Raw genomic sequence first — 89,532 nt, 5'->3', positions numbered from 1 at the left:
CTGGCTCGTCCGGCTGCGGCCAACCGAGACTCGCGTCGCCAACCCGCCGCTGCTGCGGCTGCGGGCGGCGTGAAAATGAATTTTTCAGGGACGACTACCAACAACCGCCGTCCGATCACCAAGGTGGAGGACATTGCCGGCCTGAAGCTGCGTGTCATTCCCAACCCCATCAATGTTGACTGGGTGTCGGCGCTGGGGGCCAACCCGACGCCGCTGCCATTTCCTGAGCTGTACGCCGCGCTGGAGCAGCGCGCGGTCGATGGGCAGGAAAACCCTGTGGCCACGATCTGGGGTGCCAAGTTTTACGAAGTGCAAAAGTACCTGACGCTGACCTACCACCAGTACAACCCGCAGTCGGTGGTGGTGAGCAAAAAGTTCTGGGACAGCCTCAGCGCCGACGACCGCCGCATTTTGCAAGAAGCGGCGCTGGAATCGGCCAAGTTTCAACGCCAGCAGGCCCGCGCGTCGGTCGACAGCACGCTGGATAACCTCAAAAAAGCCGGCATGCAGGTCAGCGAGCTGCCCGCCGCCGAGGTGGCCAAAATGCGCGAGCGCATGAAGCCCGTCATCGCCAAGCACACCGCCGCGGTGGGCGAGGCCACGGTGGCCGCCTTGCAGGCCGAGCTGGACAAGCTGCGCAAGTGAGCCAGGAGTTCGTCACCATGCGCATCGACGGCCTGACCGAGCTGATCGTCCACATCGGCTACCCCACCCACACCTTCAAGTCGCCGCTGATCTACAACCCGTACTTCGAGTCGATCGGTGCCAACGTGGTGGTGGTGCCGTTGGCATGCCGTCCCGAGCCGTACCCGGTGCTGTTGCGCAGCATCTTCGCGTTGGACAACGTGCGCGGCGCGCTGGTGACGATGCCGCACAAGGTGCGCACGGTGGAACTGCTGGACGTGGTCAGTCCCGCGGTGCAGGTGGCCGGGGCGTGCAACGCGGTGCGCCGCGACGCCGATGGCCGTCTGGTGGGTGACCTGTTCGACGGCGTGGGCTTTGTGCGCGGGTTGCTGCGCAAAGGGGTGACGGTGCAGGGGGCGCGTGCGCTGGTGGTCGGCTGTGGCGGGGTCGGCAGCGCCATCGCCGCCGCGCTGGCCGCTGCGGGCGTGGCACAGGTGCGCGTGCACGACGTGCGCGCGGGGGCAGCCCAAGCCCTGGCCCGGCGGCTGGCGCAGCACTACCCCAACACGCAGGTGCTCTGTGCCGACCCTGACCCGTCCGGCCTGGACATCGTCGTCAACGCCACGCCGCTGGGCATGCACGAGGGCGATCCGCTGCCGCTGGATGTGTCGCGCTTGCAGCCCGGCACCCTGGTGGGGGAGGTGGTGCTGCGCGCCGACATCACGCCGTTGTTGCGCGCGGCGCTGGCGCGCGGCTGCCGCATCCAGGTGGGTGCGGACATGCTGTACGAGCAAATCCCTGCGTACCTCGAATTTTTTGGGTTGCCGACCACCACCCCCGACACCCTGCGCCGCGTGGCCGGGCAAGACGCGGCGGCACTGCCCGCCGAGGCACAGGAGGCATCATGAGCGATTTGCTGCACCTGCCGCCCCGCGAACCTGGGCTGGCCGATTGGGCCGACGAAGCCAACCCGCTGGGCCTGGAAGGGTTGGAGTTCATCGAGTACGCCACCCACCAGCCGCAGGCGCTGGGCCAAGTGCTGGAGCTGATGGGCTTTGTGGCGGTGGCGCGCCACCGCTCGCGCGAGGTGACGCTGTACCGCCAAGGCGAACTCAACGTGGTGGTCAACGCTCACCTTGACGAGGCGCGCGCTGCGCAACTCGGGGCCGGCGGTCGGCCCGTCATTGCTGCCCTGGGGTTGCGTGTGCGCGATGCCCGTGCCGCGTTTGAACGTTTGCAGCAACGCGGTGCGTGGCCGGTGCCGCCGCACGCGCAGGTCATGGAGCTCAACATTCCCGCCATCCACGGCGTCGGCGGTAGCCGGCTCTATTTCGTCGACCGCTGGCGCGAGTTTTCCATTTACGACATTGACTTCGTGTCGATGCCGGGGGTGTCGCGCCATCCGCCAGCGTTGGCGGGCATGCATTTTTTTGGCGTCGTGCAGTACGTCGGGCTGGGGCGTACCCACGACTGGATCGAGTTCTACCAGGAGCTGCTCGGCGCCACGCTGATCCCCGACGAGCAGCGCTACGGCATCATGCCCAAAGGCAAGCTGATGCAGGTGCCCGGGCATGCGCCGACGCAAAGCTTCATGCTGCAACTGGTGGAGCCTGATCCCAACGTGCTCGACAGCGACGAGCGCTTGCAGCGCATCGGGCTGGGGGTGCCGGATGTGCTGGAGGCGGTTCGACTGCTGCGTGCGCGGGGCGTGGAGTTTGTCGAAACTTCCGCCGCGCACACCGAGCCGCGCGGGGCCATTACGCGCACCTACCTCGGGTCGGTGGTGTTTGAACTGGTGCACAGCCAACGCCAGGGGTGACGCGTATGGCCATGCAACCGTTGCACGACCCCGGCATTGCCCGCTTTGGCATGGACACCACGACGCTGGCGGGCCCCTTGCAGGCCAAACTGGAGGCTATTGCCGCGGCGGGGTTTTCGCAGGTGATGCTCAAGGCCAGCGACCTGAGCCACCACCCTGACGGCTGGCGTGCCGCCGCGCGCGCCGTGCGCGCCAGCGGTTTGCGCCCCACGGGGTTGCAGGTGCTGCGCGATTTCGAGGGCTTGAGCGGGCACCTGCACCCGTACAAAGTGGGGGTGGCCCAGACGATGCTGGAGATGGCCGCCGAAGTGGGCGCCGAGGTGCTGCTGGTGTGCTCGTCCACCTCAGCGCACGCCAGCGCCGACATGGAGCACTGGGCGCGCGACCTGCGCAAGCTGGCCATCATGGCGGTGCCGCTGGGCATACGCATCGCGTACGAGGCGCTGTCCTGGGGACGGTACGTGCGCGAGTTCACCACCGCCTGGGATGTGGTCAGCCGCGCCGACTGCCCCAACCTGGGTTTGGGGCTGGACTCGTACCACATCTTCGCGACCCAGACGCCCCTGGAGTGGGTGGACGAGCTCGATCCCCAACGCATTTTTCTTGTGCAACTGTCCGATTTCATGTGGCAGGAAGTGCGCACGCCGGAAGAGCGCATCAGCACCGCGCGCACGTTCCGCGTGTTCCCCGGCGAAGGGGTGCACAGTGAACAACTGGCCCAACTGGTGTTGCGGCTGCACCGGCTGGGGTACCGGGGTGACTACAGTTTTGAAGTGTTCAACGACGACTACCAGCAACTGCCCCCAACGTACGTGGCGGCGCGCGGCCGCCGGGCTGCGCAATGGCTGGCCGAGGATGTGTTGCACGTCGATGCGCCATGGCGTTCACCGTGGCGCTGGGGTGCGCGACGCACCGAACACGCCCATTTGATGCCATAATCGGCGGGTCATCACCCATGTCGCCCGAAACGGGCCCCGGTCGGCGGTGTATCCGCCATGGCCGTTGGGTCCTAAGTCCCGAAGCCGCCTCACAAGGGCGCGACTGCCGAGGGGCACCGGAAGTTTTTCGTCAGAGAAAACACTGCAAGGTTCAACATCATGAAAATCTCCCAACCCGAACTGGCCTCGGCCGCGGCGGCCACCCATGGCGAAGAGCTGATGGGCGCCGATATCCTGGTGCGCTGCCTGCAAGCCGAAGGTGTCGAATACGTCTGGGGCTACCCCGGTGGGGCGGTGCTGTACATCTACGACGCGCTGTACCGCCAAGAGGGCATCCAACACATCCTGGTGCGTCACGAACAAGCCGCCGTGCATGCGGCGGATGGCTACGCGCGCGCCACGGGCAACGTCGGCGTGGCGCTGGTCACCAGCGGGCCTGGGGTCACCAACGCGGTCACGGGCATCGCCACCGCGTACATGGATTCGATCCCGATGGTCATCATCACCGGCAACGTGCCCACGCACGCCATCGGGCAAGACGCCTTCCAGGAGTGCGACACGGTGGGCATCACGCGCCCCATTGTCAAGCACAACTTCCTGGTCAAGGATGTGCGTGACCTGGCGCTGACCGTCAAAAAGGCCTTTCACATCGCGCGCACCGGTCGCCCTGGCCCGGTGGTGGTCGACATCCCCAAGGACGTGTCGTTCAAAAAGACGCTCTACACCGGCTACCCGGAGTCGGTCACGATGCGTTCGTACAACCCCGTGCGCAAGGGCCACGGCGGACAGATCCGCAAAGCGCTGCAACTGCTGCTCAGCGCCAAGCGGCCCTACATCTACACCGGCGGCGGCGTGATCCTGGGCAACGCGGTGGCCGAGCTGCGCGAGCTGGTCGACCTGCTCAACTACCCGGTCACCAACACGCTGATGGGGCTGGGCGCCTTTCCCGCCTCCGACCGGCGCTTTCTGGGCATGCTGGGCATGCACGGCACCTACGAGGCCAACAACGCCATGCAGCACTGCGACGTGCTGCTGGCGGTGGGGGCGCGCTTCGACGACCGCGTCATCGGCAACCCGAAGCACTTCGCGCAGGTCGAGCGCAAGATCATCCACATCGACATCGACCCGTCCAGCATCTCCAAGCGCGTCAAGGTGGATGTGCCCATCGTCGGTGACGTCAAGGAAGTCTTGACCGAGCTGATCGCGATGCTGCGCGAGGCCGGCCGCCGCCCGGACGAGCGCGCGCTGGCCGAGTGGTGGGCCACGATCGAGGGGTGGCGTGCGCGCGACTGCCTCCGGTACGACCGCGACAACACCGAGGTCATCAAGCCGCAGTACGTGATCGAGACGCTGTGGAAGATGACCAAGGACGACGACGTCTACATCACCTCCGACGTGGGGCAGCACCAGATGTGGGCGGCGCAGTTTTACCGCTTCGATCAACCACGGCGCTGGATCAACTCCGGCGGGCTGGGCACGATGGGGGTGGGCATCCCCTACGCGATGGGCATCAAAATGGCGCGGCCGCAGTCGGAGGTGTTTTGCGTCACCGGCGAAGGCTCGGTGCAGATGTGCATCCAGGAACTGTCCACCTGCCTGCAGTACAACACCCCGATCAAGATTCTGTCGCTCAACAACCGCTACCTGGGCATGGTGCGGCAGTGGCAGGAGATCGAGTACTCGGGCCGCTACAGCCACTCGTACATGGACGCGTTGCCCAACTTCGTCAAGCTGGCCGAGGCGTATGGCCACGTGGGCATGTTGGTTGAGCGTCCGCAGGACGTCGAGCCGGCGCTGCGCGAGGCGCGCAAGCTCAAAGACCGCACGGTGTTCATCGACTTTCGCACCGACCCGACCGAAAACGTCTGGCCGATGGTGCAAGCCGGCAAGGGCATCACCGAAATGCTGCTGGGCAGCGAAGACCTGTGATGCGCCGTGGCCGCCTTGGCGGCGCCGCGCGGCGCGGCGGGGCGGCCGGATCATCGCGAGGAATCTATTGCCCGCCAAGCTGCAGCCTTACCGGGCTGCGGGGAGGGCGGGCGAAAAGAGGAATCCCACACCATGAAACACATCATCGCCGTTTTGCTGGAAAACGAAGCCGGGGCGCTGTCGCGCGTGGTCGGGCTGTTTTCAGCACGAGGCTACAACATCGAATCGTTGACCGTGGCCCCCACCGAGGATCCGTCGCTGTCGCGCATGACGATCCTGACCACCGGCTCGGACGACGTCATTGAGCAAATCACCAAGCACCTCAACCGCCTGATCGAAGTGGTCAAGGTGGTCGACCTGACCGAAGGCGCCTACACCGAGCGCGAGCTGATGCTGGTCAAGGTGCGCGCGGTGGGCAAGGAGCGTGAGGAGATGAAGCGCATGGCCGACATCTTCCGCGGCCGCATCATCGACGTCACCGACAAGAGCTACACCATCGAAATCACCGGCGACCAGAGCAAGTGCGACGCCTTCTTGCAGGCCATCGACCGCAGCGCGATCCTGGAGACCGTGCGCACCGGCGCCTGCGGCATCGGCCGTGGCGAGCGCATTTTGCGCGTGTGACGCCCGCGGCCAACGTTTTTCCACCCCGAACCCAAGGACCGAACCGATGAAAGTCTATTACGACAAGGATTGTGACCTCAGCCTGATCAAGGGCAAGACGGTGGCCATCGTGGGCTACGGCAGCCAAGGCCATGCGCACGCGCAAAACCTGAACGACAGCGGCGTCAAGGTGATCGTGGGGGTGCGCAAAGGGGGGCCGTCGTGGGCCAAGGCCGAAAAAGCCGGCCTGACCGTGATGGAGGTGGCCGACGCCGTGCGCGCCGCCGACGTCGTGATGATCCTGTTGCCCGACGAGCAAATCGCCGACGTCTACCGCACCCAGGTCGAGCCCAACATCCGTCAAGGCGCGTCGCTGGCGTTTGCGCACGGCTTCAACGTGCACTACAACCAGGTCGTGCCGCGCGACGATCTGGACGTGTGGATGGTGGCGCCCAAGGCGCCGGGTCATACCGTGCGCAGCACCTACCTGCAAGGCGGCGGCGTGCCGCACCTGGTGGCGGTGCACCAGGACCGCAGCGGCAAGGCGCGCGACCTGGCGCTGTCGTACGCGATGGCCAACGGTGGCGGCAAGGCCGGCATCATCGAGACGACCTTCAAGGAAGAAACCGAGACCGACCTCTTTGGCGAACAGGCCGTGCTGTGCGGCGGTGCCGTCGAGCTGGTCAAAGCCGGCTTCGAGACCCTGGTTGAAGCCGGCTACTCGCCCGAGATGGCGTACTTCGAGTGTCTGCACGAGCTCAAGCTGATCGTGGACCTCATGTACGAGGGCGGCATCGCCAACATGAACTACTCGATCTCCAACAACGCGGAGTTTGGCGAGTACGTGACCGGCCCCGAGGTCATCAACGAAGCGTCGCGCGAAGCGATGAAACGGGCGCTGCAGCGCATCCAAAACGGCGACTACGCCAAGATGTTCATCCTGGAGGGGCGCACCGGCTACCCCAGCATGACGGCGCGTCGCCGCAACCTGGCCGCGCACCCCATTGAGCAGGTGGGGGCCAAGCTGCGCGCGATGATGCCCTGGATCGCCAAGAACAAACTGGTCGACCAGTCGCGCAACTGACGCGCCCGCCCCCCGTGCCCGCAGCCGTCACCCAGGGATCGGGAGGCGCTGCGGGCTTGGCGCTACACTGCGGGCTGCGGCGGGCCGCACGCCACGGCCGGCCGCGCCGGCGCCGCTGCCATCGACGGCGCCGCCCCGTGGCAACGACACCATGCTCGAACCTTCCACCGACAACCCTGTGACCGAACGCCGCCGCCCCAAGGGCATTTACGTGCTGCCCAACATGGTGACGTTGGCGGCGCTGTTTGGTGGCTTTTACGCCATCGTGATGGCGATGAACGGCCGCTACGACCTGGCCACGACGGGCATTTTTGTGGCCATGGTGCTCGACAGCCTGGACGGCCGCATCGCCCGCCTGACCAACACCCAAAGCGCCTTCGGCGAGCAGATGGACTCGCTGTCGGACATGGTGTCGTTTGGCGCGGCGCCAGCGCTGGTGGCTTACGAATGGGCTCTGCGCGACCTTGGGCGCTGGGGCTGGATCGCGGCGTTTGTTTACTGCGCCTGCGCGGCGCTGCGGCTGGCGCGCTTCAACGTCAACACGCACGTGGTGGACAAGCGCTACTTCCAAGGGTTGCCGTCGCCGGCGGCGGCGGCGTTGGTGGCCGGTTTTATCTGGCTGGCCACCGACGCCGGCCACGACGGGCAGGGCCTGCAGTGGGTGCTGTTCGTGCTGACGCTGTACGCGGGGCTGACGATGGTGACCAACGTGCCCTTTTACAGCTTCAAGGATTTGAGCCTCAAAAAGAGCGTGCCGTTTGCCACGCTGGTGCTGGTGGCGCTGGGCATTGCGGTCATCAACATCCACCCGCCGACCGTGCTGTTTGCGCTGTTTGTGCTGTACGGGCTGTCGGGGTATGTGGTGTACGCGGTGCGCAAGTCCAAGGGCAAGCCCGTCAGCGTGCTGTCCACTTCGACCGACGAGCCCGATGAGCGTGGCCTGCACGAGTGAATAGCGCCGCGCGATGAACGTGATAGCCTGCGCGATGGCGACACGCTGGACCTTGCTGTGGTACATTGCATGCCATGGTCCACGCCGTGACGTTGCTGCTGCTAGCCCTGCCCGCCTGCGGGCAGGTGGCCTGACGCGCACGCGCACCCCGACCACCCACGGCCCGCTGCCCACCGCTGCGGGCCGTTTGTTTTGGTGGTTCGGCAGCGACCAGCGGGATTGAGTTGAACGATCCGGAGCCCGAGCCATGAGCGACAAACTGATCATTTTCGACACCACGTTGCGTGACGGCGAGCAATCGCCCGGCGCCTCGATGACCAAAGAAGAAAAGCTGCGCATCGCGCGCCAGTTGGAGCGGCTGCGGGTCGACGTCATCGAGGCGGGTTTTGCCGCCAGCTCCAACGGGGATTTCGAAGCCGTCAAGGCCATCGCCGACACCATCAAGGACTCCACCGTGTGCTCGCTGGCGCGGGCCAACGACCGCGACATCGCCCGTGCGGCCGAGGCGCTGCGCGGCGCGCAACGCGCACGCATCCACACGTTCATCGCCACCAGCCCGCTGCACATGGAGAAAAAGCTGCGCATGACGCCGGACCAGGTGTACGAGCAGGCGCGCCTGGCGGTGCGGTTTGCGCGCAACCTCTGCCCGGATGTCGAGTTCAGCCCCGAAGATGGCTACCGCAGTGAGATCGACTTCCTGTGCCGTGTGCTGGAAGCGGTGATCGACGAAGGCGCCACGACCATCAACATCCCCGACACCGTCGGCTACGCGGTCCCCGAGCTTTACGGCAACTTCATCCGCACGCTGCGCGAAAAAATCCCCAATTCCGACAAAGCGGTGTGGAGCGTGCACTGCCACAACGACCTGGGCATGGCGGTGGCCAACTCGCTGGCCGGGGTCAAGATCGGCGGGGCGCGGCAGGTCGAGTGCACCATCAACGGCCTGGGTGAGCGTGCCGGCAACTGCGCGCTGGAAGAGGTGGTCATGGCCGTCAAGACGCGGCGCGACTACTTCGGGCTGGAGGTCGGCATCGACACGACGCAAATCGTGCCGGCCAGCCGCCTGGTGAGCCAGACCACCGGCTTTGTGGTGCAGCCCAACAAGGCGGTGGTGGGCGCCAACGCCTTTGCGCACGCCAGCGGCATTCACCAAGACGGGGTGCTCAAGGCCCGCGACACCTACGAAATCATGCGCGCCGAGGACGTGGGCTGGAGCACCAACAAGATCGTGCTGGGCAAGCTGTCGGGACGCAACGCCTTCAAGCAGCGTCTGCAGGAGCTTGGCATCGTGATGGAGTCCGAATCCGAGCTCAACGCGGCCTTTGCCAAGTTCAAGGAACTGGCCGACCGCAAGGCCGAAATTTTCGACGAGGACATCATCGCGTTGGTGGGCGACGAGAGCGTCACGCCCGAAAAAGAGCGTTACGCGCTGGTGTCGCTGTCGCAGCACTCCGAAACGGGTGAGCGGCCCCATGCGCGCGTCGTGTTCACCATCGATGGCAAGGAGCACGTGGGCGAAGCCGATGGCAACGGCCCGGTGGACGCCAGCATCAAGGCCATCGAGTCGCACGTGCAAAGCGGGGCCGAGCTGCTGTTGTACTCCGTCAACGCCATCACCAGCGGCTCCACCGAGTCCCAAGGGGAGGTCACCATCCGCCTGCAGCACGGCGGGCGTGTCGTCAACGGCGTTGGGGCGGATCCCGACATCGTCGTGGCCTCGGCCAAGGCGTACCTGTCGGCGCTGACCAAACTGCATAGCCAGGTGGAACGCGTCGCCGCCCAGGGGTGAGCGGATACCCGGCTGGGTATGAAAAGGCCGCGCGGTGCGGCCTTTGTTGTTTTCCGGCTTCAAAAAAGGGCGTCAAACGATTGACACGCTGAGCGTTTTGGTTGTTTTGAGGCGTATACTGGCCGCTTGTTGACGACACCCGAGGACGTGCCGATGAAACGGATGCTGTCGTTGCGCTTGCGTGCTGCGCTGGGCGCGCTGCTGGTGGGCATGGCCGTGCTGCCGGCGGCGCCCGAGGCGGGCGCGGCCACCCGCAAAAAGGCCACGGTGGTCAAACCAGTCAAACAACAAGCAACGGTCAAGAAAAAGGCGCTGGCGCCGACGGCGCGCGCACCCAAAGCCGCGCTGCTGCCGTCCTCCAGCCGTTCGCGCGCAGGTCGCGTTGACGCTGGCGCGCGTGGGGCTGGTGGCGCCACGCGGGCGCTGGCGCTGGCCGGCGTGGCCGCGGGTGGGGCGGCCCTGGCCCAGGCGCACGACGATGCGCCGGGCGTGGATGGCCTGCGCCTGCACTCCAACGCCGTGCTGGTGATGGACGCCGACACCCAGGCGGTGCTGCTGGGCAAAAACGACGATGCGGTGCTGCCGATCGCGTCCATCACCAAGCTGATGACGGCCATCGTGGTGGTCGACGCCGGGCTGCCGATGGACGAGGTGCTGACGATCACCGAGGACGACGTGGACCGCCTCAAGGGCAGCGGCTCGCGGCTGGCCGTGGGCACCCGCCTGACGCGTGCCGAGGCGCTGCACCTGGCTCTGATGGCCAGCGAAAACCGCGCCGCGCACGCCTTGGGGCGTACCTACCCCGGCGGGGTCGACGCGTTCGTGGCGGCGATGAACAACAAGGCGGCCGAGTTGGGTCTGACCCAAACACGTTTTGCCGAGCCGACGGGGCTGTCCAGCGACAACCGTTCCAGCCCGCGCGACTTGGCGCGTTTGGTCGCGCAGGCGTCGGCGCGGCCGGCCCTGCGCCAGTGGACCACGTCGCCGGAGTACGAACTGGCCGACGGCCGCCGCGTGCTGCACTACCGCAACAGCAACAAGCTGGTGCGCGAAAGCGACTGGGACATCCTGGTGCAAAAGACCGGCTACATCCGCGAAGCCGGGCGCTGCGTGGCGATGCAGGTACGGCTGGCGGGGCGCAACATCATCATGGTGCTGATGAACGCCGGCAACTCCGCCGCGCGCTGGGCCGATGCCGAGCAATTGCTGCGCTGGCTCGAAAAGTCCCTGCCCAGCCACCATGCGGGTGGCGTCGCGCCGCGCCTGTGACCGGCCACGCGCCGCCTGGGGGTGGGATGCCCGATCCCCTCAGCGGCCCCCCGGGCCGCTGGCCGTGCCGCGGTAGCCCAACGCGGCGCTGATGCGCGCGGCGGTGGCCTGCAGCTTGGCGATCCAGCCTTCGTCGATGCGGTCGGCAGGCGCTGAAATCGACAGGCCCGCCACCAGTTGGCCTTGGTCGTCGTAGATGCCGGCGGCCATGCAGCGCACGCCGGGCTCCAGCTCTTCGTTGTCACGCGCCACGCCCAGGCGGCGGCATTGCGCGAGCTCCTTTTCCAGCGCGGCCAGTTGGGTGATGCTGTTGGGCGTGTTGCCCGCCAGGCCCGTGCGGGTCGCGTAGGCGCGCAGCCGCTCGGGGTCCTCTTGCGCCAAAAAGAGCTTGCCCACCGACGTCAGGTGCAGCGGCGCGCGCCCGCCGATGGCCCGCACCACCTGCATGCCGGAGCGCTCGCTGTACGCGCGTTCGATGTAGACGATTTCGTCCCCTTGGCGCACCGAGAGGTTGACGGGTTGACGGATTTGGCGGTGCAGTTCTCGCATCGGCGCCAGCGCCGCTTCACGCACGTCCAGCCGGGCTTTGACGAGGTTGCCCAGCTCCAACAGCCGCAGGCCCAAACGGTACACGCCTGGTTCGGGCCGTTCGACGAAGCGCCCGATGGCCAGGTCGTTGAGGATGCGGTGGGCGGTCGAGGGGTGCAGCCCGGATTCGTCGGCCAGCGTTTTGAGGGGCACCGGCTCGTCGTGGCGGGCCAGGGCGTCCAGCAGCACGAACGCACGCTGCAGCACCTGCACGCTGGGTTGCGCAGCATCGGGTTTGTTCGAGGTCGGAGAGGGCGGGCGCTTCACGTTTTCATTTTACGAGATGAAATCGCGTTGCGCTGCGGCGCACCGCCGGGCCGGTTGGGCGCGAACCCGGCGCAGGCATCGGTCCCAGGTCGACGTGTCAGTATACCGTCAGCCAGCGGCCGTCGCGCAGCACCTCGTGCGGTCGAAAGCGCGCTTTGTAGGCCATTTTGGGGCTGGCTTCGATCCAGTAGCCCAGGTACACGTAGGGCAGTTGCAACTCGCGCGCCTGGTCGATCTGCCACAGCACCGCGTAGGTGCCCAGCGAGCCGGGCCAGGTCGGCTCGTAAAAGGTGTACACGGCCGACAGGCCGTCGTCCAGGATGTCGATCAAGGCCACCATGACCAGCCGTGCGCCTTGGTCGGCGGGGGTGCGAAACTCGACCAAGCGCGAGTTGACGTGGCTTTGCAGCAAAAACTGGCTGTACTGCTCGACGTTGTCATGGTCCATGCCGCCACCCGGGTGACGCAGCCGCTGGTAGCGCAGGTACAGCGCGTAGTGCTCGGGCGAGTAACCCAGCCGCATCACCCGGGCGCTGAGGTCGGCGTGCTGGCGCCACACCCGCCGCTGCGTGCGGTTGGGCCGAAAGTCGGCGGCGCGCACGCGCAACGGCACGCAAGCATGGCAACCGTCGCAGTAGGGGCGGTAGGTGAACAGGCCGCTGCGCCGAAACCCGGCCGCCACCAGCCGGGCGTAGGTTTCGCCCTGAATCAGGTGGCTGGGGGTGGCCACTTGCGAGCGCGCTTGCCGCTGCGGCAGGTAGCTGCAGGGGTAGGGGGCCGTGGCGTAGAACTGCACGGCCGCCAGGGGGAGTTCATGCAGGCGGGTCACGGCACGGTGGGGGTGGCAAGGTCCAACGGGGCCTGCGGCCACAGGTGGTTCCAGTATAGGGGGTCGAAACGCCACCGCGGTGCCGGCGCGTCGATGGCCTGTTGCAGCATCTGGACAAATTGGCGGCGTGGCAAAGGCGCGGCCCCCAGCGAGGCCAGGTGGCGCGTTTGCTGCTGGCAATCGATCAGCGCCACCCCCCACGCACGGCAGGCGGCCACCAGTGCCGCCAAGGCCATTTTGGACGCGTCGCGCCGATGCGTGAACATCGACTCGCCAAACACCGCGCGCCCCAGGTTGACCAGGTACAGCCCGCCGACGAGCTCCCCTTCCCACCATGCCTCGACGCTGTGCGCATGCCCCGCGCGGTGCAGCGCCTGGTAGGCGGCCTGCATCTCGGGCACGATCCAGGTGCCATCCTGGCCCGGGCGTGGCGTGTTGGCGCAGGCGGCGATGACGGCGTCGAAGGCGCTGTCGATGCGGATTTGCAACCGACCTTGCCGCAGGGCGGCGCGCAGCGCCTTGCGCAGCGAATCGTGCAGCCGAAACGCCTGGGGCAGCAGCACCATGCGCGGGTCGGGGCTCCACCACAGGATCGGCTGCTCTGGCCCGTACCAAGGGAAGATGCCGTGGCGGTACGCGGACACCAGGGTTGGCACGTCCAGTGCGCCGCCGGCGGCCAGGAGGCCCGGAATGGGATCACGGGCCCCCCAAGCGTGCTCGACCGGCGGAAAGGGCGCGCCCGGCTCCAACCAAGGCAGGGTGGGGGTGCGGGTCATGGTTGCGTGGGGGCCCTTTGCGCGGCGGACCTCGCCTTGGGCTCGACGGCCGCTTGGGCGTGGTCGCACCAGGTCCGCACGACACAGCGCCCGCATTGGGGCGCGCGTGCTGTGCAGGTGTAGCGTCCATGCAGGATCAGCCAATGGTGCGCGTCGCGCGCGTAGCGCTCGGGCACACGCCGCAACAGGGCTTGCTCCACCTGCAGCGGCGTTTGGCCGGGCGCCAGTCCGGTGCGGTTGGCCACCCGGAAGATGTGGGTGTCCACGGCCATCGTCGGCTCGCCAAAGGCGACGTTGAGCACGACGTTGGCCGTTTTGCGACCCACCCCGGGCAGCGCCTGCAGCGCCGCGCGGTCGCGCGGGACCTGGCCCTTGTGGTGCTGCAGCAAGCGCCGGCAGGTCTCGATCAAATGCCGGGCTTTGCTGCGGTACAGCCCAATGGTGCGGATGTACGCTTCCAAGCCCTCCTGCCCCAACGCCAGGATGGCCTCGGGCGTGTTGGCCACGGGAAACAGGCGTCGGGTGGCCTGGTTGACGCTGCGGTCGGTGGCTTGGGCGCTCAGCAGCACCGCCACCAGCAGCTCGAACACGCTCGTATACTCGAGCTCGGTTTGTGGCGCGGGGCGCTCGGCCTGCAAGGCCGCAAAAAACGCTTCGATGTCACGAAGTTTCATCACCATGGTGGGGTGGCCCGTCGGCGTGGGTGTGCAGGCGGGGCGTCATTGCCCCGCTGATTGCCAGAGGATACGCCATGTCGCAAGTTGCGGCACCGTCGCCGGTGCGTTTTGCCGATCGATTGGCCAACGTCGAGACGTCGGCCATCCGCGAGCTGTTCAAACTGTTGGGCAAGCCCGGCATCATCAGTTTTGCCGGTGGGTTTCCCGACGCGGCGCTGTTCGACGTGGAGGGCATTCGTGAGGCGACGCTGGCGGCGCTGGCGGCCAACCCGGGCGCGGCGCTGCAGTACGGCGCCACCGAGGGCTTTGATCCGCTGCGTGAACAACTCGCGGCGTTCATGGCGTCCAAGGGCGTGGCGGAACTGTCGCCCACCGACCTGATCGTGACCACCGGCAGCCAGCAGGCGCTGGACCTGATCGGCAAAACGCTGATCTCGCCCGGCGACAAGGTCATCGTGGAAGGGCCAACGTTTTTGGCCACGATCCAGTGCTTCAAGCTGTACGGCGCCGAGCTGATCACGGTGCCTGTGGACGGGCAGGGCGCCGACGTCGACGCGCTGGAGCGTCTGGTGGCCGAGCACCGCCCCAAACTCGTGTACCTGATCCCGACTTTCGGCAACCCCAGTGGAGCGACGCTGTCGCTGGAGCGCCGCCGGCGCGTGCTGGAGCTGGCCGTGCGCACGAACACGTTGGTGGTGGAAGACGACCCTTATGGGGACCTGTACTTCGATCAGCCGCCGCCGCCCAGCCTGCTGGCGTTGAGCGACCAGGTGCCCGGCAGCCGGGCGTGCCTGGTGCACTGCGGCAGCTTGAGCAAGGTGCTGTCGCCGGGCTTGCGCATCGGCTGGATGGTGGCGCCGCCGGCGCTGCTGGCCAAGGCCACGATGTGCAAGCAGTTCAGCGACGCGCACACCAGCACGTTCGCGCAGGCCACCGCGGCGCAGTACCTGGCGGCAGGGCGCATGCCGGCGACGCTGCAGCGCGTGCGTGGCATTTACGCCCGCCGCGCGCAGGCGATGGTGCAGGCGCTGCGCCACACGCTGGGCGATGCCATCGACTTCGTGCCTCCGCAGGGCGGGTTGTTCGTCTGGGCGCGGCTGACCGGCGCCGGCGGCGCGTGCCACGATGGCGGCGTGTTGGCCCAGCGTGCCATCGAGCGCGGTGTGGCCTTCGTGCCGGGGGCCCCTTTCTTCGCCCGCGACCCCGACCGTGCCACGCTGCGGCTGAGCTTTGCCACGGTGGACGAAGACCGCATCCGCGAGGGTGTCCAACGCCTGGGGTCAGCGCTGCGGGCTTGAGCGGATGATCGTGGGTTGAGGGTGGGGCGAAAACGTCGCCCAGATGGAGCCGGACCTCAGGCACTGCGCACGTCCCACCCCACGATTTGCCTGCGCGTGCGGCTGAACTCCACGCCGACTTCGATCACACGCTCCACGCCCGGCGCGCCGCGGTGCTTGGCTGCGTAGTCCTTGGCCTGCAGCTGCCGCAGCGCCTCGCCCGTGCCCTGGTCGCCGTCCACGACCTTGAATTCGAACACCCACGCGGTGCCGGCGTGCTTGACCGTGAGGTCGCACTGCCCTTCGTTGCTGACGTCTTCGGCGATGATCTCCACCCCGAGGCTGGCCAAGTGGCTGTAGCAGACGCTGGCAAAGTAGCCCTCGTACTGCGCGATCGGGTTGGCGCGGTACCAGTCGTGCGGGATGGAGGCGAACAAACGCTCAAAGTGCGCTTTGAGCACAGCCGTGTCGCCCTGCGCGAGGGCTTGGTACAGCCGCATCGACGCCCCCTGAGCTTGATGCCCTAATGGCTGGGGCAACCAAGCGATGGTCAACGCCTCGTTGAGGGCGGTGCGCACCTCGTGGTTGGGCAACGCCAGCGTGTACATCGGCCCACGCGGGGTGATGATGTGCTCGCGAATCGTCAGGTACCCGGTCTGCCACAGCATCGCCTCGGGCTCGATGCCGTCGACGTCAAAGGCCGACAGCAGCGCCTCGCTGGCCCACAGCTGCTCCAGCCTGGGGGTGAAGAAGCCCTTGCGCTGCAACCACTGCACGAGGAAGGTCGGCGTGCCGGTCTCAAACCAGTGCGCGCGGTACTGGCGCTTATCCAGCAGCAGCAGCACATCAAACGGGTTGTACACCGAGGTTGGCCCCCAGGCGTAGCCGTTGTACCAACGGCGCACCTCGGCACGGTCCAGCGGTTGGCCCTCGGCCGCGGCCGCCTCGAACTCCGGCGCAAAGACGGTGTCCAGATCCTCTTCGGTGTAGCCGCACAGCGTGCCGTAGCGGTCGTCCAGCGTGATGTCGTTGAGGTTGTTGAGGCCCGAAAAGATCGACACCTTGGAAAACTTGGATACGCCCGTCAACATCGCAAAGCGCACATCGGCATCGCGCCCTTTGATGACGGAGTAGAGGTTGCGCAAGCCCTCGCGCATCGCGCGGGCGACTTCGGGCGCTTCGAGGTTGTCGAGGATGGGCTTGTCGTACTCATCGACCAGCACCACCGCTTGCTGGCCGTGGGCTTCGGCGGCGCGGGTGATCAAGTGCCCGAAGCGGATGTGGGGGTCGGTCGGTGGCTCGGGAATGACGACCCCCAGCCGCGCGGCATCGGCGCTGAGCTGATGGTGGATGTGCTCTTCCAGCTTGTCGGGCTGCTGCGGCCACCCTTCGGCAAAGCTCAGGCGAATGACCGGGTGGCGTCGGCCCCAGTCCCAGTGCTCGGCCAGAAAGAGCCGCGGGCGGTTGGCCACCGCCGGGTCCACCCCCAGCGCCACGGCGGCCTCACCCCCTTCAAAGAGCGCGCGCTGGCCGGCAAAGGCCTGCGCGATGGTGTCGATCAGCAGCGACTTGCCAAAGCGGCGCGGGCGGGAGAGAAAGTAGTACTTGCCGCTGTCGACCAGCCGTGCTACCTGTGGCGTTTTGTCGACGTAGTAGTAGCCCCCATCGCGGATGTCGCGCAGGGTTTGGATGCCGATGGGCAGCTTGCGGCGTGGGGCGGCCATGATGCGATGGTAGCGCAGACGCTCATTGGCTTGATGTGCCATGCGCGGGCGGCTGCTGGCCCGACCGTTCGCGCAATCCTCCAGAGATGGTGTCTTGGCCAGGATCGCCCGGGGCGCGTTGGGAACCCAATGGCGCTTAAGCGGAACGCGCCCACCACCAGCGCCAGCGCATCCCCCAGCCGGTGGTGTAGCCGACGGTGACGTGGCGCAGGCGGCCGTCGGCGAGCAGGACCGCGAAGACGGGCACCGAGCGCCAGCCGTGCGCTGCGGCGAGGCGCCCGTCGGGGTCCAGGACGGTGACCCACGGCAGGCCTCGCTGGCGCAGGTACGCGTGCACGGCGGTGGCGTCGCCGCTGCGGGTGGCCAAGGTGATCACCGGGTGGTCACGCGCCAGCGCCGTGACGTTGCCCTCCTCCAGTCGGCAGATGCTGCACCACGTCGCCCACACGTGCAGGGCCACCGGCGCGTCCGCCGGCACGCCCAGGCGGGCGCGCAGCTCGTCCAAGGTGCCCCGATGCTGGGTGCCGTCGGCCATCAGCCAGGTGACCGTACCGGCGTCCATCCAGCGCGGGGGCGTGTCGCGGGTCAGCCACGCCTGCACCCCCAGGAAAACCCCAGTGGCCACGGTCAGGGTCAGTACAGTTTCGCGCAGACAATGTTGCCAACGACGCATGCCCCATTGTGCGTTGTTTTGTCTGTCTCGACCGATGGAGTCCACCGCCGATGAGCACACCCACCAAATATCTGCTGCAGGAAAGCCAGATGCCCAAGTTCTGGTACAACATCGCGGCCGATCTGCCCAAGGCGCCCCCGCCGGTGCTGCACCCGGGCACCCTGCAGCCCGTCGGGCCGGACGACCTTGCGCCGCTGTTTCCGATGGAGCTGATCCTGCAGGAGGTCAGCACCGAGCGTGAAATCGAAATCCCCGAGCCAGTGCGCGAGATTTACCGCCTGTGGCGCCCGAGCCCGCTGTTTCGTGCGCACCGGCTGGAAAAGGCGCTGGGCACACCGGCCAAGATTTTTTACAAGTACGAAGGCGTCAGCCCCGCCGGCAGCCACAAGCCCAACACCGCGGTGCCGCAGGCGTTTTACAACGCGCAGGCCGGCACCAAGCGGCTGACCACCGAAACGGGCGCGGGGCAGTGGGGCACCTCGCTGTCGTTCGCGGGGCAGCTCTTTGGCCTGGAAGTGCTGGTGTTCCAGGTGCGCGTCAGCTACGACCAAAAGCCGTACCGCCGCGCGGTGATGGAGACCTACGGCGCGCGCTGCCTGCCGTCGCCGTCGACCGAGACCGAATACGGCCGCCGCGTGCTGGCGCAGCGGCCCGACCACCCGGGCAGCCTGGGCATCGCCATTTCGGAGGCGGTGGAGCTGGCCGCGCAGCGCGACGACACCAAGTACGCGCTGGGCTCGGTGCTCAACCACGTGCTGCTGCACCAGACCGTGATCGGCCTGGAAGCGATGGAGCAGTTGCAGATGGCCGATGCGTGGCCGGACGTGATCGTCGGCGCCACCGGCGGCGGCAGCAACTTCGCCGGCATCGCGTTTCCGTTCATCGGCCACGCGCTGCGCGGCGGCGCGCGCCCGCGCGTGGTGGCGGTGGAGCCGGCGGCGTGCCCGTCGCTGACCAAGGGCCGCTACGCCTACGACTTTGGCGACACGGCGCACCTGACGCCGCTGACCAAGATGCACACGCTGGGCTCGACCTTCACGCCACCGCCCTTCCACGCGGGCGGGCTGCGCTACCACGGCATGGCGCCGCTGGTGTCGCACCTCAAGGAGCTGGGCCTGATCGAGGCCGTGGCCTATACCCAGACGCAATGCTTCGAGGCCGGCGTGCTGTTTGCGCGCAGCGAGGGCATCGTGCCCGCGCCCGAGGCCAACCATGCCGTCAAAGGGGCGATCGAGGAGGCGCTGCGCTGCAAGCGCGAGGGCAAGAGCGAGACCATCCTGTTCAACCTGTGCGGCCACGGCCACTTCGACATGGCGGCGTACCAGAAGTACTTTGCCGGCGAGCTCAAGGACGAGACTTACGACGAGCGCGAGCTGGCGATGGCGCTGGCCGGGCTGCCCAGCGTACCGGAGCCGGCCTGACGGGCGGCGCGGCCCTGGGTTCCCGGGGGCGCGCGCCGGCCACCGTGAGGCGGGCCCGCCGCTCCGCGGGGCGCTGCGGCGCTCAGGGCCGCACCACCTCCAGCAAGCGGTCCAGACCGCCCATGTCGATGGCGACGTTGGCCTGCTGGCGCACCTTGGGCTTGGCGCGGTAGGCCACCGACAGGCCCGCGGCGGCCATCATCGCCAGGTCGTTGGCGCCGTCGCCCATCGCGATGGCCTGCTCAGGCGTGCAGCCGATCAGGTCGCACGCCTGCAGCAGCGTGCGGCGCTTTTCGGCGCCGTCGCAGATGTCGCCCCAGTGCTGATCGAGCAGCCGCCCGGTGAGCCGCCCATCGACGATTTCCAGTCGGTTGCTGCGCGCAAAGTCCAGCGCCAGCCGCTCGCGCAGCCGGTCGGTGAAGAACGTGAACCCGCCACTGACCAGCAGCACCTTGAGCCCGGCGCCCTTGCACGCCAGCACCAACTCGGCCGCGCCGGGGTTGAGCTTGAGGCGTTGACGGTACACGTCTTCCAGGTGCTGCACCGGCACGCCCGCCAGCAGCGCCACCCGGCGGCGCAGGCTTTCCTTGTAGTCGGTGATCTCGCCGCGCATCGCGGCTTCGGTGATGGCGGCCACCTCGGCCTTGCGTCCAGCGGCGTCGGCGATTTCGTCCACGCACTCGATATTGATCAGCGTGGAGTCCATGTCGAACGCGATCAGCTTGAAGTCGCGCAGGCGCAACGGCGGCGTGAAGCCCCGAACGGTGAGGCCGGGGGCGATTTCGATCGGTTGGGTCATGGCTCGCGATTATCGTGCGCTGCGCCGCCGGCCCGGCCGCGCGGCGTTGGGGGGTCAGTACGCCACGTACCGCCCCGGCTTGTGGTTGATGGCCAGCGTCAGGTTCATCACGGCGGCGGCCAGCACCGACAAGGCCAGCCGGGGCAGATCCACCCACGGCAAGGCCGCCAGCAAGATGCCGCTGTCGATGACGAGCTGGGTGAAGCCCGCGCGCCAACCTAGGCGCTCTTGCAGCCACAGCACCAGCGTGTTGAAACCGCCCAAGCTGGCCCGGTGGCGAAACAGGATGATGAAACCCACGCCGATGAGCAAACCACCCGCGACGGCGGCAAACAGCGGGCTGAGGTGCTGCACCCCCATCCAATGCGGCATGGCCTCGGTGAACGCGGCCAGCAGCGCCACGGCCAGGATGGTCTTGAGCGTGAATGCCACCCCCATGCGCACCCAGGCCAGTGCGTAAAACGGCAGGTTGATGGCAAACACCAGCGCGCCGAAGGGCCAGCCGGTGGCGTAGTGGGCCACGAACGCCAGGCCCACGGTGCCGCCGGTGACAAAACCGGCGTGTTTGAGCAGCACCAGGCCCAGCGCGACGATCAGCGTGCCCGTCAGCAGCGCCTGGGCGTCGTCGAACCAGGTGTGGCGTGGCGCGGTCAACGCCGCGTCGGGCTGCGCGTGGGCGGCGGGGGACGACGTGCTCATGGCAGGGGACTCCGTGTGGGGGGCTGGCCAGCGGGGTCAAACGGTGGCGGTGAGCGGCTGCCCCAGGCTGCGCAGCACGTCGCGCACCAGTTGTACGCGGTCGCGCGGCTCGGGCAGGGCGCGCTCGATCTTGAGGCGGTCTTGGCCCGCGAGCTTGATGTGGCGGTTTTTCTGGATCAGCTCGATGATGCGCAGCGGCTCCACCGGCGGGTTGGGGCCGAAGGTGATGAGGATGTGGCTGGGCGCTGCGTCGATCTTGACCACGCCGTAGCGCTGCGCCAGCACGCGCAGGCGGTGCACGTCGATGAGGTTGTGCGCCGCCGGGGGCAGCTTGCCGAAGCGGTCCACGATTTCCTCGACCAGGCGGTCGATCTGGTCGTGCGTCTTGGCCGTAGCCAGTTTTTTGTAAAAGCTCAGACGCAGGTGCACGTCGCCGCAGTAGTCCTGCGGCAGCAGGGCCGGCGCGTGCAGGTTGATGTCGGTGGTGGCGGCCAGCGGCTTGAGCAGGTCGGGCTCGCGACCCTCGCGCAGCGCGCGCACCGCTTCGGCCAGCATGTCGTTGTAGAGCTGAAAGCCGATTTCGGTGATGTTGCCGCTTTGCGCCTCGCCCAACACCTCGCCCGCGCCGCGGATTTCGAGGTCGTGCATCGCCAGGTAAAAGCCGCTGCCCAGCTCCTCCATCTGCTGGATCGCCTCCAGCCGCTGGGCGGCCTGTTTGGTCAGGCCTTGCAGGTCGGGCACCAGCAAATAGGCGTAGGCCTGATGGTGGCTGCGCCCGACGCGCCCACGCAACTGATGCAACTGCGCCAGACCGAACTTGTCCGCGCGGCTGATGATGATGGTGTTGGCCGTGGGCACGTCGATGCCGGTCTCGATGATGGTCGAGCACAGCAGCAGGTTGAAGCGCTGGGCGACGAAGTCGCGCATCACGCGCTCCAATTCGCGCTCGGGCATCTGGCCGTGGGCGATGGCGATGCGCGCCTCGGGCAGCAGTTGCTCGAGCTGGGCGCGGCGGTTGTCGATGGTTTCGACCTCGTTGTGCAAAAAGTACACCTGCCCGCCGCGCTTGAGCTCGCGCAGCACCGCTTCGCGGATGACACCGTGGTTTTCTTCGCGCACGAAGGTTTTGATGGCCAACCGCCGCTGCGGCGCGGTGGCGATCACCGACAGGTCGCGCAGCCCCTCCAGCGCCATGCCCAGCGTGCGCGGGATGGGGGTGGCGGTCAGCGTCAGCACGTCCACCTCGGCGCGCAGGGCCTTGATGGCCTCTTTGTGGCGCACGCCGAAGCGGTGCTCCTCGTCGATGATGAGCAGCCCGAGGTTTTTGAATTGGGTTTTTTCGCTCAGCAGCTTGTGCGTGCCCACCACGATGTCGATGGTGCCATCGGCCAGCCCCCGCAACGCGGCGGCGATCTCTTTGGGCGTGCGAAAGCGGCTCATCTCGGCGATGCGCACCGGCCACTTGGCAAAGCGGTCTTTCAGCGTTTGGTAGTGTTGCTCCGCCAGCAGCGTGGTGGGGGCCAGCAGCGCGACTTGCTTGCCGCCGCTGACGGCCACGAACGCCGCCCGCAGCGCTACCTCGGTCTTGCCAAAGCCGACGTCGCCGCACACCAGGCGGTCCATCGGGCGCGGGCTGATCATGTCCTGGATGACGGCATGGATGGCGGCACGCTGGTCGGGCGTTTCCTCGAAGCCGAAATCGTTGGCGAACGCCCCGTAGTCTTTGGCGTCGAAGCGGAACGCGTGGCCCTGCCGCGCGGCGCGGCGGGCGTAGACGTCGAGCAGCTCGGCGGCGGTGTCGCGCACCTGCTCGGCGGCTTTGCGCTTGGCCTTGTCCCACTGGCCGCTGCCCAGGCGGTGCAGGGGGGCCTCGTCGGCGCTGACGCCGCTGTAGCGGCTGATCAGGTGCAGCTGCGACACCGGCACGTACAGCGTGGCGCCCTGGGCGTATTCCAGATGCAAAAACTCTTGCAGCGCGGGGGTGCCGTCGGGGTTTTTCTCGCCCAGGTCGAGGTTGACCAAGCCGCGGTAGCGGCCAATGCCGTGCTGAGCGTGCACCACCGGGTCGCCGGGCTGCAGCTCGCTCAAGTCTTTGATCAGGGCTTCAACGTCGCTGGCGGCTTCCTGCTTGCGGCGGCGGCGCAACGTGGGACCGCTGGCGAACAGCTCGGTCTCGGTGACCAAGTCGACGCCCATTTCGACCCAGGCGAAGCCAGCCGCCAGCGGGGCGGTGGCCAGGCCCAGGCGGGCCTGGCTGGCCAGGAACGCGTCGATGCCGTCGAACACCGCGGGGTCGAGGTGGCTGGCGCGCACGAAGTCCAGCAGGTTTTCGCGCCGGCCGTCGCTGTCGGCCAGCAGCAGCACGCGCGCGCCGCCGCGCTGCAGATGGTCCTTGAGGCGCTGCAGCGGCTCGTCGGCGCCGCGTTGCACGGCCAGCGGCGGCAACGTTTGCACGGCGTGGCCCCAGGCGGCGGCAACCTGCGGCGCTTCGGCCGGCCGCAGGGCCCATTGCGGGTAGGGCTTGGCGCGCTGCCAGAATTGTTCCACGGTCAAAAACAGTGTCGGGGGCGGCAGCACCGGGCGTTCGGGGTCGCCCTGCGCCAGGCGGTGGCGCTCGCGCGTGTCGTCCCAAAAGCGCTGCAGCGCCGCGTCCACGTCGCCGTGCAGCACCAGCGTCGCCTGCGGCCCGATGTAGTCGAACACCGTGGCGGTGTCGTCGAAAAACAGCGGCAGGTAGTACTCGATGCCGGCGCCCGCCACGCCGTTGGCCATGTCCTTGTACAGCCGGCTCTTGGTCGGATCGCCCTCGAGCAGCTCGCGCCAGCGGGCGCGAAAGCGCGCGCGGGCCGCGTCGTCCAGCGGAAACTCCCGCCCTGGCAGCAGCCGCACTTCGGGCACCGGGTACAGGCTGCGCTGGGTGTCGGGGTCGAAGGCGCGGATGGAGTCGATTTCGTTGTCAAACAAGTCGATGCGGTACGGCAGCGCCGACCCCATCGGGTACAGGTCGATCAGACCGCCGCGCACCGCGTACTCACCGGGGCTGGCCACCTGCGTGACGTGCTGGTAGCCGGCCAGCACCAATTGCTCGCGCAGCTTGGCTTCATCGAGCTGCTGCCCGCTGCGGAAGTGGAAGGTGTACGCGGCCAAAAACGACGGCGGGGCCAGCCGGTACAGCGCCGTGCTGGCCGGCACCAGCACGACGTCGACGCCGTCGTCGGCACGCCGCTGCAGGATGCGCCACAGCGTGGCCAGCCGCTCCGAGATCAAATCCTGGTGCGGCGAAAAGGTGTCATACGGCAGCGTCTCCCAGTCGGGAAACAGCGCGCAGCGCAGCCCGGGCGCGAAGCAGGGCAACTCATCCAGCAGGCGCTGGGCGTCGGCGGCGTCGGCGCAGACGATGACGGTGGGCTGGCCGGCGTCGCGGTCGCGCGCGGCCATGCGCGCCAACAGCAGCGCGTCGGCACTGGCGCTGGGGCAGGGCGAGACGTAACGTTGTCCGGGGTGTAAGCGCGGCAGATCCATGAGGGGGTGCATTCTAGAATCGCCGCCCATGAGGCATGTCACCAACCGATCGCCGGCGCGTTGCTGGGTGCTGGTGCCCGCAGCGGGCACCGGCAGCCGCAGCGGGCTGTCCGTGCCCAAACAGTACCAGCGGCTGGGGCCGTGCAGCGTGTTGGACCACACGTTGGCGACACTGCGCGCTGTGCCGGACGTGGCAGGCGTGGCCGTGGTGCTGGCCCCCGACGACGATCACCCTTGGACACCCCCCGACGGGGTGTGGGTGTGGCGCGTGGGCGGGGCCACGCGCGCGGCCAGTGTGCTGGCTGGGCTGCGGCAATGGCAGGCGCACGGCGCCCAAGACGATGACTGGGTGCTGGTGCACGACGCCGCCCGCTGCCTGCTGCAGCCCGGCGACGTGGCGGCGTTGCTGGACGCGTGCCGTGACGACCCCGTGGGGGGGCTGCTGGCACTGCCGCTGGCCGACACGCTCAAGCAGGCCGACGCCAGCGGTCGGGTGCTGGCCACGTTGCCGCGTGACGACAAGTGGCTGGCGCAGACGCCGCAGATGTTTCGTCTCGGGGTGCTGGCGCGCGCGCTGCAGGCGCACGAGGCCACGGGGTTTGCCGGCATCACCGACGAGGCCAGCGCGGTCGAGGCGCTCGGCCTGGCCCCCCGGCTGGTGCGCGGCCGCACGCACAACATCAAGCTGACCTACCCGGAGGATTTCGCCGTGGCCCAAGCCCTGCTGAGCACGACCGAGCCCGCGCCGTGGCGCGTGGGCGAAGGTTGGGACGTGCACGCCCTGGTGCCCGGGCGCCGCCTGGTGCTGGGGGGCGTGGAGATCGCGCACGAGCGCGGGCTGCTCGGCCACTCCGACGCCGACGCCTTGCTGCACGCCATCACCGACGCGCTGCTGGGCGCGGCCGGCCTGGGCGACATCGGCACCTGGTTTGCCGACACGGACGAACGCTACAGGGACGCGGACTCGATGGCCCTGCTGGCGCGGGTGGCGGCCGAAGTGCGTGCCCGGGGCTGGCAGCCGGTCAACGTCGACGCCACCGTGGTGGCGCAGGCGCCGCGGCTGGGGCCGTACCGCGCGGCGATGCAAGCCAACGTCGCGCGCGCGGTGGGCGTGGCGGCGTCGGCCGTCAACGTCAAGGCCAAAACGGCCGAGCGGCTGGGGCCGGTGGGGCAAGGTTTGGCCATCGAAGCGCGGGCGGTCGTGCTGCTGCACCGCGGCATCGGCGCGGCGTGACGCCGTCATCCCGCCGGGGTGGCCGCGGGCAGGGTGACGATCGCCGCCAGACCACCGCCTTCGGGCAGCTCCAGCCGCAACTGCCCGCGCATGCGTTGCAGGGTGCGCTGCACGATCGCCAGCCCCAGCCCGCTGCCGGGCGTGGAGCGCGCCTGCTCGGCGCGAAAAAACGGCTCGGTCAAGCGTGGCAGCACCTTGGCATCGACGCCCGGGCCATGGTCGCGCACGACCAGCCGCACGTTGGCTGCCCCGTCGTGTTCGCCAAGCAGGTCGATGCGCACCACGCCGTCAGTGCCACGGCCGTAGCGCACGGCGTTTTCCATCAGGTTGACCAACACACGGTGCAGCGCCGTCGGATCGGCGCGAGCCTGCAGCTCGGTGGGCACGCGCACATCCAGCACCACCCCTTCGCGCGCTTGGTACTTGGCGCATGCGCGCTGCACCGCCTCGTGCAACGGCAGCGGCTCGCTTTGCAGCGGGCGCTCGCGTGCGAAGTCCAAAAACTGCCCTAAGATCGCGTCCACGTCGGCGATGTCGCCGGCCATGCGCTCACGGGTGTCGGCGTCGGGCACGCCCAGCTCCACCTCCAGCCGCAGGCGCGCCAGCGGCGTGCGCAGGTCGTGCGAAATGCCAGCCAGCATCAGGCGGCGGTCGGCCTCGGCGCGCGCCAGGCGCTCGGCCATGGCGTTGAAGGCGTGGTTGACGTGGGCGATTTCGCGCGTGGGCAGGCGTTCGCTCAGGCGCGCACCCTCAAAGTCACCTTCACCCACGCGCTCGGCGGCGCGCGCCAGGCGTTGCAGCGGCTGGTTGATGAGTCGGGTGATGAGCACGGCGCCGACCAGGGACAACCCCACCGCGGTGGCGCCCCACACCAGCCAGGTGCGTCCCTGCACCCCGGCCAAGCGGGCCGGGTCGGCCAGCAGCCAGTATTTTTCGTCCTCGATGGCAAAGCCGATCCACAACCCATCGAAGCCGTTGACCTCCTGCGCGACCAGGGTGCCGGGGCCGAGCCGCTCCTGCAGCGCCTGCGCCACCCGCGCCCCCAGCGTCCCGGCCGCGAACGGCCGATGGGTGTCGGTGGGCTCGCGCACGGCGATGCGCACGTTTTCCTCGTCCACCAGCGTTTTGACCAGCGCCACGCGCGCAATCGGGTCGGTGTAGATGAGCGAGGCGCGCGTCAGGTTGACCAACGACGCCAGCGCCTGCGCGCTTTGCAGCGCGCGCGGCTCTTGCTCCAGCGTGCGTAGCGCCTGGAACCACGCCAGCGCGTTGACCGTCAGCAGCGCCACCAGCAGCAAGAAGTTGCGCCAAAACAGGCTCATCGGTCATCCGGCACGAACATGTAGCCCACACCCCACACGGTCTGGATGTAGCGCGGATTGGCCGGGTCGGGCTCGATGAGCTTGCGCAGGCGCGACACCTGCACGTCGAGGCTGCGGTCGAACGGCTCGAACTCACGCCCACGCGCCAACTGGGCCAGCTTGTCGCGCGACATGGGCTGGCGTGGGTGACGCACCAGGGCCTTGAGCATCGCGTATTCGCCCGTCGTCAGCGTGATTTCTTGGCCATCGCGCAGCAGGCGTCGACGCCCCAGGTCGAACGTGAACGGACCGAAGTTGACCACCGCGCCGTCGGCCGCGGCGGCGCCGGGGGCCTCGGGGGGCGGCCGGCGGCGCAGCACCGCGTGGATGCGCGCCAGCAGCTCACGTGGGTTGAACGGCTTGGGCAGGTAGTCGTCGGCGCCCAACTCCAGACCGATGATGCGGTCCACGTCCTCGCCCTTGGCGGTGAGCATGATGATGGGTGTTTGCTCCCCCGCGGCGCGCAACCGGCGGCAGATCGACAGGCCATCCTCGCCCGGCAGCATCAGGTCCAGCACGATCAGGTCGGCCGTCTCGCGCTGCAGCAAGCGGTCCAGGCGGGCGCCATCTTCGGCCAGCAGCACCTCGAAGCCCTCTTGGGCCAGGTAGCGCTGCAGCAGCTCGCGGATGCGCGCGTCGTCGTCGACGATGATCAGGCGGGCGGGGCGGCGTGGCGTCATGCGTCGTACCCATCGGTCAAACCAAGCATGGTGCGCATTGTGCGGGCAAACGCCGGCAACGTGCGTAACGGGGTGTGACGGCGCTGCCACCCACACCGGGTCTGCGGCATACTGGGGCCCGCGTTGATCATGTGGAGAAAGCCGCCATGCCAAACGATAGGCGATGCGCCCGCCGAGGGTGGTGGGCACTGGGTTGGGTGGCCGCGTTGATGGTGTCGCACGTGTGGGCGGGGGAGGCGCCAGCGGCGCCCCAGCGCCTCGTGCACCTGAGCGCCCAGGCCTCCGAGCGCGTCAACCACGACTGGGTGACCGTGGCCCTGCAGACCCGTGCGCAGGCGTCCGACGCTGCCGCGGTGCAAGCGCAGTTGGCGGAAACGCTGCGCCACGCGCTGGCCGCGTTGCGCGCGCGGGCGCCGGGCGAAGGGGTGGAGCTCAGCACCGGCGCGTTCGTCGTGCAGCCGCGCTACGGGCGCGAGGGGCAGATCGTGGGCTGGCAGGGCAGCGCCGAGATCGTCGTGCAGGGGCGTGACGTGGCGGCGCTGGCCGCGTTGGCCCAGTCCGCACCGGGCATGGCGGTGGCGTCGGTGCGCATGGGCGTGGCGCCGACCACGCAACAGGCGGCCCAGGTGGCGCTGCGTCGGCGCGCCATCGAGGCCTTTCGGCGCCAGGCGGACGAGGTGGCCCAGGCCTTTGGCGCGCGCGGCTGGGTGCTGCACGAGGCGAACGTGGGCAACCTCGACGCGGGCAGCCCACCGCCGGTGCTGCGCGCCGCCACCCTGGCCGTTGGGCCCGCAGAGGCAGCGCCGTTGCCGCTGGAGCCGGGGCAGGGCACGCTGAGCGTGACGGTGTCAGGCAGCATCGCGCTGCAATGACCCCGGTTGTGGGATCGTGGTCACTGCGCGGCCCAGCCGCCGTCCATGTTCCAGGCCGCGCCACGCACGTTGTCGGCCGCGGGGGAGCACAAAAACACCGCCAGCTCGCCCAACTGCTCGGGCGTGGTGAATTGCATCGACGGCTGCTTTTCGCCCAGCAGTTGGCGGGTGGCTTGCTCGACGCTGATGCCTTGCTGCGCGGCGCGGTCGTCCACCTGCTTTTGCACCAGCGGTGTCAGCACCCACCCAGGGCAGATGGCGTTGCAGGTGACGCCGGTGGTGGCGGTTTCCAGCGCCACCACCTTGGTCAGCCCCACCAGACCATGCTTGGCGGCGACGTAAGCCGCCTTGTGGGCCGACGCCACCAGGCCATGCACCGACGCGATGTTGATGATGCGGCCCCAGTTGGCCGCCTTCATGGCCGGCAGCGCCAGCCGCGTGGTGTGGAACGCGCTGCTGAGGTTGATGGCGAGGATGGCGTCCCAGCGCTCGGGGGGAAAGTCCTCCACCGCCGCCACATGCTGGATGCCGGCGTTGTTGACCAGGATGTCGACGCGGCCAAAGCGTTCGGCGGCGGCGTGCATCATCGCTTCGATCTCGGCGGGCTTGCTCATGTCGGCGCCGTGGTACATCACCTGCACCCCCAGTGCCTCGATCGCGGCGCGCGCGCCGTCCACATCGCCAAAGCCGTTGAGCACGATGTTGGCGCCGCGGGCGGCCAACGCCTTGGCGATGCCCAGCCCGATGCCGCTGGTGGAACCCGTCACGAGGGCGGTCTTGTTGTGTAGCATGGTTGGCCTCCTTGCCGATCCGCTAGGATCACGTCACCGTTACGAACAACAGCCATTATCCGCCACCGCCTTCGTCACACCATGGAACCCACCTTGCATCGTATGCCCGTCGCCGGACCGGCCGCCCGCGGGGGCGGCCCACGCCACCTGGCGTGGTGGTCGTGGAACGCCACCGGCCAAGCCTCGCCGGCGCGCGTGGTGGTGTGTGTGCATGGCCTCACGCGGCAGGCGCGTGACTTTGACGTGCTGGCGCAGGCCCTGGCGCCGCACATGATGGTGGTGGCGGTGGACGTGGCGGGCCGGGGCGAGAGCGATTGGCTCGACGACCCCATGGCCTACCAAATCCCTACCTACGTGGCCGATGTGGCTCAACTCATCGGGCATTTGCGCCAGCGGCACGCGGAGCGCACCGGCGCGGCCGAGCCGTTGGCGATCGACTGGGTGGGCACCAGCATGGGCGGCCTCATCGGCATGGCCATCGCGGCGCAGCCGGCCATGGCCATTCACAAGCTGGTGCTCAACGACGTCGGCCCGGTCATCGAGCCGGCGTCGCTGCAGCGCATCGCGCGCTACATCGGCGGCGACCCGGTGTTTGCCAGCGTGGACGAGGCGGCCGATGCGCTGTGGGCGGCGTCGCCGACCTTCGGCCCGCACACCCGTGAGCAGTGGTTGGCGTTGACCCGCCCGATGCTGCGCCCCGCCCCGGGTGGCGGCTGGCGGCTGCACTACGACCCCGCGCTGGCGGTGCCGTTTCGCGCGCTGGCCCAGGCGCAGCAAGCCGCGCAGCAGGCCGACCCCGCGGCGGCGCGGGACGCCGCGGCGTCTGCGGCGCAGGCCAGCGAAGCCATGCTGTGGGCCCTGTACGACGCCATCACCTGCCCGACGTTGCTGCTGCGCGGCGCGCAGTCGGATCTGCTGTCGCGTGCCACGGCCGAGGCCATGACGCAGCGTGGGCCGCGCGCGCGCTTGGTGGAATTCGCCGGCGTGGGCCATGCCCCGATGCTGGTGCAGCCTGACCAGGTGCAGGTGGTGCGAGACTTTTTGCTGGCGCCATGATCAGCGTCACCCCAACCACGACGGACGCGGCCAGCGCCGCCGTCATCCACGCGGCGCTGGACTCGCCGCAGGCGCACGACCAGCGTGCCCTGGCTCGGGCACGCGCCTTTGCCGAGCCGCTGTTGGCGCCCGAGTGTTTGGACACCGGCGAGCCTGCGCTGCAGCACGCTGACGGCGTGGCGCAGATCCTGGCGCGCATCGGCGGCACCGCCGAGCTGCAAGCCTGCGCGTACCTGGTGTACGCGGTGGGCTACCTGGCGCGCCCGCGGGAGAGCATCGCCAAGGCGTTTGGCGAGTCGTTGGCCGAGGTGGCGCTGGAGACGCACAAGCTCATCCAGCTGCAGCGGCAGGCGCGCGCAAGGGCGCCGGCACCCGACGCTGGCGCGGGCGGCAGCGAGCTCGATCGCGCCCAAACCGAAAACGTGCGCAAGATGCTGCTGGCGTTTTCGCGCGACCTGCGTGTGGTGCTGCTGCGGCTGGCTTCGCGCCTGCAAACGCTGCGCCACTACGCCGCCAGCAAGCTGCCGCCCCCGCGCGCGCTGGCGGCCGAGTCGCTGCACGTGTTCGCGCCGTTGGCCAACCGGCTGGGCATCGGGCAACTGAAGTGGGAGCTGGAAGACCTCGCGTTTCGTTTTCTGGAGCCCGACACCTACAAGACCATCGCGCGGTTGTTGGACGAAAAGCGCGTCGAGCGCGAGGCCCACGTCGAGCAGGTGCGCCAGCGGCTGGAAATGGCGCTTCGCCAGCTTGGCCTGCAGGCCCAGGTGCAGGGACGCCCCAAGCACATCTACAGCATCGTCAAAAAGATGCGCGGCAAGGGGCTGTCGTTCGAGCAGGTGTACGACCTGCGGGCGCTGCGCGTCATCGTCGACACCGTGGACGAGTGCTACCGCGTGCTGGCCTGGGTGCACGAGCACTACACGCCCGTGCCCGAGGAATTCGACGACTACATCGCCCGCCCCAAGCCCAACGGCTACCAGTCGCTGCACACGGTGGTGCGCGACGAACAGGGCCGAGCGTTCGAAATCCAGATCCGCACCCGCGCCATGCACGAGCACGCCGAGCACGGCGTGGCCGCGCACTGGGCCTACAAGGAAGCCGGCACCAAGGGCTACGCGGGGGTCAGCGCGAGTTCGTCCTACGACGCCAAGATCGCCGTGCTGCGCCAACTGCTGGCGTGGCAAAGCGACCTCACGGGGCTCGCGCACGGGCTGTTCGACGACCACATCTACGTCTTCACGCCCCAGGCGGCCATCGTCGAGTTGCCCAAGGGCGCCACCCCGGTGGACTTTGCCTACGCCGTGCACACCGACCTTGGCCACCGCTGCCGAGGGGCCAAGGTGGACGGCCAGATGGTGCCGCTCAACACGCCGCTGAGCACGGGGCAAACGGTGGAGATCATCGCCGCCAAGGAAGGCGGCCCATCGCGCGACTGGCTCAACCCCGAGGCAGGGTACCTGGTCAGCCACCGCGCCAAGGCCAAGGTGCGCGCCTGGTTCAACGCGCTGGCGGCGCAGGAAAACATCGCCCGCGGGCGTGAGCAGGTGGAGCGGCTGCTGCAGCGCGAAGGGCGCACCGCCACCAGCCTGGAAGCCTTGGCCCAAGCCTTGGGCTACGCCACGCCCGAGGCGCTGTTCGAAGCGGTGGGCAAAGAAGCCATCACGCTGCGCGCCATCGAGCAGCAGTTGGCGCCCGCGGCCGTGGCCCCGGCGGCGCAGCCGGCCGCACCCGTGCTCAAAAAGCCTCGCACGACCACCCGCGCGTCCAACGCGGATGTGCTGGTGGTGGGCGTGGGCGCGCTGATGACGACGTTGGCACGCTGCTGCAAGCCAGCCCCGCCGGACGATATTCGCGGCTTCATCACGCGCGGCAAGGGGGTTAGCGTGCACCGTGCCGACTGCCCCGACTTCGCGGCGCTGGCCGCGCGCCAGCCCGGGCGTGTCATCGACGTGGCGTGGGCGCACACACCGGCCAGCGGTCCGCACGCCCCCGTGTACGCGGTGGACGTTGGCGTGCAGGCGCAAGACCGCCAAGGCCTGCTGCGCGACATCACCGAGGCCTTCGCGCGCGAAAAAATCAACGTCATTGGCGTGCAAACGCAGACCGTGCGCGACATGGCGTGGATGACCTTCACGGTGGAGGTGAGCGACGCCTCGAAGGTGGCGCGCGTGATGGCGGTGCTGTCGGACGTGCCCGGCGTGATCAAGGTGTGGCGCCGTTGATGGCGTGCGGCATCAGGCCTTTTTTGCGCTATACTCTTGGCTCTGTCGGAAACGCACTGCACAGTGCGGTCACCAACCGACACCGACCCAGGCGCGTAGCTCAGCTGGTTAGAGCACCACCTTGACATGGTGGGGGTCGTTGGTTCGAGTCCAATCGCGCCTACCAGTTTGCCAGTCCCAAGCCCGCCACGTGCGGGCTTTGTGCTTTGGAAGCGGCCGCATTTGTGACGTACCATCGCGGCATGGCAGGGACTTGGGCTGTGCGCGCGCGTCAACGGCTCGTCCAGCGTGCACGCCGCGCTGGACGGGCGTGCGTGCGCTTGGGTTGGCTGGCATGGTTGTTGACGGCTGCGCCGCTGCATGCCCTGACGCTGCGGGTGGGGTACTACGACAACCCGCCCAAGGTGATGCGCGCTTCCGACGGGTCTGCCAGCGGCAGCCTGGTCGAGCTGCTGCAGGCCATCGCCGCCGAGGAAGGGTGGTCGCTGCAGTTCGTGGCGTGCGAATGGGAGTGGTGCTTGCAGCAACTGCAGGCCGGTGCGCTGGACCTAATGCCCGACGTGGCCGCCACACCGGAGCGGCAGGCCCGCTTCGACTTTCATCAGCAGCCCGCGCTGCTGAGTTGGTCGCAGATTTACAGCCGCCCCTCGGTGCGCGTGACGACCCTGCTGGACCTGGATGGGCGACGCGTCGCGGTGCTGCAGGGCAGTGTGCAACAACAAGTGCTGCAAAGCATGGTCGAAGGCTTCGACCTGCGCACCGAGTGGGTGCCGGTAGCGTCGTTTGCCGCGGCTTTCGAGGCGGTGGCGCAAGGGCGGGCTGATGCGGCGGCGACCAACGTGCACTTTGGCGACTACCACATGCGGGCGTACGGGTTGGTCAGCACGCCCATCGTGTTCAACCCCGCGCGGCTGTACTACGCCGTGCCCAAAGGGCGCCACACCGACGTGCTGAGGGCGATCGATCGCCATCTGCAACGCTGGAGTGCCGACCCGGCGTCGCCCTACCACCAAATCATGCGGCGTTGGGCCATGCCCCAGGGCGTGGTGCGCTGGCCGGCGTGGGTGCTGCCGGCGGTGGGCGGCCTGCTGGCCGCGGCCCTGGCCCTGGGGCTGGCCACGCTGTGGTTACGCCGGCAGGTGCGCGCGGCGACGGCGGAGCTGCGCCGCAGCGAGCGGCGGTACCGCCAGATCACCGAGTCGGTGGCGGACGTCATCTGGACGCTGGACCCACGCACGCAGCGGTTCACCTACGTCAGCCCGGCGGTGCAACGGCTGCGTGGCTACACGCCCGAGGAGGTCATGGCGCAGCCGCTGGACGCGGTGCTGCTGCCCGACGACGCGCGGCGTGTGCGCGAACGTCTGGTCGAGCGCTTGGCGGCCCTGGACGCGGGTACGCTGGACACAGGCGTGGTGGAGGTGCTGGAGTTGCCCCAGCGCCGCAAAGACGGCTCGCTGGTGTGGACCGAGGTGGTGACGCGCCTGGTGCGCGAACCCGACAGCGGGCGGTGGGAAGTGCTGGGGGTGACGCGCGACATCAGCGAGCGGCGCGCCGCACAGCAGCGCATCGAGCAGTTGGCGCGGTTTGACCAGTTGACCGGGTTGCCCAACCGCACGCAGTTGTACACGGTGTTGCAGCGCCTGCTGGAGGAGGCACGCGCCGACGCCAAGCCCCTGGCGGTGTTGGTGCTGGATCTGGACCACTTCAAAGCCGTCAACGAGTCGCAGGGCCTCAGCGTCGGTGACGCCGTGCTGGCCGAGGTGGCGCGGCGCCTGACGCAGCAGTTGCGTGTGGGCGATGTGGCCGCCCGTACCGGCGGCGATGAGTTTGTGGTCGTCTTGCCCGGTGCCGATGCCGCCCAGGCGGCGCAGTGGGCGCGCACCATGCTGAGCGTGCTGGGGCAGCCGCACCGGCTGCCCGACGGCGAGTTGGCGCTGGGGGGCTCCGTGGGGGTGGCGCTGTTTCCCGACGATGGGCAGGAGGTGGACGCGTTGCTGCGCCGTGCCGACGCGGCCATGCACGAAGCCAAAGCCGCCGGGCGCAACACGGTGCGCTTTTACGCCGCGGCGCAGCAGCAGCGTGCCGAGCGCCTGTTGCGCCTCAGCACCGCGCTGGGCATGGCGCTGACGCGTGGCGAGCTGTACTTGCAATACCAGCCCCAGGTCGATTTGCGCGACGGACGCATCGTCGGCGCCGAAGCGCTGCTGCGCTGGCGCCACCCCGAGTGGGGCGAGGTATCGCCCGCGGAATTCATTCCGGTGGCCGAAGACACCGGCCGCATCGTCGAGATCGGCGACTGGGTGCTGCGCGAGGCGCTGGCCGCGGCGCGCCGTTGGAGCGACCTGCCCGACGCGCCGTACGTGGCCGTCAATGTGTCGGTGCTGCAGGTGCGCCAGCCTGGTTTTGCCGAGCGGCTGCAGGCGCTGGTGCAAAGCCTGGCGTTGCCACCGCAGCGCGTGGAGCTGGAAGTCACCGAATCGGTGGCGGCGGGCCACGCCGACGTCGTGCGCCGCACGCTGCAGCCCCTGGTGCAAGCTGGCTTTCCCATCGCCATCGACGACTTCGGCACCGGCTACTCGTCACTGGCGTACCTGCGCCGGCTGGGTTTTCGCCGGCTCAAGATCGACCGCGCCTTCGTGCAAGACATCGGCCGCGATGCGGACGACGAGGCCATCATCCGCGCCATCGTGCAACTGGCCCGCACGCTGGGCTTGAGCACCGTGGCCGAAGGGGTGGAAACGGTGCAGCAGGCGCAGTTCCTGGCTGCGGTGGGCTGCGATGTCATGCAGGGGTGGCTGTTCTCGGCGGCGCTGGCCGAAGCCGACTTTGCCGAACTGTGCCGCCACCACGACGCCCCCGGTTGGCGCCAGCGTTGGCTGGCGGGCCAGGCTGGCTGAAGCACGCCAAGCGGCGCGGGCGGGCGCGGATGCTGCCACAATCGCGTGCGATGAACGATGCATCGATCGACCCCCTGGCGGCGCTGTCGCCGCTGCTGCCCCCGCTGGAGCACGACCCCCAACTGGCGGCGCTGCGGGTACCTCCTCACTCCCTGGAGGCCGAGTCCAGCGTGCTGGGCGGGCTGCTGCTGGACAACGCCGCGTGGGACCGCGTGGCCGACCTCGTCACCGAGAGCGACTTTTACCGCCCTGAGCACCAGCGTATCTTCGCCGCCATCGACGCCCTGATCGGCGCCGGCAAGCCTGCCGACGTCATCACGGTGCACGAGCACTTGGCCAGCCTGGGCCGCGCCGACGAGGTGGGTGGGCTGGCCTACCTGAACCAGTTGGCGCAGTACGTGCCCAGCGCGGCCAACATCCGGCGCTACGCCGAAATCGTGCGCGAGCGCGCCATCCTGCGCAAGCTCATCGCCGCCAGCGACGACATCGCGGCGCAAGCCTTCGCGCCGCGCGGCAAGCCGGTGGCCACGATCCTGGACGAGGCCGAGCAAAAAATCCTGTCCATCGGCGAAGAAGGCAGCCGCATGAAGCAGGGCTTCCAGTCGATGGACAAGCTCGTGGTCGAGCTGCTGGACCGTGTGCAGGAAATGGCCGACAACCCCAACGACATCACCGGGGTGCCCACCGGCTTCATCGACCTGGACCGCATGACCGCCGGCTTGCAGCCGGGCGACCTGATCATCATCGCCGCGCGCCCGAGCATGGGTAAAACGGCCTTCGCCATCAACATCGCCGAGCACGTGGCCCTGCACGAGGGCCTGCCGGTGGCGGTGTTTTCGATGGAAATGGGCGCGGCGCAACTGGCGGTGCGGGTGGTGGGGTCGATCGGGCGCATCAACCAAAGCCACCTGCGCACCGGCAAGCTGGCGCCCGACGAATGGCCGCGCCTGACCGAGGCGATCGAAAAGCTGCGCCACGTGTCGCTGTACATCGACGAGACACCCGGCCTGACGCCGGCCGAGCTGCGCGCCAACGCGCGTCGGCTGGCGCGCCAATGCGGCAAGCTCGGCCTGATCGTCGTGGACTACCTGCAGCTGATGAGCGGCGGTGGCAACAGCGACGAAAACCGCGCCACGGAGCTCGGCGAAATCTCGCGCGGCCTCAAGATGCTGGCCAAGGAGTTGCAGTGCCCGGTGATCGCGCTGTCGCAGCTCAACCGCGGCGTCGAGCAGCGCACCGACAAGCGGCCCATGATGTCGGACTTGCGCGAATCAGGCGCCATTGAGCAGGACGCCGACATCATCATGTTCATCTACCGCGACGAGTACTACACCAAAGACCAGTGCAAGGAGCCGGGGGTGGCGGAAATCATCATCGGCAAGCAGCGCAACGGGCCCACCGGCACGGTCAAGCTGGCGTTCCTGAGCGCGTTGACGCGGTTCGAAAACCTGGCCGGGTACGATACAGGTTACTGAACGCGTACGGGAGCACGGTATGGAACGACCAATACACGACCTGGCCGAGCTGTTTGCGCAGCTTGGCCTGCCCAACGACGAAGCGTCGATGCGCGCCTTCCTGGAGCGGCACGCGCCCCTGCCGGCCAACGTCGCGCTGGCCGACGCCCCGTGGTGGACGCCGGCGCAAGCCCGCTTTTTGCGTGACGCCAAATGCGAAGACGCCGACTGGGCGGAACTGGTGGATCAGCTCGACGCCGCGCTGCGTCGCTGAGTGACCGCAGCCCGCTCAGAGGTCCGGCGCTGGCGCGGCGGCGGGGCCGCTGCGCCCGTACCAGCGCACCATGACGCGCCCTTTGCCAGCGTCCTTGGCGCGGTACATCAACTCATCGGCTTGGGCCAGCAGCGCGGGCAGCGGCTGGCAGCCACGGAACAACAGCACGCCCACGCTGCAGCTGGCCTGCACGGTGTGGTCGCCCAGCGGCACCGGCTCCGCCATGGCCTGCACGATCATGCGTGCGGCTCGCAACGCGATGCGCTGTGCGCGCAGCGGCGCCTGCCCGATATCGGTCAGCAGCGCCAAAAATTCATCCCCGGCCAGCCGCCCCACAGGGTCGGAACCACGCACACTGCCGCGCAAGCGGTGCGCCAGCATTCGCAGCACGGCGTCGCCCGCCGCGTGGCCATGGCGGTCGTTGATTTGCTTGAAATCGTCGAGGTCGATGAACAGCAACGCGCACCAGCCCGGTTCGCGTTGCTGGCGCAGCACCGCTTGCTCAATGCGGTCCAGCAGCAGCCGGCGGTTGGCCAGGCCCGTGAGCGGGTCGATGAACGCGAGCTCGGTCAGTTCGTCTTCGCGTTGCTTGAGCGCCGTGACGTCGCGCACCAGCATCACGAAGCGCGTTGGCCCCGGGCCGGGCATCTGCTTGCGCGCCACCGAGAGCTCAAACCAGCGCCGCCCCATCGGCAGTTCCAGCGAGTAGCGGTAGCCGCGCGCGTGGCCACGCCGCTCGGCTTCGGCCATGGCGGCTTCGCCCACCGCCACCACATCGGGGGGCAGCAGATCCCGGTGGTTGCGCCCAACGATGGCGCCGGCCGGCGCGGCCAGCAGGTTGCTGTCGGGCGAGTGCACGCGGTGAAACACCCCGTCACGGTCGATTTCGAACAGCAAGTCAGGCAGCGCTCGCAACGTGGCATCGAGCTCGGCGCGCGTCTCGCGCAACGCGACTTCGGCCCGCTTGCGTGGGGTGATGTCTTGGGCCACGCCCACGTAGCCGGCAAAATGCCCCCGCTCATCGAACTGGGGCAGCCCGCTGATGGCGCACCAGCGTGCACGTCGACCGGGCGTGCGCCAAGCCAGCTCCAAGCCCCGAAACGGTTTGTGTGCCCACAGCACCCGCTGATGATGGCGCCACTGGGCGGCCGGCAGGTGGAAGCCAGGACTGTCCCAAGGAGCGTGCCCCAACAGCGTGTCCAGCGCAGGCAGCGGCCGCTCGGGGTGCAAGCTCTCCACGCGGACAATGCGCAGCTGCGCATCCATGGCCCAGCGCCAGTCGGCAACCAGCGCAAGCGCAGCTTCACCCGACATCGGCCACGCTGGCACGTCGGTGGCTGGCGCGGGGTTGCCCACACTCGGGCCGTGGCTGGTCATGGTTGGCGCGCAAACTCCTAAAAATAGAAATGATGCATGCCCTGCGCGGCGATGTCCATCCCCTGTTTGGGGGAGGCGCGGGCTCAGAGCTGGCCCGCGTGGTCCGCCTCGCAGACCCGTCACAGGGGCTGGTGGTTGCCAGGTCGCCCAAAACAAAAGCCCGCCGGCCGGCGGGCTACGTGTGATCGGTTGGCTCCCCGACCTGGGCTCGAACCAGGGACCTACGGATTAACAGTCCGGCGCTCTACCGACTGAGCTATCGGGGAACAAGACCTCTATTATAGCCCAGTTGGGGGCGGGTGATCGCGTCGCGCGTCAGCGCGCAGCTCGCCCCAGCGTTGCATCAACGCACGTGCAGCCGCTTCGGGGTCGGGGGCCTGCACGATGGCGCGCACCACCGCAAAGGCGCCGACGCCGCTGGCCGCCACGGCAGGCAGCTCGGCCAGACCGATGCCACCGATGGCGACGATGGGCACCGCACGCACCAGGCGGGCGTAAGCGCGCAAGCGGCCGACCCCTTGAGGGGCGGTGGGCATGGCCTTGAGCGTGGTCGGGAACACCGCCCCCAGTGCGAGGTAGCTGGGCCCCAGCCGCCACGCGCGCACCAGTTCGGCGTAGCCGTGGGTGCTGATGCCCAGCCGCAAGCCGCTGGCACGCAGGGTGGCGATATCGTCGGGCGTGAGGGTGTCGAGGTCCTCTTGCCCCAGGTGCACGCCGTAGGCACCTACGTCCAGCGCGGCACGCCAGTGGTCGTTGATGAACAACCGCGCGGACGTCCCCTCGACGGCGCGCACCGCCGCCTGCACCTCGCTCGCGATGCGTCCCGGGTCGTCGTGCTTGAAGCGCAACTGCAACGTGGGCACCCCCGCTGCGGCCATGCGCGCCACCCAGTCGGCGTTGGGCAGCACGGCGTACAGGCCCATGTCGTGCGGGCAGGGGGGGAACGGTTGGGGGTGCAGCGCCAAACCAAAATCCTGCGGGTCGTCGGGCCAATCGTGGGGCTGCAACCCCAGGCGGGTGGCGCGGCGCACCCACGCGCTGGCGAGCACGGCTGCGTCGGCCGGCCCAAAGCCCAAGCGGCGCGCGGCCGCGTGCGTGACCGCGTAGACGCTGCCGTCGGCGGGCACGGCGTGCGGGTCGGCGTCGCGCTCGATGCGCAAGTCGGCGTGGGCTGCGGCGATGGCTTGCGCGGCGGCTTCGGGGGCGGGAACGTGCAAGGGCGCTGGCATGGCGTCAGGGTTGGTGCCAAAACGGTGTGCCCAGCACCGGGGTGCTGGGCTGGGCTGCGGTTTGGGGCTCGATGGCGCCAGCGCGGTAGGCCGCGCGGCCGGCGGCCACGGCGTCGGCAAACGCCCCGGCCATGGCCACGGGGTCGCGGGCCTGCGCCACGGCGGTGTTGAGCAGCACGGCGTCGTAGCCCCACTCCAACACCTGGCAGGCGTGCGAGGGCAGTCCGAGGCCCGCGTCCACGATCAGCGGCACGTCGGGCAGGCGTTCGCGCAGCACGCGCATGGCGTAGGGGTTGACCGGCCCCTGGCCGGTGCCGATCGGGGCCGCCCACGGCATGACGGCCTGGCAGCCGGCGTCCAGCAGCCGCTGGCACAGCACCAGGTCTTCGGTGCAGTAGGGCAGCACCTTGAAGCCGCGGCGCACGAGCTCGGCCGCCGCGGCGGGCAGTTGCACGGTGTCGGGCTGCAGGGTGTAGTCGTCGCCGATGAGCTCAAGCTTGATCCAGTCGGTGCCGAACACCTCGCGCGCCATTTCGGCGGTGGTGATGACCTCTTGCAGGCTGTGGCATCCCGCGGTGTTGGGCAGCACCGGTACCCCCAGGCGCTGCAGCAGCGTCCAAAAGCCGTGGCTGGCGTCGGCGCCCAGGGCGCCGTGGCGCCGCAGGGAGGCGGTCAACATGCAGGGCCTGGCCCGTTGCACGGCCTGCTCCAGCACCGCGGGCGAGGGGTAACGCGAGGTGCCCAGCAGCAGGCGCGAGGCGAACGCCTGGCCGTACAGGATCAGGGGATCGGGGTGGTTCGACGGGTTTGGGTTGGCATCCATGGTGTGGGGGGGTCAGCCACCGGTGATGGGGGTGATGATTTCCAAGCGGTCCCCCTCGCGCAGCGGCGTGTGCGCGTATTGTGCCCGTGGCACGAAATGCAGGTTGAGCGCCACCGCAAAAGGTGGCCGCAGCCCCAGCGCGTGGGTGGCGTGGTCGACGGCGTCGGCCACGCACGCGGCGTCGGGCAAGGCGAGGGGCTGGCCGTTGAGCACGATGTTCATGCGGTCAAGGTCTCCGGGGTCACAAACGTCAACCCGAGTTGTTGCGCCAGCGCGGTGTGCCCTTCGAGCACGTACTGCAGCACGGCGTCGCACACGGCAGGCGCGACCAGGTAGCCGTGGCGGTACAGGCCGTTGAGCTGCACCACGCGCGGGGCACGCACACGCACGGCCGGCAGGTTGTCGGGCAGGGTGGGGCGGCACTCGGTGTTGAGCTCCAGGATGCGCGCTTCGGCAAAACCGGGGTGGACGGCGTAGGCGGCGCTGAGCAGCTCCAGCGTCGAGCGCACGCTGGCGGGCGAGCGGTCGTCGGCTTCGATTTCGGTGGCGCCGATGACGAAGACATGCCGCTCCTTGGGGGCGATGTAGATCGGGTAGCGCGGGTGCAGCAGCCGCGTGGGACGCTGCAGCGTGACGTCAGGCGCGTAAAGGCGCACCACCTCGCCGCGCACACCGCGCAGCGGTCCGCTGCCCGCAGCGCCATCGGCGGGCCACTCGGCTTGGGCACCCAGGCCACGGCAGTCGAACACCCAGTGGCCAGGGCGGTGGCTTGCGGCCATGGCGTCGGCCAAGGTGCTGGCCGCGCCCCACCGCACCACGGCGCCGTGGGCGTGCAATTCGGCCAGCAGCGCCTCCAGCATGGCGCGGCCATCGAGCTGACCCTCGCCGGGCAGGTACAGCGCCTGGGCAAACCGGCCCGCGACCGCGGGTTCGCACTGGGCCAGCTGCTCGGCGTGCAGCGGCTGCGGCTCGGGCAGGCTGCCCAGACGGGCCGCGGTGGCGCGCAGCAGCGCCTCGAAGCGGTGGGCTTCGCGCGCGTCTTGCCGGTGCCACAGGATCAGCGTGCCCTCGCGCTGAAAAAACACCGGCCGCGGCAGGCTGGCGCACAGTGCCTGCCAGCGTGGCAGCGCGTACAGGCCCATGGCCACGACGTTGGGCTCGGTCACGGCCGACTCGGCCAGGGGCGCCAGCATGGCCGCGGCCACGCGCGCAGCACCGCCCGCGTGCTCAGGGTCGGGGGCCTGTTCGCGCAGTTCGACCTGCCAGCCGGCGCGCACCAGCGCCACGCCCAACAGCCGGCCCAGGAGACCTGCGCCCAGGATGGTTGCGCTCAAAGGGTTGCTCATGCGCGCGATCGTACCCGAGCGCGCCGGCCGCATAATTGATGTATGTCGCACCTCAACGACCTTGCTCACCCCGACGTGTGGCGTTACCCACGTGTGCTGTCGATCGCCGGCAGCGACAGCGGCGGCGGCGCCGGGATCCAGGCCGACCTCAAGACGATGGCGGCCCTGGGCTGCTACGGTATGACCGCGATCACGGCCCTGACGGCGCAAAACACGTTGGGCGTGCGGGCCATCCACGCGGTACCGGCTTCGTTTCTGAAGGAGCAGATCGCGGCGGTGGTGGAAGACATCGGCGTCGACGCGGTCAAGATCGGCATGCTGCACGCGCCCGACATCGTCGAGGCGGTCGCCTGGGCCATCGACACCTACCGCTTGCCCAACGTGGTGCTCGACCCGGTGATGGTGGCCACCAGCGGCGACACGCTGATCGAGCCCGACACGGTGCAACGCCTGGTGCACGAGCTGTTCCCCCGTGCCACGGTGGTCACGCCCAACCTGGACGAGGCCGGGCTGTTGCTGGGCCGCGCCTTGAGCGATGCGTCCGAGCTCGAAGCCGCCGCGGCGGAGCTGCTGCAACGGGGCGCGCGTGCCGTGTTGCTCAAAGGCGGCCACCTGAGCGGCGAGGTGGTGACCGACCTGCTGGCCATCGCCAGCGAGCCGGCTGCCTTTTGGGTCTGGTTGCGCGGTGAGCGCATCCCCAGCCCCAACCTGCACGGCACCGGCTGCACGCTGTCGTCGGCGATCGCGTCGTACCTGGCGCTGGGCCAGACGCTGGAAGAGGCGGTGCAATCCGCCCACGCCTGGGTCCGTCAGGCGTTGCAGGCCGGTGCGCACGTGCGCCTGGGGCAGGGCAGCGGTCCGCTCAACCACGGCTGGGCACCGCAGCCTATGCAGTTGCGCCGCATCACGGGCTAGGGCGCGTCGGCTCCCAGCAGCGCGCGCAGGCGGGGGCTGGTGGTGGTGTATTCCAAGGGGATGCGCTGCCCCGGCCGCAGCCGCTCGGCGATGGCCCACGCGGCCAACGTGGCTTCGTGAAAACCGCACAGGATGAGCTTGCGTTTGCCGGGGTAGTGCACGACGTCGCCCACCGCGTAGATGCCGGGGGTGGAGGTCTGCAAGGTGCCCGGCTCCACAACGAGGTGTTTGCGCTCCATGGCCAAGCCCCACTCGGCGATCGGGCCCAGACGCGGATGCAAGCCCAGCCGTGGCAGCAACACATCCACCGGCAGGCTCAGGCGCTCGTCCCGTGCGGTGGCCACCTCCAGCGCGAGCAGACGGCCGTCCGGATCGCTCACAACGCCCACCGGTTGGCCCAGGCACAGGTGCACCCGGGCGGCACCAATGGCGGCCTGCAATTCATCGTCCAGCGCGGGGTCGATCGCGAAGCGGTCGGTGCGGTGCAGTAGGGTCACGCGGGCCGCACCGTGGGCGGCGGTGTGCAGCGCCAACCGCACCGCCGCTTCGCCCGGACCGACCACGACGACGTGGCGGTCCAACCAAACGGCGGGGGGCGGATCGGTGTAAAAGACCTGTTGATCCTGCCAAGCCTCCAACCCCGGTACAGCCAGCGGTCGCGGCACAAACGCGCCAACGCCCGCGGCGATGACCAGGGCGCGGCAGCGCAGCGTCATGCCCTGTGCGGTGTGCAGGCGCCAACCGTCGCCGTGGCCGGTGCGGTCGGCCTGCAGCCCAGCCACCGTGTGACCCAGGTGCAGCGGCACCTGCAGCGGCTGAAGCTGCTGCAGCAGACGGTGCGTCAGCTCCTGCCCGGTGCACACCGGCACACCGGGGATGTCGTAAATGGGTTTGTCGGGGTACAGCTCGGCGCACTGCCCGCCTGCGTGGGGCAGGCTGTCGAGCACATGCACGCCAAGCGCTTGCAACCCCAGTTCGAACGCGGCCCACAAACCCGCCGGGCCGGCGCCGATGACGACGGCGTCGGCATCCACCGCAGGGGCACCGTCCGGCGTGGCCATGGCGGCCACCTCAGCGCTGCAACAGCGACAGCTTGCCGGTCATGTCCTTGTACTTGTCGGCGTCGGGCAGCGGGGCTTTGCGCTTGGTGATGCTTTTCCAGGTGGGCAGCTTGGCCAGCTCGGCGTTGAGCGCGATCATGTGCTGCTGGTCCTTGGGCACGTCTTCTTCGGCGTAGATGGCACCCACGGGGCACTCGGGGATGCACACCGCGCAGTCGATGCATTCATCCGGGTCGATGGCCAAAAAATTGGGCCCTTCGCGGAAGCAGTCCACGGGGCAGACATCCACGCAGTCGGTGTACTTGCAAGCGATGCAGGCTTCGGTTACGACGTGTGTCATGGCAAGACCATTGGGGCGCACGCCCCGCCGGGGCGGCGGCGGCCGATGCGCCCGTAGGGGGCGAATTGTAGGCCCAGGCGCCCTCGTTGCCGTTGACGTGCGTCAGCAAGGCCCCGCGCCATGGGGGCTTGACCGGCCCCAACGCAGCGCCAGCAGCTTGTGGGCCAGCGCCGGCTCCAGCGGCCAGGGTTCGCCGTGCAGTTGCGCGGCCAGCACCTCGCCCGCCAGCACCGACAGGGTCAACCCGCGTGCCCCCAGCCCGGTCAGCACGCACAAGCCCGGCCAACGTTGGGGGTCCACGGCGCCGACGATGGGGAAGCGGTCTGGCACCGTGCAGCGCACCCCGGCCCACGCCTGTGCTTGGGGCCAGTGGGGTGCCAGCGCCCCGGCGGCGCTGGGCAGCAGGCGCTGCAACTTGTCCAAGTTGGCGGTGTGCTCGTCGGCGGTGGGCGCGGTGTCGGTGCGGCCCCGCACAAAGGTCGAGCCCATGCACCAGATCGGCTCACCGGCGGGGCCAGCCGGCACGCCTGCCACCAGCGAGCCGTGGCCGTTGACGGGCCAGGGCGGCAGCGCGGTCTGGAGCTCGGGCGGCCAGTCGGCCATGCGTGCCCAAGCCACCTGGCCGCGCAGGGCGTGCAAGGGCAGGCGACAGCCCAGCGGCGCCAGCAGCGTGGCGGTGTCAAACCCCGCGCACACGACGGCCACGTCCGCAACCGCCACACAGCGACCCTGGGCATCGCGCGCGTGCCAGCTGTCGGCCTCGCGCGCCAGCGACGCCACGGCCTGGCCACCATGCCAGGCGACGTTGGGGTGCGCGAGCTGCGCCTGCACCAGCGCCGCGGGGCGCAGCCAGGCGCCGCAGCCGTGCCACAGCGCCTGGGCCTCGGTCGGCAGGTTGGCTTGTCGGCGCTGGGCGGTGGTGGCGGGGCTGCTCCAGTGCTCGCCCCAAGGGTGCCACGCCGACGCTGGGGGCAGCGCGTGACGGCCTTCGAGCTGGTGCTCCAGCACCCCGGTGGGGGCCCAGCCCAGCCCGGGCGTGAGCAGCCGCTGCGCGCGCTGCAAGGTGGCCCCCAGCCCAGCGCGCGTCAGGCGTGACAGTGGGGCGTCGTCGGGCGAAACGTGCGGTGCCAGCAGACCCACCGGCAGGCCCGAAGCGCCGGCCGCGGGCGCGACCGCGCGGTCCAGCACCGTGACCTGCCACCCGCGCTGCGCCAGGCTGTGCGCCGCAGCCGCCCCCGCCAAGCCACCCCCCACCACCAACGCCCGTCCCGGTCGTGGTTGCAGGGGCGCGCGCAGCGCCGTGCGTGGCTGCCAAGCGGGGTCGTACACCGCGCGCAGACAGTGCCGCTTGGGTGGCAGGCCCGCGGCGCGCTCGACGCGAAACCCGGCCTGACGCAGGCCGTCACGCACCGCCCGCGCCACGCTCCAGGTGGCCAGCCGCGTGCCGCGCCGGCACAGCCGTGCCACGGCTCGCAGCAGCTCGGGCGACCACATGTCGGGGTTGCGCGCCGGGTCAAAGCCGTCCAGGTAGACGCTGTCCACGGGGGTGTCGAGCTCGCGCAGCCAACGCTGCGCCGTACCGATGCACAGCGTCAGGTGCAGCCGTCGCGGCTGGCCCTGGGGACCGGTGTCGTCCCAGGTCCAGCGGTGCACGCCAGGCAGCAAACCGCGCCACACCGCCGCCAACCGCTGCGCCAGCGGTTGCAGCTCGGCAAACGCGGCGGCGCTGCGCAGCACGTCGTCGGCCCGGGCCGGGTGGGCTTCGATGCCGATGTAGTGCAGCTCGGCCGAAGCGTCGGGCTGCTCGCGCCAGGCCTGCCACGTGGCCAGGAAGTTCAGCCCCAGCCCGAAGCCGTTTTCCAACACGTGCCAGCGCGGGACGTGCGCCCACGCCGCGGGCTGATCAGGCTGGGCCAGCAGCCCGCAGCCGCGCAAAAAGACATGCTGGGCTTGGGCCCAACCACCCTGGCCGTCGGCGCCGCGGCTGCGGTAGATGTCGCCGTACAGCGTGCTTTGTGGCGTGCCGTCGGGCAGCCACTGCACCACCGCGCTCACGCTTGGGTGGGCGGCACGTAGCCGGCGGCCACGTCGGCGCCTTCACCAAAAAAGTGCTTTTCCATCTGGCGCGCCAGGTACTGACGCGCCCGCGCGTCGGCCAGGTTGAGGCGGTTTTCGTTGACCAGCATCGTTTGCAGGCGCAGCCACTCCTGCCACGCCTGCTTGCTGACGTTGTCGTAGATGCGCTTGCCCAGCTCGCCGGGGTAGGGCGGGAAGTCCAGGCCTTCGGCCTCGACGCCAAGCTTGATGCAACGGACCATGCGTGCCATGGCGAACTCCTGATCATTGAGGGTGGGGTGCTTCATGCCTTACGGTCATGATGACTGGGGCGTAAGGGCATGAAGGGTTTGCTACGATGCGGCTTTCGACGCCGCGCGGCACGGCCTCCCGTGCGCGGTGCCGCCACAGATGACACTGTACCCGAGCGGGCGCCGCGGCGCGCACGAAGGGTGTTTGACAGTCGTCAACGTTCAATGCCCGTGGGGGTATTAGGCTTCTGCTTGATTCGTAGCCATTCAACCATCGACCCGACATCATGAGTGCTTTCGACGACGAGCGCGTGCTCAGCGTGCACCACTGGACCGATCGCCTGTTTTCCTTCAAGACCACGCGCAACGCGGGCCTGCGCTTCCTCAACGGGCAGTTCACGATGATCGGCCTGCGCTTGGACAACGGCAAGCCGCTGCTGCGTGCGTACAGCATCGTGTCGGCCAACTACGAGGAGCACCTGGAATTTTTGAGCATCAAGGTGCCCGACGGTCCGCTGACCAGCCGCCTGCAGCACATTCAGCCGGGCGACCACATCATCGTCGGGCACAAGCCGACCGGCACGCTGGTGATCGACTACCTGTTGCCGGGCAAACACCTGTATTTGTTCGGCACCGGCACCGGCCTGGCGCCGTTCATGAGCATCATCCGCGACCCCGCCACCTACGAGCGCTTCGAGCACGTGGTGCTGGTGCACGGCGTGCGCCTGGTGGCCGAGCTGGCCTACCGCGACTACATCACCCAGGAGCTGCCGCAGCACGAGTTTTTGGGTGACATGGTGCGCCAGCAGCTGCGCTACTACCCCACGGTGACGCGCGAGCCGTTCGAGCGCCAGGGGCGCATTCCGCAACTGGTGGAAAGCGGCCAGATGGCGCGCGAGCTGGGCTTGCCCCAGCTCAACCCGGAGACCGACCGCGTGATGATCTGTGGCAGCCCGGCCATGCTGCGCGACCTCAAGGCCATGTGCGAGCGCTACGGCTTTGTCGAAGGCAACACCAGCACGCCGGGGCAGTTCGTCATCGAGCGTGCGTTTGCCGACGCCAACTGAGGCGGCGCGCAAGGGGCCGGCGACCATGAACGTGGCCGAACGGGGTGGGTGGGCAACGCTGGCCGCCCGGCCACGCGTTGTGGCGGCGGGGGTGGCCCTGTGGTGCCTGGGGCTGCTGGGCTTTGGGCTGTACCTGCAGCACGTCGTCGGGCTGGAGCCGTGCCCGATGTGCATCGTGCAGCGCTACGCGCTCGTCGGGGTGGCGCTGCTGACCGCGCTGGCCGCCGCGCTGCCCCGTCGTGGGGCGCGCCTGGGGCTCATCGCCGCCGCGCTGGTGGTGGCGGGGTTGGGGGCCTTCGTCGCGGCGCGGCAGTCGTGGCTGCAGTGGTTCCCTCCCGAGATCCAAGCCTGCGGACGGGATTTCTACGGCATGATCGAGGCCTTCCCCCTCAAGCGGGCCATTCCGATGATCTTTCGCGGCAGTGGTGACTGCACCGCGATCGACTGGACCTGGCTGGGGCTGACGATCGCCAACTGGTCGTTTCTCAACTTCGTGGCCATGGCCGCCGTGTGCCTGACCCTGCTGGTGGGGGGCGCGCGCCGCCGCTGAAGGCGCGGGCTTGCGGCGATGGATCGCGTGGGTGCCCTGGTCGTCGGCGCGGGCGTCATCGGCCTGGCGGTGGCGCGCGCGCTGGCACAGGCCGGGCGCGAGGTGGTGGTGCTGGAGCGCGCCACGGCGATCGGTACCGGCGTCAGTTCGCGCAGCAGCGAGGTCATCCACGCCGGGCTGTACTACACGCCCGGGTCATGGAAGGCCCGCCTGTGCGTGCGCGGCAAGGCGCTGCTGTACGACTACGCGCAGCGCTCGGGGGTGGGGCATCGGTGCTGTGGCAAGCTGGTGGTGGCCGCCGAGGCGGCCGATGAAGCGACGCTGGAGGGGCTGGCCCGGCGCGCGGCGGCCAACGGCGTGCCGGTGCAGCCGCTGGACGCGGCGCAGGTGCAGCGGCGCGCCCCCGCGCTGCGTGCAGCGGCGGCGTTGTGGTCGCCTACCACCGGCATCGTGGACAGCCACGCGCTGATGCAGGCGCTGCACGCCGATGTGCAGCGCGCCGGCGGTGTGGTGGCGTTGGGGTCGGTGTTCGAGGGGGCTGAGCCGATCGGCGCGCGCGGCGAGGGTGGCTGGCGTGTGCATGGCCACACGCTGGCAGGCGAAGCCTTTGCGCTGCAGGCCGACGTGCTGGTCAACGCGGCCGGTTTGTGGGCGTGCCACGTGGCCCGCGCGGTGCAGGGGCCGCCCCCGCAGGCGTGGCCACGCCCACGCTACGCCAAGGGGCACTACTTCGCGCTGCGGGGGGCGGCGCCGGTGGATTGTCTGGTGTACCCGGTGCCGCGCGACGCGTGGCTGGGCGTGCACCTGACGTTGGACCTTGGTGGACAAGCCCGGTTTGGCCCCGACCTGCAGTGGCTGCCCGATGCGTCGCCGCAGACCTTGACCTACGACGTTGACGGCACACGCCAGGCGGCGTTCGAAGCCGCCATCCGCCGCTACTGGCCCGGGTTGCCAGCCGACGCGCTGCAGCCGGCTTACGCCGGCATCCGGCCCAAAATCCACGGCCCCGACGAACCCGCGCCGGACTTCGCGCCGGTGGGCCCGGAGCAGCACGGCTGGGCGGGCCTGGTGCATCTGCTGGGCTTCGAATCCCCGGGCCTGACCAGCGCGCTGGCGGTGGGCGAGGTGGTGGCGACGCTCCTGGCCTGACGACGGCCTCTGGTGACGCGGGCGCGGCCAGGGGAACCATCCACGCGACGCTGAATCGGCACAGGGATATGACGATCGATCCCTTCGCCGAATTCGCCATGCTGCTGCTGGTGGCTGCGGCTGCAGGGGCGATGTTCGTGCGTTTGCGTCAGCCCGTGCTGATCGCTTACATCGTGGTCGGCATCGCGTTGGGCCCTGCGGGCCTGGGGTGGGTCAAGGCGCACGACCAGGTGGCGCTGCTGGCCCAAATCGGCGTGACGGTGCTGCTGTTCATCGTCGGGCTCAAACTCGACTGGCACCACGTACGGCACATCGGCCCTGTGGCGCTGGCCACCGGCCTGGGGCAGCTGGCCTTCACGATCGCCCTGGGGTTTGGATTGATCCTGGCGCTGGGCAAAGACGTGATGACGGCGCTGTACGTGGCGGTGGCGCTGACCTTTTCGAGCACGATCATCATCGTCAAGCTGCTGACCGACAAGCGGGAGCTCGACTCGCTGCACGGGCGCATCGCGGTGGGTTTTTTGATCGTGCAGGACCTGGCGGTGGTGCTGGCCATGATGGCGATGAGCGCCCTGAGGGCTCCCGAGGGTGCCGATGGTGCCGTTGGCTGGGGCGTCGTGGGGTCGTTGGTCGGGCGGGTGGTGTTGGCGGTGGCGCTGATTGCAGGCTTGATGCGCTGGGTGTTGCCGCGGGTGACCGCGATGATGGCGCGCTCCCAGGAGTTGCTGCTGATTTTTGCCCTGGCCTGGGGTCTGGGCCTGGCGGCGCTGGGGGCCTGGGCCGGTTTTTCGATGGAGGCCGGCGCGTTCGTCGCGGGGTTCACGCTGGCCTCGACCCACTACCGGGAAGCGATCAACGCCCGGCTGGGCGGTGTTCGCGATTTTTTGTTGCTGTTTTTTTTCATACACCTCGGGGCGGAGTTGGATCTGTCCACGTTGGGGCAGGAGCTCGTGCCCGCGCTGGTGTTGTCGCAGTTTGTGCTTGTGGGCAACCCGCTGATCGTCATGGCGATCATGGGCTACATGGGCTACCGCAAGCGCACGGGCTTTTTGGCGGGCCTGACGGTGGCGCAGATCAGCGAGTTTTCGATCGTCTTCGTGGCCATGGGCATCTCGCTGGGCCACATCGATACGCAGGCGTTGGGGCTGACCACGCTGGTCGGGCTGATCACGATCACCCTGTCGACGTACATGATTCTGTACTCCCACCCGTTGTACGAGCGCCTGGCCCCGTGGCTTGACATCTTTGAGCGGAGGCGACCGTACCGCGAGTTGGCCGTGGACCGCCACCCACCGCGCAGCGGTGAGGCGGATGTGCTGGTGTTCGGCCTGGGGCGCTACGGCAGCCGGCTGCTGCGCGAGCTGCACCAGCGTGGTGTCACCGCGGTCGGGCTCGACCATGACCCGGAGCTGGTGCGCGAACTCAAGCGCCAACACTTGCCGGTGCACTACGGCGACGCCGAAAACCCCGACTTCTTGGAGTCACTGCCGTTGTCGTCCACCCGGTGGGTGGTGGTGACGCTGCCCCTGGTGGCATCGGCCCGCACGCTCGTGTACGCGCTGCGCATCGCGGGCTACCGAGGCCCGATCGCGGTGGCCGCCCGCGACGAGGCAGCGCTGGAGGAGCTGCAGCGGCTTGATGTGCAGCACATCTATCAACCTTACCGCGACGCAGCGTTGCACGCCGCGCAACACCTGGCCAGTGTCATGCGCCCGGCCAACGTTGGTCCAGGAGCCGATCCATGAGCGAGGGCGTCACGACCACCACGTGGCCGACCACGTTGCCGCAGGGGGGCGTGGTGGCGGCAACCGATTTTTCCCCTGGCGCGCAGGCCGCCGTGCACCGCGCCGCACGCCTGGCGCAAGGCCTGGGCACGCACCTGACGGTGCTGCACGTGCTGCAACACGACTGGATAACCGAGCTGACGACATGGCTCGGCGGGGCCCAGCCCCGTGAGCGCATCGTGGCCGATGCCCGAGCGACGCTGGAAGAACTCGTGCATGCGATGCGGGCGCAGTCGCCCGCGCTCGCCGTGCATGCGGCCTTGGTCGAGGGGCACCCCGTGCGCGACATCGACGGGGTCGCGCGGCAATGCCAACCGTACTGCGTGGTGCTGGGGGCCAGCGGGCGGGGCGGCGCGCAGTTGCCGGTGCTGGGCACCACCGTCGAGCGCCTGCTGCGCAAGGCGGGCCAACCTGTGCTGGTCGTGCGGCAGCCGCCGCAGCGGAGTTACCAGCGTGTGCTCGTGGCGGTGGATTTTTCCCCTTGGTCGGCTCCCACCCTTGACCTGGCGGCTGCGGTGGCGCCGCAGGCCAACATCTGGCTGTTGCATGCCTACACCGTGCCCTACGAGGAAAAGCTGCGCTTTGCTGGGGTTGACGACGAGATGATTGAGCTGTACCGCCAACGCGCCCGGGAGCGCGCTCGCAACGGTTTGCACCACCTGGCGCAGCAACGGGGCTGGCCCCCGACGCGCTACCAAACCGTGCTGCACGAGGGCGACGCGGCGCCCGCCCTGGTCTACGAGGCCGTGCAGCGCGATTGCGACCTGGTCGTCATTGGCAAGCACGGTGTCAGCGCGGCTGAGGAACTGCTGTTGGGCAGCGTCACCAAGCACGCGCTGGCGCAGGTGCCATGCGACGTGCTGGTGTCAACGCTGCAGGCGTCGGCGTGACGCGGCATCCGCGCTGCCGGTGCGTGGGCGCCCGCGTCAGCCCTGGGGCTGACCGATCATCACCCCGCGCGGGTGCCAGGCGCGTGGTCGCGCAGCGCCCGCGCCGCCTCCGTGACCAACGCCGGCCCGCGGTAAATCAGCCCGGTGTAGAGCTGCACCGCGTCGGCGCCGGCGCGCAGCTTGGCCACGGCGTCGTCGCCACTGAGGATGCCCCCGACACCGATGATGGGGAAACCCGGCCCCAGGCGCGCCCGCAGCGCCGCGATGACGCGGTTGCTTGGTGCGGCCAGCGGCGCGCCGGACAGCCCGCCGGCTTCGTCCGCGTGGGGCAAGCCTTGCACCGCCTCGCGCGCCAGCGTGGTGTTGGTGGCGATGACCCCATCGATACCGTGGCGCTGCAGCGCGTCGGCGATGGCGCCGATCTGCGCCTCGTCCAGGTCGGGGGCGATCTTCAGGAAGAGGGGGCGGTGCACGCCATGCTGGTCAGCCAGCCGCGCACGCTCGTCGGTGAGCGCGGCGAGCAACCGCTCCAGGGCTTCGTCGCTTTGCAGTTGGCGCAGGTTGCGCGTGTTGGGGCTGGAAATGTTGACGGTGACGTAGTCGGCGTACGGGTACACGCCGCGCAGCCCAAGCAGGTAGTCCTCCACCGCGCGCTCGATGGGGGTGTCGGCGTTTTTGCCGATGTTGAGGCCCAGCACCAACGCCGGCTGCCCCTGCTGGCGCACGCGGCTGGCGCGCACGTGGGCGACGAAGGCCTCCAGCCCCTCGTTGTTGAAGCCAAAGCGATTGATGAGCGCTTGGGCTTGGGGCAGACGAAACAGGCGCGGCTTGGGGTTGCCGGGCTGGGGCCTGGGCGTGACGGTGCCCACCTCGACAAAGCCAAACCCCATGGCCGCCCAGGCGTCGATGCATTGCGCGTTTTTGTCCAACCCAGCGGCCAGCCCCACGCGGTTGGGCAGCATGAGCCCCGCCAGCCGAATGGGGTCGTGCACACGCGGCTGCGCCAGCAACCCCAGCAGCGGTGTGTGTTGCAACCGCTGCAGGGTGTGCAGCGTCAGCTCGTGGGCGTGTTCGGGGTCCAGCGCGAACAAGGCGCGGCGCGTCAGGCCGTAGGGAATCCAGCTCATTGGATAATTGTCGCATTGCGTACCCCCTCAACCCTGCCCGCGAGGAGCCAACGATGCCTGCTGCCGAGCCGATGACCCAAGACCAACTCAAGGCCCTGGTGGGCCGCGCCGCGCTGGACTACGTGGGGCATGGGCACATCATCGGGGTCGGCACGGGCTCCACGGTCAACTGCTTCATCGACGCGCTGGCTGAGCAGCGCGAGCGCATCGTCGGCGCGGTGTCGAGCTCGGAAGCGACCACCCAGCGGCTGCGCGCGCACGGCATCCGCGTCTTCGACGCCAACGAGGTCGAGGAGCTGGCCGTGTACATCGACGGGGCCGACGAGATCGACCCGCGTGGCTACATGATCAAGGGTGGCGGCGCGGCGCTGACACGGGAAAAAATCGTCGCCGCGCAAGCGCGCCGTTTTGTGTGCATCGCCGACCAGTCCAAGTGGGTGCCGGTGTTGGGGCGATTCCCGCTGCCGGTGGAGGTGATTCCGATGGCGGCGCAGCGCATCATCCGCCAGTTCGCGGCGCTGGGGGGTACGGCGCGGTTGCGGCTGCGCGACGGTGCGCCGCTGGTCACCGACAACGGCCAGCACATCCTGGACGTGACCGGGCTGCAAATCACCGACCCGCCGGCGTTCGAGAGCATGGTCAACGATTGGCCGGGCGTGGTGACGGTGGGGGTGTTCGCGCACCAACGTGCGCACGTGTGCCTGCTGGGCACGCCTGAAGGGGTGCGCACCGTCACCTTTGACGGCGCCGCGGGTTGACCGCCGCCGCGGTGCCCGGCGGCGGCCCTGCCGATCACGCCAGACCCAGCTGGCGCAGCAGCGCGTCGATGCGCGGCTCGCGCCCGCGAAAGGCGCGAAACGACGCCAGCGCCGGGCGGCTGCCGCCGACTTCCAGGATGGTTTGCCGAAAGCGCCGCCCGGTGGCGGTGTCCAGCACGCTGCCACGCTCGGCGGCGGCTTCTTCGAAGGCCGCAAAGGCGTCGGCACTGAGCACTTCGGCCCATAGGTAGCTGTAGTAGCCGGCCGCGTAGCCGCCGGCAAAGATGTGGCTGAAGCTGTGCGGCATGCGGTGCCACGCCGGTGGGCGCAGCACGGCCACTTCGTCGCGCACCTGCTCCAGCAGCGCCATGACGTCGCCGCCCGGCGCCCCTTCCAGGTGCAGCCGCATGTCGAACAGCGCGTATTCGACCTGCCGCAGCAGCTGCAGCGCGCTCTGGAAGTGACGCGCGGCGCGCATCTTGTCGTACAGCGTGCGCGGCAGCGGTTCGCCCGTGTCGACGTGGCCGCTGAGGCGTTGCAAGGCTTCCCAGTCCCAGCCAAAGTTTTCCAGAAACTGGCTGGGCAGCTCCACCGCGTCCCACTCCACGCCGCTGATGCCCGCGACGTCGTGCTCATCGACCTGCGTCAGCAGGTGGTGCAAGCCGTGCCCGAACTCGTGCAGCAGCGTCGTGACGTCGTCGTGCGTCAGCAGCGGCGGGCGGCCGCCCGCGCCTTCGCCAAAGTTGCACACCAGGTAGGCCACCGGGGTTTGCAGGCGACCGTCGTCGGGCCGGCGCCAGCGGCTGCGGGCGTCGTCCATCCAAGCGCCGCCGCGCTTGCCCGCGCGCGCCACCGGGTCGAGGTAAAAGTGCCCCAGCAGCTCGGCGTCGCGATGGAGCGCAAACGCTTGCACCGACGGGTGCCACACCGGTGCTTCCATCGGCTCGAAGCGCACTTCGAACAGCGTGCCCACGATGTCGAACAGACCTTGCAGCACCCGTGGCAGCGGAAAGTAGGGCTTGACCTCCTGCTCGCTGTAGGCGTAGCGCTGCTGGCGCAGCGCTTCGGCGATGTAGGTCCAGTCCCACGGCTGCGGGTCGCTCAGCCCCAGCGCCGATGCCGCAAAGGCCCGCATGTCGGCCACGTCGCGCTCCGCCCAGGGGCGCGCGCGTTGCGCCAAGTCGCGCAAAAAAGCCAGCACCTGCTCGGGCGATTCGGCCATTTTGGGCACCAGCGACAGGTGGGCAAAGCTCGGGTACCCGAGCAGCTGCGCTTCCTCGTGGCGCAGCGCCAGCAGCTCGCGCACGATGGCGGTGTTGTCCAGCCGGGCCAGCTCGCCTTCAGCCTGGTCGCTGGCGCGCGTGCCGTAGGCGCGGTACAGGCGCGCGCGCAGCTCGCGGTCGTGCGCGAACTGCATCACCGGCAGGTACACCGGCAGCTTCAAGCCCAGCCGCAATTGGCCAGCTTTGCCGGCCGCCTCGGCGGCCGCGCGGGCGCTGGCTTGCACGTCGTCGGGCAGGCCGGCGGCCTGGGCCGGGTCGATGTCGCAGTGCCAGCCGTCGGTGGCGTCCAGCACGTGTTCGCTGAAGCGCTGCGCCAGCTCGGCCTGACGTTCCTGGATGGCGGCGAAGCGTTCCTTGGCCGCGCCTTGCAGCTCGGCGCCGCCCAGCACAAAGCCCTGCAGCGCCAGCTCGCGCGCCCGCTGCTGAACGGCATCCAACCGCGTGGGGTCGATGGCCTTGTACTTGGCGTACAAGGCCTCGTCAGCGCCCAAACGCGTCCAAAACTCCGTCACCCGCGGCAGCAGGGCGTTGTAGGCGGCGCGCAGCTCGGGCGTGTCGGCCACGGCGTTGAGGTGGCTGACCACCCCCCAGGCGCGCCCCAGGCGCTCGGTGGCGACGTCCAGCGTGCGCGCCAGCGCTTGCCAGTCGGCCGGGTGCTCGGGGGCGGTGGCGGCTTGCAGCGCCGCTTCGGCCTCGTGCAGCAGGGCCTCGATGGCCGGCTGCACGTGCGCGGGTTGAACCGCGTTGTAGCGCGGCAGCGGCTCCAGCGCCAGCAGGGGGTTGTCAAGGAAAGCGGTGTCGGTGCGGGTGTTCATGCCCGCAAGCATGCCACGACATCGGTGGCGGTGCTGGCCACCCCGCGATCAACGCCCCGCCGCCGCGGCCTTTTTGGCGCTCTTTTGGCGTTTTTTGGCTTTTTTGACCAAGCCGCCGGGGGTGAGACGCTGGTTGCCCAGCACACGCACGGTCTTGATCTCGGGGCGCCGCCCGGGCTGCTTGGCGGGCTTGACGACCTTGTACTCGCGCGGGCCGGGCTTGCGTTCGCCGGCGGGGGCTTTTTCCTTGGCGGGCAGCGGGCGCCACAGCACCAGCAGCTTGCCGATGTGTTGCACCGGCGCGGCGTTCAGCCGCTCGGCCAGCTCGGCCAGCCAGGCTTCGCGCTGCGCGCGTTCGCCTTCCAGCACGCGCACCTTGATGAGCCCATGGGCGTTCAACGCCGCGTCCACTTCGGCCACGACGGCCTCGGTCAGCCCCCCGGCGCCGATCATCACGACGGGCTCCAGGTGGTGGGCCGCGCCCCGGTGCTGGGCGCGTTCGGCGGGGGTCAGGTGCAAGGCTGGCATGGGCGGGATTATCCCCCATGCACGGCGCAACGGGCCTATAGTGCGGTCCATGAAAGTTCGGACCCAAAGCAAAAAGGTGGACAAGGCCTGGTTCAACCAGCATGTCACCGACCCCTGGGTGCGCCGTGCGCAGCAAGACGGCTACCGCGCGCGCGCCGCTTACAAATTGCAGGAGCTCGACGAGACGTACCACCTGGTGCGCCCCGGGCAGTGCATCGTGGACTTGGGGTGCGCCCCGGGTGCGTGGTGCCAGTACCTGCGGCGTCGCCTGGGCACGGTCACCGACGCCGCGGGCCACGTGCGGCTGCGCGGCGTGGTGGTGGGGGTGGACCTGCTGCCCGTGGAGCCGATCGACGGCGTGCACATCCTGCAGGGCGATTTTCGTGACGAGGCCACGCTGCAGGCGCTGCAAGCGACCCTGCAACAAGCGTTGGGCGGCAAGGTCCCGCAACGCGCGGTCGATCTGGTGGTGTCCGACATGGCGCCCAACCTCAGCGGCATCGAGGAGGTGGACGCGGCGCGCATCGAGCACCTGATCGAGCTGGCGGTGGACTTTGCGGTGCAGCACCTCAAGCCCGAGGGCGCGCTGGTGGTCAAGGTGTTCCATGGTGGCGCCTACGACGGCGCGGTGCGTCGGCTGCGCCAGCACTTTCGCACCGTCAAGGCGCACAAGCCCAAGGCGTCGCGGCCGCAATCGGCCGAAACCTTTTTGGTGGCGCGCGGTCTGATCGGGTGACGGCCAACGGCGAGGCTATCCGCGTGATAGCCAGGGTTGGCCGCCCAACGGTCGCCATGCGGGCTTGATAACGCCTACAATGGCCGCACATGGCCCGTCAAGGGTGGGTGCCCGCGGCAGCGGGCGTCGCGTCAACGGTTGGTAGGCAGGAGTTTTCGTTGAACAACAACCAGTGGATTTCGAAGGTGGCGATCTGGATGGTGATCGCCATGGTGCTGTTCACGGTCTTCAAGCAGTTCGATGGCCGTGCCACCGCGGGCGCCGGCTACATGGCGTACTCCGACTTCCTGAGCGAAGTCAAGGCACAACGCATCAAAAGCGCCACCATTCAGGAGGGCGCCAACGGCACCGAAATCATCGCGGTGACCACCGACGACCGGCGCATCCGCACCAACGCCACCTACCTGGACCGCGGGCTGATCGGCGACCTGCTGGCCAACGACGTCAAGTTCGACGTGCGTCCGCGCGAAGAAGGCTCGCTGCTGATGACGCTGCTGGTCAGTTGGGGGCCGATGCTGTTGCTCATCGGCGTGTGGATTTACTTCATGCGCCAGATGCAGGGCGGCCGCGGCGGCGCGTTCAGCTTTGGCAAGAGCAAAGCGCGCATGCTGGACGAGTCGGCCAACAACGTCACGTTTGCCGACGTGGCCGGCTGCGACGAAGCCAAGGAGGAGGTCAAGGAGCTCGTCGACTTCCTCAAGGACCCGCAAAAATTCCAAAAATTGGGCGGGCGCATCCCGCGCGGGCTGCTGCTGGTGGGGCCGCCGGGCACCGGCAAAACCCTGCTGGCCAAGGCCATCGCGGGCGAAGCCAAGGTGCCGTTTTTCAGCATCTCGGGTTCGGATTTTGTCGAGATGTTCGTCGGCGTCGGGGCGGCGCGTGTGCGTGACATGTTCGAGCAGGCCAAGAAAAACGCCCCCTGCATCATCTTCATCGACGAAATCGACGCCGTGGGCCGCCAGCGCGGTGCCGGCTTGGGCGGTGGCAACGACGAGCGCGAGCAAACGCTCAACCAGATGCTGGTCGAGATGGACGGCTTTGAGACCAACCTCGGGGTCATCGTCATCGCCGCCACCAACCGGCCGGACATTCTGGACGCGGCGCTGCTGCGCCCGGGCCGCTTCGACCGCCAGGTGTACGTGACGCTGCCCGACATTCGCGGCCGCGAGCAGATCCTCAAGGTGCACATGCGCAAGATCCCCATCGGCCCGGACGTCAGCCCTGAGGTGATCGCGCGTGGCACGCCGGGCATGAGCGGTGCGGACCTGGCCAACCTGTGCAACGAAGCCGCGCTGATGGCCGCGCGCCGCAACGCGCGCGTGGTCGAGATGCAGGACTTCGAGAGGGCCAAGGACAAAATCCTGATGGGCCCCGAGCGCAAGTCGATGGTCATGCCCGAGGAGGAGCGCCGCAACACCGCCTACCACGAGGCGGGCCACGCCCTCATTGGCAAGCTGCTGCCCAAGTGCGATCCGGTGCACAAGGTCACCATCATCCCGCGCGGCCGCGCGCTGGGCGTGACGATGAGTCTGCCGGAAAAAGACCGCTACTCCTATGACAAGGAGTACATGCTGAACCAGATCGCGATGCTGTTCGGTGGGCGCATCGCCGAAGAGGTGTTCATGAACCAGATGACCACCGGGGCGAGCAACGACTTCGAGCGTGCCACGCAGATCGCACGCGACATGGTGATGCGCTACGGCATGTCGGAAAAACTCGGCCCGATGGTGTACGCCGAAAACGAAGGCGAGGTGTTCCTGGGGCGCTCGATCACCAAAACCACCAACATCAGCGAAGAAACGATGCGCCAAGTGGACGCCGAGGTGCGCCGCATCATCGACGAGCAGTACGCGCTGGCGCGCCGGCTGATCGAGGAAAACAAGGACAAGATGCACGCCATGGCCAAGGCGCTGCTGGAGTGGGAAACCATCGACGCCGACCAGATCGACGACATCATGGCCGGGCGTCCGCCCCGGCCGCCGAAGGATGCATCGCCCTCCAGCCCCAACACGGGCGGTGGCGATGGCGGAGGCGCCGCGCCGGTGGTCAAGGGCGAGCCCACCCCCCAGGCGCCGACGGCGGCGTGACGCGGCCGAGGGTGTGCCACCAACCCAACCGGGCCCGAAAGGCCCGGTTTTTCTTTCACAATACCGCCCATGACCGCCGCGCCTTGGCAGACCAGCCGTTTTGTCATCGACCTCAGCCGCCCGCAGGTGATGGGCATCGTCAACGTCACGCCCGACTCGTTTTCCGACGGCGGCGCGCATGCCGATGCCGCCAGCGGGTTGCGCCACGCCGAAACCCTGCTGCGCGAAGGGGCCGACATGCTCGACATCGGCGGGGAATCCACCCGCCCGGGCGCGCCGCCGGTGCCGTTGGAGGAGGAGCTGGCGCGCGTTGTGCCGGTGGTGCGCGAAGCGGTGCGCTGGGGCGTGCCCATCAGCGTGGACACCTACAAGCCCGAGGTCATGGCCGCGTGCCTGGAGCTGGGGGCGGACATCATCAACGACGTGTGGGCCCTGCGGCGCGCCAGCGCGGACGGGCGCACCGGTGCGCTCGACGTGGTGGCCCAGCACCCCCGCTGCGGCGTGGTGCTGATGCACATGCACCGCCAGCCCCAGGATATGCAGGTGCAGCCGATGCAAGGCGACGCCGTGTCGCAGGTGCGTGACTTTTTGGCCGCGCGTGCGCAGGCCGTGCGGGACCGGGGCGTGGCCCGCGAGCGCGTGGTGCTGGACTACGGCATTGGGTTTGGCAAAACGGTGGAGCAAAACCTGGACCTGCTGGCGCGCCAGCCGGAGCTGCTGACGCTGGGCTATCCGCTGCTGGCGGGTTGGTCGCGCAAGTCCACGCTGGGGCGCATCACGGGCGAGGACGTGGCCGCGCGCCGTGTGGGCGCCAGCGTGGCCGCGGCGTTGCTGGCGGTGCAGCGGGGGGCGCGCATCGTGCGGGTGCACGACGTGGCCCCCACCGTGCAGGCGCTGCGGGTGTGGCAGGCTTTGAACGCAAGGGAGGCAGCATGACACGCCAATACTTTGGCACCGACGGCATTCGCGGCACGGTGGGGCAACCGCCCATCACGCCCGACTTCGTGTTGCGTCTGGCGCACGCGGTGGGGCAGGTGCTCAAGCGCAGCGAGCCCCATCCGACGGTGCTGATCGGCAAAGACACCCGTATCTCGGGCTACATGTTGGAGTCGGCGCTGGAGTCTGGCTTCAACTCGGCCGGGGTGGACGTGGTGCTGCTGGGGCCGGTGCCCACGCCCGCCGTGGCGTACCTGACGCGCGCGCAGCGCGCCACGCTGGGTGTGGTCATCAGCGCCAGCCATAACCCCTACCCCGACAACGGCATCAAGTTTTTCAGCGCCCAGGGCACCAAGCTGCCGGACGAGTGGGAGCTGGCGGTCGAAGCCGCGCTGGCACAGCCCCCGGCGTGGGCCGATTCCAGCGCGTTGGGCCGGGCGCGCCGGCTGGACGATGCGGCGGGGCGCTACATCGAGTTTTGCAAAAGCACCTTTGCGTCGGAGCTGTCGCTGCGCGGGCTCAAAATCGTCGTCGATGCGGCGCACGGGGCCGCCTACCACATTGCACCCGCGGTGTTCCACGAGCTCGGCGCCGACGTCGTGGCGATCGGCTGCAGCCCCAACGGGCGCAACATCAACGACGGCGTGGGCGCCACGCATCCGCAAACCCTGGTCGACGCGGTGCGCGCCCACGGGGCCGACCTGGGGCTGGCGCTGGACGGGGACGCCGACCGGTTGCAGATGGTCGATGCCCATGGGCGGCTGTTCAACGGTGACGAATTGCTGTACCTGCTGGCCGAAGACCGCCTGGCGCGTGGCGAGGGGGTGCCCGGCGTCGTGGGCACGTTGATGACCAACATGGCCGTGGAGCAGGCGCTGGCCGGGCGCGGCGTGGCGCTGGCGCGCGCCAAGGTGGGCGACCGCTACGTGCTGGAAGAGCTGCACCGGCGCGGCTGGCGTCTGGGGGGTGAGGGGTCGGGCCATCTGATCATCCTCGACAAGCACACCACCGGGGACGGCATCGTCGCGGCGCTGCAGGTGCTGCAGGCGTGCGTGCGCCGCCAGCGCCCGTTGGCCGATCTGCTGCAGGGCCTGGCGCTGTACCCCCAGGTGCTGCGCAACGTGCGCATCCAGCCGGGGTGCGATTGGCGCACGCTGCCCGCGTTGGCGCAAGTCCAGGCCGACGCCGAAGCGGCGCTGCAGGGACAGGGCAGGGTGTTGATCCGCGCCAGCGGCACCGAACCGGTGCTGCGCGTGATGGTCGAGGCACGCGACGCCGCGCAGGCGCAGCGCTGGGCCGATGCGCTGGCGCAGGCGGCTGCGCCGACCGTGCCCGCCTGAGGCCGGCGCGCAGCGCGAAAGGTCAGCGGCGCGCGGCCTCCAAAAACGCCTCCAGCATCGGCGTCGGGTCCAGCATCGCGGGGTCGTCGAGCGGGTGGAACTCGGGGTGCCACTGAACCCCCATCACCCACGGGCGCCCCTGCAGACGGATCGCCTCGATGACGCCGTCGGGCGCCGTGGCTTCGACCACCAGATCGCGTCCCAGCCGCTTGACCGCCTGGTGGTGCACCGAGGCCACCAGCCGTCCTGGCAGAGCGCCGTTCCAGCGTTGCAGCCAGCCGTCGGGGTTGAGCACCACCTCGTGCCGATGGCGGTCGTAGCTCGGGCTCTCGTGCTCGATGGCGCCGTCGACCATGGTCCCGATGTCCTGGTACAGGCTGCCTCCAAACGCGACGTTGATGAGCTGCATGCCGCGGCAAATGCCCAAAATGGGTTTGCCCGCCTCGAGGAATTCGTGCACCAGTTCCAGCTCGTAGGCGTCACGCACGGGGTCGCCCGTCCACTCGGGCTTGAGGGGCTCCTCACCGTAAGCGCGCGGGCTGACGTCGGCGCCACCCTGCAAAATCAGACCGTCCAGGTACTGCGCGTAGTCGCGCACCCGGATGCTGCTGCGCCGCAAGGCACCGTCTTGCAGCACCGAAGGGATCATCAGCACCAGCGTGTCACGCGACGCCGCCCATTGCGCCACCGATTGCTCCAGCACCTGCAACGTTTTGCTGCGCAGACCGCTGCCACCCGACTCCGGGTGGAAAATCCGGGCGGACAGCCCGATGTGAACGGGGCGGCGGCGGCCGAACATCGCGTGCTCCGTGGACGCTGGTGCCGCCATCATAGTTCAAGCGGAACCGGCTGCGGGCATCATGCTGCGGGTCGACGGCTCCGCCAAGGGGGTACCGCGACGTCGTGCGCACGCACGGGGCGGACACGGTCGTCGGCGTCACTGGGGTGGCGGCCGCCGCATCGACAGCAGCGTGGCTTCGTCCGGCGGTGCGTCGAGGGCGGGCCGGTTCGCCGCGCCGCGTTCAGCCAGGTAGCGAGCCACGGTCAACGCCTGCGCGACGTCGATGTCGGCGCCGTGCAAACGCATGCGAGCCACCGTCCACAGCCAGCCCACCGTGCCGCGACTGGCGGGCTGGATCACGTCCGCCGTGTGGCAGCGGGTGCAGCGCTGCTCCACAAGCTGGGCGCCTGGGGGACGTGCGGCTTTCCAGGCGGCCAGGGCCTCTTGGAGCCTGCGGCGGCGCTCGGCCGCCGCACGCTCGGCGGCGGCTTGCCGCTCTTGCTCGGCGCGCAACTGGCGTTCGCGCTGCTGACGCTCGGCGTCGGTCAGCGGCGCCGCCCGGGTTTGGTAGTCGTCGCCCGCAAGCTCGGCATGAACAGCACCGCTCCAGGCCAGCGCCACCAACAGGCCCCCGATCGCCCAACGCGCAACGCAGTGCGACCGCAACACCATCGAAGCCGGTCAGACCGTGGGCGCGGGCAGCAGCTGTTGAATCACCTGCGCCAGCGCCGCCCACACGAGGGCGCCGGGTTCCCGCGCCGTGGCGCGCTGGCACGCTTGTTCCAGCAACGGGGCCCAAGCCGCCACGAAATGGCGCACAAAATCCTCCGCCAGCGCCTCGGCCGCTTCGTCACCTTGCTCGGCGCGTTCGAGCAAATGGGCCACGAACTCCAATTGCATGGCCACGTGGTCCGGCAGGTCCCGGAAGTTTTCGGCAGGTGCAAAGCCCCCCTCGCGGTAGCACTGGGCCGCCTGTTGCGCCACGGTGCCGGCCAGCGAGCCCTCCAAAAGCAGCCCCGTGTTGAGAGGGGCATCCACAGGGGGGGTTAGGAAGATGGCCGAATACGCCACCAACCAGTCGGCCATCGGCCCGCCCGCGCTTTCCAGGGCCGCCCGCTGGGCTTGCACGGTGGCCACGGCCGTGTGCAGCCGGGTCAGGTCCAGGCCCAGGGTGGGGGCCAGATCGGCCAAGTCGCTCAGCAGCGGCTCGCTCCACTGGGACAACAACCATCCGCGTGGAGGAGGCAAAAAGGCCCGAGCCAGCAGCCAGTACGCGTCGGCTCGGGCAAGGCGGTCGGTGATGGGTTGGGGAGCATCACCGGTGGCCGCACAGGACAAGGGATCGCTCATGCGCGTTCATCCAAAGCCAGGCGTTTTTCGCCCAGGGCGTTGATGGTGTTGGACAGGAAGATGGACAGCGCCAGCACCGCCCACTCCGCCGCCGAGGGGTGGTACTCGAGCAGGCCGTGCACCCAACTGCCTTTGAACAAGGGCACCAACTGCCCGCCGATGACGAAGTCGTAGCGCGCGACGAACAGCGCCACCACGGCCACGACGGCGGCCAGCAATTGGAGCTGCAGGTTGCGGCGCAGCGAGGGCACTGCGGTCAGCACGATCGGCAGGCCCAGCCCGACCCACAGTTCGACCTGGAACATCGGGCGGCTCCAGAGGTGGTGCCACACCTGCATGCCATCGGCGTTGGCGTACAGCCCAGCGATCAGGCGCGAAACCACGAAAAACGCGTGCGCGATCATGAGGATCGCGAACAAGCCGCCCAGGCGCCCGGCAAACAGCGTGCGCGTCGGCTCGTCCAGGCGGTCGGCGTTGAAGCCATGGGCCAGGTGGGTGAAGATGATGACGAACGTGACCGCACCCAGCAGCGACTCCACCAAGAACGCCAGCGACATCTCGCCGCCGTACCAGAACGGACGCATCGACATCCAACCGTACACGCCGCCGGCCACGAACGTGATGTACACCGCCGCCACCAACGCCAGCACGGCCGCGGCGCGCGGCGGTTCGTCGCGCCCGGGCAGCAGCCAGCCGACGATGAGCCACAGCAGCGCCAGCGAGTAAACGATCACGCCCCAGACCTTCCAAAACAGCGGCGCGCTGGTGGCGCCGGAGAAGGGGATCATGAACATGGCGCGCAGCGGGTAGCCGAGCTCAAGGAACAGCGCGGCCACGCCACCCACAAGAGCCGCCACCGCCAGCCACAGCGCACGGCGCGCGATAGGCCGGTAGGCTTCGACCCGGAACACCGTCCACACCGACGCCAGCATGGCCAGCCCGGTGGACGACAGCAGGAAGAAGTCGTACGTGACGATCGGCAACCCCCAGAAGATGCCGCGGCTGTCGCCGTTGTAGGCGGTGTGCCCATGGGCCATCAGTTGGCCGATGACGTAAGCAGCGCTGGCCACCAAACCGACCAGCGCGACGATGAGCACGATGCCCATCGGGCTGCCAGCGGGTGCGGCGGGACGTGATGAGGCCAAGGTGGTCATGTTGTCGTCTCCTTGTCGATATCAGGCCTTGCGTTCATCGGCACGGGTGCTGGGCACGGCCGCGCCTGCGCCACCCGACAGGTAGTACACCTGCGGCTTGTTGCCCGTGTGGTCCAGCAGCCGCACACCACGCTTGTCGGCGATCAGTTTGTTGACCTTGCTGTTGGGGTTATCCAGGTCACCGAAGTAACGCGCCTTGGGCGGGCACACCCGCACGCACGCGGGGGTGTGCTCCTTGGTGGCGGGATCGTCCTCGTCGAGATCCGCCACGCCTTTGGGCGCGGTGCTGGTTTTGTGGTAGCAGAAAGTGCACTTGGACACCACGCCATGCGGTTGGATGCCGACACCGTGGGTGGGATCGTCATAAGGGCCTTTGTAGGGGGGATCCCACTGGCGACCGTTTTTGCCCGGGAAGACGCTGCGCACATCGGGCTGCACGACGGCCTTTTCGTCGGTGTAGAAGCGCACCCCGTACGGGCACGCCACCATGCAGGCTTTGCAGCCGATGCATTTGTTCCAGTCGATCAGCACGTAGCCGCCGTCCTTCATCTTGTAGGTGGCCCCGGTCGGGCACACGCTCACGCACGACGGGTTCTCACAGTGCATGCACGGGCGCGGGAACCACTGGATTTTGACGTTCGGGTACGTGCCCTCATGGTAGAACAGCACGTCTTGCCAGTTTTCGCCGGGCAGCCGGTTGTTCTCCATCGCGCAGGCGGTGGTGCAGGCTTGGCAGCCGGTGCACTTGTCCAGGTCGATGACCATGCCCCATTTCGCCATGTTCGTCTCCTTGTTCGTCTGTCGTGGTCATCAGACCTTTTCGATCGTGACCTTGGTCGAGTAGTAATTGCACTGGCCTGAGATCCGGTCGCTCTGGTTGACCGTCACCTCGCCGGAGTGACCGGGGGCGCGCCCCTTGGCCCAACGTCCCATCGCCCAGTGGCCGTGCTCCATCGGGAACACCAAGGTGTCGGGGCGCACACCCTCGAAGTAACGCACCCGGCCGGTGATGGAACCCACTTCCGACTTGATGCGGCACAGGTCGCCGTCGCGAATGCCGCGCTTGCGCGCCGTTTCAGGGTGGATTTCGATGTACACCTGATCGCGCCCGCCCATGACCGGTTGCAGCAGCGAAATCGCCACCGGGATGTTGCCGCCGCGGCCTTCGGCGTGCAGCGCCACCTTGGGCGTGACCATGTACAGGTCGCCGCCACCAGGGTGCTTGGGCTCTTCCCAATGCGGGAACATCAGCTTGGCTTTGTCACGGCCCGTCTTGGCGGCGATCCAGTCGGCGTTGGTTTCGAGCCAGCCGGAGCGGAATTCGAATTTGCCGGATGGGGTTTTGAGCAGCTTGGCCTTGACCTCTTCTGGGGTCATTTTCTTGGTGTAATCCTTGCCGTCCCACTCGTAGAACTCACCATCGCGTTGTTGCCACAGGTAGGGCTTTTTGTACCAGACGCCTTTTTCTTTCCAGCTCTCGAAGTCCTTGACGCCGTTGTCGCCGGGGTTGGCTTCGAAGCCCTTGGCCAGGTGGCGCAACACGTTTTCCGTGTCTTTGAGGGCTTTGTAGTACTCGCCCATGGGGCCTTTGATGCGTTTGCCGATTTCGATCAGCACGTCGCCGTAGTACTTGGTGTCGTACAGCGGCTTGATCGCCGGCACGCGCAGCTGCGTCATCGGCCAGCCCTCGAACGGGTAGGTCGGCGCGTCCTGCAACCGCTCCAGGTAGGTGTGGTCCGGCAAAATCAGGTCCGCCATCATCGCGGTTTCGCCGGGGAACGGGCTGGTGTCGATGACGAACAGCTCCTTGAGGGCTTCCTCCCACTGCTGGCCGTTGGGCGCCGTCCACACCGCGTTGTTCTGGTAGAACATGATGGTGTCGAGCTTGTACGGCTTGCCCTTGAGCGAGTTGGGGCCGACCTCCTGCAGCATGTTGTTGGCGAGCAGGTAGCCGTCCTCGTGGCCCTTGAGGTCGATGCGGGGGTACTTTTTCCATGGACCGTTTTTGGCGTAATCGTCCATGTAGTCCTCTTCGTTGACCGGCAGCGGACCGTAGGGCACACCCATTTGGTACATCATGCCGCCCTTGGCGAACAGCGAGCCCACCAACGCGTTGAGCGAGTGGATGGCCATGCCGTTGAGGATGCCGTTGCTGTGGGCGTGCGCGCCGCGCTCGAAAATCGCCATCGCGGGGCGGGTCGTGCCGAATTCGTGTGCGGTGGCGACGATGTCGCGCTCCAAGATGGTGGTGACCTCTGCGGCCCACTTCGGCGTGCGGTCTTTGAGTTCGATATTCCACCAATCGACCAGCCCTTTGACCCATTTCTCGTCAAAGGTGTCGGCTTGGACGGTTTGGCCGGGCTTGAACCGGTTGACGCCGTCTTTGAAGTCGCCGACGAATTTTTTATCCCACAGCCCGTTGACCAGGATGTAGTGGGCGATGGCCAGCGCCAGCGCGCCGTCGGTGCCGGGCTTGATCAGCAGCGCCCGGTCGCTGGCCGCCAGCGTGGTGTTCATGTGCACGTCCACGGCGGTCACGCGCGTCTTGGGGCTCTTGGTGCGCATGTAGCCCCACATTTGCATCACGTTGTTGTACGGCCGGAACGCCTCCAGGAAGCCGCAGCCGAACAGCAACAGGTAGTTGCAGTTGCGGTAGTCGTGCGCGTTGTAGCTGCCGTTGCCGTCGGTGGCCTGTTTGCTTTTGATGCTGCCGTCGGAGCACATCGAGCTGTGGCCAATACCGACGTTGGGGCTGCCGTACAGCTTGCCGAACGTGCCTTGCAGGCCGGCGCAGCTGGCGCCCCAACCGCGGCCATACACCAGGGCGAAGCGGTGGCTTTCGCCCTTGTCGCGCAAGGCGTTGAGGCGGTCGGCCACCGTTTGCAGCGCTTCATCCCAACTGATGGGCACGAATTTCGGGTCTTCGTTGCGCCCTTTTTTGGGGTTGGTGCGCTTCATGGGGCCCTTGAAGCGGTCTGGGTCGTACAGGATGTAGGTGCCCAAGGGGCCTTTGGGGCACAGCTTGCCGTTGGCGATGGGGTGGTCGGTGTTGCCGTAAATGGCATGCACGCGGCCATCGGTGGTGTAGACGTCGATGCCGCAGCGCGCCGGGCACTGGTGGCAGATGTTCTTGGTGATCGTCGTCTGGCTGCCCTGGGCGGCCGCGGCGGGTTGCGCCTGGGTGGGTTGCAGCGTCTGGCCGCCGACCAGGGACGCCGCGGCACCACTGGCGGCCGTGGCCTGCAAAAAGCGTCGCCGCGACAGCGCAGGCGGTACGATTTTTTCCATCAAGCCCATCGTCGTTTCTCCTCTCGTGGGTGGCAAAGTGAACTACACCAGCGGCAGCGGTCCCGCGCCAAACAGTTGGCGTCGGGCGTCATCGATGAAAGACTGGGTTTTGCGGCACAACGGGCACAGGCCGTTGTCCACGCTGGGGGAGCCGGTGGCGGCGTAGGTGTCGCCGCAACCGCGGCACACCAAGCGGGCGTGGGTGGCCAGCGTTTGCACGGTGGCCGCGCCGCCGTACGCTTGCAGGGTCAGCGCCCCGTGGGGACAGGCGCGTTCGCAGGCGCGGCAGGCGATGCAGTGCGCCGGGTCGAACAGCAGCCGTGCCGTGGCCCCGTCGTCGGCCGCCGTCAGTGCGGTCGTGGGGCACAGCGCGACGCACATGCGGTCGTCGCAACAGGCGTCACTGGCGTGCAATTGGGGGTAAAACTCCGCGGGCACCGCCGTCCCTTGGCGCTGCGCCAGCGCCTGCAACGCCTGGTGTTGCCGGGTGCGCTCCGGCGACGGCTTGCGTTGCGACGCCGGGTACGCGGCGCGCCCGTTGCCCCCCATCGGCTGGACTTGCCGGTGGCGCCCGGCCGGGCGCTGAACCGCGTGGTGGAAAAAGGCACGTCGATCGAGCGTCGGCCCGGCGTCGTCGGCCGGGGGCAGCGCCGCCGGGCGCAGCGACACCGGCAACGGTGCTGACACCACCGTCACGCGCTCGCTGGCCCCCAGGGCTTCGAGCCACAGGTTGGCGGTTTCCACGGCGTCGGCCGCGGGCATGCACGCCGCGGCGGGCAGGGGCGCGGCGCCGCTTGGGCCGTCGGCGGACTGCGCCGCCGGTGTGGCGGCCCCGCGCGTTGGGCAGTCGCGGCACCACCCGCGGTCGACGATGGTCACCGTTTGGCCTTGCTGGACCCATTGGAGCAACTGCCCCACGCGCAGCGCGCCCAGACAGGGCAGCACCGTGGCGCCGGCTTCACGGCGCGCCTCGGGTACCATCCGGCACTCCACGCTGCGACGTTGGCCCGTGGCGGCGCTTGCGGACGGGGTGGCCATTGGCTCGTCCAGCAGCTCGGGCAGCATCAGCGCCTCGGTGGGGCAGGCCGCCACGCACACACCGCAGCCCGTGCAATCGTCCGACAACGTCACACCTTGCACGTCCACAATCAACGCCCCGCGGGGGCATGCGTTGGCGCAGGCGCGGCACTGGCCGTGCCGACTGCGCAGCGGCAGGCACGAGGCTTCGGCGTGCAGCAGGGGGCGGTCAGCCCGCAAGGCTTGGCGTTCGATGGTTGTCTCCTGGTGGTGGTTGTGATCGATGGCTTGCTGGATTAAGCAAGCGCTGTGCCAACCAGCGTTCAACCCACGCACGGTCGCGGACAACCCTGGGGCACGAAGGGCTTTGACGGTGTGCGCGGGCCGCGCAACGGTGTGGGGGCGGTGGCCAACGGTTACCTTCGGGTAACACCGGATGGGCCATGGGTGGTTGTGTGGTTACCATCGGGTAACCATGGTTGCGCGACACGTGGCCCGCACAGCGTCGACCGCCGACGTCAGGCGGCGTGCCCTGCTGCGGCTGGGCAGCGCGGTGGCCTGGACGGGCGGATGGTGCCTGGTGCAGGCCCAGGAGCGTCCCATCGTGATAGGGGTGACGCCCGTGGTGCTGGAAGACCGTCTGCGGTTGTGGCGGCGCTGGGCGGCGTACCTATCGCACGCGTGCGGCGTGCCGGTGCAGCTGCGCTCCCTGGCGGGCTACAACCGGGTGGTCGAAGCCTTGCGGCAAGGTTCGCTCGACGCGGCCTGGTTGTGCGGCTACCCGTACGTGCTGCACCGCGACACACTGGCGCTGCTGGCGGTGCCGCTGTGGCAGGGGCAACCAAGCTACCGGGCGTACGTCATCGTGCGCGAGGAGCAACCCTCGACGCGCTGGGACGACCTGCGAGGCAGCGTGTTTGCGTTTTCCGACCCGTTGTCCAATTCCGGGCACCTGGTGGTGCGTGCGCATTTGTTGGAACAAGGTCAAACGCCCGAGACGTTCTTTGCCCGAACCTTTTTCACCCATGCCCACCGGCACGTGGTCGAGGCCGTGCGCGAAGGGCTGGCGCATGCGGGGGCCGTGGATGGTTATGTGTGGGAGTGGTTGCGCGCGCGCGAGCCGAGCCGGGTGCGGGGCACGCGTGTGCTGTGGCAGTCCCAGCCCTACGCGTTTCCGCCCGTGGTGGCGGGGCCGGCCTTGAGCGCCGGACGCAAGCACGTGCTGACGCGTGCCCTGCTGGGCATGGCCGACAACCCCGAGGGCGCGCACGTGCTCAGGGAGTTGCAACTGGACGGTTTTGTCGTGGGCCAGTCCCGTTGGTACGAACCGATTGCGCGCATGGCGCGCCGTTGGGGGTGACCCGTGAGCGCTGCGCGTGCACGGCTGCCGTTGCGCTGGTTGGTCCCACTGACCACGGTGGGCATGGCCTTGCTGGGAGGGGTGTTGGTGGGGTTGGCGGCGCTGGTGGTGGTGGACCGCTCGGTGCGCCTGACGGCCCAGGAGGAAACCCGCCGCCTCGCGCGCACGCTGGCGCAGGCCCTGGTCGAGCCGGTGGTGCGCGGGGATGTCTGGCAGACGTACCAGATCGTTCGCGCGGCCGGGGCGTCGTTTCCCGATGAGCCCAGTGAGGTCGTCGTGCTGGGCGACGACGAGCGGGTGTTGGCCGCGTCGCTGCCGCTGCGCTACCCGCTGGGTTTGCACGTGTCTGGTCTGCCCGCGCATTTGGCGCAGGCGGCGCGGCTGTCGCAGCAGACGGAACGCGACGTCATGCTGCTGCCGTGGGTCGCCGGCGAGCGCCAACCGGTGCTGGTGATGGCCGAGCCGATCGTTGGTGAGGAGGGGCTGCAGTTGGGCACCGTGCTGGCGGTGCACCCATCGGGGTTGACGACGCGCCAGCGTGAGCCCTTGCTGCAACGCATGGCCGGGGTTGGCGCGGTATCGCTGGCCGTGGCCGCGGTGGTGGGGGCGTGGTTGGGTTGGCGTCTGGCGCGCCCGATAGTGGCGTTGCGCGACTCGATGCGCAAAGTGGGGCACAGCGACGAGTGGGCCCAGCCATGGTTGGACCAAGCGCTGCAGCCGCTGTTGCAACGCCGCGACGACGTTGGCGATCTGGCGCGCGCCTACGCCGCCATGTTGCGGCAGTTGGATGCGCAGCGGCACCTGCAGCGGCACGTGCTGGAAGCCGAACGCCTGGCCCGGGTCGGGCAGCTGAGCGCCAGCATTGCCCACGAGGTCAACAACCCCATCGGGGGCATGCTGGCCGCGTTGGACAACCGCCGGCTGCGCGGGGGCCTGGACGATGCGACGGCGCGCACGCTGGATGTGTTGGAGCGTGGCTTGCGTCACATCCACGCCACGGTGCAGGCCCTGCTCAACGAAGCGCGCGGCGAGCAGCACGCGCTGCAACCGCAGGATTTGGACGACATGCACACGTTGTTGCTGCCGATGGCCGAGCGTGCCGGCGTCGCGCTGCGGTGGCAATTGAACTCGCCCACGCTGGCGCTGCCCGCGTTGACGGTGCGGCAGGTGGTGCTGAACCTGTGCCTGAATGCGTTGACCGCGGCCGGCCGTGGTGGGCAGGTGTTGGTGCATGGCCGGGCCACCGCGCAGGGGTGGCGGTTGCGTGTGGCCAACACGGGCGCGGCGTTGACGCAAGCAAGCTTCGACGCTTTGGTTCGTGGCCAAGGTTGGCAGGGGCAAGGGCGGGTCGGGCTGGGCTTGTGGGTCAGCGCGCGGCTGATGGCCGACCACGGTGGCCGGCTGGTCCTGGTGTCCGAGCCACCGTGGGCCACCGTGTTGGAAGCGCTGTTCGTGCCCGCGCCCGACCCGGCGGGCGTGGCGGATGCGCTGCCGACCCAAGGCCCCGAGCCAACAGGAAGCACACCATGGTGATCGACCTCATCGAAGACGACCCTTTCATGGGCGAAGCGTTGACCGAGCGGTTGCACCTTGAAGGGATGCACTGCCGCTGGTGGCGCAGCGCCCGCGACGTGACCGAGGCGGCGCAGCGCGACCCGGCACCCGATGTCGTCATCAGCGACGTGCGCCTGGGCGACGGTGATGGCACGCAGTTGCCCCAAACGCTGCCGGCGAGCTGGCGAAGCGTGCCCTGGATTTTCATCACCGGCTACGGGTCGCACGCGCTGCGCGAGACGCTGTTGGCCCGCGGTGCGCTCGATTTTTTGACCAAGCCGTTGGACATGGATCGGCTGTTGCGCCATCTGCGGCACTTGGCGCAACCCGGGCGCACCCCGTCGGGGTTGGGCGGCACGTGCTCGTGCCCGCTGGGCGTTTCGGGCGAAATGCGGCGGCTGTACACGCTCGTGCAGCGGCTGGGACCTCACTGGCAAACCGTGTTGATCACCGGTGAGTCGGGGGCCGGCAAGGAGGAGTTGGCGCGCTGTTTGCACCGCGACACGCTTGGGCCGCAGCGCCCGTTCATCGCCGTCAACACGGCTTCGCTGCCCGAAAGCCTCATCGAGGCCGAATTGTTTGGCTACGAGCGCGGCGCGTTCACCGGGGCGGCACGCGCGCACCGTGGGCTGTTCGAGCAGGCCAGCGGCGGCACGTTGTTTCTGGACGAAATCGGCGACATGCCACTGACGCTGCAGGCGCGCCTGCTGCGCGTGCTGCAAGACCGCCAGGTGACCCGACTGGGCGGGGAAAAACCGCAGCAGCTCGACGTGCGGCTGATTTTCGCCACCCATCGGCCGTTGCACGAGGCGGTGCGCGCCGGCCAGTTTCGGGAGGACTTGTACTACCGCATCAACGTCGTGCACCTGCACGTGCCGCCGCTGCGCGAACGCCCCGAGGACATCGTCTGGTTGGCGCAGCGCTTCGTGGCCCAGTGGAACGAGGCCCATCCCGGCAGGGCACGCCGGCTTGGCGCGGCCGCCGAGGCTTGGCTGGGGGCGCAGCGCTGGCCCGGCAACGTTCGCCAGTTGCGCAACGCCATCGAGCGTGCCTGCCTGTTGGCGGTGGACGAGGAGCTCGACCCGCTGCTGCTGAGCGAGTCGGTGCCCGAATCGGTGGCGCCACCGCCCGCTGCGTCGGACCAGGGCAGCGACGGGTGGTGCCCGGCGGGCCACGGCGACGGCATGGTGCGCTTGGAGGACTACCTGCGTCAGCAGGAGCGCGCCTACATCGAGCGCGCCCTCGCGCATCACGGTTGGCAGATCGGTGTGACCGCCGAGGCCTTGGGCATCAGCCGCAAAAACCTGTGGGAGCGCATGAAGCGGCTGGGGATTCAGTGAGGGCGCTGACGATGGCCGCATGCGCCCGACGAGCCAGCGTCTGGCGTGACAGATGGGCCGGGTTGATCGGTGGTAACCAGTGCACTTCCACCACGCCGGACGGCTGCCGGCACACACGTCGGATCGACTGCCACAACGTCATCTCGCCGCAGTAGGCCCACACGTTGGGGCCGGGCAGCCCGTCGCCGCGCCGGTAGCGCAACGCCACCGGCCACACGAGGGTGGCGGTGTCGATCGCCGGTTGCAGCAGGGCGGGAAAGAAGGGGCGCACATGGCGGCCGTCGGTGGTGGTGCCCTCGGGGAAGATGGCCACCGATGCGCCTGAACGCAAGCGGTCGCACAACGCGGTGTGCAGTTGGCGCAGCGCCAGCGCTTGGCCACGTGGCACGAACAGCGTGCCTGCACGCTGGGCCAAACCACCCACCAGCGGCCAGCGCGCCACCTCGTCTTTGGCCACGAAGTGGCAGGGCAGCACGCTCAGCAACGCGGGGATGTCCAGCCACGAGATGTGGTTGGCCACGATGCACGCCCCCGTGCCGTGAGCTGGCGGCGTGCCGCGCACCGCAACCCGGAGACCCACCGTGTTGAGCACATTGTGGGCCCAGGCCTGGATGCGTTGGTGACGCTGCGGGTCTGGCAGCCGCGCCCAGCCCCACTGTGTCGCCGACACACCGCGCAACAGATGAGCCCCCAGGCGCCATGTCCGCATCCAGCTGGCCGCGCCCACGCGCCACGGGGGACGTCGGGGCGCATCGTCGCTGCGGGCGTGGTTGGGCAACGCGCCGACGGAAGGGCTGTGGCGGGAGGGGGTGGGTGGGAACAGCGTCGTCATCGTGATCGGTCAACGCAAGGGGGGCCGGCGCCCGCATCAGGCTGGCACGTGGGCGCTGGCTGGCGTGCGTTGCCGATGCTGCCGCGCCCGTGTGACGACGTTGTGACAGCAGCACGCACGGCACGCGCCCGGCCGCCTTCGGGTGGTGGTCATGCCATTGACACGCAAGCGCCAACGCCGTGTCACACAGCCCGCGAACAATGCGGCGGTGCGGGGCTCACGACGCCCCGTACAACCCCGCGGAGATCAACCATGATGGATGTATTGCCAACCCCCGTGCTGCCCGCTCACCCGAGGTCAGGTTCGTTGGCCGACGCCACGACGGTGGGGCGAGTGGCCCTTGGCGCTCGGGCCGAGGCGGTTGGTGCCAAGGCGCCGTCGAACCCGATGGGCTGGCACGTGGTGTGGGCGCGGCACCTCGACGAAGTGCGTGCGGCGCAACGGCTGCGCTACCAGGTGTTTGCGCTGGAGATGGGCGCGCGCTTGCAAACGCCGCTGCCCGGCCACGACTGCGACCTGTTTGACGACTACTGCGAGCATTTGCTGGTGCGCGAGCCGATGCACGGCGACGTGGTGGGTACGTACCGAGTCCTGACCCCGGCGCAAGCCAAACGGGTCGGGTGCTATTACAGCGACACGGAATTCGACCTGACGCGCCTGCATGCTTGGCGCGAGCGCATGGTGGAGCTGGGCCGCTCGTGTGTCCACCCACAACACCGCCATGGCGGCGTGATCATGGCGCTGTGGAAGGCGCTGGCCGATTTTATGGTGCGCAACGGCCTGGATATGATGATCGGGTGCGCCAGTATCCCGATGCAGTACGATGGAGCGCATGGCGTAGCCGCAGGGGGGCACGCCGCGGCCAGCATCTGGCGGCAGGTGCGCCAGCTCCATCTGGCCCCGATCGAATGGCGCGTGCAGCCGCGCGTGCCGCTGCCGCTGCAGGCGCTGGACGACACGCTGCCTGTCGAACCCCCGGCGTTGCTCAAGGGCTACCTGCGGCTGGGCGCTAAAGTGCTGGGGCCGCCGGCGTGGGACCCCGACTTCAACACCGCCGATCTGCCGCTGATGATGCGCCTGACGGACATGCCCGTGCGCTACCGGCGTCATCTGGTGGGGGTGTGATGCGGCGTGAGCGTCGGGGGGGCGAGCCCTGGCGGCCCCACCGCGGTGGATGCGCCCTGGTGGGGCTTGCAGATGGCTGTCACAATACCTGACGCATCACGTCATCTATACCAGCAGGGTGTCCTCGCCTCGAGGGCGCCGACGTTGAAGCGCCACTGCGCATGTCCACACCATGACCCTGACGCCACCGAGCCATCCGCGCCACGCTTTTTTGGACCGCGACCAAAGCATTTTGGCTTTCAACGAACGCGTCCTCGACTGGGCGTGTCGCCGTGACGTGCCGTTGCTGGAGCGGTTGCGCTTTTTGGCCATCGTGTCGTCCAACCTGGACGAATTTTTTGAGGTGCGTTTTGCCCCCCACCACATGGCCCGCCTCACGCACGAGCAGCGCGGCGTGGCCACGGTGGAGACCTACCGCGCCCTGACCGAGCGCATCCACGCCCTGGTGGCGCGGCAGTACGCGATCTACAACGACGAGCTGCTGCCCGCGCTGGAAAAACGCGGCATCCGCATCATCGCGCATGGCGAGCGCAACCCACGCCAGCGCCGCTGGGTGCGTGACTACTTTGTCGAACAGGTGCAGCCGTTGCTGCTGCCGGTGGCGCTGGACCCGGCGCACCCGTTCCCGCAGGTGGCCAACAAGTCGCTCAACTTCATCGTGCGGCTCGGTGGGCGCGATGCTTTTGGGCGCGAACACGAGATTGCCATCGTCAAGGTGCCGCGCGCGCTCAAGCGCTTTGTGCTGATGCCGCCGGTCAAGGGCTCCAAACAGCAGCACTTCGTGTCGATCTCAAGCATCATTCGCGCGCACCTGCCGGACTTGTTCCCCGGGCGCACGGTGGTGGAGTTTTCGCAGTTCCGCGTCACGCGTCACTCGGACCTGGCGCTGGACGAAGAAGAGGTCAAAAACCTGCGCACCGCGCTGCGGCTGGGCTTGCAGCAGCGCCACTTTGGTCAGGCGCTGCGCTTGGAAGTGTCGGCCGGGTGCTCGGACTTTTTGGCCAACTTTTTGCTGCAGCAGTTTGAGTTGCCGCCCGAGAGCCTGTACCGGGTGCCGGGGCCGGTCAACCTGGTGCGCCTCAACCAGTTGGTCGACCAGATCGACGCGCCGGCGTTGCGCTTTGAGCGTTACACCCCAGGCTGGCCGGTGGCGTTGACGCCGGGGCAGTCGTTTTTCGAGCGGCTCAAGCAGGGCGACGTGTTGATCCATCAGCCCTACGAGAACTTCGACGCCGTGTTGGCCTTCCTGCGCGAGGCGGTCGAAGACCCGAACGTGCTGGCCATCAAGCAAACCATTTACCGCACCGGCAAGCGCGGGGCGATGACCGAGCTGCTGCGCGAGGCGGTGCGCCGTGGCAAAGAGGTCACGGCGGTGGTGGAACTCAAAGCCCGCTTCGACGAAGAAGCCAACATCGACCACGCCGAGCGGCTCGAATCGGTGGGTGCGCAGGTGGTCTACGGCATCGTCGGCCTCAAGACGCACGCCAAGATGCTGCTCGTCACCCGGCGCGAGGACGGCCGGCTGGTGCGCTACGCCCACCTGTCCACCGGCAACTACAACCCGGACACGGCCAAGCTGTACACCGACCTGTCGTACCTGACGGCGGACGAGGACCTCACCGCCGACGTCGACGCCGTGTTCAACCACCTGGCCAGCCAAAACCGCCTGCCGCGCCTGCGCAAAGCGCTGATGGCGCCCTTCCACCTGCAAAAAGGGCTGCTGGAGCGCATCGAGGCCTGCGCCGCGGCGGCCAAGGCCGGGCAGGGCGCGCACATCCTGCTCAAAATGAATGCGCTGACCGACGAGCCGCTGGCGCGCGCCTTGGTGCAGGCCTCGCAGGCAGGCGTGGTGGTCGACGCCGTCGTGCGCGGTGCGTGCGTGCTGCCCGCAGGCGTGCCGGGGTACACGGAGCATGTGCGCATCCGGTCGATCGTGGGGCGGTTGCTGGAACACTCCCGGGTGTTTTACTTCCGTTGGGGCGAGCACGAGGAGTTGTGGCTGGCCAGCGCCGACTGGATGAACCGCAACATGCTGCGGCGCGTGGAGCTGGCCTGGCCGGTAACAGATGCGGCGCTGCGCGCCCGCATCATGGACGAGTGCCTGCGCCTGTACCTGAGCGACCAGCGCGACGCCTGGCTGCTGGAGCCGGACGGCACCTACGTCAAAGCGTCGGAGCGCGCCCCGCGTGGTGCGCGCGCGGGGCTTGTGTCGGCGCAGAGCACGCTGATGAATCGCTACGGCACCAAAGGATGACAACGCGATGACCGACTTGATCCTGTGGCGGCACGCCGAAGCCGAAGATCTGGACGAAACCGACGACGGTGGCGGGGACGACCTGTCGCGCCGCCTGACACCGCGCGGCGAAAAGCAGGCCGCGCGCATGGCCGCGTGGCTGGATCGGCAACTGCCCCACGACGTGCGCATTTGGTGCAGCCCCGCCGTGCGCACCGAACAAACGGTGCTGCCGCTGGGACGCAAGTACCGCATCCACCCCGACCTGGCCCCGGGCGCGGACGTGGCCACGCTGCTGCGTGTGGCCCAGTGGCCGCAGGCGCGCCAGCCGGTGCTGATCGTGGGGCATCAGCCCACGCTGGGGCAGGCCATCGCGCAGCTGTTGGGCATGGCGGCGGGGCACTGCTCGGTGCGCAAGGGGGCCGTGTGGTGGCTGCGCCATCGCGAGCGCGACGGCGCAGCCCAGACCGTGGTGCTGTGCGTGCAAACGCCGGAACTGCTGTAGGGCACGCGCAGCCCTACAGCAACGCCAGCTGCAGCCGCCACGGCGTGCGCGCCCACGCCTCGGCTTCCTCGTGCAACAACCAGGCCGATTGGGGGTACTGGTGGGCCCAGCCACGGGCGGCGCTGAGTTTGAAGGTCTGGCGCGCGCTGTAGCGCAGCGTCAGCGCGTGCAGCGCCGGGTCTTTGCGCGCGTGGCACAGCAGCACCGCCAGGCGCAGGCACATCAACTGCTTGGCAAACAGCTCGTCGTGCAGCGCCGCTTCGACTTTGCGCAGCTTGCCGCGCTGGCCCAGCACCAACAGGCTGAGGCGGTGCAACTCCGGCAGCGAAAACCCCGGCGCGTCCACATGGTCCAGGATGTAGGCGCCGTGCTTGTGCGCGTCGGTGTGCGAAATGTGCGCGCCGATTTCGTGCAGCCGCGCCGCCCACGCCAGCTTTTGCGAGTAGCGGCCGTTGCGAGGATCGGGTACGGCCACCTGCTCGAACAGGTGCACCGCCACGGCGCGCACGCGCTCGGCCTGGGCGGCGTCGACGTTGAATTTTTGGGCCAGCCAGCGCACCGTGCGTTCACGCACGTCGGTGCTGTCGTGGGCGCGGTCGATCAAGTCGTACAGCGCCCCCTGGCGCAGCGCGCCCTGGGCGCGGTGCACCTCGTGCCAGCCGAACAGCTCGAACAACGCCAGCATGATGCTCAGGCCGCCCGCCAGCACCGGACGACGGTCATCCTTGAGGCCCTCCAGCCGCAGCGCGTCCACGTGCCCGGCGCGCACCAGCCGGTCGGCGATCCAGTCCAGCCCCTCGCGCGTGATGACGCCCGGCGCAAACCCGGCGTGCGCGAGCATGTCCGCCAGCGCCCCCGCCGTGCCGGACGATGCGTAAACCGCGTCCCAACGGCCGGGCGGAAACAGGTCCAGCGCTTCGTCCAACACCGCCTGCGCCGCCACCACCGCCTGGCGCAGCGCGCGTTCGCTCACGGCGCCACCGGCAAAGTAGCGCGTTGACCACGCCACGCTGCCCAGCGGGTACGACTCCATGCGCTGCGGTCGGTACCCCTGGCCCAGGATAACCTCGGTGGAGCGCCCGCCGATGTCCACCACCAGGCGACGCTCGTCCGACTGCGGCAACAGGTGGGTGACCCCTTGGTAAATCAGGCGCGCTTCCTCGTGGCCGGCCACGACGTCGATGGGAAAGCCCAGGATCTGCTCGGCACGCTGCACAAAGACGTCGCGGTTGCGCGCCTCGCGCAGCGTCTGGGTGGCCACCGCACGCACCTGACGCTTGTCAAAGCCACGCAGGCGCTCGGCAAAACGGGCCAGGCAGGCCCAGCCCCGCTCCATCGCCTCGTGCGTCAGTTGCTTGTCGCTGCCCAACCCGGCACCCAGGCGCACGGTCTCCTTCAGGTATTCGACGCGCTCGATGTGGCCGGCTTGGTAGCGGCCAATCTCCAGGCGAAAGCTGTTGGAGCCCAGGTCCAACGCGGCCAGCAGGGTTCCGTCTTGCATGCGGTGCGTGCTCGGGGGGCGTGAAGCAACAGCCCGCCAGCATACCAGAGCCGCCGCCCGCGGTTCGTGGCCGCGCGCACCAACACAGTGTCACGAAACCGTCACACACGGTGCCTACGATGTGCAGCACGGTCGCTTGTGCGGTGGCCGGGTTGTGACCAGTCAACGGAGTTTTACGGATGAAGCTGAACAAACTCGTCGCCCTGATGGGCATCGTCACCTTGGGCTTCACCGCCCAGCATGCCATGGCCCAGGCGGCGCAGGTTGACCCGGCGCTGCCCAAGTACGAAAAAGCCCCGGGCGTGTCGGGCAATTTCACCAGCATCGGCTCGGACACGCTCAACAACCTGATGACGCTGTGGGCCGAGGAGTTCAAGCGCCTGTACCCCAACGTCAACATCCAGATCCAAGGGGCGGGTTCGTCCACCGCGCCGCCTGCGCTGACCGAGGGTACGTCCAACTTCGGCCCGATGAGCCGCTTGATGACCGCCAAGGAGGTCGAAGCGTTTGAGAAAAAACACGGCTACAAGCCGCACCCCGTGCCGGTGGCCATCGACGCGCTGGCCGTGTACGTGCACAAGGACAACCCGATCAAGGGCTTGAGCATCGAGGAGGTGGACGCGATCTTTTCCAGCACGCGCAAGTGCGGCCACGCCAGCGACATCACCAAGTGGGGCCAGGTGGGGCTGACGGGTGAGTGGGCCAACCGCGACATCGCGCTGTACAGCCGCAACTCGGTGTCGGGCACCTACGGCTACTTCAAGGAGGTGGCGCTGTGCAAGGGTGACTTCAAGCGCAACGTGGCCGAGCAGCCCGGTTCGGCGTCGGTGGTGCAGTCGGTGGCCACGCAGCTCAACGCCATCGGTTACTCGGGCATCGGCTACAAGACCTCGGGCGTGCGCGCGCTGCCGCTGTCGAAGAAGAAGGGCCAGCCGTTCGTCGAGCCAGATCCCAAGCATGCGGTGGATGGCAGCTACCCGCTGGCGCGCATCCTCTACGTGTACGTCAACAAAAAGCCCAACCAGCCGCTGCCGCCGCTGGAGCGCGAGTTCTTCAAGATGGTGCTGTCGCAGCAAGGGCAAATGGTCGTGGTCAAAGACGGCTTTGTGCCGCTGCCGGCCACGCTGGCCAAAAAAGCCGTGGATGAGTTGACCAAGTGAGTGCGGGGGCAGCCATGATGATTCGCCCTGCCTTGAGTGCGGCTGCCCTGGCGGCGTGGTTGGCAGGTTGCGCTTCGCAGCCAGCCGCCACCGGTCAATCCACCGGTGGCCAAGCGCCCGCCGCCGCTGCAGCGTCGGCCCCCACCACCGCGGCTGCCGCGGCGCCGACGTCGGCGCCGGCCCAGGCTGCCGAGTTTTACGTCGTGCTGCCCGAGGACGGGCGGTACTACGCGTTTGGCAGCTTCAAGCTGTACCAGGACTACCTGGCCCACGGGGAAGTGGCGCTGACGCGCACGCGCATCGGCGCCGGCCCGACCGGACAGACCGTCGTCTTCGGTATCACCGGCGACGATGTCAAGTCCGGCAAGCCCAGCGTGGCCGAACTGGTCTACGATGGCCAGTTGACGCCCGCGGCCAACTTCTACGGTGAAGTTTTTAAAAACGGACGCTACTACGTCTTTGACAATCTTGCCCTGTTGCGCGAGTTTGCCGCCCACGGTGAAGTGCCGTACTCGTACACCGACATCGGTGCGGGGCCCCAAGGGGCCACCGTCGTGTGGGTGATGGACAAAGAGGGGTACGCCAAAGGCAAGCCCAGCGCACGTGGGCAACGCTTCCAGAGCTTGCGCGCGGGCAAGTGACGTTGCCTTTGTGCGCTCGTCATCGTGGCCGGGGCACGCAAGCCCCGGCCCTTGTTTGCATGACCGCTGATTGAACACGAGCTCAACCGACCCTCCATGAACGACAACCCGAACGCGGCTGCCAACGCACGCAGCCTGACCGTCCTCAGTGTGGACCGTGCCATGGGCCGGCGGCTGTGGACCGACCGCTGGTTCAAATACCTGATGACCATCGGTGGCCTGGGCGTGATCGTGGCCATTTCGGCCATCTTTTTCTACCTGGCCAGCGTGGTGGTGCCGCTGTTTACACCGCCCAAGGTGGATGCACAGACGTCGTACCCGGCGCCGGGCAACGCGCAGCAGCCGGCGGTGCTGTTGCAGGCGGACGAGCGGCTGGAAGCCTTGGTGCGCGCGCAGGCCGACGGCCGCGTGGTGTTTGCCGATTTCGCCAGCGGCCAGCCGCAGGCCGAGGTCGTGCTGCCGCTGCCGGCTAGCAGCGCCGTGCGATCGTCGGCAGCCGCCGACCGTGCGGTCAGCGTGATGGCGTTGGGGCTCGACGACGGCCGCGCACTGGTGGCCAAAGTGGGGTTCAAGACCAGCTTCGACGCCGAGGCGCGGCGCATTATCGAGCCGCAAGTGGAATACCCCGTCGGTGAGCAGCCGGTGGCCATCGACCCGCAGCAGCGCCCGTTGGTGAAATTGGCGGTGCAGCACAGCGCGGACGGAACCACGCTGGCCGCATTGACGGACGACGGACGCCTGTGGGTCAGTGGCTTGGCCGTGGAGCGCAACCCCATCACCGGCGAAGAAAAGGTGCAAAGCAGCGCGGCCGAAATCCAGCCCGCGCCCCCGTCGGTGCGGGACGTATTGATCGAGTTCAAGCAGCGCGAACTGTTCGTGCTGTCGGGCGATCGAGAGCTTTGGCGCTACGACATCAGCGACAAATCCGCCCCCCAGTTGTTGGAGAAGGTGCAGTTGGTCGGGGCGAACGAGCGCGTGACCGCGCTGACGATGCTGTCCGGGGGGTTTTCGATCATCGTCGGCACCGACCGGGGCAACGTGGCGCAATGGTTCCCGGTGCGCGAGGAAGGCACGCGCTTCAAGCTGACCCACATCCGCGACTTCAAGCCCATGCCGGCCGCGGTGACGGTGCTGGAGCCCGAATACCACCGCAAGGGCTTCATGGCGGGCGATGCCAAGGGCAACCTGGGCAGCTACTTCGCCACATCCAAGCGGTTGCTGTTTCAGCGCCCGCTGTCCGACCAGCCGCTGGTGCGGCTGGGCTACCCGCCGCGCGGCAACGCCTACATCGCGCAAGACGCGGCGGGGCGCCTGCACGTCGCCCGCGTGCACAACGAGTATCCCGAGGTGTCGTTCTACGCCGTTTGGCAAAAGGTCTGGTACGAAAGCTACGAGGAGCCAGCGTACGTGTGGCAGTCGTCGGCGGCCAACGCCAACTTCGAACCCAAGTTCAGCCTGACGCCATTGACCTATGGCACGCTCAAGGCGGCCTTCTACGCGATGATCGTGGCCGTCCCGCTGGCGCTGCTGGGGGCGATTTACACCGCGTACTTCATGTCACCCAAGATCCGCGGTGCGATCAAACCCACCATTGAGGTGATGCAGGCGCTGCCCACCGTGGTGTTGGGCTTTTTGGCGGGTTTGTGGCTGGCGCCGTTTGTCGAAAACAACCTGGCCGGCGTGTTGCTGACGATCGCCACTTTTCCGCTGGCGTTTTTTGCTGCGGCGTGGCTGTTTGCGTTGCTGCCCGAGGCGGTCCGCCTGCGCGTGCCGCCTGGGTGGGAGGCGGCTTGGCTGGTGCCTGTGGTCGTGTTGCAGGTGTGGCTGTGCTTGACGCTGGGCCACCCTATCGAAGCAGCGCTCTTTGGCGGCGACATGCCCAACTGGCTCAGCAACGTGGCCGGCATCAAGTTCGAGCAACGCAACTCGCTGGTGGTGGGCATCGCGATGGGCTTTGCGGTGACGCCGACCATCTTCTCGATCGCCGAAGATGCCATCTTTTCGGTGCCCAAGCACCTCACGACAGGTTCGCTGGCCTTGGGGGCGACGCCCTGGCAGACCCTCACCCGCGTGGTGCTGCTCACCGCCAGCCCGGGCATTTTCTCCGCCATCATGATCGGGTTGGGCCGCGCGGTGGGTGAGACGATGATCGTGCTGATGGCCACGGGCAACACCGCGGTGATGGACTGGAGCATTTTCACGGGTTTTCGCACCTTGTCGGCCAACATCGGGGTGGAGATGCCCGAAGCCGGCGTGGGGGAAACGCACTACCGGCTGCTGTTTTTGTCGGCACTGGTGCTGTTTGCGTTCACGTTCGTTGTCAACACGTTGGCCGAGCTGGTGCGGCAGCGGCTGCGCGAGCGCTACCAAACCATTTGAGCATGCGCCCATGCACACCGGTACACACACCATGAGAGACTGGATCAAATCGGGTTCGCCCTGGATATGGATGACGGCCGGCGCGGTGGCGCTGTCGGTGCTGGCGGTGGCCTTTGTGTTGTGGATGACCGCGGCGCGCGGCCTGACGCACTTTTGGCCCAAGGCGGTGCTGGAGGCCAACTACCGCGACGGCGAGCAAACCGTGCGCGTCATCGGCGAGTTGCGCGAACGCGAAGAGGTGGCGGTACGCCGGCTGCTGGAGGCCGGCATCAAGCTCGACACGCGCGAGCCGTTTGTGGAGCGCGTGCTCATCAAGCTGGGCAACCGCGACCTGACCGGGCAGGACTTTCGCTGGTTTGCCTCGCCCCTGCTCAGCGACATCCGTTACCCGCATGACCTCTTGACGGTCGAGCGCCACGAGTGGGGCAATTTTTACGGCCACCTCAAGGCCGTCAAAGAAAACGGTCAGGTCGTGGCCGAAGGAGCCGAGGCGTGGCCGCAACTGCAACAACGCGTGCAGCGCGCGCAAGCCCTGTTCAAGGCCATTTACCGGCTGGAAAAGCAAGACATCGGCGACGTCAACTACCGGTTGGAGCAATTGCGGCTGCGCGAGCGCAAGGCCCAGCTGCAAGGACGGCTGGACGACGCCCTGCGCGCCGAGTTGCAGCGCCAGCGCGACGCGCTGCAAGCCGAGTTCGACGGCCTGCAGCAGCGCTTGCAAACGTTGCGCGACGAGCTGGCGCGCGACGCGCTGGTGGCCGAAGTGGCCGACGGCAGCGTGGTGGAGGTGCCGCTGGCCAAGGTGGCCGACGTGTACCAACCCAACGCCATGGGGTTGACCGACAAGGCGGCGCACTACGCGCGCAAATTCTGGGAGTTTCTCAGCGACGACCCGCGCGAGGCCAACACCGAAGGCGGCATCTTCCCGGCCATCTTCGGCACCGTTGCGATGGTGCTGGTGATGTCGGTCATCGTGACGCCGTTTGGCATCATGGCGGCGGTGTACATGCGCGAATACGCCAAGCAAGGGCCGCTGATTCGCATCATCCGCATCTCGGTCAACAACCTGGCGGGGGTGCCCTCGATCGTGTACGGCGTGTTTGGCCTGGGCTTTTTCGTCTATGTGCTGGGGGGCAACATCGACCGGCTGTTTTACCCCGAGGCGTTGCCCGCGCCCACCTTCGGCACGCCGGGCCTGTTGTGGGCGTCGCTGACGCTGGCCATCCTGACGCTGCCGGTGGTGATCGTGGCCACCGAAGAGGGGCTGGCGCGTGTGCCCCGCTCGGTGCGCGAGGGCAGCCTGGCGCTGGGCGCGACGAAGGCCGAGACGCTGATCCGCACCGTGCTGCCGATGGCCAGTCCGGCGATGATGACCGGCCTGATTTTGGCGGTGGCGCGCGCTGCGGGCGAGGTGGCCCCGCTGATGCTGGTTGGCGTGGTCAAACTGGCCCCGTCGCTGCCCATCGATGGCTACGCGCCGTTCATCCACCTGGAGCGCAAGTTCATGCACCTGGGCTTCCACATTTACGACGTGGGTTTCCAAAGCCCCAACGTGGAAGCGGCCCGGCCGCTCGTGTACGCCACGGCGCTGCTGTTGGTGCTGCTCATCATGGTGCTCAATTTGGCGGCGATCAAGCTGCGTAACCACCTGCGCGAAAAATACCGCGGATTGGAAAGCGTCTGAATCATGAACCAAGCGACCGAAAAAACCACGTTTGTCCACACCCACGCCGCCTTCCACCAGGCGCCGCCGCTGGACAGCCTGCCCAAAGCCCTGGAGGTGCGCAACCTCAACCTGTGGTACGGCGACAAGCACGCGCTGCACAACATTTCGATGGGCATTCCCAAGGGGCGGGTGGTGGCTTTCATCGGCCCGAGCGGCTGCGGCAAATCCACGCTGCTGCGCTGCTTCAACCGCATGAACGACTTGGTGGACAACTGCCGCATCGAGGGAGAAATCCTGCACGAGGGGGTCAACATCTACGACCGCAGCGTCAACGTGGCGCAACTGCGTCGGCGCATCGGCATGGTGTTCCAAAAGCCCAACCCCTTCCCCAAATCGATTTACGAAAACGTCGCTTACGGGCTGCGCCTGCTCGGGGTCAAAAACAAGGCGTACATTGACGAGGTGGTCGAAAAATCGCTGCGTGGCGCGGCGCTGTGGGACGAGGTCAAGGACCGGCTCGACGCCAACGGTCTGAGCCTGTCGGGCGGTCAGCAGCAGCGCTTGGTGATCGCGCGCGCCATCGCGTTGGAGCCCGACGTGCTGCTGCTGGACGAGCCGTGCTCGGCGCTGGACCCGATTTCCACCGCCAAAATCGAGGAACTGCTCATCCAGCTCAAGGAAAAATACACCATCGTCATCGTGACGCACAACATGCAGCAAGCGGCGCGCGTATCGGACTACACCGCCTACATGTACCTGGGCGATTTGATCGAGTACGACGCCACCGACAACATCTTCACCCGCCCCAAACGGCAGGAAACCGAGGACTACATCACCGGCCGCTTCGGCTGAACGACGGTCAGGACAGCAGGAGTCAGCGATGGAAAAACACATCTCCAGCCAATTCGACGCCGAGCTCAATTCCATTTCCACCCGCGTGTTGGAAATGGGCGGGCTGGTGGAGCGGCAAATCCAGTGGGCGGTGCAGGCGTTGCTGGACGAAGACGGCGAGCGCGCCCAGCAGGTGCTGCAGGTCGAACGCGAAATCAACGAGCTTGAATTGGGCATCGATGCCGACCTGTCGACCACCATTGCGCGGCGCCAGCCCACCGCGCGCGATTTGCGCTTCCTCATCGGTATTTCCAAAACCGTGGGCAACCTGGAGCGCGCGGGCGACGAGGCGGCACGCATCGCGCGCATGGCAGCCTCCATCGCCGACAGTGGCCACGCCCGCCGACTGCCGGTGGCGGAGCTGCGCTTGGCGGCGGACCTGGCGGCGGGGATGTTGCGGCGGGCGCTGGACGCTCTGGCGCGGCTGGACGTGGACGAGGCGCTGGCCATCATGCGCGACGACGACCGCATCGACGTGGAGTTCAACGGCTTTGTGCGCAAGCTGGTCACGTTCATGATGGAAGACGCACGCACCATCTCGACCAGCCTGGATTTGCTGTTCGTCGCCAAAGCCATCGAGCGCATTGGCGATCACGCCAAAAATATTGGCGAGTTGATCATTTACATCGTCAAGGGCCTGGACGTGCGCCACGCCCCGTTGGAGCAAGTGGAGTCGGTGGTGCGATGAGAAAGTTGCCGCGGGTGTTGGTGGTGGAAGACGAACCGGCGATCGCCGAGCTGATCGCCGTCAACCTGCGTCACAACGGCTTTGCCCCCACGGTGGTGTTCGACGGCGAAGCGGCCCAGCGCGAAATGGACGCCGTGCTGCCCGACGTGGTGCTGCTCGACTGGATGCTGCCGGGCAAAAGCGGCGTGCAGCTGGCGCGCGCGTGGCGGCTCGACGAGCGCACGCGGGCGGTGCCGATCATCCTGCTGACCGCGCGCGGCGAAGAGTCCGACAAGGTGCAGGGGCTGGACGCGGGCGCCGACGACTACGTGACCAAGCCGTTTTCGACGCAGGAGCTGCTGGCCCGCATTCGCGCGGTGTTGCGCCGCCGTGCGCCGGAGAGCGTGCCCGACACGGTGCACATCGGCGCGTTGGTGCTGGATGCGGCCGCGCACCGCGTGACATGGCAGGGGCAGGAGATCAAACTGGGCCCCACCGAATTTCGCCTGCTGCACTACCTGATGAAGCACCCGGAGCGCGTGCACAGCCGCGCCACGCTGCTGGACCGCGTGTGGGGCGACCACGTGTTCATCGAAGAGCGCACGGTGGACGTGCACATCAAGCGCTTGCGCGAGGCGTTGGGTGGCGCGGCGGCGATGATCGAAACGGTGCGTGGTGCCGGCTACCGCCTGAGCGCGGCCGCTGCGGCGGCTTGATCCAGCTCAGCGTGCCGGGGCTGCGAGCCGCTATCATCCGTTCGCATGTGGCAGCGCACAATCGCTTTGGTGGCATGCGCCAGTGGCGGCGCCGCGCTGGTGTGGCTGCTGTTGCCCGGTCGTGGATTGGGGTGGGTCGGCGCACTGGCCGGTGCCGTGGCGTGGCAAGTCTGGGACCACCGCCGCTGGCGTGCGGTGCTGACCTGGCTGCGTGAACCTCGGCCGGCGGACACCCCCGAGGTGGACGGCGCCTGGGGCGAGCTGGTGGCACGGGTGCGCCGTGCCCTCAAGGCCGCCAACCGCAAAGCGCGCAAGGCGCAGGCGCGGCTGCAGGAGTTTTTGTCCGCCATCCAGGCGTCCCCCAACGGTGTGGTGCTGCTCAGCAAAGAAGGCACGATCGAGTGGTGCAACGTGATGGCGGGCGAGCACCTCGGTTTCGACGCCAAGCGCGACCTCGGCCAGCGCATCCGCAACCTGGTGCGCGACCCCGTGTTCATTCAGTACCTGAACCAGCGCGACTTCACCCAGCCGGTCGAAATCGACGCGCGCCAGGCGCGGGCCGGCCAGCCCCGGCGCATCGCGGTGCAGATCTTCCCGTACGCCAAGGGGCGCCGCTTGCTGCTGACGCGCGACGTCACCGCGCTGCAGTTGGCCGAGGCCATGCGGCGCGACTTTGTGGCCAACGTCTCGCACGAAATCCGCAGCCCCTTGACGGTGATCGCCGGGTTTATTGAAACGCTGCAAACGTTGCCGTTGGATGAGGCGCAGCGTCAGCACTACCTCGGGTTGATGGCGCAGCAGGCCCAGCGCATGCAGGCGCTGGTGGACGATTTGCTGACCCTGTCGCGCCTGGAAGGCAGCCCCGCCCCCGACGCCAGCCATTGGGTGGCCGTCTCCGCGCTGGTGGAGGAGGCCGCGGCCCATGCGCGCGCGCTGGCCGACGTGCTGCACGGTGGAGGCCAGACCATCGAGGTGCAGCGTGGCCCGGAGGTGGAGGTTGCGGGCCACGCCGGTGAACTGGCCAGCGCGCTGGGCAACCTGGCCAGCAACGCGGTGCGCTACACGCCCGCGGATGGCCATATCACGGTGGGCTGGACGGTGCTGCCCGACGAGACCGTGGACATCTGGGTGCGCGACGACGGCCCCGGCATCGCGCCGGAGCACCTGCCGCGCCTGACCGAGCGTTTTTACCGCGTCGACCGCAGCCGCTCGCGTGACACCGGGGGCACGGGCCTGGGGCTGGCCATCGTCAAGCACGTGGCGCAGCGCCACGGTGGCGAGTTGCTGATCGACAGCACCGTCGGTAAGGGCTCGACGTTTCGGTTGCGGCTGCCGCCAGCGCGGGTCATGGTCCTGTCGTCGCCCGACGGGGCGCGCGCGTCCAACCGTCAGGACGCGCCGTCTGCGCTGGGCGCTGCGCGCTCGTAAACCCGCCAGCGCTCGCGGTTTTCGCGCAAGCGTGGCAGGTCAGCGCGCAGGGTCCACTGGTCGGGGTCGATGGCACGGGCGCGCGGTCCTGCCACAAGCAACGGGCAGCGCTGCGCGCTGCGGCTGTCCAGCCGTTGCACGGCCAGCCCACCGTGCAGGCGCAGCGCGCCAATGTCCCCCGGGGAAAGCCCCGTCACCGCCACGCACGCCTGGGCGGGCACCAGCCGCGCGATGCGCTCGCTGATCGGCCGCAGGCCCAAACCCCAGTTGAGCAGCGGCAGCCACAGCGTCATCAGCAGCAACCAGTTGAGCGTGAAGCCTGCCGCCGACAGCACCAGCCCCTTCCACAGCGCGGGCGCGTGCCGGCCCAAGCGCCACACCACCAGCGCCAGCCACA

The 89,532-nt window shown here is 68.6% G+C and carries 78 protein-coding genes and 2 tRNA genes (1 of these 80 running past the window's edge); 45 read left to right on the top strand and 35 right to left on the bottom strand.

The window, feature by feature from the left end:
* The 10 genes from dctP to EDC36_RS07835 form a co-directional block, all read left to right on the top strand.
* On the top strand, nt 1-645 hold a 645-nt coding region (gene dctP, locus EDC36_RS07880), incomplete at its 5' end, for a TRAP transporter substrate-binding protein DctP (RefSeq protein WP_165902835.1).
* A 17-nt stretch (nt 646-662) separates the two neighbouring features.
* The gene (locus EDC36_RS07875) at nt 663-1,532 is read left to right on the top strand and encodes a shikimate dehydrogenase family protein (protein ID WP_132962717.1); all 870 of its coding nucleotides are present in this window, start codon (nt 663-665) and stop codon (nt 1,530-1,532) included.
* On the top strand, nt 1,529-2,443 hold the full coding sequence (locus EDC36_RS07870) for a VOC family protein (protein WP_132962708.1): 915 nt from the start codon (nt 1,529-1,531) through the stop codon (nt 2,441-2,443). Before EDC36_RS07875 ends, EDC36_RS07870 begins: the two co-directional genes overlap by 4 nt.
* A gap of 11 nt (nt 2,444-2,454) precedes the next feature.
* A complete protein-coding gene (locus tag EDC36_RS07865) occupies nt 2,455-3,381 on the top strand; it encodes a sugar phosphate isomerase/epimerase family protein (protein ID WP_132962707.1) in 927 nt (308 codons plus the stop codon).
* 159 nt (nt 3,382-3,540) lie between these two features.
* Entirely contained in the window at nt 3,541-5,310 is a 1,770-nt protein-coding gene (locus tag EDC36_RS07860) for an acetolactate synthase 3 catalytic subunit (RefSeq protein WP_132962706.1), read from the top strand.
* Between the two features lie 132 nt (nt 5,311-5,442).
* Entirely contained in the window at nt 5,443-5,934 is a 492-nt protein-coding gene (gene ilvN, locus EDC36_RS07855; RefSeq protein ID WP_132962705.1) for an acetolactate synthase small subunit, read from the top strand.
* Between the two features lie 46 nt (nt 5,935-5,980).
* On the top strand, nt 5,981-6,997 hold the full coding sequence (gene ilvC, locus EDC36_RS07850) for a ketol-acid reductoisomerase (protein WP_132962704.1): 1,017 nt from the start codon (nt 5,981-5,983) through the stop codon (nt 6,995-6,997).
* A 151-nt stretch (nt 6,998-7,148) separates the two neighbouring features.
* On the top strand, nt 7,149-7,949 hold the full coding sequence (pssA, locus tag EDC36_RS07845) for a CDP-diacylglycerol--serine O-phosphatidyltransferase (RefSeq protein WP_132962703.1): 801 nt from the start codon (nt 7,149-7,151) through the stop codon (nt 7,947-7,949).
* 247 nt (nt 7,950-8,196) lie between these two features.
* Nucleotides 8,197-9,738, top strand: coding sequence for a 2-isopropylmalate synthase (locus EDC36_RS07840; protein WP_132962702.1), 1,542 nt, complete (start codon nt 8,197-8,199; stop codon nt 9,736-9,738).
* Nucleotides 9,739-9,900: 162 nt separating this feature from the next.
* Nucleotides 9,901-11,007, top strand: coding sequence for a D-alanyl-D-alanine carboxypeptidase family protein (locus EDC36_RS07835; protein WP_132962716.1), 1,107 nt, complete (start codon nt 9,901-9,903; stop codon nt 11,005-11,007).
* Between the two features lie 39 nt (nt 11,008-11,046).
* On the opposite strand, the gene EDC36_RS07830 is transcribed toward EDC36_RS07835, so the two are convergent.
* The 4 genes from EDC36_RS07830 to nth form a co-directional block, all read right to left on the bottom strand.
* Entirely contained in the window at nt 11,047-11,862 is an 816-nt protein-coding gene (locus EDC36_RS07830) for an IclR family transcriptional regulator (protein ID WP_132962701.1), read from the bottom strand.
* 97 nt (nt 11,863-11,959) lie between these two features.
* Nucleotides 11,960-12,691: an arginyltransferase gene (locus tag EDC36_RS07825; protein ID WP_132962700.1), complete on the bottom strand. Its 732-nt coding sequence runs from the start codon at nt 12,689-12,691 to the stop codon at nt 11,960-11,962.
* Nucleotides 12,688-13,467, bottom strand: a complete 780-nt coding sequence (gene aat, locus EDC36_RS07820; protein ID WP_132962699.1) for a leucyl/phenylalanyl-tRNA--protein transferase — start codon at nt 13,465-13,467, stop codon at nt 12,688-12,690. Before aat ends, EDC36_RS07825 begins: the two co-directional genes overlap by 4 nt.
* Complete coding sequence (nth, locus tag EDC36_RS07815) at nt 13,464-14,141, bottom strand: endonuclease III (protein WP_132962698.1); 678 nt, start codon at nt 14,139-14,141, stop codon at nt 13,464-13,466. Before nth ends, aat begins: the two co-directional genes overlap by 4 nt.
* A 104-nt stretch (nt 14,142-14,245) precedes the next feature.
* Here nth and EDC36_RS07810 point away from each other — a divergent pair, with 104 nt between their 5' ends.
* Nucleotides 14,246-15,442 (top strand): aminotransferase-like domain-containing protein, encoded by a 1,197-nt coding sequence (locus EDC36_RS07810; RefSeq protein ID WP_132962715.1) that lies wholly within the window; start codon nt 14,246-14,248, stop codon nt 15,440-15,442.
* A 56-nt stretch (nt 15,443-15,498) separates the two neighbouring features.
* Here the strand turns inward: EDC36_RS07810 and EDC36_RS07805 are convergent, their stop codons facing one another.
* Together EDC36_RS07805 and EDC36_RS07800 are read right to left on the bottom strand one after the other, a co-directional pair.
* On the bottom strand, nt 15,499-17,145 hold the full coding sequence (locus tag EDC36_RS07805) for an ATP-binding protein (protein ID WP_132962697.1): 1,647 nt from the start codon (nt 17,143-17,145) through the stop codon (nt 15,499-15,501).
* 136 nt (nt 17,146-17,281) lie between these two features.
* Nucleotides 17,282-17,818, bottom strand: coding sequence for a redoxin family protein (locus EDC36_RS07800; protein ID WP_132962696.1), 537 nt, complete (start codon nt 17,816-17,818; stop codon nt 17,282-17,284).
* Nucleotides 17,819-17,868: 50 nt separating this feature from the next.
* Between EDC36_RS07800 and EDC36_RS07795 the strand changes: the two genes are divergently transcribed.
* On the top strand, nt 17,869-19,239 hold the full coding sequence (locus tag EDC36_RS07795) for a TrpB-like pyridoxal phosphate-dependent enzyme (protein ID WP_132962695.1): 1,371 nt from the start codon (nt 17,869-17,871) through the stop codon (nt 19,237-19,239).
* An 82-nt stretch (nt 19,240-19,321) separates the two neighbouring features.
* Here EDC36_RS07795 and serB read toward each other — a convergent pair whose 3' ends face one another.
* From serB to mfd, 3 genes are read right to left on the bottom strand one after another with little or no spacing between them, the layout of a single operon-like run.
* Nucleotides 19,322-20,038: a phosphoserine phosphatase SerB gene (gene serB, locus EDC36_RS07790; RefSeq protein ID WP_132962694.1), complete on the bottom strand. Its 717-nt coding sequence runs from the start codon at nt 20,036-20,038 to the stop codon at nt 19,322-19,324.
* A 54-nt stretch (nt 20,039-20,092) separates the two neighbouring features.
* Nucleotides 20,093-20,737 (bottom strand): YitT family protein, encoded by a 645-nt coding sequence (locus EDC36_RS07785; RefSeq protein WP_132962693.1) that lies wholly within the window; start codon nt 20,735-20,737, stop codon nt 20,093-20,095.
* A gap of 36 nt (nt 20,738-20,773) precedes the next feature.
* A complete protein-coding gene (gene mfd, locus EDC36_RS07780; protein ID WP_132962692.1) occupies nt 20,774-24,259 on the bottom strand; it encodes a transcription-repair coupling factor in 3,486 nt (1,161 codons plus the stop codon).
* Between the two features lie 28 nt (nt 24,260-24,287).
* Here mfd and ispD point away from each other — a divergent pair, with 28 nt between their 5' ends.
* Nucleotides 24,288-25,493, top strand: coding sequence for a 2-C-methyl-D-erythritol 4-phosphate cytidylyltransferase (gene ispD / locus EDC36_RS07775; protein WP_207895064.1), 1,206 nt, complete (start codon nt 24,288-24,290; stop codon nt 25,491-25,493).
* A 5-nt stretch (nt 25,494-25,498) separates the two neighbouring features.
* Here ispD and EDC36_RS07770 read toward each other — a convergent pair whose 3' ends face one another.
* Both EDC36_RS07770 and ompR read right to left on the bottom strand, forming a co-directional pair.
* The gene (locus EDC36_RS07770) at nt 25,499-26,815 is read right to left on the bottom strand and encodes an ATP-binding protein (protein ID WP_132962690.1); all 1,317 of its coding nucleotides are present in this window, start codon (nt 26,813-26,815) and stop codon (nt 25,499-25,501) included.
* Entirely contained in the window at nt 26,812-27,534 is a 723-nt protein-coding gene (gene ompR / locus EDC36_RS07765) for an osmolarity response regulator transcription factor OmpR (protein WP_132962689.1), read from the bottom strand. The genes EDC36_RS07770 and ompR overlap by 4 nt, the downstream gene beginning before the upstream one ends.
* A 209-nt stretch (nt 27,535-27,743) precedes the next feature.
* Here ompR and EDC36_RS07760 point away from each other — a divergent pair, with 209 nt between their 5' ends.
* Nucleotides 27,744-28,406, top strand: coding sequence for an SIMPL domain-containing protein (locus tag EDC36_RS07760; RefSeq protein ID WP_165902834.1), 663 nt, complete (start codon nt 27,744-27,746; stop codon nt 28,404-28,406).
* Between the two features lie 20 nt (nt 28,407-28,426).
* Here the strand turns inward: EDC36_RS07760 and EDC36_RS07755 are convergent, their stop codons facing one another.
* Entirely contained in the window at nt 28,427-29,197 is a 771-nt protein-coding gene (locus EDC36_RS07755; RefSeq protein WP_132962687.1) for a 3-hydroxybutyrate dehydrogenase, read from the bottom strand.
* A 102-nt stretch (nt 29,198-29,299) separates the two neighbouring features.
* Here EDC36_RS07755 and EDC36_RS07750 point away from each other — a divergent pair, with 102 nt between their 5' ends.
* The 6 genes from EDC36_RS07750 to EDC36_RS07725 all read left to right on the top strand — a co-directional run bounded on the left by EDC36_RS07750 (nt 29,300) and on the right by EDC36_RS07725 (nt 37,100).
* Complete coding sequence (locus tag EDC36_RS07750; RefSeq protein WP_243646522.1) at nt 29,300-30,253, top strand: alpha/beta fold hydrolase; 954 nt, start codon at nt 29,300-29,302, stop codon at nt 30,251-30,253.
* On the top strand, nt 30,250-32,475 hold the full coding sequence (locus EDC36_RS07745) for a RelA/SpoT family protein (protein WP_132962685.1): 2,226 nt from the start codon (nt 30,250-30,252) through the stop codon (nt 32,473-32,475). The genes EDC36_RS07750 and EDC36_RS07745 overlap by 4 nt, the downstream gene beginning before the upstream one ends.
* Before the next feature lie 89 nt (nt 32,476-32,564).
* Nucleotides 32,565-32,641 (top strand) — tRNA-Val (locus EDC36_RS07740).
* A gap of 76 nt (nt 32,642-32,717) precedes the next feature.
* Nucleotides 32,718-35,372 (top strand): EAL domain-containing protein, encoded by a 2,655-nt coding sequence (locus EDC36_RS07735; protein ID WP_132962684.1) that lies wholly within the window; start codon nt 32,718-32,720, stop codon nt 35,370-35,372.
* 50 nt (nt 35,373-35,422) lie between these two features.
* Nucleotides 35,423-36,847 (top strand): replicative DNA helicase, encoded by a 1,425-nt coding sequence (gene dnaB, locus EDC36_RS07730; protein ID WP_185971181.1) that lies wholly within the window; start codon nt 35,423-35,425, stop codon nt 36,845-36,847.
* A gap of 19 nt (nt 36,848-36,866) precedes the next feature.
* Nucleotides 36,867-37,100, top strand: coding sequence for a DUF2789 domain-containing protein (locus tag EDC36_RS07725; RefSeq protein WP_132962682.1), 234 nt, complete (start codon nt 36,867-36,869; stop codon nt 37,098-37,100).
* A 15-nt stretch (nt 37,101-37,115) separates the two neighbouring features.
* Here the strand turns inward: EDC36_RS07725 and EDC36_RS07720 are convergent, their stop codons facing one another.
* The 6 genes from EDC36_RS07720 to EDC36_RS07695 form a co-directional block, all read right to left on the bottom strand.
* Complete coding sequence (locus EDC36_RS07720) at nt 37,116-38,477, bottom strand: diguanylate cyclase domain-containing protein (RefSeq protein ID WP_132962681.1); 1,362 nt, start codon at nt 38,475-38,477, stop codon at nt 37,116-37,118.
* Nucleotides 38,478-38,667: 190 nt separating this feature from the next.
* Nucleotides 38,668-38,743 (bottom strand) — tRNA-Asn (locus tag EDC36_RS07715).
* Nucleotides 38,744-38,755: 12 nt separating this feature from the next.
* Nucleotides 38,756-39,706 (bottom strand): thiamine phosphate synthase, encoded by a 951-nt coding sequence (locus EDC36_RS07710; protein ID WP_132962680.1) that lies wholly within the window; start codon nt 39,704-39,706, stop codon nt 38,756-38,758.
* Between the two features lie 4 nt (nt 39,707-39,710).
* Complete coding sequence (locus EDC36_RS07705) at nt 39,711-40,529, bottom strand: thiazole synthase (protein ID WP_132962679.1); 819 nt, start codon at nt 40,527-40,529, stop codon at nt 39,711-39,713.
* A gap of 12 nt (nt 40,530-40,541) precedes the next feature.
* Entirely contained in the window at nt 40,542-40,751 is a 210-nt protein-coding gene (gene thiS / locus EDC36_RS07700; RefSeq protein WP_132962678.1) for a sulfur carrier protein ThiS, read from the bottom strand.
* Nucleotides 40,748-41,875, bottom strand: coding sequence for an FAD-dependent oxidoreductase (locus tag EDC36_RS07695; RefSeq protein ID WP_132962677.1), 1,128 nt, complete (start codon nt 41,873-41,875; stop codon nt 40,748-40,750). The genes thiS and EDC36_RS07695 overlap by 4 nt, the downstream gene beginning before the upstream one ends.
* 42 nt (nt 41,876-41,917) lie before the next feature.
* On the opposite strand from EDC36_RS07695, the gene thiD reads away from it, so the two are divergent.
* Nucleotides 41,918-42,790 (top strand): bifunctional hydroxymethylpyrimidine kinase/phosphomethylpyrimidine kinase, encoded by an 873-nt coding sequence (thiD, locus tag EDC36_RS07690; protein WP_132962676.1) that lies wholly within the window; start codon nt 41,918-41,920, stop codon nt 42,788-42,790.
* Here the strand turns inward: thiD and EDC36_RS07685 are convergent.
* The 4 genes from EDC36_RS07685 to EDC36_RS07670 form a co-directional block, all read right to left on the bottom strand.
* Nucleotides 42,787-43,851: an NAD(P)/FAD-dependent oxidoreductase gene (locus EDC36_RS07685; protein ID WP_132962675.1), complete on the bottom strand. Its 1,065-nt coding sequence runs from the start codon at nt 43,849-43,851 to the stop codon at nt 42,787-42,789. The genes thiD and EDC36_RS07685 overlap by 4 nt on opposite strands.
* A 10-nt stretch (nt 43,852-43,861) precedes the next feature.
* Entirely contained in the window at nt 43,862-44,191 is a 330-nt protein-coding gene (fdxA, locus tag EDC36_RS07680; RefSeq protein ID WP_132962674.1) for a ferredoxin FdxA, read from the bottom strand.
* Nucleotides 44,192-44,293: 102 nt separating this feature from the next.
* Entirely contained in the window at nt 44,294-46,246 is a 1,953-nt protein-coding gene (gene mnmC, locus EDC36_RS07675) for a bifunctional tRNA (5-methylaminomethyl-2-thiouridine)(34)-methyltransferase MnmC2/FAD-dependent 5-carboxymethylaminomethyl-2-thiouridine(34) oxidoreductase MnmC1 (RefSeq protein WP_132962673.1), read from the bottom strand.
* Nucleotides 46,243-46,518, bottom strand: a complete 276-nt coding sequence (locus tag EDC36_RS07670) for an oxidative damage protection protein (RefSeq protein WP_132962714.1) — start codon at nt 46,516-46,518, stop codon at nt 46,243-46,245. The genes mnmC and EDC36_RS07670 overlap by 4 nt, the downstream gene beginning before the upstream one ends.
* Nucleotides 46,519-46,784: 266 nt before the next feature.
* Here EDC36_RS07670 and EDC36_RS07665 point away from each other — a divergent pair, with 266 nt between their 5' ends.
* The 5 genes from EDC36_RS07665 (at nt 46,785) to EDC36_RS07645 (ending at nt 51,937) form a co-directional block, all read left to right on the top strand.
* Nucleotides 46,785-47,564: a ferredoxin--NADP reductase gene (locus tag EDC36_RS07665; protein WP_132962672.1), complete on the top strand. Its 780-nt coding sequence runs from the start codon at nt 46,785-46,787 to the stop codon at nt 47,562-47,564.
* A 25-nt stretch (nt 47,565-47,589) separates the two neighbouring features.
* Nucleotides 47,590-48,114 carry a disulfide bond formation protein B gene (locus EDC36_RS07660; protein ID WP_132962671.1) on the top strand — a complete coding sequence of 175 codons (525 nt, stop codon included), beginning with the start codon at nt 47,590-47,592 and terminating at the stop codon, nt 48,112-48,114.
* An 18-nt stretch (nt 48,115-48,132) separates the two neighbouring features.
* Complete coding sequence (locus EDC36_RS07655; protein ID WP_132962670.1) at nt 48,133-49,263, top strand: NAD(P)/FAD-dependent oxidoreductase; 1,131 nt, start codon at nt 48,133-48,135, stop codon at nt 49,261-49,263.
* Between the two features lie 68 nt (nt 49,264-49,331).
* Nucleotides 49,332-51,008: a cation:proton antiporter gene (locus EDC36_RS07650; protein WP_132962669.1), complete on the top strand. Its 1,677-nt coding sequence runs from the start codon at nt 49,332-49,334 to the stop codon at nt 51,006-51,008.
* Nucleotides 51,005-51,937: a universal stress protein gene (locus EDC36_RS07645; protein ID WP_132962668.1), complete on the top strand. Its 933-nt coding sequence runs from the start codon at nt 51,005-51,007 to the stop codon at nt 51,935-51,937. The genes EDC36_RS07650 and EDC36_RS07645 overlap by 4 nt, the downstream gene beginning before the upstream one ends.
* Nucleotides 51,938-51,996: 59 nt before the next feature.
* Here the strand turns inward: EDC36_RS07645 and EDC36_RS07640 are convergent, their stop codons facing one another.
* Nucleotides 51,997-53,064: a quinone-dependent dihydroorotate dehydrogenase gene (locus EDC36_RS07640; RefSeq protein ID WP_132962667.1), complete on the bottom strand. Its 1,068-nt coding sequence runs from the start codon at nt 53,062-53,064 to the stop codon at nt 51,997-51,999.
* Between the two features lie 53 nt (nt 53,065-53,117).
* Between EDC36_RS07640 and rpiA the strand changes: the two genes are divergently transcribed.
* Entirely contained in the window at nt 53,118-53,822 is a 705-nt protein-coding gene (gene rpiA / locus EDC36_RS07635) for a ribose-5-phosphate isomerase RpiA (protein WP_243646521.1), read from the top strand.
* Nucleotides 53,823-53,856: 34 nt separating this feature from the next.
* On the opposite strand, the gene EDC36_RS07630 is transcribed toward rpiA, so the two are convergent.
* Both EDC36_RS07630 and EDC36_RS07625 read right to left on the bottom strand, forming a co-directional pair.
* Nucleotides 53,857-55,920 carry a M3 family metallopeptidase gene (locus EDC36_RS07630; RefSeq protein WP_132962666.1) on the bottom strand — a complete coding sequence of 688 codons (2,064 nt, stop codon included), beginning with the start codon at nt 55,918-55,920 and terminating at the stop codon, nt 53,857-53,859.
* 48 nt (nt 55,921-55,968) lie between these two features.
* Nucleotides 55,969-56,448 (bottom strand): YhbY family RNA-binding protein, encoded by a 480-nt coding sequence (locus tag EDC36_RS07625; RefSeq protein WP_132962665.1) that lies wholly within the window; start codon nt 56,446-56,448, stop codon nt 55,969-55,971.
* A 49-nt stretch (nt 56,449-56,497) separates the two neighbouring features.
* On the opposite strand from EDC36_RS07625, the gene EDC36_RS07620 reads away from it, so the two are divergent.
* The 4 genes from EDC36_RS07620 to glmM all read left to right on the top strand — a co-directional run bounded on the left by EDC36_RS07620 (nt 56,498) and on the right by glmM (nt 61,547).
* Nucleotides 56,498-57,184, top strand: a complete 687-nt coding sequence (locus tag EDC36_RS07620; RefSeq protein WP_132962664.1) for an RlmE family RNA methyltransferase — start codon at nt 56,498-56,500, stop codon at nt 57,182-57,184.
* A gap of 197 nt (nt 57,185-57,381) precedes the next feature.
* Complete coding sequence (ftsH, locus tag EDC36_RS07615; RefSeq protein ID WP_185971185.1) at nt 57,382-59,271, top strand: ATP-dependent zinc metalloprotease FtsH; 1,890 nt, start codon at nt 57,382-57,384, stop codon at nt 59,269-59,271.
* Nucleotides 59,272-59,340: 69 nt separating this feature from the next.
* A complete protein-coding gene (folP, locus tag EDC36_RS07610) occupies nt 59,341-60,207 on the top strand; it encodes a dihydropteroate synthase (protein ID WP_132962662.1) in 867 nt (288 codons plus the stop codon).
* Complete coding sequence (glmM, locus tag EDC36_RS07605; protein WP_132962661.1) at nt 60,204-61,547, top strand: phosphoglucosamine mutase; 1,344 nt, start codon at nt 60,204-60,206, stop codon at nt 61,545-61,547. Before folP ends, glmM begins: the two co-directional genes overlap by 4 nt.
* A 22-nt stretch (nt 61,548-61,569) precedes the next feature.
* Here the strand turns inward: glmM and EDC36_RS07600 are convergent, their stop codons facing one another.
* The 7 genes from EDC36_RS07600 to EDC36_RS07570 form a co-directional block, all read right to left on the bottom strand.
* Nucleotides 61,570-62,346, bottom strand: a complete 777-nt coding sequence (locus EDC36_RS07600) for a gamma-glutamyl-gamma-aminobutyrate hydrolase family protein (RefSeq protein ID WP_243646520.1) — start codon at nt 62,344-62,346, stop codon at nt 61,570-61,572.
* A 138-nt stretch (nt 62,347-62,484) separates the two neighbouring features.
* Nucleotides 62,485-63,000 (bottom strand): hypothetical protein, encoded by a 516-nt coding sequence (locus tag EDC36_RS07595; RefSeq protein WP_132962659.1) that lies wholly within the window; start codon nt 62,998-63,000, stop codon nt 62,485-62,487.
* Between the two features lie 9 nt (nt 63,001-63,009).
* The gene (locus tag EDC36_RS07590) at nt 63,010-63,678 is read right to left on the bottom strand and encodes a TorD/DmsD family molecular chaperone (protein ID WP_132962658.1); all 669 of its coding nucleotides are present in this window, start codon (nt 63,676-63,678) and stop codon (nt 63,010-63,012) included.
* Nucleotides 63,675-64,832 (bottom strand): NrfD/PsrC family molybdoenzyme membrane anchor subunit, encoded by a 1,158-nt coding sequence (gene nrfD, locus EDC36_RS07585; protein ID WP_132962657.1) that lies wholly within the window; start codon nt 64,830-64,832, stop codon nt 63,675-63,677. The genes EDC36_RS07590 and nrfD overlap by 4 nt, the downstream gene beginning before the upstream one ends.
* Nucleotides 64,833-64,853: 21 nt before the next feature.
* Nucleotides 64,854-65,612 (bottom strand): 4Fe-4S dicluster domain-containing protein, encoded by a 759-nt coding sequence (locus tag EDC36_RS07580; protein ID WP_207895063.1) that lies wholly within the window; start codon nt 65,610-65,612, stop codon nt 64,854-64,856.
* A 30-nt stretch (nt 65,613-65,642) separates the two neighbouring features.
* Nucleotides 65,643-68,129: a molybdopterin-dependent oxidoreductase gene (locus EDC36_RS07575; RefSeq protein WP_207895062.1), complete on the bottom strand. Its 2,487-nt coding sequence runs from the start codon at nt 68,127-68,129 to the stop codon at nt 65,643-65,645.
* Nucleotides 68,130-68,162: 33 nt separating this feature from the next.
* Nucleotides 68,163-69,377 (bottom strand): 4Fe-4S dicluster domain-containing protein, encoded by a 1,215-nt coding sequence (locus EDC36_RS07570; RefSeq protein ID WP_132962656.1) that lies wholly within the window; start codon nt 69,375-69,377, stop codon nt 68,163-68,165.
* A 235-nt stretch (nt 69,378-69,612) separates the two neighbouring features.
* Here EDC36_RS07570 and EDC36_RS07565 point away from each other — a divergent pair, with 235 nt between their 5' ends.
* From EDC36_RS07565 to EDC36_RS07555, 3 genes are read left to right on the top strand one after another with little or no spacing between them, the layout of a single operon-like run.
* Nucleotides 69,613-70,497 (top strand): substrate-binding domain-containing protein, encoded by an 885-nt coding sequence (locus tag EDC36_RS07565; RefSeq protein ID WP_165902833.1) that lies wholly within the window; start codon nt 69,613-69,615, stop codon nt 70,495-70,497.
* Between the two features lie 3 nt (nt 70,498-70,500).
* The gene (locus EDC36_RS07560) at nt 70,501-72,030 is read left to right on the top strand and encodes a sensor histidine kinase (protein WP_132962654.1); all 1,530 of its coding nucleotides are present in this window, start codon (nt 70,501-70,503) and stop codon (nt 72,028-72,030) included.
* On the top strand, nt 72,024-73,391 hold the full coding sequence (locus EDC36_RS07555) for a sigma-54-dependent transcriptional regulator (RefSeq protein WP_132962653.1): 1,368 nt from the start codon (nt 72,024-72,026) through the stop codon (nt 73,389-73,391). Before EDC36_RS07560 ends, EDC36_RS07555 begins: the two co-directional genes overlap by 7 nt.
* On the opposite strand, the gene EDC36_RS07550 is transcribed toward EDC36_RS07555, so the two are convergent.
* Nucleotides 73,342-74,223, bottom strand: coding sequence for a lysophospholipid acyltransferase family protein (locus EDC36_RS07550; RefSeq protein ID WP_132962652.1), 882 nt, complete (start codon nt 74,221-74,223; stop codon nt 73,342-73,344). The two genes, EDC36_RS07555 and EDC36_RS07550, sit on opposite strands and share 50 nt — an antisense overlap.
* A gap of 255 nt (nt 74,224-74,478) precedes the next feature.
* Here EDC36_RS07550 and EDC36_RS07545 point away from each other — a divergent pair, with 255 nt between their 5' ends.
* The 3 genes from EDC36_RS07545 (at nt 74,479) to EDC36_RS07535 (ending at nt 78,086) form a co-directional block, all read left to right on the top strand.
* Complete coding sequence (locus EDC36_RS07545) at nt 74,479-75,348, top strand: GNAT family N-acetyltransferase (protein ID WP_132962710.1); 870 nt, start codon at nt 74,479-74,481, stop codon at nt 75,346-75,348.
* Between the two features lie 172 nt (nt 75,349-75,520).
* Nucleotides 75,521-77,602 (top strand): polyphosphate kinase 1, encoded by a 2,082-nt coding sequence (gene ppk1 / locus EDC36_RS07540; RefSeq protein WP_132962651.1) that lies wholly within the window; start codon nt 75,521-75,523, stop codon nt 77,600-77,602.
* Between the two features lie 7 nt (nt 77,603-77,609).
* The gene (locus tag EDC36_RS07535) at nt 77,610-78,086 is read left to right on the top strand and encodes a SixA phosphatase family protein (protein ID WP_132962650.1); all 477 of its coding nucleotides are present in this window, start codon (nt 77,610-77,612) and stop codon (nt 78,084-78,086) included.
* A gap of 13 nt (nt 78,087-78,099) precedes the next feature.
* Here the strand turns inward: EDC36_RS07535 and EDC36_RS07530 are convergent, their stop codons facing one another.
* Nucleotides 78,100-79,587, bottom strand: a complete 1,488-nt coding sequence (locus EDC36_RS07530; protein ID WP_132962649.1) for a Ppx/GppA phosphatase family protein — start codon at nt 79,585-79,587, stop codon at nt 78,100-78,102.
* A gap of 179 nt (nt 79,588-79,766) precedes the next feature.
* Here EDC36_RS07530 and EDC36_RS07525 point away from each other — a divergent pair, with 179 nt between their 5' ends.
* From EDC36_RS07525 to phoR, 8 genes are all read left to right on the top strand, one after another.
* The gene (locus EDC36_RS07525; protein WP_132962648.1) at nt 79,767-80,747 is read left to right on the top strand and encodes a PstS family phosphate ABC transporter substrate-binding protein; all 981 of its coding nucleotides are present in this window, start codon (nt 79,767-79,769) and stop codon (nt 80,745-80,747) included.
* A gap of 32 nt (nt 80,748-80,779) precedes the next feature.
* Nucleotides 80,780-81,388 carry a hypothetical protein gene (locus EDC36_RS07520; RefSeq protein WP_132962647.1) on the top strand — a complete coding sequence of 203 codons (609 nt, stop codon included), beginning with the start codon at nt 80,780-80,782 and terminating at the stop codon, nt 81,386-81,388.
* 96 nt (nt 81,389-81,484) lie between these two features.
* Complete coding sequence (locus EDC36_RS07515; protein ID WP_132962646.1) at nt 81,485-83,767, top strand: ABC transporter permease subunit; 2,283 nt, start codon at nt 81,485-81,487, stop codon at nt 83,765-83,767.
* 10 nt (nt 83,768-83,777) lie between these two features.
* Nucleotides 83,778-85,451, top strand: a complete 1,674-nt coding sequence (gene pstA / locus EDC36_RS07510; protein WP_243646519.1) for a phosphate ABC transporter permease PstA — start codon at nt 83,778-83,780, stop codon at nt 85,449-85,451.
* Nucleotides 85,452-85,454: 3 nt separating this feature from the next.
* A complete protein-coding gene (pstB, locus tag EDC36_RS07505; protein WP_132962645.1) occupies nt 85,455-86,285 on the top strand; it encodes a phosphate ABC transporter ATP-binding protein PstB in 831 nt (276 codons plus the stop codon).
* 28 nt (nt 86,286-86,313) lie between these two features.
* Nucleotides 86,314-87,012 carry a phosphate signaling complex protein PhoU gene (phoU, locus tag EDC36_RS07500; protein WP_132962644.1) on the top strand — a complete coding sequence of 233 codons (699 nt, stop codon included), beginning with the start codon at nt 86,314-86,316 and terminating at the stop codon, nt 87,010-87,012.
* Entirely contained in the window at nt 87,009-87,707 is a 699-nt protein-coding gene (gene phoB / locus EDC36_RS07495; RefSeq protein ID WP_132962643.1) for a phosphate regulon transcriptional regulator PhoB, read from the top strand. Before phoU ends, phoB begins: the two co-directional genes overlap by 4 nt.
* A gap of 45 nt (nt 87,708-87,752) precedes the next feature.
* On the top strand, nt 87,753-89,135 hold the full coding sequence (gene phoR / locus EDC36_RS07490) for a phosphate regulon sensor histidine kinase PhoR (protein WP_132962642.1): 1,383 nt from the start codon (nt 87,753-87,755) through the stop codon (nt 89,133-89,135).
* Here the strand turns inward: phoR and EDC36_RS07485 are convergent.
* Nucleotides 89,096-89,532: the end of a hypothetical protein gene (locus EDC36_RS07485; protein ID WP_132962641.1), read on the bottom strand. 1,279 nt of this gene lie beyond the right edge of the window; 437 of the gene's 1,716 nt are visible here — the last part of the coding sequence; its start codon lies off the right edge, out of view; the stop codon is at nt 89,096-89,098. The two genes, phoR and EDC36_RS07485, sit on opposite strands and share 40 nt — an antisense overlap.

The organism is Tepidimonas ignava, from assembly GCF_004342625.1.
GTDB classification, from domain to species: Bacteria; Pseudomonadota; Gammaproteobacteria; order Burkholderiales; family Burkholderiaceae_C; genus Tepidimonas; species Tepidimonas ignava.
The sequence above is the reverse complement of the archived record's forward strand: the minus strand, read 5'-3'. Positions and strand labels throughout refer to the sequence as shown.

Bases quoted from the DNA above. Each gene is read 5' to 3' on its own strand.
- EDC36_RS07875 (WP_132962717.1), top strand. From the start codon at position 663: ATGCGCATCGACGGCCTGACCGAGCTGATCGTCCACATCGGCTACCCC.
- EDC36_RS07870 (WP_132962708.1), top strand. From the start codon at position 1,529: ATGAGCGATTTGCTGCACCTGCCGCCCCGCGAACCTGGGCTGGCCGAT.
- EDC36_RS07865 (WP_132962707.1), top strand. From the start codon at position 2,455: ATGCAACCGTTGCACGACCCCGGCATTGCCCGCTTTGGCATGGACACC.
- EDC36_RS07860 (WP_132962706.1), top strand. From the start codon at position 3,541: ATGAAAATCTCCCAACCCGAACTGGCCTCGGCCGCGGCGGCCACCCAT.
- ilvN (WP_132962705.1), top strand. From the start codon at position 5,443: ATGAAACACATCATCGCCGTTTTGCTGGAAAACGAAGCCGGGGCGCTG.
- ilvC (WP_132962704.1), top strand. From the start codon at position 5,981: ATGAAAGTCTATTACGACAAGGATTGTGACCTCAGCCTGATCAAGGGC.
- pssA (WP_132962703.1), top strand. From the start codon at position 7,149: ATGCTCGAACCTTCCACCGACAACCCTGTGACCGAACGCCGCCGCCCC.
- EDC36_RS07840 (WP_132962702.1), top strand. From the start codon at position 8,197: ATGAGCGACAAACTGATCATTTTCGACACCACGTTGCGTGACGGCGAG.
- EDC36_RS07835 (WP_132962716.1), top strand. From the start codon at position 9,901: ATGCTGTCGTTGCGCTTGCGTGCTGCGCTGGGCGCGCTGCTGGTGGGC.
- aat (WP_132962699.1), bottom strand. From the start codon at position 13,467: ATGACCCGCACCCCCACCCTGCCTTGGTTGGAGCCGGGCGCGCCCTTT.
- nth (WP_132962698.1), bottom strand. From the start codon at position 14,141: ATGAAACTTCGTGACATCGAAGCGTTTTTTGCGGCCTTGCAGGCCGAG.
- EDC36_RS07805 (WP_132962697.1), bottom strand. From the start codon at position 17,145: ATGGCCGCCCCACGCCGCAAGCTGCCCATCGGCATCCAAACCCTGCGC.
- EDC36_RS07800 (WP_132962696.1), bottom strand. From the start codon at position 17,818: ATGCGTCGTTGGCAACATTGTCTGCGCGAAACTGTACTGACCCTGACC.
- EDC36_RS07795 (WP_132962695.1), top strand. From the start codon at position 17,869: ATGAGCACACCCACCAAATATCTGCTGCAGGAAAGCCAGATGCCCAAG.
- serB (WP_132962694.1), bottom strand. From the start codon at position 20,038: ATGACCCAACCGATCGAAATCGCCCCCGGCCTCACCGTTCGGGGCTTC.
- EDC36_RS07785 (WP_132962693.1), bottom strand. From the start codon at position 20,737: ATGAGCACGTCGTCCCCCGCCGCCCACGCGCAGCCCGACGCGGCGTTG.
- mfd (WP_132962692.1), bottom strand. From the start codon at position 24,259: ATGGATCTGCCGCGCTTACACCCCGGACAACGTTACGTCTCGCCCTGC.
- ispD (WP_207895064.1), top strand. From the start codon at position 24,288: ATGAGGCATGTCACCAACCGATCGCCGGCGCGTTGCTGGGTGCTGGTG.
- EDC36_RS07770 (WP_132962690.1), bottom strand. From the start codon at position 26,815: ATGAGCCTGTTTTGGCGCAACTTCTTGCTGCTGGTGGCGCTGCTGACG.
- ompR (WP_132962689.1), bottom strand. From the start codon at position 27,534: ATGACGCCACGCCGCCCCGCCCGCCTGATCATCGTCGACGACGACGCG.
- EDC36_RS07760 (WP_165902834.1), top strand. From the start codon at position 27,744: ATGGTGTCGCACGTGTGGGCGGGGGAGGCGCCAGCGGCGCCCCAGCGC.
- EDC36_RS07755 (WP_132962687.1), bottom strand. From the start codon at position 29,197: ATGCTACACAACAAGACCGCCCTCGTGACGGGTTCCACCAGCGGCATC.
- EDC36_RS07750 (WP_243646522.1), top strand. From the start codon at position 29,300: ATGCCCGTCGCCGGACCGGCCGCCCGCGGGGGCGGCCCACGCCACCTG.
- EDC36_RS07745 (WP_132962685.1), top strand. From the start codon at position 30,250: ATGATCAGCGTCACCCCAACCACGACGGACGCGGCCAGCGCCGCCGTC.
- EDC36_RS07735 (WP_132962684.1), top strand. From the start codon at position 32,718: ATGGCAGGGACTTGGGCTGTGCGCGCGCGTCAACGGCTCGTCCAGCGT.
- dnaB (WP_185971181.1), top strand. From the start codon at position 35,423: ATGAACGATGCATCGATCGACCCCCTGGCGGCGCTGTCGCCGCTGCTG.
- EDC36_RS07725 (WP_132962682.1), top strand. From the start codon at position 36,867: ATGGAACGACCAATACACGACCTGGCCGAGCTGTTTGCGCAGCTTGGC.
- EDC36_RS07720 (WP_132962681.1), bottom strand. From the start codon at position 38,477: ATGACCAGCCACGGCCCGAGTGTGGGCAACCCCGCGCCAGCCACCGAC.
- EDC36_RS07710 (WP_132962680.1), bottom strand. From the start codon at position 39,706: ATGCCAGCGCCCTTGCACGTTCCCGCCCCCGAAGCCGCCGCGCAAGCC.
- EDC36_RS07705 (WP_132962679.1), bottom strand. From the start codon at position 40,529: ATGGATGCCAACCCAAACCCGTCGAACCACCCCGATCCCCTGATCCTG.
- thiS (WP_132962678.1), bottom strand. From the start codon at position 40,751: ATGAACATCGTGCTCAACGGCCAGCCCCTCGCCTTGCCCGACGCCGCG.
- EDC36_RS07695 (WP_132962677.1), bottom strand. From the start codon at position 41,875: ATGAGCAACCCTTTGAGCGCAACCATCCTGGGCGCAGGTCTCCTGGGC.
- thiD (WP_132962676.1), top strand. From the start codon at position 41,918: ATGTCGCACCTCAACGACCTTGCTCACCCCGACGTGTGGCGTTACCCA.
- EDC36_RS07685 (WP_132962675.1), bottom strand. From the start codon at position 43,851: ATGGCCACGCCGGACGGTGCCCCTGCGGTGGATGCCGACGCCGTCGTC.
- fdxA (WP_132962674.1), bottom strand. From the start codon at position 44,191: ATGACACACGTCGTAACCGAAGCCTGCATCGCTTGCAAGTACACCGAC.
- EDC36_RS07670 (WP_132962714.1), bottom strand. From the start codon at position 46,518: ATGGCACGCATGGTCCGTTGCATCAAGCTTGGCGTCGAGGCCGAAGGC.
- EDC36_RS07665 (WP_132962672.1), top strand. From the start codon at position 46,785: ATGAGTGCTTTCGACGACGAGCGCGTGCTCAGCGTGCACCACTGGACC.
- EDC36_RS07660 (WP_132962671.1), top strand. From the start codon at position 47,590: ATGAACGTGGCCGAACGGGGTGGGTGGGCAACGCTGGCCGCCCGGCCA.
- EDC36_RS07655 (WP_132962670.1), top strand. From the start codon at position 48,133: ATGGATCGCGTGGGTGCCCTGGTCGTCGGCGCGGGCGTCATCGGCCTG.
- EDC36_RS07650 (WP_132962669.1), top strand. From the start codon at position 49,332: ATGACGATCGATCCCTTCGCCGAATTCGCCATGCTGCTGCTGGTGGCT.
- EDC36_RS07645 (WP_132962668.1), top strand. From the start codon at position 51,005: ATGAGCGAGGGCGTCACGACCACCACGTGGCCGACCACGTTGCCGCAG.
- EDC36_RS07640 (WP_132962667.1), bottom strand. From the start codon at position 53,064: ATGAGCTGGATTCCCTACGGCCTGACGCGCCGCGCCTTGTTCGCGCTG.
- rpiA (WP_243646521.1), top strand. From the start codon at position 53,118: ATGCCTGCTGCCGAGCCGATGACCCAAGACCAACTCAAGGCCCTGGTG.
- EDC36_RS07630 (WP_132962666.1), bottom strand. From the start codon at position 55,920: ATGAACACCCGCACCGACACCGCTTTCCTTGACAACCCCCTGCTGGCG.
- EDC36_RS07625 (WP_132962665.1), bottom strand. From the start codon at position 56,448: ATGCCAGCCTTGCACCTGACCCCCGCCGAACGCGCCCAGCACCGGGGC.
- EDC36_RS07620 (WP_132962664.1), top strand. From the start codon at position 56,498: ATGAAAGTTCGGACCCAAAGCAAAAAGGTGGACAAGGCCTGGTTCAAC.
- ftsH (WP_185971185.1), top strand. From the start codon at position 57,382: ATGGTGATCGCCATGGTGCTGTTCACGGTCTTCAAGCAGTTCGATGGC.
- folP (WP_132962662.1), top strand. From the start codon at position 59,341: ATGACCGCCGCGCCTTGGCAGACCAGCCGTTTTGTCATCGACCTCAGC.
- glmM (WP_132962661.1), top strand. From the start codon at position 60,204: ATGACACGCCAATACTTTGGCACCGACGGCATTCGCGGCACGGTGGGG.
- EDC36_RS07600 (WP_243646520.1), bottom strand. From the start codon at position 62,346: ATGTTCGGCCGCCGCCGCCCCGTTCACATCGGGCTGTCCGCCCGGATT.
- EDC36_RS07595 (WP_132962659.1), bottom strand. From the start codon at position 63,000: ATGGTGTTGCGGTCGCACTGCGTTGCGCGTTGGGCGATCGGGGGCCTG.
- EDC36_RS07590 (WP_132962658.1), bottom strand. From the start codon at position 63,678: ATGAGCGATCCCTTGTCCTGTGCGGCCACCGGTGATGCTCCCCAACCC.
- nrfD (WP_132962657.1), bottom strand. From the start codon at position 64,832: ATGACCACCTTGGCCTCATCACGTCCCGCCGCACCCGCTGGCAGCCCG.
- EDC36_RS07580 (WP_207895063.1), bottom strand. From the start codon at position 65,612: ATGGCGAAATGGGGCATGGTCATCGACCTGGACAAGTGCACCGGCTGC.
- EDC36_RS07575 (WP_207895062.1), bottom strand. From the start codon at position 68,129: ATGGGCTTGATGGAAAAAATCGTACCGCCTGCGCTGTCGCGGCGACGC.
- EDC36_RS07565 (WP_165902833.1), top strand. From the start codon at position 69,613: ATGGTTGCGCGACACGTGGCCCGCACAGCGTCGACCGCCGACGTCAGG.
- EDC36_RS07555 (WP_132962653.1), top strand. From the start codon at position 72,024: ATGGTGATCGACCTCATCGAAGACGACCCTTTCATGGGCGAAGCGTTG.
- EDC36_RS07550 (WP_132962652.1), bottom strand. From the start codon at position 74,223: ATGACGACGCTGTTCCCACCCACCCCCTCCCGCCACAGCCCTTCCGTC.
- EDC36_RS07545 (WP_132962710.1), top strand. From the start codon at position 74,479: ATGGATGTATTGCCAACCCCCGTGCTGCCCGCTCACCCGAGGTCAGGT.
- ppk1 (WP_132962651.1), top strand. From the start codon at position 75,521: ATGACCCTGACGCCACCGAGCCATCCGCGCCACGCTTTTTTGGACCGC.
- EDC36_RS07535 (WP_132962650.1), top strand. From the start codon at position 77,610: ATGACCGACTTGATCCTGTGGCGGCACGCCGAAGCCGAAGATCTGGAC.
- EDC36_RS07530 (WP_132962649.1), bottom strand. From the start codon at position 79,587: ATGCAAGACGGAACCCTGCTGGCCGCGTTGGACCTGGGCTCCAACAGC.
- EDC36_RS07525 (WP_132962648.1), top strand. From the start codon at position 79,767: ATGAAGCTGAACAAACTCGTCGCCCTGATGGGCATCGTCACCTTGGGC.
- EDC36_RS07515 (WP_132962646.1), top strand. From the start codon at position 81,485: ATGAACGACAACCCGAACGCGGCTGCCAACGCACGCAGCCTGACCGTC.
- pstA (WP_243646519.1), top strand. From the start codon at position 83,778: ATGCACACCGGTACACACACCATGAGAGACTGGATCAAATCGGGTTCG.
- pstB (WP_132962645.1), top strand. From the start codon at position 85,455: ATGAACCAAGCGACCGAAAAAACCACGTTTGTCCACACCCACGCCGCC.
- phoU (WP_132962644.1), top strand. From the start codon at position 86,314: ATGGAAAAACACATCTCCAGCCAATTCGACGCCGAGCTCAATTCCATT.
- phoB (WP_132962643.1), top strand. From the start codon at position 87,009: ATGAGAAAGTTGCCGCGGGTGTTGGTGGTGGAAGACGAACCGGCGATC.
- phoR (WP_132962642.1), top strand. From the start codon at position 87,753: ATGTGGCAGCGCACAATCGCTTTGGTGGCATGCGCCAGTGGCGGCGCC.